Genomic DNA, 110915 nt, shown 5'->3' on the forward strand with positions numbered 1-110915 from the left:
GAAGCGGTCGCCGGTGAAGTACCCACCGGTGACGCCCAGGGCCACGGCCAGCAGGAGCAGGCCGGTCAGGAGAAGTCGTCTCACCCGAGCACCGATCCAGGGTCCGGAGACACCACAAGGCCCCCGGTCGGCAGTACGGCGTACGGCGTACTGGCCGGGGAAGCGGAGGTGGTCGCGGGCACGTCGACATCTTCTCAGGCCAGGCGGGCAGTGGCCCAAAGCCGGGGGAAACGGCTTTTCACACCGACGGGGACTGAATCCTTTCAACGAGGTCTTGACACCCTCCCGGGCCGTCCGTAGCGTCCCGCGTGTCAAAAGTAACACGATCTCGCGGTTACTTCACACTCTCCAGCGGTATCTCAGCGCTGGTCGCTCAGGAGGAACCATGGCACTCGATCAGTCCGTCAGCCGAAGGCGGCTCCTCCAGCTGATGGGCGGCGCCGCCGCGGTCGGCACGCTGGCGGCTTGCGGCGGGGGCGGCGGCTCGTCGTCGTCCGGCGGCACGCTGAAGGTGATCGGCGCCGGCAGCCAGGAGGCCGGCCTGCGGAAGGCGCTCGACGACTACAAGAAGGCGCATTCCGACTTCGACTTCAACCTCTCGTTCTCGCCCGCCGACCAGCTGCAGACCGCGCTCCGCGCGCAGCTCGCGGCCGGCAACGCACCCGACCTGCACGCGGTCTACCCGGGCAACGGCAGCGCAATGTCGATGGTCCAGCTGAGCAAGGCCAACCTGCTCGCCGACCTCAGCAGCCAGTCCTGGACGCAGAAGATCCCGGCCGGCTTCAAGGGCGCCTTCCAGCAGGACGGCAAGACGTTCATCTTCTCGCCGGGTACCAGCGTGCTCGGCGCGATCTACAACAAGAAGGCCTTCGCCACCGCCGGCGTCGAGCCGCCGACCACCTGGTCCGAGCTGCTGACGGTCTGCGACAAGCTGAAGAAGAAGGGCATCGTCCCGATCGCTCTCGGCGCGCAGACGCCGTGGGTCACCCAGCTGATCGACTACGCGCTGGTCCCGGGCACGGTCTACGCCAAGACCCCCGACTTCGACGACAAGATGATCGCCGGCAACGCGTCCTTCGCGGACTCCGGGTGGGCCGACGCAATGGACAAGTACCTGGAGCTGCAGAAGAAGGGCTTCTTCAACGACAACCCGAACGGGACGACGTACGAGCAGGCCACCTCGATGGTGGGCACCGGCAAGGCCGCGATGGCGATCCAGGTGTCCGCCGTGCTGCAGGCGTTCCGGGCCGCGGCGCCGTCGCCGGACGACCTCGGCATGTTCCCGTTCCCGGCCACGGATGTCGCTGCCGACAACTGGATCCCCGGCGGCGTGGTGGTCGGCATCGCGGTCAGCGCGAAGAGCAAGAAGGCCGAGCAGGCGAAGAAGTTCATCGAGTACTGCGGGCAGCCGGAGGTCGTGAACGCGTGGGCCGAGGCGGTCGCGTGCGTCCCGCTGTACTCCGACGGCGACGCGAAGGTCGACCCGGTCCTGACCTCCTTCCTGCCCTACCTGAAGGACGACAAGGCCGTCCCGTTCATGGACCAGCGCTGGCCGAACGCCGAGGTCCAGCCCACCCACTTCGCCGTCGTCCAGGAACTCCTCGGCGGCAAGACCACCGTCCAGGGCGCCCTGAAGAAGATGGACGAGGCCTACCGGAAGAGCGCATGACGATCACTGCAGAGATTGTCCGCCGCGACGCCGTGAAGGCGTCGCGGCGTCGCCGGGGCGGCATCACCCCGCCCTGGCTGTTCGCCGCTCCTGCCCTGCTCGTCTACGCCCTGGTGATGCTCTACCCGAGCATCGTCGGGGCGGGGTCGGCGTTCACGGACTGGTCCGGCGTCGGTGACGCGCGGTCGTTCGTGGGGATCGACAACTTCCGGCAGTTGTTCTCCGACGATCAGGCGCTGGGCGCGCTGCGGAACACGTTGCTGCTGACGTTGGCGATCGTCGTGGTCCAGAACGGGATCGGGCTGCTGCTGGCCCTCGGCGTACACACCGGGATCAAGAGCCGGATGGTGCTGCGGGTGATCTTCTTCGCGCCGGTCGTAGTCAGTCCGGTGATGGTGTCGTTCCTGTGGAAGTACGTCTACAACCCGGCGCCGGACGCCGGCCTCAACGCGGCGCTGAACGCGATCGGTCTCGGCTCGTTGCGTCAGGACTGGCTGGGGAACCCCTCGCTGGCGATCTGGTCGGTCGCGTTCACGGTGATCTGGCAGTGCGCCGGCTACTCGATGGTGATCTTCCTGGCCGGCCTGGAGGGCGTGCCGGCCGAGTTGCACGAGTCCGCGATGGTCGACGGTGCGGGCACGGTCGCGCGGTTCCGGCACATCACCTGGCCGCTGCTCGCGCCCGCGGTGACGATCAACGTGATGCTCTCGACGGTCGGCGGGCTGACGCTGTTCACGCAGATCATCGCGATGACGAACGGCGGTCCCGGGTACGCGACGGACACGTTGTCGACCGTGTTGTACAAGCAGGCCTTTGTTTACGGGAAGTTCGGCTACAGCACGGCGGTCGCCCTGGTACTCGCGATCTTCGTCGCGGCGGTGTCGTTCATCCAGATCGGGTACCTGCGCTCGAGGGAGACGACGGCATGAGGACCGGATACCGTCCCCGCACGCTGGTCCGCGAGATCGTGATGATCGCGGCCGCCGTCGCGTTCCTGTTCCCGGTGTACGCCCTGGTGACGCTCGCCTTCAAGGATCCGGGACAGATCGCGAACAAGCCGCTGTCGCTGCCCGACCCGCCGTCGGTCGGGAGCTTCTCCGAGGCGTGGCGGTCGGCATCACTCGGGTCGGCGCTGCTCAACAGCACGCTGATCACCGTGTCGAGTGTGCTCATCCTGATCGTCCTCGGATCGTTGGCGGCGTACTTCCTGGCCCGCACCGCGTCCCGGCTGAGCTACAGCCTCTACATCCTGTTCCTGGTCGGCATCATCCTGCCGTTCCAGCTCGGCATGATCCCGCTGTACCAGCTGGTCAACGACCTGGGTCTGCTGGGGACGTACCAGGGCATGATCCTCTTCTACACAGGCATCCAGCTGCCGTTCACCGTGTTCCTCTACACGGGATTCATCCGGTCGCTGCCGGCCGACTACACCAACGCCGCGTTGATCGACGGCGCCTCGCACCTGCAGGCGTTCGGGTACGTGATCTTCCCGCTGCTGCGGCCGATCACCGGCACCGTGCTGATCCTCAATGCGGTCCACATCTGGAACGACTTCTTCACCCCGCTGCTGTATCTCGGCGGTTCCGGCCGGGAGACCGTGCCGGTCAGGGTGTTTGCCTTTGTCAACGAATACACCTCCGACTACGGACTCGTCGCCGCCGGTCTGGTGCTCGCGGCGTTGCCGATCCTGCTGGTCTTCCTGGTCCTGCAGCGCTACGTCATCCGCGGCTTCTCCAGCGGTCTGAAGGGATAACTGTGCCTCTCCCCGCTCGCCTGGCGACGGTCCTGTCCGATCCGCCCAGGGCGTACTCGCCCGTGCCCATCTGGTGGTGGAGCGGCGAAACACTCGACCCCGCGCGGCTTCGCTGGCAGCTGGAGCGGTTCGTCGAGGGTGGCGTGTACCAACTCGTCGTACTCAATCTGGCGCCGGCCGGAACCGATCACGGGTGCGACGCCGACGATCCGCCGTTCTTCTCGGAGCGGTGGTGGGAGATCTTCCTCGGGGTCTGCGACGACGCCGAGGAGCTGGGTGTCTCGTTGTGGTTCTACGACCAGCTCGGGTTCTCGGGCGCGGACATCCAGGCGCGGCTGGTGGCCCGGCAGCCCGCCTTCGCCGGGCGCCGGATCCAGCGGCTGACCGTCAGCGGGACAGGGCGGCTGGTACTGCGTTGTCCCGCCGGAGGTCGCGCGGTTGCGGCGTTGCTGGAACCGGTGGACGGGGGTACGCCGCAGTCGGTGACGACGGCGTCTGACCGGGCCGAGTGCGACGCGTTGATGGAGTCGCGGCTGTCGTTGTTCTACGAGACGGATCACGGGTTCGACTACCTGAGTCCGTCGGCGTGCGAGGCGCTGCTGGATCAGGTGCACGGGGAGTTCGAACGGCGCCTCGGGGATCGGCTCGGCAGTGTCGTCGTCGGATCGTTCCAGGACGAACTGCCGTCGGTGCCGACCTGGTCCGTAGACTTCGCGGACCGGTTCGCCGCGCGGTACGGGTACGACCTGCGCGACCGGCTCGGTGCCTTGTGGGATCTCGACGTACCCGATGGGCAGCGGGTGCGGCGCGACTATCACGCGCTGCGGGCTTCGCTGGCCGAGGAGGCGTTCTTCCGGCCGTTGCACGAGTGGCACGAGAAGCATGGGCTGGTCGTGGGCTGTGACCAGCAGGACCCGGCGCGGGCCGGGCGGCCGATCGAGGGCGTTCAGCTGTACGCCGACTATGCCCGGACGCACCGGTGGTTCAGCGCGCCGGGCTCCGATCATCATGGGGACGCGCGGATCCACTCGTCGCTGGCCCATCTGTACGAGCGGCCGCGGACCTGGATCGAGGCGTTCCACTCCACCGGGTGGGGCGGCACGCTGGAGGAGACGTTCGACTGGCTCCTCCCTTGGCTGCAGACCGGTGCCACGCTCTACAACCCGCATGCCGTCTACTACTCGACGCGGGCCGGCTGGTGGGAGTGGGCGCCGCCGTCGACGGACTGGCGTCAGCCGTACTGGCGGCACCACAAGTCGTTCGCCGACGCGGTGACGCGGCTGTGCGCTGCGCTGTCGCTGGGCCGGCATGTGTGCGATGTCGCCGTACTGTTCCCGAACACGACGGCACAGGCCGATCAGACGCTGGACGGCCCCGGGCCCGCCGCGGTGCGGGCACAGGAGGTGTACCGGGAGCTGATCGGGGACGCGACCTGGTTCGCACCGGTGCCTGGCGTCCTGGACCGTGCCCGGATCGACGCCGACGTGATCGACGACGACTCGCTGGCGGGCGCCGACGTGGGGGACGGGCTGTTGCTCGCGGACGAGGTCTACCGCGCGATCGTGTTGCCCGCGGCCACCGTGCTCGAGGATGCGGTGCTGGAACGGCTGACTGAGTTCGTGGTCGCCAGTGGGCTGGTGGTTGCCGTTGGCACCGTTCCCGCCGGGTTGCCGGACGGCGTCGTGGTGGTTCCCGAGGCCGAGGATGTCGCCGAGGTGCTCGGCCGGCTGCCGCGGCGGGTGGAGGCCGACGTACCCGTGCTGGCGCGGGCCGTCGACGACGCGCTGGTCGTCTTCGTGACCCCGACGGAGTGGAGCGCGACCGAGATCGCGGGTCCGCCGGTCGGGCGGGGGATCAGCCACGAGTGGGCGAGTGTGGGCTACAGCTTCGATCCGCAGCGCTACCGGAGTGAGGTCGTCCTGCGGGTGCGGGATGTGCCTGGTCCGCCCCTGCTGGCCGATCCGTTCGGCGGCGAGCCTCGGCCCCTGCCGGCCAAGACCGTCGGCGACCTGACTGAGGTCGTGGTGCCGTTCGACGCGGGTCCGGCAGCGTTGGTGGTGTTTGCCCCAGGCAACCAGGAGGCCGCGGACACCGAGCCGGCCACCTGGCAGCCGGAGCAGCTCGATGGGGACTGGGACGCGACCCTGATCCCGACCCTCGACAACACCTGGGGCGACTTCGCCTGGCCGGCCTCGACGCCCTCGGCCGAAATCGTGGTCGAGCGGTGGGCCTTGGAGCATCGGGTCGAAGGCTCTGACGACTGGCAGCCCGCCCACGCGACGTTCGGGCCGCACGGCCTGATCGAGGGCCGGCCGATCGAGTACTCGGACCGGCTGGGGATCCACAAAGACCCCATCCACCACAACGCCCTCGGCCCGAAGGGTCACGTCCCCGAGGACTTCCTCGACTTCGGTACGGTCGAAGCCGACCGGACCGTGACGTTCACCGCATCCTTCGAGCTGGCCTGGGACCTGGAGACCACAGTCGTCATCGGTGCTCCGGCCGCCAAAGAGCTGCTGATCGACGGCCGACCGCTGCCGATCGACGACGAAGGCGGTCACTACGGCGCGGCTCCCGTCGTACTCGCGGCCGGCACGCACGAGCTCGAGCTGCGCCTGACTCCCGCCGAGGACCTCCACCTCCGCGCGAACATCGCGTTCGTCCGCGACACCGCGGCCTATCGACGCCCCGACTGGATCGCGGTCGCCAAGCCGCCCGCCCCCGGGACGACGATCCACTTCACCACCACCGTCGTACCGGCGGACTGCACCGAGCTGACCCTGACCGCCTGGGGATCGGCCCGGCTGCTCGTGAACGGCCGGGAGGTCGGCCGCCAGGGCGGATTCCTTCCGTACGAACGCACGACCCCACGCGTACGCCGGTACGACGCGGCCGCAGCCCTGCACCCAGGCGAGAACACCGTGACGATCGAGGTCACCCAGCCGACCCCGGTCCTGGTCGACGGCCTGGTCATCTCGGACCACGACTGGCAGGCGCTGATCGACGGCGACGCCGTGCCGACGGTACGACGCCGCCCGCACCACCGCGCCCTCGCCGACCTCTACCTGACCCGCCGCCCGCACCCACTCCCCGGCGCCGGCTGGCTCGACGGTACGTCGTACGACGCGGTCGAGCCCGTCACCTTCGCCGTACCCGGGCCGGAGCGCATCGAACACCTGCGCTTCGACCTCCCACCGGGGACCAACCGCCTCGAGGCGGACGTCGTCGGCGAAGCAGTCCTCGTTGTCGACGGCAAGCAACTCGCCACCGGCTCCGGCCACCTCGAGACACTCATCCCCAGCGGCGCCCGAGTCGGGCGGCTCACCCTCCTGACGAAACCAGGCTTCGAGTCCGGTGCCGCTCTCACCGGCCCGATCCGGCTGCACATCGGCCCCGGTCGCATTGCCCTGGGCAACTGGGAGGACCAGGGACTGTCCGAGTTCTCCGGAGGCGTCCGGTACTCCCGCGAGGTCGACTTCCCCGAAGCCGACAAGCTCCAGCTCGACCTGGGCCGAGTCCGCGGAACCGCCGAGGTGTTTGTCGATGGCATCAGCCAGGGCGTCCGATTCTGCGCGCCCTACGTGTACGACGTACCGCCCGGAAGGCACACCCTGTCCATCGAGGTCTTCAACACCGCCGCCCCCTACCTGGACGCGGTCAGTCCCACCCACTTCGTCTTCCCGGGCCAGAAGCAATCCGGCCTCTTCGGCCCGGTGACTCTCAAACGGATGTAACACAAGGCGTCCTGAGCCGATAGGAGAGCGGGCGCGGCTCTGCGCGTCCGCTCTGACTCCTAGGGGATCCCTTGCGTACGCTCCTGCGCTTCGCCACGCCGTTGGCACTGTCGGCCATCGTCCTGACCGCGGCCGTGCCCGCCACCGCCTTCACCCAGCAGGCCGAGGCGGTTCCGTCGGTGCCGATCGGTGTCCGGGTGAAGGGCACCTTCACCGGCATCGACCTGGCCTGGAGCCTGCCTGCCGACCAAGGGACCGGCCTCACCGGCTTCGTCGTCCGCCGCAGCGTGAACGGGACCGAGACCACCTATTCGGTGCCGCCGACCAAGCTGAACTGGCAGGACACCGAGCGGCTCCCGGGTGCGACGTACTCCGTCGCCGCGGTGAACGCCGACGGTGAGGGACCGGCCAGCACTCCCGGCCCGGCCGACACCGTGCCGGGCGCACCGGTCGCCGCGCCGACCGATGCCATCACCGTCGCGCACACCGTGACGACCGACGGCGTCACCCGCACGTTCCTCGGCCAGATCGCCGTCCAGGGGGCCACCCAGGTCATTCCGCTCGCCACCTCCGGCCCGACGCAGGAGGTCGACAAGGCCATCGCGGCGTCGGCCGACGGACGGCAGGTCGTCTTCTCGCAGGGGCAGACGAGCCTGTGGACGGTCTCGGCGGTCGTCCCGCACGCGCAGCCGGTGAAGATCCTCGACGGCTCGAGCGGGATCACGGCGAAGTCCTGGTCACCGGACGGCACCCGCATCGCCTTCGAACGCGAACAGAGCGGCACCTCCTGTGTCGAGATCATCGGCGCGACCGGCGGCACGCCGATCCGGGTCGGCTGCAACCTGTCCGCGCCGTCCTGGCTGCCCGACAACCAGGCGCTGATCGTCAAGGACCAGGTGACCGGGAAGCTGCAACGCGTCCAGGCCAAGGCGGGCGGTGGCGTCCTGACCATCTACGCCGGCACCGAGTTGGCGCAGCACCCGGTCGCGTCACCGAACGGACTGTGGATCGCCTATTTCAAGAACACTTCGGTGAACGTGATCCCGGTCACCGGCGGCAGTCCCGTACCGGCCTACCCGTACGGCACGGGTGGGGACTCGATCAGCTGGGCGAAGTCCAACCTCTTGCTCGTCGCCCGCCGGACCGAAACCGGAGCAAGCACCCTCCAGCAGGTGCCGGTCAACGACGGACGGCCGTACGCGAACGTGGAGCTGTTCGTCCCGCCGGCCGGGGAAACGGTCGAGTCGGCCGTCCTGCAAGGCCCGCGGCTCACGATCAAGCCGACCGCGGCTGTCGTGGGGCCGAACCTGTCGCTGCCCTTCGACACGACCGGACTGGTCAATCCCTACGTCAGCTGCGAGTTCGACGGCGTGAAGACCGCGCCGTGCCCGGCATCGCCCTTCCAGAAGACCGGCGTCGCGGCCGGCCAGCATGTACTGCGCATCTGGGGTGTCGAGGACGGTGGACGCGGCACCGAGGCCGTTCGCTGGCTGACGGTCGACACCACCGCACCGACCGCCAAGCTCACCGGGCCGACGTTCGACGTCACGAAGGCCGCGACGGCGAACGTGACCTATGCCGGCACGGATGACAGCGGTATCGCGTCGTACGACGTGCGCTGGCGGATCGCCTCCACCGCGGGGAACTTCGGCGCCTACGCTCCGGTCAAGTCCGCGACGACGGCCACCTCCGTGGTGATCGGCGTTGCCGCGGGCTACGAGTACTGCGTCTCCGCGCGGGCCCGGGACCTCGCCGGCAACCTGTCCGCGTGGACCGCGGACCGGTGCTTCTCACGTCCGTCGGACGACCGCGCCATGGGTGCTGCCAAGGGCTGGGTCCGGGCCTCCAACAAGGCGTACTACCTCGGGACCGCGACTGTCACCGGTATGAAGGGCATCTCCGTCTCCCGCAGCGTGCAGGCGAAGCGGCTGTTCCTCATCGCGACGAAGTGCGTCACCTGCGGAAGCCTGAACGTCTACTACAACGGCAAGTACGTCGGCGCCGTGAACCTGTACAAGGCCACGACCGAGTACCAGGCGATCGTGCCGCTGCCGGTGCCCGCCACCTTCCTGACCGGCTCGGTCCTGCTGACCACCCGAGCCGCCGGCAAGGTCAACCAGATCGACGGCCTCGCGGTCCGGCGTACCTGAGTCAGCAGCGGCGCTGAGCAGCGCGGCGCTGGAACCGGGGGTGCTCGGCGGCCGTCGTACCGGACATGAAGCTCAAGGTCCGGGTCGTGCACTACCGATGTCAGGGGCGCGACTGCTGGTACGCCGACATCGACGACGCGGACGATCGTCAGCCTGACGACCCGTTCTGGTACGCGGACGGGTGCCACACGCAGGGCGAGGCGATCACCGCCGCGTGCGCCCAGCTCGCCGTACTGGACCAGGCGATTGCCGCAGGCACCCTTCCCCGGCGGATCAGCGAGATTCCGGCGCGCGGTAGCACCGCGGCCGCCTAGCATAGGGCGATGCTCGGGGAATCGGACGGCACGACAGGCAACGCCACGATCGAGCAGATCGGCCGGCGCCGGACCTTCACCACCACCCTCCAACTCGCGATCGTGCTCGCGATCGTCCAGGCGCCGATGCGCGCCGCGGTCGACCAGGCGGCCGGCTCGGCAGCCGCCTGCGCGGTGCCCGGCCGGCTCTCGCTGCTGGTCGACGCGACGTTCATCATGGCCTACGTCTACGCGGCGTTCCGGGCCTACAAGTACGTCAAGTTCGTCAACCGGCAGACCTTGCGCAATCGTCAGTCCTGGGAAGGGATCGCGGCGGCCGGCTCGTGGCTGGTCTTCGTCGCGGCCGCCCTCGACATCGTCGAAGACGTCTGGCTGTGGAACGACTTCGGCGCGTCGACGGGTGCGTGCGCCGATCTGTCGACCGGTTGGTTCACCTGGGTGATGCGCGCGGTCGGCCTGGCGGGCGCGCTCGTACTCGCGGTCTCCCTGTTCGCCACGAGCCGCCTCGGCCAGCGGAAGCTGTACGGCGTACGGCTCGACCCGCCGGCCACGTTCAAGCGGCGCGCGGACGACGGCAAGGACGCCGGCCGGCTCGTGATCACCTGCTCGGGCGGCGGCATCCGATCCGCCTCGTTCTGTCTCGGCGCCTTGCAACTCCTGAGGGAGAAAGGTCTTTATGACAAGGCGTCGACGGTGATCGGCGTCAGCGGCGGCGGCTACATGGCGGCCGCGTTCCACGTCCTCCGTCGTACCTGCACCGACCCGTTCTCGTCGGGGTCGCCGGAGTTGGCCAGGCTGCGTCGACAGACCCGCTACCTGTTGTCGGGTGGCCGGGCGATGTTCCGGGCCGCACTGTCGGTGTTGTTCGGTCTGGTCGTCAACCTGTTGCTGATCGGCATCATGCTGCGCGCGATCGCCTGGGTGCTCGGCTGGTTCCTGGCCGACCAGAAGGTGATCCTGCCCGGGGACGGCGAGATCCGGGTCGACTGGAAGCCGAACGACTCCTGGTTCTTCATCGGCCTGTCGGTCATCCTGCTCGCGATCAGCGCCGCGATGTTCGTGATCGAGAAGGTCTGGGATCGCTGGGCCCGGATGCCCGATGCCGTCCGTACGGTCCTGACGACGATCGGGACCGTCACCCTCCGGTACGGCGTACCCGTGGCGGTCCTGTTCCTCGGCGTACCGGGAGGCCTTTATCTGCTGGGGAAACTGCCCGGTGAATCCTCCGACCAGACGAGCCTGCCGTCCGCGCTGCTGGCGTTGGTCGACCCAACGAAGCAGGGTCTCGCGTCGTTCAGCGCACTGGTCGTGGTTCTGATCGGGCTCGGCAAGTCGGTCTGGAACGGGCTCGCGGTCGAGGGCAAGTCGGCGCCCGGGCTGCGCGCCCGGCTGCTGGCGTTCGCGCGGACCAAGCTCGCTCCCTGGATCGGCAGCGCGATCATCATCGTTGCTGCGATCATCGTTCTGCTGCGCTGGACCGGTGGCTACGCGACCGACACGTCCTACCAGGAGGACTGGAACGTCGCGGTGATCCTGGCCGCGATCGCCCTGGCGATCAAGGTGCTCACGGACGCGAACCGGACCTCGCTGCACTCGTTCTACCGCGAGCGGTTGTCGCGCGCGTTCCTGGTGACCCGCAAGGACAACGGTGCCGCGGTCGCGCTCGACTACCACCTGCGCCTGCGGTACTCGGAGTGGGCGAAGCCGGTCGACGGCGGCCCGCAGCTCGTCATCGCCGGGGTCGCGAACGTCGACGATCCCGACTTCGTGCCGACCGAGCGCGACTGTGTCCCGTTCATCTTCGATGCCGAGCAGATCGGGATCGTGGGGGACCGGTCGCTGCCCGACGGCGGCCGGCGGACGACCGACGACTACGAGCGTGAGGCCGACGTACTCAAGCGTGAGGTGACCGTTCCGGCGGCGATGGCGATCAGTGGTGCGGCGCTCAGCCCGCTCACCGGTCGGGTGAATGGCCGGACCAGGCCGGTCCGGCTGCTGCTCGCCGTACTGAACGCGCGCCTGGGCGTGTGGCTGCCGAACCCCTACTGGAACAACCGCGCCGAGCCCGCGTTCCCGGACGCAAAGGGCTTCTTCCCGAAGGTACGGCGGTACGTCGGCAGCGTGATCGACAAGCCCGGCCCGTACCGGCTGCTGCACGAGGCGGTCGGGTCACCGTCGATGTACGAACGGCGGATCTACGTCACCGACGGTGGTCACTATGACAACCTCGGGCTGGTCGAGGCGCTGCGCCGCAAGCCCGCCCAGGTGATCGTGATCGACGCATCGAACGACGCCGAGGACCGGCTCACCGCGCTGGCCGAGGCGATCGCTACCGCGCGGATGGACCACGGGATCCAGATCGACATCGACCCGTCCCCGATGATCCGCGGGTCGAAACCGCGGGCAGACCGGGCCTGGACGTACGGACTCGCGACCCATCCGCTCAAGGAGGGCGAGGACAAGCCGTACAAGACCGAGATCTTCTTCGTGAAGGCGGTGCTGGCCGGCCACCTCGAGTGGGACCTCGAGCAGTACGCCGTCGAGCACTCGGACTTCCCGCGCCGGACCACGGGCGACCAGTTCTACGACGAGTGGGACTTCGAGGCCTATCGAGCTCTCGGCTACGGCCTGACCCAGTCGCTCACCGACCACCACCGGGTCCACGACCGCCTCTGGGACGTGTAACACTCCGTCACGGTGACTCCGCGACCGTTCCGGGGCCGACCGTGACCGTGACCGTTTCCGGGCCGACGGCAACAATCACGCCGGTGCCGCAGGTCGCGGGCAGGTTGCTCTGTACGCCGGGGATCCCGTCGCTGAGCCCGCCACCATCGCCTGTGCGTGATGTATCGGCGACGCCCTGTCAACAAGGTGAAAGCTGTGGATAACCACAGGAGACTGTGGACAAGGCAACGAACCTTGTGGACGAGGCAACCAATGCGAATGCCGATGCACGTGCAGTCCGCCTGGTGAGAGACCGGTTGCCGGGACTCGATGCCGGTGGTCTGATTAGTGGCCGTGCGCGGGTCGAAACTTTACGAAGATTTAGCCGTGACGTCCGGCGCGCCAGGTCGTTGATCTGTCAGAGAGTTTCGCGAGCAGCGGATCGCCGGCGCAAATCTTGCTGGGGAAATCTGGGGAAAGGGACCGTCCGTGCACCGATTCAACCCTCCACCTGACTGGCCCGAGCCGCCCACCGACCGCTGGCGTCCGCCGCTCGGCTGGGAGCCCGACCCCGCGTGGCCGGACGCCCCGGCCGGCTGGGGCTTCTGGGTCAACCGCAACGGCCGCCCGTCCAGCGGCCCGATCGGCGCCTACGGAGCCGTCGACGCCGGCCGCCTCGAGCTCGCCACCATCGACGCGTCCCTGGTCCTGATGCACACCTAGCCACCCTCTTAGACCTCCCGCCGGCCCAGGCGCAGCCGGCCGGAGCCCGGCTCCCGCCGCTCCCCAGCCGCGGGAGCCGAGTCACGTCGGCCCCCGCCCGCTTCCCAGCCGGGGGAGCCGAGTCACGTCCGGCCCGCCGGCCTCCCAGCCGGGGGAGCCGAGTCACGTCCGGCCCGCCGGCCTCCCAGCCGCGGGAGCCGAGTCACGTCCGGCCCGCCGGCCTCCCAGCCGCGGGAGCCGAGTCACATCCGGCCCGCCGGCCTCCCAGCCGCGGGAGCCGAGTCACGTCCGGCCCGCCCGCCCCCAGCCGGGGGAGCCGAGTCACGTCTGGCCTAACCGCACCCGGCCGCGGGACTGCTGTCGGGGAAGCCGGCAGGTGGCCGCCGGGCGGAGGTTGGTGTGTGGTGCGGGCCGCCGCCGCGGGCGGACGCCAGCCACTCACGAACCCGTCGCTGGGCTCGGCTCTCCGGCTCGGCCCCGCCGGTGGGTGGGCCGGAGGTTGGTGGCCGAGATCGGACGGGGGGTGCCGTTCTTATCGTCTTCTGGTGTTATGTTATCAATGTAGATAACACTCACCTGGGAGGCGGGACGTGGCAGGACCCGGCTGGATCGGTCTCGACCTCGGCACCCAAAGTGTGCGCGCGATTCGGGCCGATGCCAACGGTGCTGTTCTGTCGCGCGCAACCCGGCCGCTGACCAGCCGTCGCGACGGCCCGCGGCACGAGCAGGACCCCCAGTCCTGGCTCGACGCGGTCGACGCCGTCCTGGCCGACGTCACCGACGGGCCCGCCGAAGGTATCGCCATCTGCTCGACCTCCGGCACCTTCCTCCTGACCGACCTGAACGGCCGCCCGGTCACCCCCGCACTGATGTACGACGACGCCCGCGCGGCCGACTGCCGCGACCGCATCGTGGACGCCGACCCGAACCGCTGGTCGACCGCGATGCAACCCACCTGGGCGCTCCCGAAGATCCTCGCGCTGGTCGCGGACGGTTACGACCTGGCGAACCACCGCGTCGTCCACAGCGCCGACCTCGTCGCGGCCCACCTGGTCGGCCACCCGGTCGCCACCGACACCAGCCACGCGCTCAAGACCGGCTACGACCTGATCGCCGACACCTGGCCGGCCACCGCCTTCGACAAACTCGGCCTGCCCCTCACCGCCTTCCCGGAGGTCGTCCTCCCCGGCACCGAGCTCGGCCGCACCCCGGCCGGCGTCCCCGTCTACGCCGGCATGACCGACGGCTGCGCCGCCCAGATCGCCGCCGGCGCCCTCGCTCCTGGCGCCTGGAACTCGGTCCTCGGTACGACGCTCGTCCTCAAAGGCGTCAGCAAGGACCTCCTCGTCGACCCGACCGGCGCCGTCTACAGCCACCGCCACCCCGACGGCGGCTGGCTTCCCGGCGGCGCGTCCAGCACCGGCGCCGGCGTACTCACCGAGCTCCTTCCGGGCGCCGACCTCGACGCGTTCGACACCGCGGCCCGCAAGCTCGGCCCGATCGACGCCGTCATCTACCCCCTCACCAAGACCGGCGAGCGATTCCCCTTCGTCGCACCCCGAGCCGAGCGGTTCACCCTCGGCACGATCCCCGACGACCTGCACACGTACGCCGCTGTCCTGCAAGGTGTCGCCTTCATCGAGCGACTCGCCTTCGAGCACCTCGAGTCCCTCGGCGCCGATCCGGTGAGATCGGTCTCGCTGACCGGCGGCGCGATCCGCAGCGGCTACTGGAACCAGCTCCGCTCCGACGTCCTCGGCGTACCGGTCGAGCTCCCGGCCGTCCCGGATCCGGCGTACGGCATGGCCGTCCTGGCCGCGTCGGCCGGCGGATCACTCACCGAGACGGCACGACGAATGGTCCGCGTCGACCACGTCCTCGAGCCGCGGCCGCAACGCCTCGACGACCTGTACGGCGAGTTCGTGGCCGAGCTCGATCGCCGGGGGTACCGCGGATGAGGACGACGATCGTCCTGGCCCGGCACGGGCGGACCGAATGGCACCACGGCAACCGGTACACCGGCTCGACGGACCTCCCAATCGACGAGGTCGGCGTACGACAGGCAGAGCAACTCAAGGACTGGGCGATCGACTACGCGCCGGACGCGCTGTGGTGTTCGCCGATGCTCCGGGCCCGCCAGACCGTCGGTCCGACGGCACGAGCGCTCGGGCTGGAGCCGACGCTGGACGCGCGGCTGCGCGAGGTCGACTTCGGCTCGGCGGAGGGCAAGATGCTGAGCGAGCTCCCGCCGGCGGTCGCCAAGGCGTTCCAGCTGGACCCGGTCCGCGACCACTTCCCGGGCGGTGAACCACCCGCCGAAGCGGCCGATCGGGTGTACGAGGTCTTCCAGGAGATCGGGCGGCGGTACGACGGCCGGAAGGTGCTCGTCGTCGCCCACAACACGCTCATCCGGCTGCTCGTGTGCAGGGTGCTCGGACTGCGGCTGAACGACTACCGCAGACTGCTACCTGCACTCGGTCCCGCGGCGCTGGTGCGTTTCCGGTGGCAGGACGGCACAGTGGGTCTCGAGGCGTACAACGTTCCCCTTGTGATTCCTCCTGCGCGAATGGAGACCCAGGCATGACATCGGATGTCGACGGTGACACCACCGAACTGAGCCGACCCGCCCGCCGGCAGGCCGAGATCGCGGCCTACGTCGTCGAGCACGGCTCGGTCTCGGCCAACGACCTGGTCGAGGCGTTCGGGGTGAGCGTGATGACGGTGCACCGCGACCTCGACGAGCTCGAGCGGCAGGGTGTGGTGCGCAAGTACCGCGGCGGCGTCAGCGCGCAGCCGACCAGCGTGTTCGAGAGCAACGTCGCGTACCGGCTGAACACGGCGACCGCGGAGAAGGCGGCGCTGGCCCGGCACGCCCGGGCGATGATCGAGCCCGGGATGTCGGTGATGCTCGACGACTCGACCAGCGCGCTCGCTCTGGTCGACCTGTTCGAGGACATTACTCCGTTGACGGTGGCAACGAACTTCCTGCCCGCGATCAGCAAGCTGACCCAGCTGCGCGACATCACCCTGCTCGCGCTCGGAGGGATCTACTCCGCGACGCACGACTCGTTCGGTGGGATGCCTTGCGCGGAGGCGGTCGAGGCGCTGCACACCGACCTGCTGTTCTGCTCGGTGTCCGCGGTGTCGCCGACGCACGCGTTCCACCAGGAGGAAGAGATCGTCCTGGTGAAGCGGGCGATGCTGCGGTCGGCGAAGACCAAGGTGCTGCTGGTCGACCACGCGAAGCTGCAGCGCACCGCCCTGCACCGGCTCGCGCCGCTGACCGACTTCGACGTCGTCGTCGTGGACGAGAAGACCCCGCAGGACCTGATCACCCCGTTGCGCGACCACGGCGCCACCGTGGAGGTAGCCAAGCTCTGAGTGCTTCCGGGCCTGCGGGCGGCCGGGGGCGGTAGGGAGGGATGATGGACGTCGGAGTCGACGTCGGTACCACCGTCACCAAGGCCGTCGCGTTCGACGGGACCGGCCGGCCGGTGGCCGAGGCGTCCCGGCCGACCCGGTTGGTCCGGCCCGGGATCGGCCGGTTCGAGCACGAGACCGCGGAGATCGTTGCCTCGGTCAACGAGGTGGTCGGTGAGCTGGCCGACACGGTGGGGGACCGGCCCGGGGTCCTGGCGATCACCGCGCAGGGCGACGGCCTGTGGCTGGTCGATCCGGACGGTACGGCGGTCCGCCCGGCGATCTCGTGGCTGGACGCGCGCAGCAGCGCTATCCTCGAACGCTGGACCTCGGACGGTGCCGCCGAGCGCGTGTTCCGGCGCTCCGGCAACCGGATGTTCCCGGGCGCCTCCGGTCCGCTGCTGGCCGCCGTACTCGCGGAAGAGCCGGAGGTGATCGCCCGCGCCGGCACAGCGGCGTACTGCAAGGACGTCGTGATGCAGCAGCTCACCGGGGTCCGCGCGACGGATGTGTCGGACGCGTCCGCGCCCTTCCTCGACCCGCGCACGAACGAGTACGACGACGAGGCGCTGAAGGCGACCGGCCTGTCGGAGCTGAAGCACCTGCTGGCGCCCGTGGAACCGGCCGGACCGGTCGGCGAGCTGCGCGACGACTCGACCGGCATGGCCCGTGGCACCAGGGTCTCCGCCGGCCCGTACGACCTGCCGGCCGCGGCCGCGGGAGCGGGAGTCGACCAGCCCGGCGACGCCCTGCTGACCGTCGGTACGACGCTGGCCTGCCAAGTGGTCACCCGCGAACTCCCCGTCGACGGCGAGCCCGCCGGGCTGTTCCTGGGCACCTGGACACCAGGCGTCTGGCTCCGCGCGATGCCCGCGATGGTCGGTACGGCGGCGCTCGACCGAGTGCTCGCACTCGTCGGCGTCGGCACCGACCAACTGCCCGCACTGCTCGCGGAGAGCCCGGTCGGTGCCCAGGGCGTCACCGTCCTCCCGTACCTGTCCGAAGCCGGTGAGCGAGCGCCCTTCGTCGACACCCGGGCCCGCGGCTCGATCGACGGGATCTCGTTGTCGACGACGACGGCCGACCTGGTCCGCGCGACCTGTGAAGGCATCGCGTACGCCGCTCGCCACTGTCTGGACGCGGCCGGATGGACCGGCCGGGTGACGGTCTGCGGTGGAGGTGCGCGCAGCAAGGAGTGGACCCAGATCCTCGCGGACGTGCTCAACGCGCCGCTGCACACGGCCGAGGCCGAGCAGGTCGCCGCGCGCGGTGCGGTGATCTGCGCCCGGCGCGCGATCGATCCGGACAGCGCCGGCCCGGAGTGGATCGCCGAGACCCGTCAGGTCGATCCCGACCCGGTCCGCGCGGACTTCTACGCCGAGGGCTACGCCCACTACCTGCGCCGGATCGAGGCAGCCCGCCCGCGCTGGTCCGACCCAGCACCAACCTTCATCTCAGGAGTTCGATGAGAACCATCACGACATTGCTTGCCGGTGACCACTTCGTCCGGAACGAACTGCTCGCCACAGCATTGTCATCCCTCGAGAACGTCAGCTTCGACTTTCGCGAGGTCACGCTGCCCTGGCCGCTCACGCCGTACGGGCGGGTGGCCGAGGTGGACGAGGCGAGCGACGCCGAGGACGAACTGATCGAGGCGCTGCCCGGGGTCGAGCTGGCGATCACCCAGATGGGGCCGTTCACCGAGCGGGTGCTGGACGCCGCACCGGACCTCCGGTTCCTGGTCGTCTGCCGGGGCGGCCCGGTCAACGTGAACGTGCCCGCGGCCACCAAGCGCGGGATCGTGGTGGCCTCCACCCCCGGACGCAACGCGGTCGCCGCCGCCGAGCACGCGGTCGCCCTGATGATGGGTGCCCTGCGCAACCTTCCCCGGCTGCAACGGACACTCGAGCTCGGCGAGTGGCGCAGCGACCTGTACGCGTACGACGAATGCGGACTGGAGCTGGACGGCGCGACCGTCGGCCTGGTCGGGTACGGCGCGATCGGCCGGCGCGTCGCCCGGGTGATGCAGGCCTTCGGCGCGCACGTCCTGGTCGCCGATCCCTACATCCGCCAGGCACCTGACGGCATCGAGCTGGTCGGGCTCGACGAACTGCTGCGACGCTCCGACGTGGTCAGCCTGCACGCCCGGATGACCGAACAGACCCGCGGCATGATCGGTGCCGACCAGATCGCCCTGATGCCACGAGGCGCCGTACTCGTGAACACCGCGCGGGGCGGACTGCTCGACTACGACGCGACCGTGGACGCGCTGGAGTCCGGTCAGCTGGGCGCGGCGGCGTTCGACGTGTTCCCGGCCGAGCCGGTCCCGGCTGGTTCACGGCTGCTCACCGCGCCTAATGTGGTGATGACGCCGCACCTGGCCGGGGCCACCAAGCAGACGGCGCTCCGGGCCGGCTCGATCGCCGCCGAGGCGGTCGCCGCGTATCTCGCCGGAAAGGACCCGGTGGGACTGGTCTCCGCCCAGTAGGGGAGCTTGTCGAACATCATGAAACTCGCAACATCGACCACCTGGACCGAGTTGCTGCTGCTCCTGATCGCGTTCGTGCTGTCGATGATCATCGGCATCGAGCGCCAGGTCCGGCAGAAGAGCGCCGGGATGCGGACGCACACGCTGGTCGGCACCGGGGCCGCGCTCTTCACGCTCGTCTCCGGGTTCGGCTTCGAGGCCGTCCTCGGGACGGACGTCAATCTCGACCCGTCGCGGATCGCGGCCCAGGTCGTCTCCGGCGTCGGCTTCCTCGGCGCCGGCGTGATCTTCATGCGCCGCGACGTGGTCCGCGGACTGACCACCGCGGCGACGATCTGGATGACGGCCGCGATCGGGATGGCCTGCGGCGCCGGGATGCCGGTCCTCGCGGTCGCCGCGACCATGCTCCACCTCGTCACCGTCGGGCCCGTCACCCGGCTGGGCCGGTTCCTGCCGTCGCCGGACCGCCGACGGATCGTGACGGTGCGGTACGACGACGGCGCCGGCGTACTGCGCTCGATCCTGTCGACCGCGACGTCGATGGGCTTCGAGGCCTCGGTCCTCGGCACCGAGGTGCACCGCGACGGCGGCCGGCCGCAGGTCCGGGCCTCGATGCGGTTCCGCGGGCGGGCCCCGCTGCAGAATCTGGTCCTCGCGCTCGACGACCTGGACGGGGTGACCGGGGTCCGGCTCCGGAACGACGAGGACGACGATTGAAGTCATCAGCTATGCTGATGGTATGAGCTCTACTGATGCCGCTGCCCACGAGATCCGGACCAGCCTGTTCCGGCTCGTCCGCCGGCTGCGTCAGGAGCGGCCCGAGGGGGAGTTGAGCTACTCCCAGCTCAACGTGCTGGGCTGGCTCGAACGCGAAGGCCCGATGACGAACGCCGACCTGGCCGCCGCCGAGCGCGTCACCCCGCAGACGATGATGCGTGCGACCGCCGACCTGGTCGCCACCGAACTCATCAGCCGTGCTGATAATCCGACCGACCGGCGTCAGGTGCTGCTGAAGATCACCCCGGCCGGGACGACGCTCGTCCGCGAGGACCGCCGTCGTCGCGACAGCTTCCTCGCCCAGGCGATGGAGAGCACGCTGACCCCCACCGAGCGCGAACTGCTCCGCCTCGCCGCCGGCCTGATGGACAAGCTGTCCGAGGTCCACGAATGACGAAGACGGTCGAAGAGTCGCGCGCTGCCGAGGAGGTTCAGGCCCAGTCCGGGCTGCCGGCGAAGTACGCGGCCTCGGTCGGGCTGGGCACGCTGCTGCAGCCGCTCAACTCGTCGATGATCGCGGTCGCCCTGGTGGCGATCGGGAACGACTTCCATGCCGGCACCGAGACGCAGTGGCTGGTCTCCGGCCTCTACCTCGCGACTGCCGTCTCCGCTCCGACAGCGGGGCGGTTGGCCGACCTGCTGGGGGCGCGGCGCGTGTTCCTGGCCGGGCTCGGACTGGTGGCCCTGGTGTCGGCGCTGGCCCCCTTGGCGCCGAGTCTTGGCTGGCTGATCGCGGCGCGGGTGCTGCTCGGCATCGGGACCGGGGCACAGTTCCCGTCCGGCGTCGCGATGATCCGGCGGATCGCCGACCGCCGGAAGGCGTCCGCGGTGGGCGCACTGGGGTTGCTGTCGGTCTTTGCCCAGACCTCCGCCGCGCTCGGCCCGAGCGTCGGCGGCTTCCTGGTCGGCGCCTTCGACTGGCAGGCGATCTTCCTGGTCAACCTGCCCGTCTCCGCGATCGCCGCGCTGTGCGTCCTGCGCCTGGTCCCGGCCGACCCGCCGCGACCGGCCGACGACGGCCGCAGGCTGTGGCGCGAGATCGACCTGACCGGCCTGTTCCTGTTCACGGCGGCGATGACCGCGCTGATGCTGGTCCTGCTCTCGCTGACCGGCCACCCGACCTGGTGGTTGCTCGCGGCGGCGATCCCGCTCGGCGTCCTCTTCGTCCTGTGGGAACGCCGTGCCGCCACGCCGTTCGTCGACGTACGGCTGCTCGCCCGCAGCGCACCGCTCTCCCTCGGCTACCTGCGCACGATGCTCACCTACGTTGCCTTCTACGCGATCTTCTACGGTCTCCCGGGCTGGCTCGAGCAGGCCCGCGGGCTCGACCCGACGCAGGTCGGTCTGATCGTGCTGCCGATCGCAACCCTGGGCGCGATCACCGTCGCGGCCGCCACCAGGATCGCCCGTCGCCACGGCCCTCGGCTCCTGCTGATGATCGGATCCGCCGGTCTCCTGGTCGGCGGCGCCGCACTCGCCTTCGGTGTCCACGCCGGTACGCCGATCGCCGTGCTGGTGCTGATCAGCGCGGTCCTGGGCATCCCCAACGGGTTCAACGGACTCGGCAACCAGCTGGCCGTCTACAGCGCCGCCCCGCCCGAGGCCTCCGGGGCCGCGGCCGGTCTGTTCCGGACGTCGCAGTACGTCGGAGCCAACCTGGCCGCGGCCGCGATCGCGCTGGTCTTCGCCGGACCGGCCACCGATGCCGGGCTCCACCGCCTCGGCCTGCTGGTCACAGGGATCGCGGCCATCCTGCTGCTCGATGTGATTTTGGTGAGAAAATCACATTGATTGTCTATACCTAACCATCAAACGGTGATAATTTCACCGCGTGCTTAACACTCCGCCCCGCACCGAGCTGCTCGACCTGGCCGTCAGGCTGGCGTTCGCGGCCGGCGAGGAGTTGCTGGCACGGCAACGGAGTCTGTCGATCGATGCCGCCGGTGTCGAGACCAAAACCTCCGCGAGCGATCCCGTGAGCGCGGCCGACCGTGCCTCGGAGAAGCTCATCACCGACGGACTCACGGCGGCCCGGCCCCTCGACGGACTGCTCGGCGAAGAGGGCGCCGCGCGTACCTCGGAGACCGGACTCACCTGGGTGATCGACCCGTTGGACGGCACGGTCAACTACCTCTACGGCCGCCTGGACTGGTGTGTCTCCATCGCGGTGCGGGACGAAGCCGGAGCACTGGCCGGCGTGGTTCACCAACCCCGGACCGGCACCACCTGGACAGCGACCCGTGGCGGTGGTGCTCGCCGCGACGACCTCGTCCTCGGCCCGCCGCGAGAGGTCGAGCTCGCCGGAGCCCTGGTCAGTACGGGCTTCTCCTACTTGTCCGACCGCCGGGCCGAACAGGCTGACCACCTCCGCCGCGTGCTGCCCGCCGTCCGGGATGTACGTCGTGGTGGGTCGGCCGCTCTCGATCTGTGCTCGGTCGCCGACGGTACGGCGGACGCCTACTACGAGCACGTGATCCAGCCGTGGGACATCGCCGCCGGCGCACTCGTCGCGCATGAGGCCGGCGCGGAAGTCGTCAGCGGACCCGGGACCGCCTTCCCGGACGGCGTTCTGGCGGCGGCCCCCACCCTGGCCGCCGCACTTGTCGAATTGCTCTCCCCAACAACCCCGAGGAGGTCGGTGTGACCGCACTGGACCTGCCGGTCCGGACCCATCCGGACGAACGCACACTGACCGCCGGCGTCGACCAGCGCCGGCGTCGTCGGCGGCGCGAGTACGGGCTGTTCGCCCTGCTGGTGGCGCCGAACCTGCTGGTGATCGCCGTCTTCGCGTACTGGCCGATCATCTACAACGCGTTCCTCAGCCTGACCGACTGGAACATGATCGCGGCCCGGCCGACGTTCGTCGGCCTGGCGAACTACGGCCGGACGCTGACCGACCCGGCGTTCCACAAGACCCTGTGGATCACCATCGTGTTCACCGGCCTGATCGTGGCCGGCAGCCTGGTGATCGGGCTGGCGCTCGCGTTCCTGTTCAACCTGCCGCTGAAGGGACGCGGCGCGGTCCGGACGATCGCCTTCGCGCCGCACATCCTGTCCGGTGCCGCGGTCGCGACCATCTGGCTGTTCATCTTCGACCCCGGCTACGGCCTGATGCGGGCGCTGATCGAGCCGTTCGGCGCCGAGCCGCCGGACTGGATGAACAACTCCGACTGGGCGCTGCCCGGACTCGTCATCGTCTACCTGTGGAAGAACGTCGGCTTCGCCGCGCTGATCTACCTGGCCGGTCTGCAGGGCCTGCCGAAGGAGCTCGACGAGGCGGCCGCGATCGACGGTGCCTCGACGTGGACCCGGTTCCGGGCGATCAAGCTCCCGTTGCTTGCCCCGATCACCTTCTTCCTGCTGATCACCACGGTGATCGGCACCTTCCAGGCGTTCGACGTGATCGCGGTGATGACCGGTGGTGGCCCTGGTGATGCCACCACCACGCTGAGCTGGTCGATCTACAACGAAGGCTTCCAGGCGTTCAACGCGGGCCGCGCGGCCACGCTGTCGATCATCATGTTCGTCGTCCTGCTGGTCGTCACGGCGGTGCAGGCCCGGGTGATGGAGAGGCGGGTGCACTACCGATGAAGGTGCGCGCGATCCAGTACGTCGTACTGGCCGGTGTGGCGGCCGTGTTCCTCGGACCGCTGTACTGGCTGCTGTCGACGGCGTTCAAGCAGCCCACCGAGATCTACCAATGGCCGCCGGCGTGGTGGCCGCACTTCACCTGGGAGAACTTCAGCCTGGCCTGGAAGGCCGCGCCGTTCGACCGGTTCTTCCTGAACTCCACGATCATCACCGTGGTGGGGACGGCGCTGAAGGTGATCAACGCCGTGCTGACGGCGTACGCGTTCGCCTACTTGCGGTTCCCGTTCAAGAAGGTGCTGTTCTTCCTCGTGCTCGGCGCGATGATGGTGCCGGGGCACGTGACGCTGCTGCCGAACTACTTGACCGTGGCAACGTTGGGATGGATCAACACCTATGCGGGGCTGATCATCCCGGGCATCGGGTCGGCGTTCGCGACGTTCCTGATGCGGCAGCACTTCCTGACGCTGCCGTCGGAGGTGACGGACGCGGCCGCGGTCGACGGCGCCGGACACCTGCGCACGCTGTGGCGCGTGGTCCTGCCGATGTCGCAGCCGATGCTGATCACCGTCGTCGTGATCACCGCGGTCGAGGAGTGGAACAACTTCGTCTGGCCGCTGATCGTGACCAACACCGCGTCGATGCGGACGCTGCCGGTCGGCCTGCTGATCCTCAAGGACGAAGAAGGTCTGGCCGCGTGGGGCACCATCATGGCCGGCACGCTGCTCGTGCTCGCGCCGATGCTGCTGATCTTCCTGATCGCCCAGCGCTACATCGTCGGCGGCATCACCCAGGGAGCTCTGAAGGGATGACGATGCCCGTGATCATGCGCCGCAGGATGTTCCTGGGACTGACGGCCGGCGTGACGCTGGCGGGCTGCGGCTATCGCTCGGTCGACGCGGTCTACTCCCAGCCGGCCGGGACGGTGCCGAAGCAGTACGCGAACCGGGTGCGGGTGGTGTTCTGGTCGCCGTACGGCGGGGTGAACGGCAAGGCGGTCGACAAGCTCGTTGCCAAGTTCAACGATTCCCAGCAGGACGTGTACGTCGAGGTGCAGTTCCAGGGCAGCTACGACGACGTGGCCCAGAAGGTCGCGGCCGCGCTGATCGCCAAGCAGGCGCCGGATCTCGCCGTACTCTCCGACGTCACCTGGGAGCGGTTCTTCCTGAACGAGGCGCTCGAGCCGCTGAACGACTACTTCGACGACGGCTTCGGCCCGGGCGTCTACCAGGAGAAGCTGTTCGGCGAGTACGTCGTGAAGGGGCGGAGCTGGGCGGTGCCGTTCGCCCGGAGTACGCCGATCATGTACTACAACCGGGACGCGTTCGCGAAGGCCGGCCTGCCGGACCGCGCGCCGCGGACCTGGAGCGAGCTGCAGTCCTGGGCGCCCGAGTTGGCCAAGGTGCAGTCCGGTGGGCGTTCGCTGCGGACGATCGCGTTCGCGAAGGTCGACGGCGACTGGCAGTTCCAGGGCAACGTGTGGCAGTTCGGCGGCGCGTACTCTCGCGGCCTCGAGGTCACGATCGACGAGGCCGGTGCGGTCGCGGCCGGTGAGTGGCAGCGGTCGATGGTGCACGATCTCGGGGCGGCGTACATGGCCAGCAGCCCGAGCACGGACTTCGCCAACGGGCTGGTCGGCGTGATCCAGGAGTCGACCGGTGGCATGAAGACGATCACCGGCAAGGCGAAGTTCAAGGTCGGCGCCGGGTTCATCCCGTCCGAGGTGGCGTCCGGGCTCGCGACCGGGGGCGGCGGGATCGGCATGCTGCGGAACATCTCCGACGAGCGCAAGCAGGCCGCCGCGGCGTTCCTCTCGTTCCTCGCCCGGCCGGAGAACTCGGCCTGGTGGACGACGCAGACCGGCTACCTGCCGGTGGTGAACGCGGCCCGCGAAGATCCCGAACTGAAGAAGCTGATCGCCGAACAGCCGAACTACGGGGTCGCGATCGCGCAACTCGCCAACGCCCGCCAGCAGGACGCGATCCGGCTCTACGGCCGCAACGCGAACGTCGTCATCTACACCGGCCTGCAGCAGATCTACGCCGACAACGCCGCACCGAAGAAGGTCTTCGCCTCGGTCGCCGGCCGGCTCGAAGCCATCGGCGCCGAGGTCAAACGACTCTACGAAGAGAAAGTGCTGTGATCATCACCGGCCACCGGGGCGCACTCGGGACCGAACCGGAGAACACGTTGCGATCCTTCCGGCGCGCGGTCGCCGACGGGTGCGACGAGATCGAGCTCGACCTCCGGGTCACCGCCGACGGCGAACTGGTGATCATGCACGACGCGACCGTCGACCGGACCACGTCGGGGTCCGGCGAGGTCGCGGCACTCTCGTACGACGAGGTCCGCGCCCTCGACGCCGGCCTCGGCGAGGCCGTCCCGACCTGGGCCGAAACGGTCGCCGCGATCGGCATCCGCTTCCAGGCCGAGGTGAAGGCGCCCGACGCCGTACCCCTCCTCGCCCAGTCCCTGAAGTCCGACCGTGCCCTCGCGGAGCGGACGCTGGTCACGTCGTTCCACCCGGAGATCCTGCTGGCCGTCCGCGAGGCGTTCCCGGAGGTGTCCACGGGCCGCATCTTCGGTCGCACTCCGGCGATCGCCGACCTCCTCGCCCTCACCCGTGAGGCCCAAGCTGGTTGGGCCCTGTGCGGCATCGCGGGCCTGACCCCCGAGGGCGTCGCCGAACTCCAGTCCGCCGGCCTGGCCGTCACCGCCTGGCCCGTCCCGGACCCCGACACCCTGACCCAAGCCACCGCCCTGGGCGTCGACGGCATCACCACCGACAACCCCCACCTCCTGACCCGCTCGAGCCGCTCCTCCTGACCCACAGCCGGTAGTGGTCTTTGCCACACGTTCCAACGTCTGAATTTGTTCTTCCGTAGAAGATAAATGTGTGATTGCCTAGTCCGCATGGGAATCAGCATCGGTGTGGTCGGCGCCGGCCAGTTCGCTCCTTCGTTCCTGCGGCTGTGGTCCGCGCACCCGGACGTGTCCGACGTGCGGCTGACCGACGTACTGCCCGAACGGACCGCCGAGATGGCGGCCAAGCAGGGCATCAAGGTCACCCACGCGTCGTTCGAGGAGATGCTCGAGTCGGACCTGGACGCGGTCGCGATCTTCACCCAGCGGTGGCTGCACGGCGAGATGGCGATCCGCGCGCTCGAGGCCGGCAAGCACGTGTACTCGACCGTCCCGATGGCGATCGAGGCGGACCAGATCGCCCGCATCATCGAGCTGGTCAAGGAGACCGGCCTGACCTACATGATGGGCGAGACCAGCTTCTACTACCCGTCCTCGGTGTACTGCCGGCAGAAGCTCGCCGCCGGTGAGTTCGGCCGGGTGTTCTACTGCGAGGGCGACTACGTCCACGACATGGACCTCGGATTCTACGCCGCGTACCAGTACAGCGGCGGCGAGGACTGGAAGAAGACCGCGTCCTTCCCGCCCATGCTCTACCCGACGCATGCTGTGGGCAACGTTCTCTCGGTGACCGGGCAGCACGCCACGCACGTGTCCTGCATCGGCGTGAAGGACGACCGCGGCGACGGGGTGTTCGACCAGGACGTCAGCCAGTTCGGCAACGACTTCAGCAACGCGACCGCCCTGTTCAAGCTCGCCGACGGCGGCGTGATGCGTACGAACGAGATGCGCCGCGTCGGCTACCCGTCGCACATCCGCGAGTCCCGGCTCCGCGTGTTCGGCACCGAGGGCAGCTTCGAGCAGCTCGCCACCACCACGCTCTGGCAGACCAAGGAAGGCGTCGAGGACGTCAGCCACCTGATGGAGACCAAGCCGAGCAGCGACCTGGACGACGCCGACCTCGCGAACGTCGACCCGGCCCTGCGCGACGCGTTCCGCTCCGGCCTCTCACCGGTCCACGACCGCACCCGCCTCCCCGCCGAGTTCGACGGCCTCCACAACGGCCACGAAGGCTCCCACCACTTCCTCGCCGACGACTTCGTCCGCGCGGTCGCCGACAAGACCCTCCCCCCGATCAACGCCTGGGTCTCCGCCCGCTACACCCTCCCCGGCATCTACGCCCACAAGTCCGCGCAACAGGGCGGCGTACAACTGGAGATCCCCGACCACGGAGACGCGCCGGCCTAGCATCGCTGTGCGGAACATCGCTGCCACCAGGTGACGATTTCTTTCCGCAAACCGAGCTAGAGGTAGTTGCTGAGCTCGATCAGGTTCTGGTCGGGGTCACGTAGGTAGACGCTGAGGATCGGCCCGGTCGCGCCAGTACGCTCGACCGGGCCTTCCTCGATCTCCACCCCGGCCGCGATCAACTCGGACCGCACCTGCTCGATCGGCTCGTCGACGATGAAACACAGGTCCGCGGTCCCCGGCCCCGGCCGCGCCGCCTTCGGTTCGAACTCGTGCCCGGCCTGGTGCAGGTTGATCTTGCTCGTCCCGAACGTGAGTGCCCGCCGGCCACCCTTGAACGTGACCGCCTCCATCCCCAGCACCCGCTGGTAGAAGCCGGTCGTCGCCTCGAGGTCCGCGACGGTGAGCACCAGATGGTCGAGCCGATTCACCTTCATGGTCCCCAGGCTATTTGTACGATCGAGCATGGCTCTCGATCTGTTCGCCGGAATCTCCGTCAGTGACTACGACGTCGCGGTTGCCTGGTACGAGAAGCTGCTGGGGGCGGAGCCTAGCTTCTTGCCTAACGACGTCGAGGCGGTCTGGGAGCTTGGTGAGCACCAGTTTCTCTACATCGAGGTGGTGCCTGAGCATGCCGGTCATGCTCAGCACACGTTGTTCGTCGAGGATTTCGAGGGTGTGATCCGGGCGATCGCCGAGCGGGGGATCGAGCCGGCGGTGCGGGAGACGTACGAGAACGGCGTACGGCATGTCACCTACTACGACCCGGACGGCAACGAGGTCTCGTACGGCGGCGCCCCGGTGGAGTGACGCCTAGGGTTCGTGGTCCGCGCGGTAGCGGAAGAGGTCGGGGAGGAAGTTCTCCAGGTTGCCGATCTCCTCGACGTGGTGGCGGGTCCAGGCGGCGAGCTTCGGCGCCGGGAACGCCTGGTCGTGGGCGATCCGGTTGAGGAACAAGGTCGCCAGCGGAGTGGTGTCGCCGACGGTCAACCGGGTCGTGTAGCGGGAGCCGCCGCGGGTGGGGGCGAACTCGTTCTCCAGCCGCACGATCGAGCTGCCGAGCATGCGCTTGGTGATGATCGCCGCCTGGCTGTCGACCGTCTCGACCGTGACGCGCAGGTCCATCAGTTTGCCGGGATCACGCCCGAGCGCCTCGGTGAGATGCAGCCGCGAACCCGGGCCGACGACCTTGCCGGGGCTGGTCAGCTCATAGGAGATGTGGTCCAGCGGGTGCCAGACGAGATACCGCGGCCACGTCTTACCGGCGTACTGCATCGTCCCGGGGATGTGCCCGTACCACCAGGCCAGCATCTCCGGCGTGACCTGCTCGAGGGGCGCGTGGGTGATCGTGACGATGGTTCGGCGGTCGTCCGATGTCGTCGTCACTGCGGCGGATTCCAGCGGTCGCAACGGCCAGAGGACCGGACGTGCGGCGGGCAGCTCCGGTGCCTTCATTCCGAAGCCGGTGCCCGAACCCCACCTCGGCAAACGGTCACCTACGTACGGCGATCGCGTCCAGCTCGTCCCACTCCAACACCCGCACCGAAACCATCGCCCGCCCCTCGGCGGGTCACTCGTAGATTCGGCGGAGGCGGAGGGTCATGGAGTTCTCGATGTGGCGGGTCATGGCGGACTCGGCGGCGGCGGGGTCGCCGGAGGCGATGGCCTCGACCAGGGTGCGGTGTTCGGTGAGGACCTCGGGGCCGATGTCGCGGTCGTAGTGCAGGCGGAAGATGTGCAGGTGGCAGTGCGTACGCTCGAAGGCCGAGCGGACCTGTTCGCTGCCGGAGAGCGCCGCGATCAGCAGGTGGAAGCGGTTGTCGTGGACCGTGAGTGACTTGTAGCCGGCGTAGTCGACCGAGGTCGGCTCGACCGCGGTCGCCAGCTCGGCCCGCAGCCGGTCGCGGCCGTGGTCGTCGATGAGCTCGGCCGCCCGCCGGGCCGCCCAGGGCTCGAGCAGCAGCCGGAACCGGTACAGATCGTCGAACTCCTCGAGCGAGAGGAGCGGCGTCGCCCGGTAACCCTTCAGCGGCTCCTTGACCGCCAGCCCTTCTGACTCGAGCCGTGCCAGGGCCTCCCGCACCGGGGTCGACGAGACCTGGAACTCGCGCGCCAGCCCGTCGATCGAGATCCGCGCGCCCGGCCGGATGACGTGGTCCATCAGCATCGTCTTGATCGCCTCGTACACGTCGTCGGCGAGCATCTGCCGCCGGAGCAGCCGCCGGTCCTGCGGCTCCACGATGTCCGTCATCGGTCCTCTCCGGATCCTGGTCGCGGCCTTGACCCAGCCGGTGGTGTTCGGCAGGGTGGCACTGTAATCATGCATCATGCACGATTCGTGGTTCGAGAACCAGAGAGGCGACACATGCTGAGGTTCGACGAGGTCGGCGTACTGCCCGAGCCCGAGGACAACGCCGCCATCTGTTCCCGCGCTCTGGAGGCGGGGACGGCGATCGACCTCGACGGCACCGTGATCACGCTGCCGCACACCATCCTCGAGGGCCACCGCTTCATCGTCCGCCCGGTCGCGCGCGGCGAAGCGATCACCTCCTGGAACACCCCGTTCGCCCGAGCGTCCCGTGACCTGGTCCCCGGCGACTACGTCTGTACGCCGACCAGTCTCGCGGCCGTCAGCGCCCGTGGAGTGGAGGGACTCCCGGCCGAGCCGTCGGCCACCAACGAGCCCCTCGACCCGTACGAGCTCGACGAGGCCGGACTGAATTTCGGCCGGCAGGTCACCAGCGTCGAGCAACCCGGCACCTTCCTCGGCTACCCCCGCGAGCAGGGCGCGGCCGGCACCCGCAACCACGTGGTTCTGCTGGCGACCAGCTCCCGCAGCAGCGGCTTCGTCACCGAGCTCGCCCGCCGGTTCGACGGCGCGGCCGCCGGCGACGGCGTCGTACCGGTGGCGCACACCGAGGGCGGCGAGGACGAGGTCCCGAACAATCTGCACTTCCTGCTCGCCACGCTGGGCGGCTTCACGCTGAACCCGAACGTCGGCGCCGTCCTGATCGTCGACACCGAGGACGACGTGGTCTCCGGCCAGGCGATCAAGGAGTTCATGGCCGAGCACGACTACCCGTCGATCAAGGTGCCGCACGCGTACTTCACCCGGAAGGCCGGGTTCGAGCACGACCTCACCGAGGCCGGCGCGCTGGTCGAGCCCTGGCTGCCGATTGTCGACAATCAAACACGCACAGAGGTCCCGCTCGCGGATCTGAAGATCGCCCTGCAGTGTGGCGGCTCGGACGCGTTCTCCGGGATCTCGGCCAACCCGCTGGCCGGCCAGGTCAGTGCCGAGCTGATCCGCCACGGCGGCACCGCCGTACTCGCGGAGACCGACGAGCTGATCGGCGCCGAGCCGTACGTCCTGAAGAACGTCCGCGACCTGGCGACCGCGCAACGCTTCCTCGCCACCATCAAGTCGTTCAAGGAACGCGTCGGCTGGCACGGCCACACCGCCGAGGGGAACCCGTCCGGCGGCAACGTCTACCGCGGTCTCTACAACATCGTCCTGAAGTCGATCGGCGCCGCCCGCAAGTTGCCGCGCGAGGTCAGGCTGGACCACGTGATCGACTACGGCGAACCGCTGCCCGGCAGCGGCTACATCTTCATGGACAGCCCCGGCAACGACCTCGAGTCCGTCGCCGGCCAGATCGGCAGCGGCTGCAACCTGATCTTCTTCACCACCGGGAACGGCTCGATCACGAACTTCCCGTTCGTCCCGACCCTCAAGTTCGTCACCACCAGCGCCCGGTACGAGCGGCTGCACGCGGAGATGGACGTGGACGCGGGCAAGTACCTCACCGGTACGCCGATGGCCGACCTGACCGCGGAGACCTTCGACCTGACCGTCCGGGTCGCGTCCGGCGAACCGAGCGCGGGGGAGCGGGCCGGCCACAGCCAGGTGTCGATCTGGCGGAACTGGAAGCAGCGCGGTCCGGTCGAGGGCATCTCGATCACCACGGACGGCCGGATGAGCCGCAAGCTGACCGATCTGCCGGCGGACCTGCGCGACGCCCCACTCGACGGCCGTCCGCTGCCAGGACTCACCACCGACAGCCGGACGTCGGCGCGGCTGCTGCAGGTCGACGACCGTCTGCTCCCCGAGGCGGTCGGCCTGATTCTGCCGACCAGCCTGTGCTCGGGACAGATCGCCTTGCGGCTGGCAGCCCAAGCGGAGTTGGAGAAATGGGCCGGTGACGCGGTCACGCGGATGGTCGCGCTCCCGCACACCGAGGGTTGCGGCAGCAGCGGTGGTGCGTCCGAGGAGACGTTCGCCCGGATCATGCTCGGCTACCTCCTGCATCCGAACACGCGGATGGCGCTGCTGCTCGAGCACGGCTGCGAGAAGACCCACAACGACTACTTCCGCTCGCGTCTGGTCGAGGCCGGCGCGGATCCGTCCCGCTTTGGCTGGGCGAGCATCCAGGCCGACGGCGGTCTCGACGCTGTCGGCGCCAAGGTCAAGGACTGGTTCAACAGCTTCGATCTGGCCAAGCCGGTCGAGCAGAGCGGAGACCTCGGCGCCCTCACGGTCGGTCTCGAAGCACGCGGTACGTTGACTGCTGCGACCGCCGAGGCGCTGGCGCTGATCGGCCGGGAGATCGTGGGCTCCGGCGGTTCCGTCGTACTGTCGTCGCGCGGTGCGCTGCTCGCCGACGACCAGTTCCGGCAGGCTGCGTTCGGGTCCAGGGATCCCGTGGAATCGACCATCGCGCACGGGCAGCGGCTCGCGGCACCGGGATGGCACGTGATGCGGATGCCCGGTACCGATTGGATGGAGACCGCGACCGGCTTCGGTGCGTCCGGGGTCCAGCAGGTACTCGCGCATGTCGCCGGCGGCACGTTGTCCGCGCAGCGGTTCGTCCCGGTCGTCGAGTTCAGCAACGACGCGGCGACAGTCGCGAAGTACGGCGACGACCTCGACGCCGTGGCCACCGGGAGCGCGGCCGAACAGGCCCGGATCGGGCTGGACACGATCGCGGCCGTCGCGAGCCGGCAGCTCGTCCCGAAGGCAGTCGCCTCCGGCAACATCGGCTTCCAGATCACCCGCGGTCTCCTCGGCACCTCGATGTGAAAGGTTCCCCCATGCACCTGGTCCGATATCTGTCCCCGGTGGACGGCCGGCCCGCGCCCGGTGTCCGTACCGGAGACACGGTGGCGCCGCTCGAAGGCGTCAACAGCTTCGCTGAGCTGTTGAGGCTCCCGCTGTCAGAGCTGCAGACCGCCGTGGCGAAGACCGCGGAGGCGCTCCCGGTCGCGGGACTGAAGTTCCTGCCGCCGCTCGACGGGCGGGGCGAGGTCTGGTGCTCCGGCGTCACGTACGAGCGCTCTCGTGGCGCTCGGATGGAGGAGAGCACCGAGCAGTCCGTGTACGACAAGGTCTACACGGCGGACCGGCCCGAGCTGTTCCAGAAGGCCCCGGCCTGGCGGGTGGTGACCGACGGCGAGCCGGTGGGGATCCGGGTCGACTCGGGTCACGACGTACCCGAGCCGGAGCTCGCGGTGGTGGCCAACAGTCACGGCGAGATCGTCGGCTTCACGGTCTGCAACGACATGAGCTCGCGCTCGATCGAGGGCGTGAACCCGCTGTACGTGCCGCAGGCCAAACTGTTCGCGGGCGGCTGCGCCTTGGCCACCGGCATCCGTCCGGTCTGGGAGGTCGAGAACCCGAAGGACCTCGAGATCGGCCTGGTCATCGAGCGCGCGGGCGACGAGGTGTTCGCGGAGACGACGTCGACCGCGAAGCTGGTGCGCGAGCTGCAGGACCTGATCGACGTGCTGTTCCTGCCGAACGACTTCCCGGACGGCGTGATCCTGGCGACCGGCACCGGGATCGTGCCCGAGCTGGACTTCGCGCTGGCCGAGGGTGACGTCATCACGATCACGATCGCCGAGGTCGGCACGCTGACGAATACGGTGGCCACCGGCCGGGAACCCTTCGCGTTCCTGGCAACCGAGAATCTGGAGGAGACGCGATGACCGACACCACGCCCGCCGAGCTCGAGCAGGCGCTCGCGGCCGCGGCGGCCGCCGCACCGGCGCTGGGTGCCGCGGAGCCCGCCGTCCGGGCCAGGTGGATTCGTGCGGTCGCCGACGCGCTGGACGCGGCCGCGGACGAGCTGGTGCCGATCGCGATCCGGGAGTCGTCGCTGCCGGAGCCGCGGCTGCGGGGTGAGGTCGCGCGGAGTACCGGGCAGCTGCGGATGTTCGCGGACGTGCTCGACGACGGCTCGCTGCTCGACGTCGTCATCGACACGGCCGACGCGCAGGCCAAGCCGGTGCCGCGGCCGGACCTGCGGCGCGTCCTGGTGCCGCTCGGGCCGGTGCTGGTGTTTGCCGCGAGCAACTTCCCGTTCGCGTTCAGCGTCTGCGGTGGCGACACCGCGTCCGCGCTGGCGGCCGGGTGCCCGGTGATCGTCAAGGCCCACCCGGGCCACCCCTCGTTGTCGGCGAGGACGGCTGAAGTCATGATCGAAGCGCTGCGCGTCGCCGGTGCACCGGATGGCACGTTGGGTCTGATCCAGGGCTTCGACGTCGGTGTCACCGCGCTGAAGGACCCGCGGATCACCGCGGCCGGCTTCACCGGTTCGGTCCCGGCCGGCAAGGCACTGCACGAGATCGCGGTCACCCGGCCCGAGCCGATCCCGTTCTACGGCGAGCTCGGCAGCCTGAACCCGGTCTTCGTCACCGAGGCCGCGATCGATGCCCGCGGCAAGGACATTGCCACCGGGTACGTCGGTTCCTTCACGCTCGGCGTCGGCCAGTTCTGCACCAAGCCCGGCCTGCTCTTCCTCCCGGCCGGCCACGGCCTGCAGGAGCAGCTGAGTCAGGCGACCGCCGGCGTCGCCGAGGCGCCGATGCTGAACGACCGGATCAAGGACGGCTTCAGCTCCGGCCTCGACCGGCTGCAGAAGGTCGAAGGCGTGCGGGTCTGGGCGTCCGGCGGCGCCACCCTGCTCCAGACCACAGTGCGTGAACTGCTCGCCCGCCGCGACGAGATCCTGGAGGAGTGCTTCGGCCCCGTCTCGATCGTCGTGGAATACCACGGCGTGGAGGAACTGAAGCTGGCTGTCGAAGCCTTCGAGGGGAACCTCACCGCGACACTCCACGCTGAAGACACGGACGCCGAGTTGGCCAGTGAGCTGCTGCCGTTGTTGACGGCCCGTGCTGGGCGCGTGCTCTGGAACGGCTGGCCGACCGGGGTCGCGGTCTCGTGGGCTCAGCACCACGGTGGCCCGTTCCCGTCGACCGTCGGCTCGATCCACACCAGCGTCGGAGTGACCGCGGCCCGCCGCTTCCAGCGGCCCGTCGTGTACCAGGACGCTCCCGATGCGGTGCTCCCCGTCGTACTGAAGGACTCGAACCCCGCCGGCATCAGCCGCCGGGTCAACGGGACCGTGACCACAGGTGAGGTGTCTCGATGACTGACGAACCGACTCCCGAGAAGACCGGGACGCTGGACGAACCGGGGCGGCCCGACGCGCCGATCGGGCGGCGGAGTTTCGATCACTGGTTCGGTGAGAAGGACCGGAACGGGTTCATCCACCGGTCGTGGATGCGGGCCCAGGGCTTCTCGGAGGAGGTGTTCGACGGGCGTCCGGTGATCGGCATCTGCAACACCTGGTCCGAGCTCACCCCGTGCAACGCGCACCTGCGCCGGCTCGCCGACTCGGTCAAGCGCGGCGTCTGGCAGGCCGGCGGTTTCCCGCTGGAGTTCCCGGTGATGTCGCTCGGCGAGACCATGCTCCGGCCGACCGCGATGCTGTTCCGCAACCTGCTCAGCATGGACGTCGAGGAGTCGCTGCGCGGGAACCCGATCGACGGCGCGATCCTGCTGACCGGCTGCGACAAGACCACCCCCGGCTCGATCATGGGCGCCGCGAGCGTCGACCTGCCCACCTTGGTCGTCACCGGCGGTCCCATGTTGAACGGTAAATTCCGCGGCTGCGACATCGGCTCGGGCACGGCGGTCTGGCGGTTCACGCAGGACCGCAACGCCGGCCGGATGTCGGAGGAGGACTACGCGGCGGCCGAGTCCGGGATGTCCCGCAGCAACGGTCACTGCATGACCATGGGTACGGCGTCCACGATGGCCTGCATGGCCGAGGCGCTGGGCCTGCAGCTGACCGGTTCGGCGGCGATCCCGGCCGTCGACTCGCGGCGGTACTCGATCGCGCAGCAGGCCGGCCAGCGGATCGTCAAGATGGTCGAGGAGGACCTGAAGCCGAGCGACATCCTGACCCGCGACGCGTTCGCGAACGCGGTCCGGGCGAACGCGGCGATCGGCGGCTCGACCAACGCGGTCATCCACCTGCTCGCGATCGCCGGCCGGGTCGGTGTCGACCTCACGTTGGACGACATGGACGAGTGGGCGCGGGGCGTGCCGTGGCTGGTGGACCTGCAGCCGTCGGGCAAGTACCTGATGGAGGACTTCTACTACGCCGGTGGTCTGCCCGCGGTGATGCGGGAGATCCTGCCGTTGCTCAAGGCCGACGCGATCACCGTGACCGGCAAGACCATGGGCGAGAACGTCGCCAAGGCCGAGCGGACCGACTGGAGCGGTCAGGAGGGTCAGCCGGCGACCGCCGTGATCCGTCCGGTCAGCGACCCGCTGGGCAGCGGCGCGGGGACCGCCGTACTGAAGGGGAACCTGGCGCCGGACGGTGCCGTCATCAAGCAGTCGGCGGCGTCCGAGCGGTTGTTGCAGCACCGCGGCAAGGCGCTGGTGTTCAGCAGCATCGAGGAGTACGACAAGGCGGTCGACGACCCGGACCTCGATGTCAACGAGGACACCGTGCTCGTGCTGCAGAACTCAGGCCCGCGCGGCTACCCGGGTATGCCGGAGGTCGGCAACATGACGATCCCGCGCAAGCTCGCCGAGATCGGCGTCGACGACATGGTGCGGATCTCGGACGCGCGGATGAGCGGTACGGCGTACGGCACCGTCGTACTGCATGTCACGCCGGAAGCCGCGGTGGGTGGGCCGTTGGCGCTCGTACGGACTGGTGACTGGATCGAGCTCGACGTACCGGCTCGGTCGCTGCACCTGGACGTGCCCGAGGAGGAGCTGGAGAAGCGACGCGCGGATTGGCAGCCGCCGGCACCACCGACGGACCGAGGCTGGGCGCGCCTGTACGTCGACCACGTCACGCAGGCCAACCAGGGTTGCGACCTCGACTTCCTGATCGGCCGCACAGGTTCAGCTGTCGCGCGTCAGAGCCACTGATGACCTGGGGACCTTTCGACGCCGTCCGCGGATTGCGGCCCGCCGGGACGCTTCCGCAGGTCACGCCGATCCGGCGGATCCTCTCGGATCTGCCGGTCTCGGCCGACCCGTACGCCGACGCGTTGGCTGCTCTGGAACCCCTGCGTGCCCGGATCCTCCCCGGCGCGCGGATCGCGGTGACCGCGGGCAGCCGCGGCATCCACGACCTGGTGCCCGTGGTCCGAGCCGCGGTGGACTGGCTGGCATCAGTGGGCGCCGCGCCGTTCGTGATTCCCGCCATGGGATCGCACGGCGGCGCGACCGCTGACGGCCAGCGCGAAATGCTGGCCGGCCTCGGCATCACTCCGGAGTCCGTCGGCTGCCCGATCGAGGCGACCATGGAGACGGTCCTCGTCGGCACCCTGCCCGACGGCACCGAGGTCCACCACGACGCGATCGCCGCCAAGGCCGACGGCGTACTCCTGGTGAACCGGGTCAAGCCACACACCGACTTCCACGGCCCGATCGAGAGCGGCGTCGCCAAGGTCCTCGCGATCGGCCTCGGCAACCACGTCGGCGCCGCCTCGCTGCACGCCGGCGGCATCCCGTCGCTCGGCGCCAACATCGAGGCCGCCGCTCGCATGGTCGTTGCGCAGGGCAAGATCCTGGGCGGTCTCGCGATCCTGGAGAACTCCCACGAGCAGACGGCTTCGGTCGAGCTGCTCGAGGCCGAAGGGATCGCCGGATCAGCGGAGAACGCCTTGCTGCAAAGGGCTTCCGGCATGCTCGGGCGACTGCCGTTCGACGAGCTGGACGTGCTGGTCGTAGACGAGATGGGCAAGGACAAGTCCGGGGCCGGGATGGACACGAACGTCATCGGCCGGTGCTGGGTGCACGGGATCCCGGAGTTCGAGTCGCCCTCGATCGCGGCGATCAGCGTGCACTCGCTGTCGCCGGCCTCGCACGGGAACGCGTCCGGTCTCGGCCTGGCCGACGTCATCCCGGCCCGGCTGCTCGAGCAGATCGACCTGCGGGTGAGCTACGTGAACGCGCTGACCTCGGGTGCCGGCGGAGCGCGGCGCTCCCGGTTGCCGATGGTCATGGAGGACGACGAGGCCGCCGTACTCGCCGCCGCGACGATGTGCGGCCGGCGGCACTGGTCCGAGCTGCGGCTGGCCCGGATCAAGGACACGCTTTCCCCGAACGAGTTGATGGTGACGCCGGCCCTGCTGACCGAGGCGAGTGACCGATTCGACCTGGAGATCACCGGTACGGCGCGGGACCTGACGTCGGCCGGACGGCTCGGACCCTGGAGTGAGAGATGAACCTTCGCGAGGCGCACGCGCTGCTGGCAGATCGTGGTTTCCGCCCGGGGGAGACGTCCACGCGGACGTTCCCGGACGGCTCGCCGTACAAGGTGGAGATCCCGTCCTGTGAAGGGCCGCGGGTGATGACCGCGGTGCTGGAGGAGGCGAAGACCCGCGGTGTCACCATCGACCGGGTCTCGCAGGGCAGCGGCGTGATGATGCTGACCGACGGCGAGATCGAGGAGATGCTCTCGCTCGGTGCCGCTTCCGGTGTCGAGGTCTGCCTGTTCCTCGGTCCGCGCGGCGCGTGGGACATCGGTGGGCAGGCGAAGGTGTCGGCCGCGGTCGGTGGCGTTGCTCGGGGCAATGAGATGGTTGCCGCGTCGCTGTGTGACGCGTACCGCGCGGTGGAGCTCGGTGTCCGAAGCCTGCTGGTGGGAGACATCGGCGTTCTGGAGATCCTGGGCGCGTTGAAGGTGGAAGGAGAGCTGCCGGCTGATCTGGTGCTGAAGACGTCGGTGCTGATGCCGTTGCCGAACGCACCGACCGCCAGGTTGTACGAGCGGTTGGGTGCGACGAGCCTGAACGTGTCGACGGACCTGCCGGTGCCGGTGCTCGCGGAGATCCGGTCGGTGACGACCGTACCGATCGACATGTACATCGAGGTGCCGGACGACCAGGGCGGGCACGTGCGGTTCTACGACGTACCGGAGGTCGTCCGGGTCGCGGCGCCGGTGTACCTGAAGATGGGTCTGCGGAACGCGCCGAACATCTACCCGGTCGGCGCGCACCTGTCCGGGACTGCGGAAGCCCTCGGACGGGAGCGGGTCCGGCGGGCCGAGCTGATCCTCCGGCTGCTGTCCGAACAGGACGAGGGATGACCTCTGATCCGCTGGTCGCGCGGCTGCGGTCGGCGTTGGGCGACGCAGCGGTCGTCGACGATCCCGACGTACTGGACAGCCATCGCAACGACCATGCGACCTTCTGCACGGCCGGAGTTCCCAGAGTGTTGGTGCGCCCTGCGTCGACTTCGGAAGTGTCGGAGGTCCTGCGGGCAGCCGGTGCGTTCGGGGTTCCTGTCGTCACACAGGGGGCCCGCACAGGTCTCTCAGGTGCGGCCAACGCCATCGACGGGTGTCTGCTGCTGTCGACCTCGCGTCTCGATCGGATCCTCGAGGTCTCTGTCGAGGACCAGGTCGCCGTCGTCCAGCCGGGTGTGGTGAACGCGGATCTTTCGAGAGCTGTTCTGGAGAAGGACCTCTTCTACCCGCCGGATCCGTCGTCGTGGGAAATGTCCACGGTGGGTGGGAACATCGCGACCAACGCGGGTGGACTGTGCTGTGTGAAGTACGGCGTGACGTCGGACTTCGTCCGTGGACTGGAGGTGGTGCTGGCGTCGGGCGAGGTCGTCCGTACCGGCCGGCGGTCGGCGAAGGGCGTCGCGGGCTATGACCTGACCCGGTTGATCGTGGGATCCGAGGGCACGTTGGGCGTGGTCACCGAGGCGACGCTCGCGCTGCGGCCCGCGCCCGAGGCGGCGCTGACCGCGGCGGCTACCTTCCTGTCCATCGAGGATGGGATCGCTGCCGCGGCCGCGGTCATGGCCTCCGGCTTGCGTCCGTCGCTGCTCGAGTTCCTGGATCGTCCGACCCTGCATGCCATCCAGAACTACCGCGACATGGGACTCCCCGAGGATGTCGGATCGATGCTGATCGCGCAGTCCGACCGCGGTCCGCGCGCCGCCGAGGACGTGGCCCGGATCGCCGCGATCTGTACCGACCACGGTGCCATCGACGTCGCGGAGGCGTCCGACGCCGAGGAGTCGCGGATGCTGCTCGAGGCGCGCCGGCTGGTGAACTCCGCCCTCGAGCCGCTCGGGGTGACGCTGATCGACGACGTCGCCGTACCGCGGTCGAAGCTGGTCGCGTTGCTGCGGGGGATCGCGGAGATCGGCACGAAGTACGACGTACTGATCTGTTGCCCTGGGCATGTAGGCGACGGGAACATGCATCCGACCGTGGTCTTCGACCGGAACGACGCGGCCGCTGAGGTGCGGGCGCTGGAGGCTTTCGGCGCGGTGATGGAGCTCGGGTTGTCGTTGGGCGGCACGATCACCGGCGAGCACGGCATCGGCACGCTCAAGGCTCGCTGGCTGGAGACCGAGCTCGGGCCGGTCGGTCTCGAGCTGCACCGGCGGATCAAGCAGGCCTTCGATCCGGACAATCTGCTGAACCCCGGGAAGGTGCTTGTTTGATGGTGCTCCATGGCCTGGATGAGCTGCGGCAGAAGGCTTCGGCGGTGCGGCCGTCGGCGCGGCAGATCGCGTGGCAGCGGCAGGAGCTGACCGCGTTCGTCCACTTCGGGCCGAACACGTTCACCGACCTGGAGTGGGGACCGGGGTCGACGACCCGGCCGTTTTCGACCCCTCCGAGCTCGACTGCTCGCAGTGGGTGCGGACGTTGGTGTCGGCGGGTTTCAAGAGCGTGATCCTGACGGCCAAGCACCATGACGGGTTCTGTCTCTGGCCGAGCCGGTTCGTCCCGCATACCGTTGCCGCAAGCCCCTATCGTGGTGACGTCGTCCGCGAGCTGTCCAACGCCTGCCAAGCCGCCGGCCTCGGCTTCGGTGTCTATCTGTCGCCGGCCGATCTCTATCAAGAGAAGGCGCCTGGCGGGTATTACGGCAACGGGAGCCCGGCCGTGCCGTCGAAGATCGGTGAGCCTCGCTTCCAGTACGTCGTCGACGACTACAACCGCTACTACCTGAACCAGTTGTACGAGCTCCTGACGCAGTACGGACCCGTCGCGGAAGTCTGGCTGGACGGGGCGAACCCGACGAGCAGTGCGCAGGCCTACGACTACGAGGCCTGGTTCGATCTGATCCGCCGGCTCGCTCCCGGCGCGACGATCGCGATCGGTGGACCCGACGTGCGGTGGGTGGGCAACGAGGACGGATTCGCGCGCGAGACCGAGTGGAGCGTCGTACCGTTCGCCGGCGGGCAGATGGTGGCCGAGCAGACCGCTCGCGAGGTCGCCGGGCCGGACCAGTTGACGAAGGCGGACGAGCTTCGGTGGTACCCGGCAGAGGTCGACGTGTCGATCCGGCCCGGCTGGTTCTACCACGCCACCGAGGACACCGCGGTGAAGTCGTTGCCGGAGCTCCTGGACATTTATCGCAAGTCGGTCGGGCGGAACGCCGTACTGCTGCTGAACATCCCGCCGGACCGGCCTGGGCTGTTCGCCGCGTCGGATGTGGAGGCGCTAGGGGCCTTCGGTGCGGCGGTGCGGGAGTACTACGACACCGCGGTGCCTTTGCCCGGCACGGTCAACGTCCTGGATCTCCGGGAAGACATCGAGTCCGGCCAACAGGTCGAGTCCTTCGCCGTGGACGCCTTCGTCGACGGTTCGTGGCGGGAGATCGCGCGCGGGACCACCATCGGCCATCGCCGCCTGCTGCCTCTCGCCCAGCCGGTGTCGGCTGCCGACGTCCGTGTCCGCATCCTGTCGACCCGCGCCGAGACCGCGGTGTCGTTGACCGCCCACTACGATCCGACCCTTCTTTCCTGACCGTCCCCCTGCCCGGAGTCGAACCAGGAACCGGGCCTTCGGAGGGCTCGGTGTGATTCCGTCACCAGAGGGTTTCAGGTACGCCGCCGGGTGGCGGCGTACCCGGGTGTTACTCCTCGACCGAGACCACACGGACCCAGTCGGAGCAGTCGGCTTCGCACCACACGTGGTCCCCACGGCGGGCGATCCGATCGCGCTGCACATGCCCGCAGGCGAGCAGGACGCGGCGCAGGGAGTGACCCTGCTGGACCGGAGCACCGGTCCTACCGCCGGGCACTCGTTTTCTGTTCTTGAGGTCGGCCATGGCCGGTCCTCCTCTCTTGTCAGATTGTTTGTTGCTCAAGGCATCGATGCCTCGGCGTGCAGGAGACAGGATTCGAACCTGCTCAGCCCTCGGGCGACGGGGTTACAGCCCGCCCCGCCTCTCCCGCGGCGGCGCTCCTGCTCAGTACCTCGGGAGGTACCTGGCGACGGTTGCTTCGTACTGCCGGTACTCGTCCCCGAAGTCGTCCTCGAGCCGGCGTTCCTCGCGGAGGACCTCTCGATGCAACGCGACTCCGGCGGCCGGCAGTGTCGCCAGCATCCAGGCCGACCCGCGTGTCACTCCGACACCTAGGTGCACGAGCGTCCAACCGACGTACATCGGATTCCGGCTCAGCGCATACGGCCCACCGGTCACCAACCCGTCCGGCCTCGCGAGCTCCGTCGTACTCGCCGCGCTCAACGCCCACCCGATGATGCAGCTGCCCGCGGCCACGATCCCGCATCCGGCAACTCGCCGGACCCGCGCGGTCCCGGGCAATCGCCACGGTCGCACCCGCTCGAGCACGACCCCAACCCCGATCCCCACCAGACTCGCCTCGGGAATCGGGACGTTCCGCAACACCGCGGTCAGCTTCGCGTTCGTGTGACTTCCTCGAGGACGTGGACGAATGCGTCGGGCTGTTCGATGTGCGGGACGTGCCCGGCATCATCGATCACCTGCAAAGGCCAGCCAAGCCTCGTACTTGCCGCGGTGGCAAGCTCCAGCGGTACGAACCGATCCTTCGCACCCCAGAGCAGGGTGGTCGGCACGTCGATGCGCTCGCGGACCTGTTTGGTGCCGGTGGTGACCAGGTGGTGCATCGTGCGCTTGACGTGCGGTAGGCGTGCGCGGCCCCGGGTGTAGGTGGTGAACGCGTCGATCCAGTCGGGGTTCTGCCGTCGTACGCGGTCGAGGTCGGCGAACGCCCAGTGTTCGAAGCGCTCCATGTTCGCCTCGGACGGCCGCAGCGCGAACCTGATCGCCATGACGCGTAGCCCGACCGGCATCCGGTACGGGCCGACACCAGGCGCCGCGTAGATCACCAACCGTCGCAGTTGCTCGCCGTGGGGCGCCGCGAACCGCGCACCCAACGTCCCGAGCAACGAATGCGCGACCAGCGTCGGAGGCTCCGCACACGTCATCCTGAGCAGCGCCGTCATCCAGCGGGTGAAGTCGTCCACGGCGGCCGGCTCAGACTCTCCGAGCCCTGGTACGTCGGGGATGACCAGCCGGTGATCCTGCGCCAGCCGGGAGATGACCGGCGCCCAGTAGATCCCCCCGCACTCGATTCCCCCGTGCAGCAAGACCATCGGCGGCCCGTCGCCGGCCTCGAGCACCGTCGTACCGATGCCGTCGACCTCGAGCCGCCGCTCCTCGACGTCCAGCCCCCTCAGCAGCCGTGCCCGCACCTCCATGACCCGACCCTAGGCACGACCCGACACTCCCCGCTTCCGAAGAACCACGCACGTCAGGCACACCGCGACCTACACAGAACCACGTACCCCGTACCGGAATCGAACCGGTGATCTTCCGGCTGAGAACCGGACGTCCTACCCACTAGACCAACGAGGCTGGCAGGGCGGCCGGTCTTCCCCGACCGCCCAGCGGTGAGAGCGAGATTCGAACTCGCGAGCCGACATGCCAGCCGACCGACGGTTTAGCAAACCGCTGCCCCTGCCTACAGGCGGACCTCACCTGGAGTCCTGCCGTGTCCCCTGACCACGGCAGGACCCTGTCAACCCTTGACGCAGATGAGCTGCTTGAGGTGGGCGACGACCTCGACCAGGTCGGACTGGGCGGCGATGACGGACTCGATGTCCTTGTAGGCGGCGGGGATCTCGTCGATCACCCCGGCGTCCTTGCGGGACTCGACGCCAGCGGTCTGCGCGATCAGGTCGTCGACCGTGTACCGGCGCTTCGCCTCGTTGCGGCTCATCCGCCGGCCCGCCCCGTGTGAGGCCGAGTAGAAGGACCGCGCCGAGCCCAGCCCACGGACGACGTACGACCCGGTGCCCATCGACCCCGGGATCAGCCCGAGGTCCCCGAGCCCGGCCCGGATCGCGCCCTTGCGGGTGACGAGCAGATCAAGCCCGTCGATGTGCTCCTCGGCCACGTAGTTGTGGTGGCACGAGATCGGCTGCTCGAACCGCACCTCCTGCTCGAACGACTCCCGCACCGCCTGCATCACCAGCGCGAGCATGACCGCACGGTTGCGCGACGCGTACTCCTGCGCCCATGTGAGGTCCCGCCGGTACGCGTCCATCTCCGCCGTACCCGACAGGAACACCGCGAGATCGCGGTCCGGCAGATCCGCGTTGTGCGGGAGCTCCCGGGCGATCCGCATGTGCCGCTCGGCGAGTTCCTTGCCGATGTTGCGGCTGCCCGAGTGCAGCATCAGCCAGACCCGGTCCTCGTCGTCGAGGCAGACCTCGATGAAGTGGTTGCCGCCACCCAGCGAACCCATCTGCTGCTTGGCCTTCCGCTCCCGGTCCTGTACGCCGTCGTGCAGGCTGGTGAACCCACCCCACAGCCGATCCCACGGCCGCGGGTCCAGCCCGAGCCGACGGACCCCGACCGGGTCCTCGTGCGCCCGGAACCCGACCGGTACGGCGGCCTCGATCCGCGACCGGATCCCCGCCAGGTCGTCCGGCAGGTCCGCGGCCGTCAGCGAGGTCAGCACGCCTTCCATCCCGCACCCGATATCGACCCCGACCGCGGCCGGCGACACCGCCTGCTTCATCGCGATCACGGACCCGACCGTCGCGCCCTTGCCGAGGTGCACGTCCGGCATCACCCGGACCCCGTGCACCCACGGCAGCGCCGCGATGTTCCGCAGTTGCTGCAGCGCCTGAGCCCCCACCTCATGCTCCTGCGCCCACATGAGCGTGGACCCCTTCGCCCCACTCAGCTCCACCGGAAACTCCACGTTCATCTCCCCACTCTCCTCGTTCGTGTGCATGCGGTGAGACTGGGATTCGAACCCAGACGTCCGTTCAAGGACCTGCCGTTTTCGGGACGGCTGCCGCTAGGCCTGACACTCGGCTTACCTCACCAGGTCACGTGCGCCGGAGTACGGCGTACAGCTGCCAGGGCAGGGCTCGAACCTGCGGGACCTCGGGTCAGAACCGAGGGTGGGTCACCGTCGCCCACCTGGCATCGCACTCCGCCGCGACGCCGGATGGGGGTCGCGTCAGAGCGCTAACTCGGCACGCGAAGGGATCCACGGCTGCCACCGCAATGGCATGCCGGCCTCTTCGGGCGTACGCGAGCCCTTCTTCTCGTTGCACGCTGCGTGCGCGGCGACGGCGTTCAGCCACTCACCGCGTCCACCGCGGGAGCGTGGCACCACGTGGTCCATGGTGGTCGCGCCGGGCTTGCCGCAGTACGCGCAGGTGTATTTGTCCCGCTTGAGTACGCCGGTCCGCGTGTACTGCAGTCGCCCGGACGCATAGCGCCACTTCGTCACGACATACCGGACCAGTCGCAGCACGCGAGGGAGAGGGAACGGTCCAATGCTGGCGCCGTCGTGCGCTTCCTCGACGACGGCGACCTCCCGGACGAGCATCCGGATGGCGTGCGGGATCGACACGACATGGAGCTGCTCGTACGAGGCGTTCAGCACGATCACACCGCTCATGTGGTTCCTCCTCCTCTCCAGTGTGCCCGACCGCGCGCTGCCAGGTCGGTGATCTCGGTGTCGGTGTCAGGTGCGGCCCCAGGGATTCGAACCCTGAACCTCCTGGTCCTAAGCCAGGCGCCTCTCCCAGTTGGGCCAGAGCCGCGGGTACTGCGTTCTGTGATGTACGACGCTCGGTCGCAACGCCGGCGTCGTACACCGGCACCGCGGCCGACCGCCGTACCAGAGGGTGTCCGGCGGGGCTCGAACCCGCTTCCTCCGGGGCCACATCCCGGCGCATCGCCCACTTCCGCCTCGGACACAGCACGCCCGGCAGGATTCGAACCTGCACCCTCCTGCTTCGTAGGCAGGCACTCTCTCCGGTTGAGCCACGGGCGTCCGGTGCCCTGCGCCGGATGTGGTGCGGATTTCCGTCGCAGGGCACGTCTGTGGCGCCCGCTCGGCCGGTAGCAAGCATCCTGCGGGCGCCTGGTCCAGCTGGAGGGACTCGAACCCCCGATGTCCTCATCCCAAATGAGGTGGCCTGGCCGCTGGCCGACAGCTGGTGACGTCCCCGGGGCGTTGCGGGCCCCGGGGACGGTCGCCCGGGACGCGTGCCCGGGCGTCTTCCCCGGCGTACGAGCGACGCCGCAGGGAAGGTCTCCCGGGCCGTCGATGACCCGGGAGAAAATGCGATGAATGTCCAGTTGTCAATTGTTCGTGCCGATATCCGTGAATACCGGAAAAAGCATCGGTGGAAGGAATCGAACCCTCGTGATCCGGGTTTGGAATCCGGTCCGCAGCCAGTGCGCACCGACGTAGCCGAAAAGGCAAACAAAAAGGAGCCGCCTGCTGCCGGTAGCCCGGCTCAGACGGCTCCTGGGAGACTCTCCCTGTCAGGAGATCACCCAGGCGGGCCGCCCACACTCGGGCTCAGCTCGGTGTCGAGCTGGTGATAGAACAGGTCTTCACGCACGGATCGCAGACACGCCGGCAAAACCATGGGGCCAGGCCGCCATGCCTTTCCCGCGTTCCGCGTCCCGTACACGATGTCTCCTCTGTCAGTGTGGTCCGTGCGGGAATTAGTCTGACGCATCCCGCACAACCACGTCAACGCATTTCCAAAACCATTTGTTCCCGCCCCAATTCCCCACCCTCAGACGTACGCCGACTCCCGCACGTTCCTCCCCACAGCCAGCCACCAACCAACTACACCCGCCGCCCTTGCCGCCGGCCGTCCCACCCGCCGGGCGCCCCGGGCCGTACCCCACCAGCCCCCTCCCGCCCGCAGATCCAGCCCTCTGCCCACCGACCGATCAGGTCCCGTGAGGTATCCGATTCGGAAACACCCCCACCCTCCCGCTACACTCTTGCCTCGGCACCCGCCGCCTTAGCTCAGTCGGCAGAGCGTCTCACTCGTAATGAGAAGGTCGTCGGTTCGATTCCGACAGGCGGCTCCACACCAGAGCACCAAGAAACCCCAGGTCAGAGCACTGATGACCTGGGGTTCGGCATGTCTCGGGCTGACTCGTGGTGCCACTCATGGTGCGGTTTGCCAACGCCCTTGCTAACCGGGCACCAGGGCGGACGCCTCCGGACCTTCATCCTCGTCAGGCTCGTCGGCGTTGTCCTGCGCGGTGTTGGCAGGCTCCGACTTGCAGCCGCAGCAGCGAAGATGCCGGCGACCCCGGCCGCGTGAGTCCGCATCACGTGAGCGTAGATCCGGAGAGTGATGGCCGGGTCAGCGTGCCCAAGCCGCTCGGCGACGACATGCACCGGCACCCCCGCGATGAGAAGCAGCGTCGCGTGAACGTGCCGCAGGTCGTGCAGCCGTGCATGGGGGAGCGCGTCTTGTCCGGGTTCTCAGGGTCAGGCGTGTTGTACGTGCGAATGACCTTGCCCATGAGCTGGGTGACTGTGTCCGGATAGATCGGCTCACCGAGCCCGGTCGTGAACACGTGACCGGTGCCGGGCCAGGCATCCCCGACCTTCTCTTGGTCCGCCATCTGGCGTCGCCTATGCCTTCGTCTCGTTCGCCGTCGACCATGCCGACCGAACCGCGGATTCGGACCGCCGGCGCTTTCCAGTCGACATCAGCCCATCGCAGATTCAGCAGCTCCCATGGCGTGCACCCGTGTAGGCCGCGAGCCGGTAGAACGCCCGAAGCCGATGGTTCGCCACGAGCCCGAGGAAGAGCCGAGGCTCATCGGCAGTCCACACCTCAACAGATGGTCGAGCGGTACGACGCGGACGCTTCGCCCGGTCAGCCGGGTGACTCGAGAGAACACCCTCGAGCTTCACGGCATCGTTGAACGCCTTCCGCAGTACGGCGTGCACCTTGTCGACGGTCGCCCTCGCCAGCGGCTTGCCATCAGCTCGGCCGTCCTTGAGGAGATCCTGATAGAGCTTGGTCAACGTCGTCGGTCGGAGCGACTGGAGACGCTGACGCCCAATGCGCGGTTCGACGTACTGCCGAATGAGCCAGCGATAGCCGGCCAACGTCCGCGGCTTGGTCTTCAGGGCATGAGCGTCGAGCCAATCGCCTAGGTACTCCTTGACCGTGATTGCCGAACGGTCGACGTACTCGCCTCGACGTGCAGCCCGTCCAGCGTCATCACGGGCTTCCTTGGCCCCATCCTCGGTCGCGAAGCCGCCGACCCACTTCGGCTTACTGACGCTACGAGCTGGCCTCGCTGACGGCGTACGTCACTGATGCACGGCCAGAACTCGCCGGTGCTCTCGACGCCGGTCGACGCCGACACGTACAACTACCGCCGCGCTGCGCTCGATGCGTTGCACTTCCCAAAGCTCATCGATCGCTTCATGCAGAACCTTCGTCGGTGTGCTGGCTACAAGGCGCAGTACTTCGCCGTGGTCGAGCCGCAGAAGCCCCTAGCGCCGCACCTCCACGCCGCCGTACGAGGCACAGTCGCCCGCGAGACCGTACGAGAGGTTGCCAAGGCGACGTACCACCAGGTGTGGTGGCCGAGCCACCGACAGCCCGTCTACGGCAGCAGCTCGAAGCCGAACATGCCGGTCTGGGACGAGATGGCCGGCGCTTTCGTCGACCCGTCGACCGGTGCTCTGCTCCCGACCTGGGATCAGGCGTTGGATGACCAGTCAGCAGCGGAGGCAAGCGGCATCACCGGGGCCGGCGGTTGGCCCCGGCCCCCTAGTCGCTCGATTGTCCGGTCAGACCGCCGCACGTCAAGAGCGCCTACGGCGTCCCTGCGGGATCGGCAAGCCGACTCTTGACCTACGACGCCCTGCCCTGGGTTGCCAGCTATCAGGGGGACGGGGCAGGTGTGGCGTCGGGGATCGGCGACGATCGTTTCCACGCCCGGGTCGACCTGGCGGACACCGGCCGGCGGCTCGTCATCGCGGCGGACAGCATGGCCGCCGCTTCGCCGTCCGCCGGCGGACCCGCCGTGCACGAAGGATTCGTCCCGGCTCGCTCATCGCTGGCCTTCCTCATACGGTCGGTCGGGCGTGGAGCCCGGACCGTGCGCTTCGTCGATGGAACGAACCGAGACGGATCCCTGGTCGTGCGTCAGTTGGGCTGGGTGCCCGTCACCGTGACCTCGGCCAGGCTGATCACTCCAGCGCTGGTGGCCGGCGACTGCACCTTGACGTAGCGGGCCACGGTGTTGGTCGGCAGACTGGTGACCGCCCCCGGCGTCGCCCCGAGGTTCAGCTTGGTCACCGTGGAGTCGGCCATCAGTTGGGTGTAGGTCCGGCCCGACATGCTGGCGGTGGAGAGGAACACCACCGCGTTGTTCAGCTTGTCGGCCGAGGCGTCGGTCCGGTTGTGCACCGTGACGTTGCCGACCCGGGAACTGGTCAGCAGGTCGACCTGCCACCACGGCTGCGAGCTGGACGCCGTCCGGCTCACCGACCCGGCGGCGAAGACGCCGTTGGTGTTCCCGTCCACGGCCCGGGCGGCGGTGCCGACGTCGGTCGACGACTGCGTGGCCGGCCGGTTGGTGGACAGGTTCACGGCGCCGGTGGTGCCGCCGACCTGCACCTCGGCCAGGTTCAGGGTGGTGAAGATGCTCGACAGCTGCACCCGCACGTACCGGCCGGTGGCGTTGCCCGCGTTCAGCGTCAGGCTGTTGGTGGTGGACGAGAATGCCGAGAACGACATCTCCTTCACCGAGTCGTCGGCCTGCAGCGAGGACATCGACCGGCCGGTCATGTCGGTCGAGGAGATGAACACCGAGCCGCTGCCCATCCGGTTCGAGTCGGTCCGGCTCCACACCGTGACCGTGGAGACGGCCGCCGCGGAACCGAGGTCGACCTGCCACCACGGCTGGGTGGAGGTGTTGGTCTGGGTCACCGAGCCGCTCGCGAACACGCCGTTGGTGTTGCCGTCCACCGCCCGGGCCGCCACCGCGGTACCGCTGGTGCTCGACTGGGTGGCGGTCTTGCCCCGGGCCAGGTTCGGACCGGTGACGGTCACCGTGGTGGTCGACACCGCGCTGTCCACCTTGCCGTCCCGCACGACCAGGCTGAAGGTCAGCGTGGCCGGTGTGGCCGGGGCGGTGAACGTCGGCTTCTGCACCGTCCGGCTGGACAGCGTCACCGCCGGCCCACCGGTCTGGGTCCAGGTGTAGGTGAGCGGGTCGTTGTCGGCGTCGCGGCTGCCGGAGCCGTCCAGCGTCACGGTGACGCCGGACTCGGTCGACTGCGCCGCCCCCGCGCTCGCCACCGGCACCGTGTTGTTGGTGGTGACCGTGGTGGTGACGGCCGCGCTGTTGGCCTGGCCGTCCCGCACCACCAGGCTGAACGTCAGCGTGGTCTTGGTGGACGGGGCGGTGAAGGTCGGCTTCTGCACCGTCCGGCTGGACAGCGTCACCGCCGGCCCACCGGTCTGGGTCCACGTGTAGGTGAGCGGGTCGTCGTCAGCGTCGCGGCTGCCGGAGCCGTCCAACGTCACCGTGGTACCCGTGTTGACCGTCTGCGCCGTACCGGCGTTCGCTACCGGCACCTGGTTGACCGGGGTGGTGGTCACCGTGGTGGTCGCCGCCGCGCTGTTGGCCTTGCCGTCCCGCACCACCAGGCTGAAGGTCAGCGTGGACGCCGAGGACGGGGCGGTGAAGGTCGGCTTCGCCGCCGTCGTACTGGACAGCGTCACCGCCGGTCCACCGGTCTGGGTCCACGCGTAGGTGAGGTCGTCGCCGTCGGCGTCGGTGCCGGACCCGTTCAGGGTCACGGTCGTACCGGCCACGACCGACTGCGGCGCACCGGCGTCCGCCACCGGGAGGCGGTTGTTCGACTCCGAGAGCGGCCGCGGGGTGCAGTTGCTCACCGAGACCGTGAAGGGCTCGACGTCGTTGTCCGTCTCGATCATGGCGCCGTCCTCGGAGCCGCTGAGCGAGATGGTGTGCGCCTGGCCGGCGTTCAGGCGGATCTCCCGCCACTCGTCCGTACCGCGCTCCCACTCGATGATCAGGACCCGGCCGGTGACCACGCGGACGGTGCACCCGTCGGCCCAGGCACCCATGTACGGGTAGAGCGGAACGCCCGACTCCGAGTAGACGGTGCGCGCGTTGTCGCCGGAGCGGCCGTTGCCCTGGTAGGCCGTGCCGACCGGCCAGGTGATCACGCCGCCGTACCAGTCACCGGGGTTCTCGCCGGTGCCGGCGTAGCGCCAGCGGGCGTTGACCCAGGAGACCGGGTCGCAGGTGGTGGGGTCGGTACAGGCGAGCGGCGTCGGCGGGACCGGCGGGCCGGGCACGAAGGTGTACTCGAACGGCGAGCCGCTCTGCACGCTGACGATGCTGCTGCCGCTCAGAGTGGTCGGCACGGTGTAGCTCTGGCCGGCCGACAGGTTGGCCAGCGACGCGTGCGAGTCCCCGACCGGGCCGGAGAACACGGTGGCGCTGCCCGAGGTGACGGTGATCTTCCAGTTCGCCACCTGCGGGGCCGTCGCGTAGACGTCGTGCGAGGCGGTGTAGCCGTAGCGGGCCCGGCTGGGGTCGGTCTCGGCCGGCCAGACGGCGGCGTACCCGCTGTCCGACGGGCCCCACGGGCACGGGCTGCTGGTGCAGGTCCAGGTCACCAGGGCCGACTCGCCGTCGCCGGCCGGCGGGGGCGTGACCGGCGCACCCGGGGTGAACGTGTACTCGAACGCGGAGCCGCCCTGCACGCTGACGATGCTGCTGCTGCTCAGGGTGCTCGACACGGTGTAGCTCTCGCCGGCCGACAACGCGGCCAGTGACGAGTGCGAGTCCCCGACCGGGCCTGCGTACACGGCGGCGCTGCCGGCGGTGACGGTGATCTTCCAGCCGGCCACCTTCGCCGCCGGGGCGTACACGTCGTGGGAGACGGTGTAGCCGTAGCGGGCCCGGGTGGGCTCGGCCGTCGCGGGCCAGACCGCCGCGTCGCTGGTGTAGCTCGCACCCGAGGGGCAGGGCGTGCCGGTGCAGTTCCAGGTGGCCAGCACCGAACCGTCGCCGGACGCCGGCGGCGGCGTGGTCGGTTCGCCCGGAGTGAAGGTGACCCGGAACGCGCCATCGGCCTGCACGCTGACGAGGCTGCTGTTGCTGAGCGTGCTGGACACGGTGTAGCTCTCGCCGGCCGACAGCGTGGCCAGCGACGAGTGCGAGTCGTCGGTCGGGCCCGCGTAAACCGTGGCGCTGCCGGACGTGACGGTGATCTTCCAGCCCGCCACCTTGGACACCGGAGCGTAGACGTCGGCGGAGACGGTGTAGCCGTAGCGGGCCCGGACCGGCTGGGCCGCGGCCGGCCAGACGCCCGCGTTGCTGGTGTAGCTCTGGCCCGACGGGCAAGGGCTGCTGGTGCAGTTCCAGGTGGCCAGCACCGAGCCGTCACCGGAGGCCGGCGGCGGCGGGTCGGTCGGGGTGCCGGGGGTGATCGTGTACTCGAACGACCCACCGCTCTGCACGCTCACGAGGCTGCTGTTGCTGAGCGTGCTGGACACGGTGTAGCTCTCGCCGGCCGACAGCGCGGCCAGCGACGAGTGCGAGTCGTCGGCCGGGCCCGCGTAAACCGTGGCGCTGCCGGACGTGACGGTGATCTTCCAGCCCGCCACCTTGGGCGCCGGGGCGTACACGTCGTGGGAGACGGTATAGCCGTAGCGGGCCCGGACCGGCTCGGCCGCGGCCGGCCAGACCGCCGTGTTGCTGGTGTCCGACGGGCCCCACGGGCACGGGCTGCTGGTGCAGGACCACGTCGCCACAACGGAGGACGCAGGATCCCCCTCGGCTGCCCGCGCGGGCGAGGCGGTGAGGCCTAGCACCATCACGACCGCAGTAGTGAGAACGAGAAATGCGGTCGCGAAACGTTTCGGCATGCCGGCCCCCCGGATTGTGACTCTCCCCTTGACGGCACACCGTAGCCCAAGTCGCTCTCTGTCAACCGAAAAAGAAGCGAAAAGATGCAACCACGAACCATTTGTTATGGACTTCATCACGCTACGGAAAAACCCCGTTACTCATTGATAAAACCCCATTACTCATTGATGAGAAATGGGGAGATCGCGGGACTCGGTGCCGGTTTCGCTGAACGGCGCCGGGGCGCGCTCGAGCATCCGCAGGTCGAGCAGCCGCCTGCAGATGTCGATCCTGGATGTGAGTGTCCCATTCCCATCTGGAGCCACCTACCGCGATCGCGATCGCTCTCTTCAAGAAGGGCTCCCTTGGACCTTGCAGCCAGCGGAGGCGAAGCACGTGACTCTCCCAGCGCCTGCATTGTTCAAGGCCTGGAACTACGGGGAGCCCGGCCGGGCCGCGGCCAGCATCCACGGTGTCGCTCAACTCGGGAACGGCAAGTCCGCCACGAGTAACAGCCTGGTGATGCTCCCGCCGTAAGGCAGCGATGTGGAGCAGCTGCTCACAGCCCTGCTAACAAGGGCGTGGACGAAGATGGACGGAGAAGGACGATCTATGCTCCGTTGCCGCTCTGCACCTTCGACCTTGACGCTCTGTGGACGGTCACCGCGGCACTCGTGATGAGAAGGTCGTCGGTTCGATTCCGGCAGGCGGCTCCGAGCAGTAGCACCAAGAACCTTAGGGACCTAGGGTTCTGTATGTCGCCTGCCTCGTGGTGCGTCTGGTGGGCTGGTTTGCCAACACCTTGCCGACTGGGGGCCAGGTCGGGGTGGCGCCGGAGTTCATTCGGGTGAGGGGCGGGCCTGGTTCAGGTTCGACTGGTGGGGGGCGGATAGCCAGTCTTGAGCTAGGCGGGCGTCGGCTGGTTCCTCTCCTCGGCGCAGGGCGTCGATGTAGGCATGATCGGCGGCGAGGCGGGCCGCTACCTCGGGACCCTCGGCTACGGCGCCGTGGCCGGGGACCAGGACGTCGATGTGCCGGGCGGCCTCACCTAGCCGGTCGAGTGCCGACTCGTAGGCGCTCACCTGATTGGGGCGGCGAGGGTCGAGGAGTGGGATCAGTACGTCGGAGAGCATGTCGCCGGCGAGCAGTACGCCGCGGTCCGCGAGGAGGATCGCGGCGTGGCCGATGGCGTGCGCCTCATGCTCGACGATCTCGCCCGGTATGGGTCCCCCGTCCGCGGGCAGCGGGGTGAGGAGCCCGATCAGTTCGAGAGGGATGCCCGACGCGCTCTCCGCCGCCATCGTCTGCGCCCGCTCTCGGGCTTCACGGGCAGTCTCGGCGCAGCCGAGGGTGGCGTAGCGCGGTACGTCGCCGTACCGGGAATGCCAGAGCAGGTGGTCCCAGTGTGGATGGGTGGAGAACCCGGCGACCACCGGAATTCCGAGCCGGTCCACGTCGTCGGCGAGCTCGTTCAGATCGGAACCGGCGATGCCGGGATCGACCAGGATCAACCCGTCCTCCCCGCGCACCACGACGGCATTGCTCCACACCCACTCGCTCTGCCGGACCCAGACACCATCGGCCACCTGATTCAGCATTCGTTCACTGTGTCAGGCGTCTCCGTCCGGCGCGAGCAGCGACGCCCTTCAGGCCCGGATCCGGGACCGGAGGGCGTCCCCCGAAGCGCACTCACCTGCGGCCAACCTTGCTTCGGTTTGCGGATCATCTGGCGTCCGAGTTTCTGCGAGAGATCACACCAGTGGTGGCTCTCCAAGACCCTGCAGGTGCTGGGTTTCGTTCAGGGAAACGACCTGATGGCTGAAGTGGGTGTCGTTGCGGAGGAGGGTGGTGATGCTGCCTGAAGTCAAAGGAAAGAAGGCCCGGTCTGTCGACGTCATCGGCATGCCGATCCAGGCGGCAATCAGATAGCTCGATGCGGACCCGTGAGACACCACGATCTGGTTCGCGACGGGTCGACGGAGGACGTCCTCGAGGGCCGGGTACAGACGTTGGACCAAGGCCAGTCGTGTCTCCGCACCAACCGGTCCGTCGTGGTGGCTTAGTCGATCGCCGTACTCCGGAAGTGGGATCCGGCGCGCGGCGAGCCACGCTTGGGGACGACCGTCGGCCTCACCGTTGGACCTCTCGCGAAGCCGCGCATCAGTCTGAACCTCGACGTCGAACCTCCGAGCGATTCGCTCTGCCGCTTGGGCGGCTCGACGCAGATCAGAGGAGTAGACCTCGACCGGCTGGTGTCCGATTCTGCTCGCCAGGACCTCGGCGATCCGTTCGGCCTGCAGGTGCCCACGGACTGTCAGCTCTGAGTCGTGCCAGCCGCCAACGATGCCGTCAACGTGATGCTGCGCCTCGGGATGCGTGACGAGGTAGAAGCGTCTCATTACCCTCCTTGGACCCAACTCTGCAGGCTCGGAGCCTCTCACGAGTCAGCAAGGTCAAGGCGTACTAGCGGCGCCGATCGCAGCACTCGCAATGGGCAGGTCCTCGGTTCGATGCCGACAGGCGGCTCCACCGAGCGACCTCGGCTGACCTCGTCACGACCGAGGTCGCTTCGCGGTTCATGGAGACGGTGAACGGCTCCGCGTTTATGGTGGGGCGATGGCGTCGGTCAAGCAGTTCCAGGTCACCTTCGACTGTGCTGAACCTGAGCGGGTCGCTCGGTTCTGGTGCGAGGTGTTGGGGTACGTCGTACCGCCGGCACCGCGCGGGTTTGCGACGTGGGAGGAGTTCGATCGCTCGCTGCCGGCTGAGCGTCAGGGGTCGGCGTACGCGTGCGTGGATCCCACGGGTGTGGGCCCGCGGCTGTTCTTCCAGCGTGTTCCCGAGGGCAAGGTCGTCAAGAATCGGGTGCATCTTGACGTGCGGGTCGGGACCGGGCTTGTGGGTGAGGAGCGGCTGGCCGCGCTCGAGGCCGAATGCGCACGACTGATCCCGCTCGGCGCGTCACGCGTGCAACTACTGCGTGCCGACGGCTTCAACGAGTCGTGCATCGCTATGAAGGACGTCGAGGGCAACGAGTTCTGCCTCGACTGAGACGGCCCGGCATATCTTGTACGCGCGTCAGCGCCTTGGCGTCTGATCGCCGGTTGGCCCCTTGGCCGCTGTCAGGGGGCCGTGGAGGTAGGTGCCAAGTGCATCGACCGGAGCACCATGTGCGAGTCCTCCCTTGTCGCTGTCATGACGAATGGGAACCGGTTCAGGTCTAGGCAGAGGTCCACGTCGTCTGGATGGATGCCGCGGTATCCGCGGCGTACGCCTTCGGCCAGGTTGCCGGCGGCGGTCGAGTTCCTCGCGCGCTCGATGTAGGGCGCTGCATCCAGGTCCGGAACTGCGGTTCGCTGGGCGATGTACTCGGCGCAGGCCAGGTCCTCCTCGGCTTTGCCGTGGTCACCGGTGACGACAAACGTCACCTCGTCCGGATTCTGATCGCGGAGGAAGCCGGCTGTGGCCTCGGCTACGACGAAGCTGGCGCAGAGGACCATTTCGGCGTCGGCGACCGAGAGCGCGCCGACCGTTCCTGCCGTGGTCTTCTGCACGATGGTGCGTCCGCCCAAGTCGAGTGATCGCAGCATCGCGGGGGAGTTCACCAGGTCGAAGCCGGGGAGCGGCGCTCCGTCCTGCAAGCTCAGCCAGTCCGGGTGACGAGCCTTGAGGTCGCGTGCGGAATCCAGTGTTTCCGCAAACACGATCCTCTCCGCACCCCTCGCGAACGCCCAGGCCGCCACCGTGAACGCCCTCATCACGTCGATGACGACCGCTAACTTGGGGACTTCATGCACGTCGGCGATCCCGATGAACTTCGAACGCATCGACACATCATCCCGGATGGGGTGGTCGACGCCCCCCGAGCTCTGGCTCGGGGAGACCCCGCCGGCCTTGCCTGCCAGGCCTGCGCGTGGTCGGACCGGCGCATCGGAGCGAATCGACTCGTGCCGCCGGCGCTCATTGCGCAGGTCGTCGGTCCGATTCCGACATACGGCGCCGTAACCCCAGGTCAGAACGTGCGACCAGGGGGTCTGTCGTCTCTACGCAAGATCGAGGCTGACGGTTGGTGCGGCGTGGGGCATGCTGGTCGGGTGGATCGGCAGGGACTGCTTGCGGAGCTCGTTCGGGTGATCGTGGCTTGGGCGCCTGGGCATCCGGTGCGGGTGGGGATTGATGGGTCGGATGCGGCGGGGAAGACGACGCTGGGGGATGAGCTTGCGGGGCTGGTGGGGGTGCAGCGGCCGGTGATCAGGGCTGGGATTGACGGGTTTCGGCTTCCGCGGGCGGAGTGGCCGCGGGACGGTGAGGTGTCCTCGAGTGGCTTCTTCGATGACTGCTTCGACAACGATGCCGTCGTCGATGGGTTGCTGGTGCCGCTTGGGCGAGGGGGTGACCGTCGCTACACGAACGTCAGCTTTGACGAGAGGGCTGACTTGCAGGTGGTTGCTCCGGTTCGGGTCGCTGATCCGGACGCGGTGTTGGTGTTCGATGGGGTGTTTGTGCTGCAGCGGGCGTTCTTGGCGCACTGGGAGCTGGGTGTCTACCTGTATGCCGATGAGGGCGAGGTCTTGCGGCGTGGGGTTGCCAGGGATGGCGAGCGGTGGGGGGAGGAGGCTGTACTGCGGGGCCTTACGACGAACTATCTTCCCGGGTATCGGCGCTACCAGGAGCAGCACGACCCGGCGGGTGCCGCGCATGTCGTTGTAGACAACACTGATCCGGAGCGGCCCGTCGTACGGAAGTTTGATCCGCCGGTTGGTTGATCAGCGGTCGGCTTGCCAGTGGGTGAGGGCTTCGTCAGCGACGTCGTCGATGGTGCGGGCGGCCGTGTTGATCGCGTAATCGCTGATGTCGTTGGCGATTAGTTGGGCGGAGAGTTCGGCGGCGCGGGCGACGAGGTGGGTCAGGCTGGGGCCGGTTTCGCGGGCGCGATCTTGGATGCGCTGGGCGAGTTCGTTGTTGGGGGCGTCCAGGCGGCAGATCAGGACTGGGCCTTCGGTGGCGTCCTCCAGTTGGCGGCGTTCGGTGGGGTTCTCGATGACGCCCGCGATGATGAGTCGGCGGCTGCCGGCTTGGCGGTAGTTCGACCAGACGGCCGCGAGGTTGATTGCCTTCAAGCGGGACTGGTGTGGGTCGTCGTCGGGGGCGGGCCAGGCTGCGCCGAGGAGATCGAGGTCGGCGAACGCGGGGTGCAGGCCGAGGTCGGTGCAGCGGTCGAAGACTCGCCAGCCGACGGATGTCTTTCCGACGCCGGGAGGGCCTGAGAGCACGAGAGCGGGCGTCGGTTGCACCCGGCCGATGATGTCGCCCAGCACCCACACGTGGCAAAGCGATTTGCAGGCGGGTGCGCCGGTCGGCCGTCTAGGTCGACGGCGCGCCGTTCTCCAGGTACGGCGTTGTTGCTGAGGTTCTGGCTTCGAGGGCGGAGGTGACGCGGGCGAACTGGCCTGGGTCGAGTAGTTGTTCGGCCTCGGTGAGGGTGGCGAATCTGAAGGTTCGTGCTTCGGTTGGGTCGAGGACGATTCGGTTGATGTCCGCCGGGGTGAGGACGCCGCCGTCGAAGAGAAAGGCGACGATCTCGGTGAAGTCGCCGGATTGCGGGATCCAGTCGACGGCGAGCAGTTTGCCGGGGTACACGGTGAGGCCGATCTCCTCCTGGACCTCGCGTTGGGCGCCGGCTCGGGGTGACTCGTCGCGTTCGATCAGGCCGCCGGGTAGGTCCCAGGTCGGCTTGTACGTCGGCTGGACGACCAGGAGTCGACCTGCTTCGTCGGTGAACAAGCAGTCGGCAGCCATCCGCTTGGTGGGCTGCGTCGCGGTGAAGTGAAGGTCGTCGGGCACGCTCGCCAGCCAAGCACAGCTCGCGTTACGGGAGGGCGTCTGGCGGCAGGTGGTAGCGCAATGGGCGGTCGTGTCCGTTGTGGCGTGCGTTGATTCCGATCCGGTGGCCGGTGCGGATCGTGGTGGGATCGATGTCGACGTACCAGTCCTCGAGGAAGAGTTCGGCGCCGGTGAGGTCCGCGCCGTACAGGTCCTTGGTGATTTGGAAGGATCGGCAGAGCTTCCCGGGGGAGTCGGCCAATTGGTTCGCGGTGCGTGGCTTGTCCCACTGGGTGGTCATGAGGTCGAGGCCTTGCACTGGTAGGACGCCGCGGATGAAGACGACGTCGGGTATGTCGGCTCGGTTCACGACGGCGGCGAGTTGATGCCAGATGCCGTAGATGAGGTACACGTACGCGACGCCGCCGGCCTCCCACATCACCGAGGTTCGCGGGGTCTTCCTGTTGCCGTGGTGGACTTCGTCGGCGAACGCGGGATAGGCCTCGACGTCGCAGATCAGTCCGGCCACGCGGCCGTCGGGCGTCTCGTGGACGAGGACCTTGCCCAGGAAGTCGGTGACGCAGTCGGCCGCGGGGCGGAGGTAGAACTCGTGGTCGAGCTTCCGGGCGGTCGAGGGTCGCACGGCCGACCCAGGTCCCAGGCTCATGGCGCCCATGATCGCGCACGCGAACGCCAAGCACCTTGCGCTCAGCCGGTCAACTCATAAGAGACCTGGGTAGGCCTTCCGGGAGGTCTGCGGGTCGGCCGCAGGTTGGGCTGGTGGTTCCGGAAGGGGAGTGTCCGGAATGGGGTTTACCGTGACGGCATGACTGAGAATTGGTGGGAACCGCCGATTGCCGGGACCGAGGTCGAGCAGTTGCTGGGGGCGCTGGATCGGTTGCGTACGACGTTCCGGTGGAAGGTCGATGAGCTAGATGCGGCCGGGATGCAGGTGCGGATCGGGAAGTCGTCGATGACGCTTGGTGGGTTGGTGAAACACCTTGCTGCCAACGAGGACTACATGTTCACCGTGAAGTTCCGGGGTGAGCCGATGGATCCGCACTGGGACTCCAACGGGTGGCGGGACGACAACGACTGGGAGTTCGACTCCGCGGTCGAGAACACGCCGGAGGACCTGTACGCGTTGTGGGACGGCGCGGTGGCGCGCTCGCGTGCGCGGGTGGCGGCGGCGTTGGAGGACGGTGGGCTCGACCAGCCGGCGCACATCACCTGGCCGGACGGGCAGCACGCGAGTCTCCGTCGGCTCATCTGCGACCTGATCGAGGAGTACGGGCGCCACACGGGGCACGCCGACCTGATCCGCGAGGCCGTCGACGGCCGGGTCGGCGAAGACCCGCCCGCCGGCTGGCAGCCCGTAGGCCCCCGCATCCCCCAAACCACCTGACACCTCACACCCCAACCACCGGCTGCATCGCCGGATGGGTCGCGGAGCCGCCGCGCCGGGCGACCGGTCGGAGGGCCGAGCCGCCGAGCCGTGAGCCGCCGGTCGGACCACCGGGCCGTGGAGCCGCCGAGCCGTAGCTTGGTGGATTACTTGAGTCGGGTGAGGGTGCCGTCTGGGGTGATCGCGATAGTGGTGGTGGAGCCGTCGACCTTCAGCGTGAGGAGGAGGCGGGAGCCTTGCTGGGTGGTGGTGTAGGTGACGGCGGCGTTGGTGCGGGTGGGGACGATCACGGACAGGATCGACGCGCTCTCGCCGGAGCGGTTGAACTGCACTACCGGCGCCGCGCGGCGCTTGTCGATCGTGGTGTAGTGCCAGCCCTGGATCGGATCCGTCTGGCCGTCGGCCACCTCGATCGGCGTCACAGACTGCTGGAACGGGATCTGCAGCAACGTGGTCTTCACCCGATCGCCCGGCCGCGAAGCCACCGCGGTGTTGCCGTTGACAACAACCTTCTGCCCCTCGGGCAGATGCCACAACGTCTGGTAGTCCTGGGGTGACGGCGACGTCCCCCGGTCCAGCACCACCATCAGATCGGGATCCTTCAGCACCAAGACACCGCGGGTCCGATCGATCCCCGCACCCAGCGTGTCGTGCAGCTCGTAGAACTCCGAGGAGTCCTTGATCGACGACCGGGTCAGCTTGGTCTCCGGGTGCGCGGTCGCCGTCGACGACACAGTCATCTCGTTGTGCGAGAACTGGCTCTTCGCCCAGCTTCGCCACTCGTCCATCTTGTAGCCGGCGTGCCCGCCGTCGATCAGGATGTCGCGCCCGTGCGAGGTGTAGGTGATCGACGTGTGGTCCTCGTGCCCGTGCAACTTCCGCGACGGACCGAACCTGATGCTGTACGTCGACTCCTGCGTGAACGGCCGCGTCTCACCCCACCCGGTCCGGCCGAAGATGTATCCGGCGTCGAAGATCCCGATCCGCTGGGTCGGCCGGATCCCCTTCGCGCCGAGCGTCCCGGCGTACTCGAGAACCGTCCCCGGCACCGGCATCGTGCGGACCACCTCGGAGTCGCCGATCTGGTGCAGGTTGCCGAGTGAGTTGGTGGCGAGCGCTAGCCACTTCGCGAGTTCGCGCCGGCGCGCCTTGATCGTCGTACCCGGGTCGACGCCGCACTGCTGCAGTACGTCGATCGCCCGCCCCCACAGCGAATAGTTGAACTGGGCGTACGCCGTCGACTGCTCGTTGGTCGAGCCCTGGGTGTCGATCGAGGTCTTGATCGCGCTGGTCAGCCGATCGCTGGCGAGCTTCTTCAGATCGGTCCGCCCGAGCGTGCAGCCCACCCCGAACAGCGCGAGGCTCTCGTCGGTGCCGTGGTTCCAGTCGCCGCTGTAGTTCTTCTGCAGGAACCACGCGTGGTCCAGCAACGCCTTGTCCAGCCAGTCGTACTCCAGCGGCAGCCGCGAAACGTGCAGCCCGGACAGGACTGCCTGACGCAAGCAGATGAGCACGTTGGTGCGGTGCATGGTCGACTCGTAGGCGCCGACGTCCGACTTCCACGAGTACGGGTTGTCGATCACCCAGTCGTGGGCGATCGTGCTGACCCGCTGGAGCGCCCGCCGATCACCCTTGCCACCGGCAATGATTCCCTGGCCGAGCCAGCGCAGCGAATGCAGCCACATGTACCAGCTGGGGTTCTTGTCCGGGTTCACCCGCCAGTTGATGTTCCCCTTGCCGTCGCCGACCTTGTACGGCGGCGTCGTACCCCAGGTGAACGTGTCCCGGTAGAGGTTGGACACCGGGTTGGTGCTGTCGATCCCGCTGTACGCCGGGCACGTGTAGGAGTTGCCCTTCACCGGGGTCACCGGGGCGGTCGGTGGTTCAGGTGTGCGGGCGACGGTCGGGTCCGGTGCCGCCTCGGGCGCGGAGCCGCCCCACGGGATCATCAGCGCGGTCGCCAGGACGGCGAGGCTGACGGCGACGGGGATCGCGAGCCCGAGCGTCGTCGTTCTGGCTCTGCGGGGATGTCTCGCGGGCATGGTTCGTCCTCACCGCATGCCCGAGGGCATGCCTATTCTGGCATAGACCTGAATTTGGGACGAGCGGGTCCCTGGGAATGGGTCTGGTGGTTTTCGTCGCTCCGCGACTCGAAGGCGGTGTTGCTCAGTAAAACGTCGGGCGGCCTGTCAAACGTTGCATCCGGCATCGAAAGTGGTACCGGTCACTCCAGTTCCAGGGACGTCGCCATCGGTTCCCCCCGAGGTCGGATGGGTTCTCTGTCTGTATAGATGTCCTGGGCCGGAGAAAGGTTGCGTGCGGATCGCCGACTCCGCTTGCCTTGCCCCTAAGGGCACATCAGCCGTGCTGGATCGCCTGCAATATCAGGGCGTTGCGCGCGTTCTGCCCGGCCGGGACGGTGGTGTGCCGGCCGTCGCGGAGGTCGGTCCGCATCCGCTCGGGATGCGCCGCCAGGAACTCGGCCCACGGCACGATCCGCAGGTTCGGGTACCGCGAACGGGCCTGCTCCAGTTGGAGATCGATCCACTCGCTGTTGCGTTGATCGGCGACCTGCACCGAGGTCGGCTCATCGGTCCGGGACACCTGGACGTTCACCCAGTACACAGTCCGGTCAGGCCCTGCGATCCGCATCGCGCGATCGACCTGCGCGGTGAAGGCCGGCGGGTCGAAGATGTCGTTGGTGCCGACCGCCATCACGATCCGGTGCGGCAGTCCGTACGCGCGGTCCCACGCGGCCAGCGTGTCGACGGCCGCGGAGGTCGGCTGACCGGACCAGCTGTGCTCGGCGAACGACGTACCCAGGTGTTGTGCCAGGAGCCGCCCGAGCGCGGCCCCGTCCTGGACGGCGATGCTGTCGCCGAAGAGCAGGATCCCGTTGGTCGCGACGACGTGCCGGACGTGGACGCCGCTGGAGATCACCTTGGTGTTGGCCTGCCAGGAACCGAGCGTGCCCGATCCATAGCCGCTCGTGCTCGCGGCCGGAGTGGCGGCCTTCGCGTGCGCGGTGGGGGACTCGAGATGGATGAGCGCCAGCAGGGTCGCGGTCAGCACCACGATGATGATCGCGGAGGTCGCTCCACCGCGTGCGTGATCCCGGAGCATGCATGGACCTCCCTGTGACGCCGTACTCCTTCTGATAACGCGGAAGACGGCCCAGAGGTTGCCATCCTCACGGGCTGCCTTGGATGGCGTCGGCGATCAGTTCGTTGCGGGCGTTCCGGCCGACCGGCTCGGTGGTGTGGACGCCGTCGCGCAGATACTTCCCCAGGCCCTCGGGCCGCGTGTTCAGGAACTCGGCCCAGTGGATGATCCGCAGGTTGGGGTGGCGCGCCGCGGCCTCCTCGAGCTGCTGGTTGATCCACGCGCTGTTGGCCCGATCGGCGGCCTGCACCTCGGCGGACTGACGGAACCGGCTGACCTCGACGTCCACCCAGTACACCGTCCGCTTCGGCCCGGCGATCGCCATCGCCCGCTCCACCTGCGCCCCGAACGCCGGCGGGTCGAAGATGTCGTTGGTGCCGACCGCCATCACGATCCGCCCGGGCAGGCCGTAGGTCCGCGACCAGTCCGCGAGGGCGTCGACGGACGCCGACGCCGGCTGGCCGGACCAGTTGTGGACGGCGATCGAGTCGCCGGTCCGGTCCGCCAGCTCCTGCTCGAGCTCCGTTCCGTCCTGGACGGCGATGCTGTCGCCGAACATGAAGATCCCGTTGAACGTGAGGGTGTCGCGGATCTGGTCCTCGGGCGAGATCCGCCGGAGCAGGTTCTGCCACGGGCCGAGCGTGCCGGACCCGTAGTGGCCCGGCACGGCGGCGGTGGTCCCGGAGCTGATGATGCTGGTCGACGATGCGGCGTTGGGCGAGCGTGGCTCGAGCAGCACCAGCAGGCCACCGATCAGCGTGAACACCGCACAGGTCACCACGATGGCGATCCCGGGCGCGATCACGTTCTCACGGAGCCTGTGCTTCAGCACCCCCAGTACCCCCCTCCCACAGTCTCCTCATCTTTCCTGACGCGATGAACTGTGGGAATCGTTGCAACCCGATCCGAACTTCACCCGAGGCGGACGAGTGACCCACCCGCGGTGATGCCGATCGAGGTCCGTACGCCGGCCACAGTCAGGTCGACGATGTACGTAGTACCCGACCAGCGGGTGCTGTAAAGCACCGAACTGCTGGACCGCACCGGTGCGACGAAGGACAGGATCGACGCCGTCGTCCCGGAGCGCGCGAACATCAGGGTCGGCGCCGACTGCCGGGAGGTGATCGTCGGGTAGGTCCAGCCCTGGATCGGCGCGGTCTGCGCCTGCTTGAGCAGGATCGCGCCGGGCGGCAGGGCCTGCCGGTAGGGCACCTGGAACAGGATCGTCCGGGTCGCGTCACCCGGCTTCTGCGCGAGCGCCGTCGTCCGCGAGTACACCGAGGCCGTCTGGTCGGACGGCAGGTGCCACAGCGTCTGGAACTGCTGTGCCTTCTTCGCCGAGCCGCGGTCCAGCGTGACGAGCAGGTCCGGGTTCCGCAGCACGAGTACGGCGCGCACCCGGCTGATCCCGGTCCCGGGAACGTCGGAGAACTCGTAGAAGTCCGACGACTGGTTCACCGCGGAGCGGGTCAGCTTGGTCGCCGGGTTGAGATCCGGCGACATCGGTGTCGTCATCACGCTGTGTGCGAACGGGCTCTTCGCCCAGGTCCGCCACATGTCGTTCTGGTACCCGGCGTGACCGCCGTCGATCACGACGTCCCGCCCGCCGGCCGTGTACGTGACGGACATGTGGTCGCTGTGGCCGTGCAAAGCCCGCGCCGGTCCGTACCGGATGCTGTACGACGCCTGGGCGGAGAACGCCGGACCCCATCCGGATCGGCCGAACACGTAGCCGGCCGAGTACACGCCGACGCGGTCGGTCGGTGCGATCCCGCTGACCCCGAGACTTCCGGCGTACTGGAGTGGGGTGTCGGCGACAGGCGCCGTACGCACGAGCTCGGAGTCGCCGATCTGGTGGAGAATTCCCCGGGAGTCGGTGGCGAGCGCGATCCAGTTCGCCAGCAGCGCCCGTCGTTCGGTGATCGTCGTACCGGGGTCGGCGCCGCAGGCCCGCAGGACGTCGACCGCGCGACCCCAGAGCGAGTAGTTGAACTGTGCGTACGCCGTCGACTGCTCGTTGGTCGAGCCCTGCGCGTCGATCGAGGTGGTGATCCCGGCCCCGAGCCGGCTGACCGCGAGGTTCATGTAGTCGGGCTCGTCGAGCGTGCAGCCGACGCCGAACAGGGCGATGCTCTCGTCCGTGCCGTGGTTCCAGGCGCCACTCCAGTTGTTGACCAGGAACGTGGCGTGGTCGACCAGCGCGGCGTCGAGCCACTGGTACTCCGGCGGCAGGGTGCTGACGTTGAGCCCGGCCAGGACCGCCTCCCGGGTGCACAGAAGCACGTTGGTGCGGTGCATGGTGGATTCCCAGGCGCCGATGTCCGCCTTCCAGGAATACGGGTTGTCGAGCACCCAGTCGTGCACGATCGCCGTCACGTGCGTGAGGGCGTCCGTGTCGCCCTGACCGGCTGCCGTGATCCCCTGACCGATCCACCGCAGGGAGTGGAGCCACATGTACCAGCTGGGGTTGTTGTACGGGTTCAGCTTCCAGTTGATGTTGCCGGTGCCGTCACCGACCTTGTACGGCTTGAACCCTCCCCAGGAGTAGGTGTCCTGCAGCACCGACGACAGCGGCGTCGCGTCGTCCACCGTGCTGAAGCCCGGGCAGGTGTAGGTGCCGCCGGACGCCGTCAGCGCCCTCGCCTTCGGCTGGCCCGCGCTGCTGGCGGACTTGGTTGCCGCCGGCACCACGTTGCTTGCTCCCGGCACGAACTGTGCCCCCTCGGGCTCGGGCAGGTCGGCCGCGATCGCGATCCCCGGTCCAGGAGTCGCGGGCCCGGCCGCCACGACCGAACCCGCCGCCGCGACGCCGCCCACGCCGGCCGCTGCCAGCACACCGAGCATCGCTATCCACTTGCGCATGTGTTCCCCCACCATGAAGCCGCTCCCCCGAGCGGCAGTGCAGACTCTTCCAACCGCTAGATGTCGATCGGCGGGAGAAAGTTACAACATTTTTCCGGGTGGGGCCGTGCGTAGTGAGGTGCTCACGCGCGGTGCGTGCCAGTGGTCAGGCGGCGCGTTCGGCTTCGCTGCGCTCGACGCAGAACTCGTTGCCTTCCGGGTCCTTCATGGTGACCCAGCCAGGACCCTCGGGACGGCGGTGATCCTCGTGGATGGTGGCGCCGAGCGAGACCAGGCGCTCGACCTCCTCGTCGCGCGTGCGCTCGGTCGGGACCCAGTCGATGTGGACCCGGTTCTTCACCGACTTCGACTCCGGAACGGCGATGAACAGCATGCCGGGGACCGGCGCCGGGGCCACCACGAGCACCTCGTCGTCGCCAGGTGCGTCGTCGTCCCCGAGCGGCCAGCCGGTGACGGTACTCCAGAATTTCCCGAGTTCGTAGGGGTTTCCGGCATCGATCGTGATGTGTCGCAGGATCATGGCGCGACCTTAACCGGACCGGGGCCGGCCAGGGGTCGCGGACTGTCGGTGGCCGGGTCTACTGTGCGGGCCAAGAGCGGTTTCCAGGTTGGGGGAAGGAAAGTTCCGATGGCGTCACGGCTCAATCCGTACATTCAGTTCGACGGCAATGCGCGAGCGGCGATGGAGTTCTACCAGGGAGTCTTCGGCGGTGAGGTGTCGTCGAACACCTTCAAGGAGTTCGGCGCGAGCCACGGCCCGGACGACGACGACAAGCTGATGCACAGCCAGCTCGAGACGCCGAGCGGCTTCACGCTGATGGCGGCCGACACCCCGCAGGGCATGCCGTACACCCCGGGCGAGAACATCTCGATCAGCCTCAGCGGCGACGGCGACGAGCTGCGCGGCTACTACGAGAAGCTGTCCGAGGGCGGCAAGGTCACGGTCCCGCTGGAGAAGCAGATGTGGGGCGACGAGTTCGGCATGGTCCAGGACAAGTTCGGCATCAACTGGATGGTGAACATCGCGGCCGCCGGCTGAGCGCGGGACGTTGCAGTGGTGGGACGGCGGCGCGCCGGACGGTGCCGCCGTCGTCTTCCTGCACGGCTGCCCTGACAGCAGGCACGCCGCGTATCCCGGTGACGCGGCCGCTCGGCGGACCGGCGTACGGCTGGTCGCGGTCAACCGGCCCGGGTACGGCGAATCCGCGGCGTACGCGTCGACGCATGAGTCGGTGGCGGACGACGTCGCGGCCGTGGCGGATCGGCTCGGGATCGAGCGGTTCGCCGTGCTCGGCATGTCGATCGGCGGGCCGTACGCGCTGGCGTGCGCGGCGCGGTATCCGGACCGGGTGACCGCGGTCGGGGTGGCCGCGGCACCGGCGAGCGTGCCCGAGCTCGACCCGCCGTACCATCGCGACGACCTCGACCCGCCGCAGCAGGAGTTCTTCAGCCGCCTCGCCCGGCTGACACCGGACGAGGCGGTCGAGACCATGCGCGCCGACTTCGAGGCGTACGTCGCCCAGGTGAAGCCCGCCGACCCGGACGACGCGGCGCTGGCCCGCCGCTTCCTCGCGGAACTGGACCCACGCGACGCGGAGCTCGTCACCCGCCTCGGATCCGTCAGCGCGATCGCCGCCTCTGTCCGGGAGGCGCTGGTGAATCCGGACGGCTATCTCCGCGACGCCGCGATCTCCTTCCGGGCCTGGGACTTCCGCCCGGACCGCGTCCAGTGCCCAGCCTTCCTCTGGTACGGCGAGCTCGACCGGAACGCCTCGGTCCGCAACGGCCACTGGCTCGCCGAGCGCATCCCACAGGCGACTCTGGTCATCCGCGAGCGGACGACGCATCTCGCCGTACTGCACGAAAACTGGGAGGAGATCCTCACCGCTTTGCGGCTAGCGTGACGCGCATGGGACTCAACGACGTGTTGTACGACCCGATCCGGCACAACAACTGGGCGACGAAGAGCCTGATCCAGTTCTGTCGCGCGCAGGACCTGACGCCCGAGCAGCTCGAGATCACCGGCGTCGGCACGTACGGCGGGATCGTGGCGACGCTCGACCACATCGTCCGGTGCGACGGCAGCTATGTCCGCCGGATCGCCGACACCCCGCTCGCGTTCGTGGACAGCGAGGGCACCCCGGACTTCGACACGCTCGAGCGCTGGAACGACGAGGCCGGCGCGGTCTGGGAGGAGTTCCTCGCGAAGCCGATCGACGTCGAGCGGGTCATCATCGTCGACAACAACACCCGCGGGACCCGGGTGGGCATCTTCATCGCCCAGGCGATCAACCACGCCAACCACCACCGCGAGCAGGTCTGCGCCATCCTGACCGGCCTCGGCATCGAGCCGCCGGACATCCAGGCCTGGGAGTACGCCTGGACCACCGGGCGGATCTGGGACCTCCCCGAGAAGTGAGTTTCGGCCCGGATGTCACAAAACGGCGGGCTGCGGCGTCGGGTGGGTGACACCGTCGAAGGCGTAGAGGAGTCACCCATGTCCGGCACCGACCAGGCCACCGAGGCGTTCGTTGCCCATCGCAACCTGCTGTTCACGGTCGCGTACGAGCTGCTCGGCTCCGCGGCCGACGCCGAGGACGTGCTGCAGGAGACGTGGCTGAAGTGGGTCGACGTCGATCTCAGTACGGTGCGTGACCAGCGCGCGTACCTGGTCCGGATCGCCAGCCGCCAGGCGCTCTCCCGGCTGCGGACCCTCGGCCGCCGCCGGGAGTCGTACGTCGGCCCCTGGCTGCCCGAACCGCTGCTGACCGCACCGGACGTGGCCGAGGACGTCGAGCTCGCCGACAGCGTCTCGATGGCGATGATGCTCGTGCTGGAGACCCTGAAGCCGACCGAGCGGGCCGTCTTCGTCCTGCGTGAGGTCTTCGGCCTGGAGTACGACGAGATCGCGGAGGCCGTCGACAAGACGCCGGCCGCGGTCCGCCAGATCGCCCACCGGGCTCGCGAGCACGTCGCCGCGCGCCGGCCCCGCGGCACGGTCTCCTTCGACCAGACCCGCGACGCGATCGAGGCGTTCCAGCGGGCCGTCAACACCGGCGACCTGCAGAGCCTGGTCGACGTGCTCGCGCCGGATGTGGTCTTCCTCGCCGATGGTGGCGGAGTCGTCCAGGCCTTCCTCGAGCCGATCGTGGGGATCGACCAGGTGGCGAGCCTGCTGGGCTCCGGGCTGGGGCGGTTGGCCAAAACCCAGAGCCGGCTGACCCAGATCAACGGTCAGCCCGCGCTCCTCCTCGGGATCGAGGGGGAGTTCGACAGCGTGATGGCGCTACGCGTCGAGGACGGGCTGATCAGCGGGATGTACGTCGTTCGCAACCCGCACAAGCTGACCGGGCTGGAGCAGGAGGTCACCCTCAGCCGCTGAGCCCCCGGACCAGGGCGGCCGATTCAGGGACCGGCGTCAGCGGTGTGCCGTGGGTCAGCCAGTTGCGCAGGTTGTCCACGACCAGGTTCGCCATCGCGGTCCGTGTGGGGATCGTCGCGGATCCCACGTGCGGGAGGAGTACGGCGTTCGGGAGCGTCAGCAGGTCCGGGTGGACCGCGGGCTCGTGCTCGAAGACGTCCAGCCCGGCGGACAGGATGGTGTTGGTCCGCAGGGCGTCGACCAGCGCCTGTTCGTCGACGACCGAGCCGCGAGCGACGTTGATCACGATGCCCTCCGGGCCGAGCGCCTTCAGCACCTCGGCGTCGACGAGGTGGCGGGTGCCGTCGCCGCCGGGGATGACGATCATCAGGATGTCGACGTCGCGGGCCATCTCCACCAGCGACGGGTAGTAGCGGTAGCCGACGTCCTTGCGGCGGCGGTTGTGGTAGGCGACGGAGATGCCGAACGGCTCGGCCCGGTCGGCGATCGCCTGACCGATCCGGCCGAGGCCGAGGATGCCCATCCGGCGGCCGTGCATCGTTGCCCGGGTCAACGGGTACGCACCGTCCCGCTGCCACTTGCCCTCGCGCAGGTACCGCTCGGCCTGCGGCAGTTCACGGACGGTCATCAGCAGCAGACCAAGAGCAGTGTCCGCGACCTCGTCGTCCAGCACGCCCGGAGTGTTCGTCACGACGACGCCGCGTTCGGCCGCGGCGGTCGCGTCGATCCGGTCGTAGCCGACGCCGAAGCTGGCCACCAGCCGGACCGCGGGCAGCCGGTCGAGGAACGCGCCGTCGATCGGCGTACCGCCGGTGGCGACGGCAACGATCTCGTCGCGGCGGGCGGCGAGGACGGCGTCCGGGTCGCTCTCCTCCCACAGCCTGATCAACTCACAGTGATCGGCCAGGCCCTCCGCGACCGCCGGGTGCATCGGTCCGGGCATCAGTACCACTGGTCGTCCCACGGGTTCTCCTCACCGCCACGAAACCGCTGTTCACCGCCGCTTTCCCGCCCAACCCTATTTCCTGTCGCCGGTCGGTACGACGATCGGGGGAGGAGGTCAGCCATGATCATCGACTGCGCTTACTACCGGGACGGACTTCGCCAGCACGTCGAGGCGATGTCGGTCGAGGACGCCGCGACCCACTGCAAGACGGGCGGGTTCGTCTGGCTGGGCATGTTCGAGCCCACCGCCGCCGAACTGAAACAGGTCAGAGACAGCTTCGGCCTGCACGAGCTGGCCGTCGAGGACGCGCAGACGTTCCATCTGCGGCCCAAGGTGGAGCCGTACGAGGGCGACGTCGAGCTGGTCATCCTGCGCACCGCCCGGTACGACGACGAGCGCGAGGAAGTCGACTTCGGCGAGGTCAGCGTGTTCGTCGGGCCGGCGTTCGTGATCACCGTCCGCCAGGGCGTGGCCAGCGACCTGCACGGCGCCCGGATCCGGCTCGAGCAGCGCCCCGAACTGCTCGAGACCGGCACGAGTTCGGTGCTCTGGGCGATCCTCGACCAGGTCGTGGACGGCTACGGCCCGGTCGTGGCCGAGCTGGAGCGCGACATCGAGCAGGTCGAGCAGACCGTGTTCGCCGGTGCCGTCGCGCCGACCGAGCAGATCTACTCGCTGCGCCGCGAGGTGACCGACTTCTACCGGGCCGTCCACCCGCTGCTCTCCGTCCTCGCGACCGTCGAACGCGGTGCCCGGGAGACCAAGCTGCTGCCGTACTTCCGCGACGTGCACGACCACCTGGTGCTGGTGAACGAGGAGGTCGCCGCGCAACGCGACCTGCTCGCCACCGTGCTGGAGGCGAACATGGCGGTGATCGGAGTCGAGCAGACCAAGGTCAGCGTCCGGCAGAACGCGACCATCGAGCAGCTGACCATCCTGGCCACGGTGTTCCTGCCGCTGACCTTCGTGACCGGGTTCTTCGGTCAGAACTTCGGCTGGCTGGTCGACCACATCGGCGCCGAGTGGGACTTCCTCGCGCTCGGCATCGGTGGGCTGGTGGTGCCGTGCGTGGCGCTGGCGATGTGGTTCTGGCGGCAGCGGGCCGTCCGCCGGCAAGCTACCTGACGCATCAGATTCACGCGGTGTTCCGACGATGACCCGAGGGTCGGAGAGCACGATCCACTCCCTCGGAGGTTGTGATGCGAAAGCTCCCCGCCCTCATCGTCGCGACGACCGTTCTGGCCGCCGTGGCGCTCCCACCCGCCTCGGCGGCCCGTCCCACGGCCCAGGCTCCTACTGTCGCGGCGGCCGTCGCCGAGCCCCCGACGTACGCCGCGACACCGCTGACGTCGTACCCGGCCTTCGACGCCAACCAGGCGGTCGCCGTCGACGCGAAGTACTTCTACGCGGTCAACAACCGCACGATCACCAAGCACGACCGGAAGACCGGCGAGCCGCTGCTGCAGTTCGCGGGCGACACCGACGGACCGTTCATCCACATGGACAGCGGAGTGGTGGTCGGTACCAAGCTGTACGCCGTCCACTCGAACTACTCCGACTGGCCGATGGAGAGCTCGATCGAGGTGTTCGACACCAAGACGATGCGGCACATCGACTCGTACTCGTTCGGCATCTACCGCGGGTCGCTCACCTGGCTCGACTGGCACAACGGTGCGTGGTGGGCCGGGTTCGCGAACTATGACGACATCTCGGACGAGACGGGCGAGCCGTACGGCCAGACCTACAACACCCAGATCGTGAAGCTGAACGACAAGTTCCAGCCGCTCGCGTCGTACACGATCCCGAAGCCGATCCTCGACCGGTTCAAGCCGATGTCGAACTCGGGCGGCTCGTGGGGTCCGGACGGCCGGCTCTGGCTGACCGGTCACGACCTCGGTGAGGCGTACGTGATGGAGCTCCCGACGGCCGGCGCCGAGCTGCGCTGGATCGCGACCGTCGACCTCCCGGACGTCCAGGGTCAGGGCATCGCGTGGGACCGGTCGGACCCGCGGCACCCGACATTCTGGGCGATCAGCCGGCCGAACCGGCTGGTGCACACGTTCAGCATGCCGCTCAGCTCGATCAAGACCCCGACGGCCAAGGGCTGGCAGGTCCTCGGCCCGGCTCAGTTCCGCAAGTAGTTCCACTTCGATCGGGTAGCGGCCAGCTCCTGTCCGCTACCCGATCGATGCTGGAGTCATGACCAACACAGCTACGTTCCACGCGTACTTCGGTTACCGCGACGCGGCCGGCGCACTCCGCTGGCTGGAGAAGGCCTTCGGGTTCGAGACCACGATGGAGGTCCCCGACGACAAGGGCGGCATCATGCACGCCGAGATGCGGTACGGAGGGGTCGCCTTCACCCTCTTCACCGACGAGGAGGGCTACGACCGGCCGACCCGCAAGGGCGACACCGTCGGCCACGGTGCCTACATCGCCTTCGACAACCAGGCCGAGGTCGACGCCGTCCACGCCACGGCGGTCGCGGCCGGCGCCGAGTCGATCTGGGAACCGGCGATGACCGAGTGGGGCAACTACCGCTGCCGCGTCTCCGATCCCGAAGGCTACGAATGGACGTTCGGCACCCACCGCCCGGGGCTCCCCACCACCTGGTAGTGCTGGACTACTGGGTCCAGCCGCCCAGGTTCAGGTCGGCGATCACGACCGGCTGACCGGTGGCCAGCGACTGGTTGGCGGCGATGCCGACGGCGACCGCGCGTACGCCGTCGTGCACATCGGCCGCGCGGCCGAGGGGATCGTTGCCGGGGCCGGCGAACAGGTCGGAGTAGATCAGCCGGTCACCACCGCCGTGACCGCCCTCGCCCCGCGGGATCTCGACCTCGACCGCCGAGGCCCAGTGCTTCTGCAGGACCAGCCGCTCACCGTCGGATCGCACGTCTCCGGCGACCACGCGCTCCGACGGGTAGCTCGGGTCGATCTGGTCGTCGATCACCGCGGCCCGCTCGACCACCTCGAGCTCGGCGCGGCCCTCGGTGCCGTTGACCGAGACCCGGTACCCCTCCCACGGTGAGTGGGCGTTGAGCGAGTAGCTCAGCCGGGCGCCGTTCGCGTACTCCGCGACCACGGCCATGTTGTCCTCGATCGTGATGCCCGGGCCGAACACGTCCTGGTCGCGGCGGTAGCCGTCGTACTGCTCGCTCTCCCAGTAGAGCTGCCGGTTGATCTCGTCGGTGCGGAGGTCCAGCAGCCACGGATCGTTGGCAGAGCCATCGATCGTGCCGCGCTCAGGTCGTTGCCCAAGGCCACGAGCGGCCGCGTTGTCGGCGCCGTAAAAGAACAGGCCGCCGGACGCGTACACCTTGGTCGGCGTCGAGGCGATCCACCAGTTCACCAAGTCGAAGTGGTGGGACGCCTTGTGCACCATCAGGCCGCCGGAGTTCTTCTTCTCGCGGTGCCAGCGGCGGAAGTAGTCCGCGCCGTGCCGGGTGTCGAGCACCCACTGGAACTCGACGCTGGTCACGGTCCCGATCTCGCCGTCCGCGATCAGCTGCCGCAGTGCGCTGTTCCGCGGGGAGTACCGGTAGTTGAAGGTGACGACCACGGACTTGCCGGACTCGGTCATCGCGTCGACGATCTCCCGGGTGCCGTCGGCGTCGATCGTCAGCGGCTTCTCCACGATCACGTCCGCGCCGGCGCGCAGCAGCCGGGAGACGACCGCGGCGTGCGTGTAGTCGGGACTCGTCACGACCACCCGGTCGACCGACTGCTCCTTGACCATCCGTTCCAGGTCGTCGGCGCCGTACTGCGGGAGCTCCGGTCCGCCGAGCTCGCGGATGGAGCGGTCGTGGAACGCGAGGCGGCCCGGGTTCGGGTCGAGCAGCGCGACCAGCTGTGCCTCCTGCGGATGCTCCTCGAGGATGGCGTGGACGTACGACCGCGCCCGCGATCCGGTCCCGGCGACTGCATAGCGTCTGGGCACGAAGGACTCCTTCTACTCGTGTAGAACACGCACGCTAGCAATCGCTTTCCGGCCGGTCAAGGGTCGTACTATCGGCACATGCCGAAGCCCACCCCCGTCACCCGGAACGACGTGGCGCAGTACGCCGGGGTCAGCACGGCGGTGGTCAGTTACGTGGTGAACGAAGGTCCGCGACCGGTGGCGCCGGAGACCCGGCAGCGCGTCCTGGAGGCGATCCGGGTGCTCGGCTACCGGCCGAACGCGACCGCCCGCGCGCTGCGGATGGGTACGACGCGGACCTTCGGCCTGATCACGCCGGACGGCGGCAACCCGCTCTTCGCCGAGCTCGCCAAGGCCATCGACAAGGAAGCCTCGGCCCGCGGCTACGTAGTCCTCCAAACCGGAGCCGACGGCGATCCGGCGACCGAACAGGCGAAGGTCGCGGAATTGCTGGCCCGCCAGGTGAGCGGTCTGCTGCTGGTCGCGCCGAGCGAGGCGCCGGACCTCAGTGACGCCGAGATCCCGGTGGTCGCGATCAACCGGGTGCTGCCGACGGTCAGCTCGGTCCGCCCGCAGTACCGCGCCGGTGCCCGCGCCGGCGTCAAGCACCTGATCGAGCACGGCCACCGCAGCATCGGCCTGGTGATCGGTGGTCCACCGGGCGGCGAACGCGAACTCGGCTGGCGGGACGCACTCCGTCAGGCGGGCCTGCCCGACGGCCCCATCGCCCGCACCACCTTCAGCCGCCCCGGCGGCTACACGGCCGCCCAGCAGTTGCTCGCAGCAACAAACCGCCCGACCGCGATCTTCGCCAGCTCCGACCTCCAAGCAGTAGGCACCCTCCGAGCCCTCCACGAGGCCGGCCTCAAAGTCCCCGAAGACGTAGCCCTAGTAGCCTTCGACGGCACCGCCGAAACCGAATACACCTGGCCGCCTCTCACTGTCATCCGCCAACCCTTGGAACGCATGGCCCAGCATGCGGTAGCCCACCTCATTGACGGCCCAACCACGGTGAAGGCAACCACCTTCCCAGCCGAACTCATCCTCCGGCGCTCCTGCGGCTGCTAGAGGGTTCCGAGGTCCTCGAAGATGAGGGCGGTTCGGGTGGCGAGGACTTCGGGGATGGCTTGGAGTTTTTCGAGGACTACTCGGCGGAGGCCCTCGTTGTCGGCGGCGCGGACGAGGAGGATCGCGTCGAAGTCGCCACCGACGAGTGCCATGTGCTTGATCTCGGGGATCGCCTGGAGTTGCTGCCGGAGGGTTCGCCACGAGCTTTGGCGGAGACTGAGCGTGACGTACGCCGACGTCGCGAGACCCAGCTTGAGTGGGTCGACCGTGACCGTGAAACCGGTGATCACCCCGTCCGTGGTGAGCCGCTCGACCCGGGCGTAGGCGTTCGCGCGGGAGATGTGGACCTGGTCCGCGAGGGCCCGGATCGAGAGCCGTCCGTCGCGTCCCAGCGCCTCGATGATCTGCCGATCGACCTCGTCCAGCGCCGGGGCGACGACCATCTGTCCAGGACCGGCCCGGTGGACCATCACCTCTTCGGACATCGTGCTCCTCCTGAACGCCGTTCCGGGCCAAACGTCTCGTGATTCTTCCAGGTCTGGATCCGATTGGCCAGAAGTACGACGATGAGGCCACCGCCCGTCTCCCTGCGCAGGAGGGTCCATGACCACCGTCGAGGAGCGCCTGCTCCCCTCCGCGGAACCCGTCCGGTTGATCGACCAGGACGGCGTACCGCACGACCACCCGTCGTACCGGCTGCCCACCAAGGAAGCCCTGGTCGACGGCTACGTTCAGTTGATCAAGGGCCGCCGGATCAACGACCAGGCCAGCGCGCTCGTCCGCCAGGGCCGGCTCGCCGTCTACCCGTCGTCGCACGGTCAGGAGGCCTGCCAGGTCGCGGCCACGATGGTGCTGCGCGAGGGCGACTGGCTGTTCCCGACGTACCGCGACACGGTCTCGATCGTGAGCCGCGGCGTCGACCCGATCGAGACGCTGACCCTCCTCCGCGGCGACTGGCACTCGGGCTACGACCCGTACGCGCGCCACGTCGCGCCGCAGTCCACGCCGCTCGCGACCCAGCTCACCCATGCGGTCGGGGTCGCGCACGCGGCCCGGCTGAAGGGCGAGGACACGGTGGTGATGGCGCTCTGCGGCGACGGCGGGACCAGTGAGGGCGACTTCCACGAGGCGCTCAACTTCGCCGCGGTCTTCCACGCGCCGGTGGTCTTCTTCATCCAGAACAACGAGTACGCGATCTCGGTGCCGCTCGCCCGGCAGAGCGTTGCGCCGTCGCTGGCGCACAAGGGCATCGGGTACGGCATCCCCGGAGAACGGGCCGACGGCAACGATCTGGCCGGCCTGCTCGCCGTACTCGGACAGGCTGTGGACAGGGCACGCGCGGGTGAGGGTCCGCAGCTCGTCGAAGCGCACACGTATCGTGTGCAGGCGCATACGAACGCCGACGACGCGACCCGGTACCGCACCGAGGACGAGGTGACGCCCTGGCTGGATCGCGATCCGATCAAGCGGCTCGAGGCTTACCTCACGCAGGAGGGGTTGCTTGACGACGCGGTCAGGCAGCGGGCGGAGGCGTCGGCGGCGCAGGTCGCCGACGCGCTGCGCGACGGTCTGATGCCGGAGCCGAGCGTGGATCCGGACGACCTCTTTGCGCATCTCTATACCGAGCAGACGCAGCAATTGCGGGAGCAGGCTGCGTTCCTGCGCGACGAGCTGGCGCGAGAGGAGGCCTGAGCTCATGACGCACATGAAGATCTCGATGGCCCAGGCGCTCAACCAGGCGCTGCGCGACGCGATGAAGGCCGACGACTCCGTGCTGATGTTCGGTGAGGATGTCGGTGCGCTCGGCGGTGTTTTCCGGATCACCGACGGGCTGACCGCGGAGTTCGGCGAGAATCGTTGCTTCGACACCCCGTTGGCCGAGTCCGGGATCGTCGGGATGGCGGTCGGGCTGGCGATGAACGGGATGCGGCCGGTGGTCGAGATGCAGTTCGACGCGTTCGGGTACCCGGCGTTCGAGCAGATCGTCTCGCACGTCGCCAAGATGCGGAACCGGACCCGCGGCCGGATCACGCTGCCGATGGTGATCCGGATGCCGTACGCCGGCGGGATCGGCGGCGTCGAGCACCACTGTGACTCGTCCGAGAGCTACTACGCGCACACGCCCGGACTGACGGTCGTTGCCCCGGCCACCGTTGCCGACGCGTACACGTTGTTGCGCAAGGCAATCGAGTTCCCGGACCCGGTGGTATTCATGGAGCCGAAGAAGCTCTACTGGGCCAAGGAAGAGGTCGATCTCACCGAGGAGCAGCCGGGGATCGGGACGGCCGTCGTACGGCGGGAGGGTGCGGACGCGACGCTGATCGCGTACGGGCCGTCGGTGCCGATCGCGCTGGAGGCGGCCGAGGTTGCCGCGGCGGAGGGCCGGCAGCTGACCGTGGTGGATCTGCGGTCGATCGTGCCGTTCGACGACGAGACGGTGTGCGCGGCGGTACGGCGTACCGGGCGGGCTGTCGTGGTCGCGGAGGCCAGCGGGTTCGCGAGCGTGTCGTCGGAGATCGTTGCCCGGGTCACCGAACGCTGCTTCCACTCGCTGGCCGCGCCGATCCGGCGGGTGACCGGGTTCGACATCCCGTACCCGCCGCCGAAGCTGGAGAAGTACCAGCTCCCCGGCGTGGACCGCATCCTCGACGCCGTCGACGACCTGCAGTGGGAGGATTCGTGAACACGTTCCTCCTCCCCGACCTCGGCGAAGGCTTGACGGAGGCCGAGATCGTCCGCTGGCTGGTGAAGGTCGGCGACGTCATCACCGTCGACACACCCATCGCCGAAGTAGAAACCGCCAAGTCCCTGGTCGAACTCCCCTGCCCCTACGCCGGTGTGGTCGAGGAACTCCACGGCGACCCAGGCACCACCGTCCCCGTAGGCAAACCCATCATCACCATCACCGAGGTGACCCCAGCACCCACGCACCGCGGGAACAACCCGGCAGCCGCCCAGCCGAAGCCAGCCGGCGCCGGGCCGACCCAGCCAGGACCGGACCAGGCGGGCGAGGCCTACCGGCAGGAGGAGCGTGCCGGCTCAGGCAACGTCCTCATCGGCTACGGCACGGGCGCCGGCGCCACCTCCGGCCGCCGCCGTAAACCCCGCCCACAGCACCAGCCGGCGGGTCCAGCCGCCCCGACCGACCCGGCGCGCAGCGCCGCCCCCACGGACCCGGCGCGCAACGCCGCCTCCAACCCGGCGCTCGGCAGCACCTCCACCAACCCGGCGCGGAGCGCCGCATCCGCCAGCCCGGCGGGCGGCACCTTCGCCAACCCGGCGCGGAGTGCCGTGCCTTTGGTGGTTTCGCCTTTGGTTCGGCGGTTGGCTCGGGATGCTGACGTGGATTTGAAGACGTTGGCGGGATCGGGTGAAGGTGGCTTGATCGTGCGGCGGGATGTTGAGCGGGCGATCGCGGCGAGGTTCGAGACGCCGCAAGCCCAAGTCCAGGAGCTGGAGTCCCGGACCGGGTTGCCCGAGTTGCGGCGGGAGCCGATGAGTGGGTTCCGCAAGGCCGTGGCGGCGACCCTGAGCCGGAGCCGCGCGGAGATCCCGGAGGCGACCACCTGGGTGGACGTCGACGCGACCGCCCTCGTCGACCTCAGGGAATCGTTGCGCTCGGCAAAGGATTCCGGCCCGGGCCTGCTGGCGTTGATGAGCCGCTTCGTCGTGGCCGGCCTGTTGAAGTTCCCAGAGCTCAACGGGTACGTCGACACCGAGAGACAAGAGCTCGTCCAGTACGACGGCGTCAACCTCGGCCTGGCCACGCAGACCGACCGCGGTCTGATGGTCCCGGCCGTCGCGAACGCACACCGGCTCACCACACGCGAGCTGGACGCCGAGATCCGCCGGCTCACCGAATCCGCGCGCGCCGGCCGGCTCACGCCGTACGAGCTCGGTTGTGGGACGTTCACGCTGAACAACTACGGCAGCTTCGGCGTGGACGGGAGCGCGGCGATCATCAACCACCCGCAGGTGGCGATCCTCGGCGTCGGCCGGATCATCGATCGCCCGTGGGTGGTCGGCGGTGAGCTCGCGATCCGCAAGCTCACCCAGCTGTCGCTCGTGTTCGACCACCGGGTCTGCGACGGCGGTACGGCGGCCGCGTTCCTCCGCTTCGTCGCCGACGCCTTCGAGAACCCGGCGTCCGCCTTCGCCGATCTCTAGGACAGCTCCCGCGGCCGCAGGCCGATCAGGATGACCCGGAGGCCCGAGGAGAAGCGGGCCTCCGGACCGGCCAGGCTCTTGCGGTTCAGGTACGCCGCGAGACTGGCCGCGTCGAGCCCGAGCTGACCGCCGGCCTCGCTCGCCCACCGGAACTCGTTCATCCCGCTCCGCCGGATGACGGCCGCCCACGCCGAGTCGGTGACCGCCGACCCGATCAGGTAGTGGAAGATCGCCGACACCGCCGAGTCCAGATGCGCGCCTTTGAACCCGGCCGTCTTCAGGATCGTCTGCACACGATCAGTGAGCGCCTGGTAGTTCGGCCCGAGCCCGGCGTGCGACGCGAGCAGCTGCGGAGCCCACGGGTGCTCCCACAACGCGTGGTACGCCGCTTGCACCACCACAGTCACCTGGTCACGCCAGTCCGGGTAATCCGCCGGTACGAGCGCTTCCGCGAGCACCTCGTCGACCGCGAGCTCGAGCAGGTCGTTCTTGTTGGCGATCCGCCAGTACAGCGCCGACGTCGCGGCGGTCCCGAGCTCGGTCGCCATCATCCGCATCGAGAACGCGTCCAGACCCTCCCGGTCCAGCACTTTGATCGCTGTACGAACGATGTCGTCGCGGCCCAGCCGCGCCCGCGTCGGCTCCGGCTCGTCCCGCAGCCACACCGACCCCAGCACCGTCTTCTGATCCGCCTCGCGCGTCACCCGCGAGAGCATAGCGAAAACACTGTTCTTCAAAAGAAGACACTGTTTCAGCGGCGTGTCGGGCCTGTTCAGCTTGCACAGGACCTCCTGGGGCCAGAGAATGCCGTGGTCGAGCGTCCCGGGGGCAGGACTCGAGTGCGCGCTTGCGTGCTCGGTCTGGGGGCGGATGCGTCGGCACCGGCCGGTCAGTCCGATCGGCCTCGACCATGGGGTGAGGACAGTCTTGTGAACGACACATCTGCGGACGCGCGCGTGCGCTCGAAGCGATCCCGCGCCGTCCCGCTGCTCAGCAGCGTCGGCGCGCTGGCGCTCGCGCTCGGCGGCGTCACGCTGGCACTGGCGCCGTCCGCCTCGGCGAGCGGCGAGATCATCGACGGCAACCCGACCTGCGAGAACGTGATCCCGGGCTCGACCGAGATCAAGTTCGACCCGCCGACGCCGGGTTCGGGCACCGCGGACGGCGTGACGGTCACCTGGACCGAGCGCATCCTGCAGGCGGACGACCCGGACCACCCCGGTGACCAGACCGGCGGCCAGGTGGTCGACTTCACCGCCACCGGCGGCGTCGTGCTCGCCGTGCTGGTCAAGGGCGGTCCGGCGGCGAACTACTACAACTACCAGCCGACCGGGAAGACCGCGGACGTCGGCCTGCACCCGCCGGTGAACTCGAACAACGACAAGTACTACGGCATCAGCCACCTCAACTTCTGCGTCAAGAAGGTCACCGCGACCCCGACGCCGACGCCGACGCAAACTCCGTCGGAGACTCCGAGCGAGACCCCGTCGCAGACTCCGAGCGAAACCCCGTCCGAGACGCCGAGCGAGACCCCGTCGGAGACGCCGAGCGAGACGCCGTCGGAGACCCCGAGCGAGACGCCGTCGGAGACCCCGAGCGAAACGCCGTCGGAGACCCCGAGCGAAACGCCGTCGGAGACTCCGAGCGAAACGCCGTCCGAGACTCCGAGCGAAACGCCGTCCGAGACCCCGAGCGAAACGCCGTCCGAGACTCCGAGCGAAACGCCGTCCGAGACTCCGAGCGAGACCCCGTCGGAGACCCCGAGCGAAACGCCGTCCGAGTCGCCGACCGCGACCCCGAGCGAGACGCCGTCCGTGTCGACGTCGCCGTCGGAGACGCCGGTTCCGGTGCCGACCGAGGTCGACGCCGGCCAGTCGGGTGGGTTCAAGCTCACTTCGGCGGTCACCACGCACCAGAGCGTCTGGGGTGGGGCTCTGCTCCTGCTGGGTGGTGTGCTCGTGTTCGCCGGGATCCTGAAGTCGCGGCAGACCCGCGGTCAGCACGCCGGCTGACATGTCGACGCAGCGTCGCCGCCCGGGCCGCGCCCGGTCGTCCGGATGGACGATCGCGGCCCTGGCGGTCGGCGCCGTACTGCTCCTGACTGGCGGCTACCTGCAGTTCAGGACGAGTGACACCGACGCGGGCCGGCAGCCGACAACTGCCGGCCCCACGTCCGCAGCCAGGTCGAGCGAAGCGACGCAGCCTGGTACGACGTCCGCCGTACCAGGTGCGCCCTCGTCGTCGCAGCCTGTGAGCCCGCGGCAGTCCGTGGTGCCGAAGGAAGTCTTGAGTACGACGCCGGCCCGGCCCGTGGACCCGATCAGGGTCTCGGTGCCCAGCCTCGGCGTGTCCGCCCGGGTGCTCGCGATCCGCGCCCGCAGCGGCTCGCTGATCCCGCCGTCGAATCCACTGCTCGTCGGCTGGTGGTCCGACGGCGCCCGGCCCGGCGCGACCAAGGGCTCGGCCGTCATCACCGGCCACACCGTGCACACCGGCGGCGGCGCCTTCGACGACCTGGACCAACTGACCGCCGGTGACGCGGTCACGGTGACAACCCGGCGCGGCACGATCAGCTACGTGGTCTCGTCCGTGACCACGTACCGCAAGAAGGCCCTGGCCAAGCAGGCGCAGCAGCTCTTCAGCCAAGTCGTCCCCGGCCGCCTGGTCCTCGTCACCTGCGCCGACTGGGACGGCACGGCCTACCTGAGCAACGCCGTCGTGATCGCCACCCCCAAAAGGTAGGCGGCCGGTCCCCGTGGACCGGCCGCCATTCTGAGCTCAGCTGTTGATCTGAGCGGTCAGGGCCGAGTAGTACGTCGCGACCTCCGCGTACACACCCGGGTTGCCGGCGTCGGCGCAGCCGATGCCCCACGAGACGACGCCGAACAGGCGGCCGTTGAGGACCAGCGGTCCGCCGGAGTCGCCCTGGCAGGAGTCCTTGCCACCCTGCTTGTAACCGGCGCAGATCTCGCCGTTGGCGACGTACCCCTCACCGGCGTAGACGTCACCGCAGTACGCGTCGCCCAGCACCGGCACGAGGACCTTCTGGAACCGGTCCGCCAGCCCGGTGCCCTCGGTGTCGCCCCAGCCGTAGACGGTCGACTGTGCACCGACCGCATCGGCGGACCGGCTCGACTCGAGCGGCAGGGTGGCGACTCCGGTGAACGGCGTGGTCAGAGTCAGTACGGCGACGTCGTGACCCGGCTGACGCCCGTACTGCGGGTCCTTCCAGATCTTGGAGATCTTCGAGGTCTTGCCGGCCGTGGTGTTGAGGCTGTCCCGGCCCTGGATCGCCGTGTAGGTGCTGATCGGCTGAGTGACGCAGCTTGAGCTTTCCTGTCATGCCTCACACTCCAGGGTGGTCGTGGGTCGCCAGGGCGGTGCGACCCCATGACTGAGAAGAGTCGTACGGCCACGGGGAGTGGAGCAAGCGTTTGACCGGGCACATCGGTGACGGGTCATCCCTGTGTCACCCCGACCACAGTGACCCGCTAGGCCACGTTGAAGGCGACCGGGTCGGGGCCGGTGCTGGAGGCAACCAGTGCCTGGCCGACACCCGCCTCGTCGTTCGGGAGCTGGAAGACGCCGTACCCGAGTTGGGGCATCATCAGTAGCTTCCTTCAGGCAGCAGCGAGGAGACGCGGGCCGGCGTGTGACGGCGATCCAGCAGGCCGGAGACGAGGGCGACGAGCAGGCCGGAGACGGCGAGGGCGGCGCCGACCCAGTTGGGGGCGGTGTAGCCGAGGCCGTGCTCGATGGTCAGCCCACCGAGGTACGCGCCGGCCGCGTTGCCGAGGTTGAAGGCCGCGATGTTGGCCGCGGAGGCCAGTGCCGGCGCGCCCTTCGCCTTGTCCATCACCCGCTTCTGCAACGGCGCCACCGTGGCGAACCCGGCCGCGCCGAACACCGCGATCGTGACCGCGGACGACACCTGCCCGTGGGCGGTGAACACGAAGGCGACCAGTACGGCGGCCAGCAGCGCGAGGATCACGTACAGACTCGGCATCAGCGACCGGTCCGCCGCCCTCCCGCCGAGCAGGTTCCCGACGACCAGTCCGCCACCGAACAGGACGAGCAACCAGGTCACCGTGCCGGCCGAGAAGCCCGCGACCTCGGTCATCATCGGCGCGATGTAGGTGAACGACGCGAACACCCCGGCGAACCCGAGTGCGGTCATCGCCAGCGCCAGCCACACCTGCACGCTGCCGAACACCGCCAGCTCACTCCGCAGCCCCGGCCCCTCGGACGTGTCCTGCCGCGGGACGAGGAAGACGATGCCGAGCAGCCCGATCACACCGAGCGCGGTCACCGCCCAGAACGTCGACCGCCAGCCGAACTGCTGCCCGAGCGCGGTTCCGCCCGGGACACCGAGCACGTTCGCCACGGTCAGCCCGGTGAACATCAGCGCGATCGCACTGGCCTGCTTCGCCTTCGGTACGAGCGATGCCGCGACCACCGAGCCGACTCCGAAGAACGCTCCGTGGGACAGCGCGGCCACGATCCGTCCGGTCATCAGAACGCCGTACGACGGAGCGACCGCGGACAGCAGGTTGCCCGCGATGAAGACGCCCATCAGCGCGATCAGCACGGTCTTGCGGGACACCTTGGACCCGATCGCGGTGAGCAGCGGGGCGCCGACCACCACACCCAGCGCGTAGCCGGAGATGAGCAGACCGGCGGACGGGATGCTGACGCCGAAGTCGGTCGCGACCTCGGGCAGCAGGCCCATGATGACGAACTCGGTGGTCCCGATCCCGAACGCGCCGATGGCCAAGGCGAGCAATGCCGCGGGCATGGGTTCTTCTCTCCCTCGAATGTAGTCTTATGACTGTTACCGGCGTGCGCGATAGTTGCACACGCGGGCTATTGCACAAGCGCTATGATTGCGCATGCAATCGTGAAGTTCAAGTGGAGGAGCCGTGGGCCTACCGGATGACGCCGCCGAGGCGCGGGCGCAGGGGTGGCGAACCCTGGCCGCCCTGCACGCCCGGATCGAGGACGAGCTGGAGCGCGCGCTGCAGAAGCAGCACGGCCTGTCCGTGAGTGAGTACAGCGTGCTCGACGTCCTGGCGCGTCAGGACGACTACCACCTGCGGATGAACCAGCTGTCCAACGCCGTGGTGCTGAGCCAGTCCGCGACGACCCGGCTGGTGAACCGCCTGGAGGACCGCAAGCTCCTCCAGCGGTACCTGTGCCCGACCGACCGCCGCGGCATCTACACCGAGGTCACCGAGGCCGGCCGTGACCTGCTCGACCAGGCCCAGCCCACGCACGACGCCGTACTCACGGCCGCCCTGGCGAAGGCCGCGGAGCTGCCTGAGCTGGCTCCGCTGGTCGACGCCCTGGACAGGCTGACACTGAAGGTCTGAGATGGCCCGCCGGTACGACAACCGGAAGCTCTACTACTGGCTGATGGGCAGCTGCCTGACCCTGATCGGCCTGGCCTGGTTCGTCGTACGCTTCTTCTCCATCCCGGCCGCCATCGGCATGAGCGCGGTCGCCGCCGTCCTCCCACCCATCGCCGTCATCGTCGCCAACTGGGGTCAGGACTGAACCCGGTCACCGGGTGTCGGGTCCAGGTAGAGATGGCGGACCATCGGGTGCTGCCGGCGGACGTCGGCATCGATCCGCTCGGCCAGCTGTTCGATCGCCGAGCCCGTGGTCCGCATGTCGGCGAGATCGACCGTCGCCACCACGAGCACCTGGTCGGGCGCGAGCCGCAAGCTGAGCAACTCGAGGACGCCTTCGATCCCGGGCGTACCGTCGATGATGCCGCGAATCTCGCGCTGGACGTCGTCCGGCAGCGCGCGTCCGATCAGCATGGCCTTGTTGTCCCGGCCGAGCGTGAACGCGACGACGATCAGCAGCAGTCCGATCGCGATCGACGCCGTACCGTCCCAGACGTGGTGGCCGGTGAGGACGGCCAGCGTGACCCCGATCGCCGCGATCAGCAGGCCGATCAGGGCGGCCGAGTCTTCGAACGCGACTGTCTTCACCGCCGGCTCGGCGTTCTTCAGGTGAGTCAGGAAAGGCACGCCGTGTTCGCGGGCCTCACGCCGTACCTGGGTGACCGCGCGGAGCCAGGACGTCCCCTCGAACACGAACGAGAGCGCCAACACCGAGTAGATCACTGCGACCGCCGCGATCGGCTCGGGGTCGACCACAGCCCGCAGACCTTCGGCGATCGAGAAGCCGGCGCCGAGCACGAGGATCCCGACCGCGGCGAGCAGGGACCAGAAGTACCGTTCCATCCCGTAGCCGAACGGATGCCGCGCATCGGCGGGTTTGCGGCTGCGCCGGAGCGCGGTCAGCAGGAACGCTTGGTTGAGGGTGTCGGCGACCGAGTGCGCGGCCTCGGCCAGCAGCGCGGTCGACCCGGACAGCAGGCCGGCGACGGTCTTCGCGATCGCGATCGCGAGGTTGGCCGCGCCCGCCAGGAGGACTGTGCCGTCGGATTCTTCCGCCATCAACTCCGCGTGCCCGCGCCGGCGCTGCTCCAAACCAGGACGTCGATGAAGGCGGCGGCGAGCGGGTCGGGTTCGCCGCGCGTGTAGGCCGTGAGGGTGCGGTGGACCGGCGGGTCCGGGTGCAGGATGTGGCCGTCGAAATCCTTCGGCAGGATGTTGTCGGGGACCAGCGCGGGTCCGAGGCCGGCGGCGGCGAGGGCCGGCGCGGCGGCGGTCTGCTCGGTGCGTACGGCGACGCGCGGCTCGAAACCCGCTTGTGCACAAGCAAGATCGAGTACGTCGGCCAGCCCGTGGCCCGGCGTGTAGTGGACCCAGGCGCGGTCCGCGAGATCCTTCAGCGCGATCGTGTCGCCGACCGCCGCGGGATCGTCCGCGGCGACCACCACGACGAGTTCTTCGGTGCCGAGCGTACGGGCGGCACCCGTCCAGCCGGCCGGCTCGGGGCCGACGGCGAGGTCGGCCTGTCCGGCATGCATCGCTGCGATGAGCTCGTCGGTGTGCCGGTGCTCGAACAGGCGGATGCCGACCTCGGGGTACGTCTGCCGCCAGCGGCGGAGCGCCGCAGGCAGCACTCCCAACGTGATCGAGTACAGCGTCGCGATCTGCAACTCGCCGACTTCCAGGCCCGCGGCCTGCCGCGCGGCACAGCGCGCGCGATCCGCGTCGGCCAGGGCGGCGCGGGCGTGCGGCAACATCGCGCGGCCGGTCGGCGTGAGCCGGACGTTGCGTGGCAACCGCTCGAGCAGCGGTCCGCCGGCGGACCGTTCGAGCGTACGGATCTGGTGCGACAACGCCGGCTGGCTCACGTGCAGCGCCTCGGCCGCCTTGGTGAAGGACCCGAGGTCGACGACGGTGACCAGGTACTCCAGCTGCCTGAGCGTTGTCATGAACTCAGTTTATGGCTCCCGTGAAAAGCATGTCTTGGATTTATCCGCGCAGGTCAGCAACGCTGGTGGACATGGAGAACGTGGCTTTGGTGGTCGGTGCCCGCGGTGTGATCGGGACGAATCTGGTCGAGCATCTGTCGTCGTTGCCGGACTGGCGGGTGGTCGGGCTGTCCCGCCGCGGCGGGACCGACGTCCCCGGCCGGGTCCGCCACGTCGCCGTCGATCTGCTCGATCCGGACGACACCCGCGCCCGGCTGAGCGGGTTGTCCGAGGTGACCCACATCTTCTACGTCGCCTATCAGGACCGCCCGACCTGGGCTGAGCTGGTCGCACCCAATCTCGCGATGCTCGTCAACGTGGTGGAGGCGATCGAGCCGGTCGCGCGCGGGCTCCGGCACGTGAGCTTGATGCAAGGCTACAAGGTGTACGGCGCGCACCTCGGGCCGTTCAAGACGCCGGCCCGGGAGGACGATCCGCCGCACCTGCCGCCGGAGTTCAACGTCGATCAGCAGCGGTTCCTGGAGGACCGGCAGCAGGGCAAGGCCTGGACCTGGTCGGCGTTGCGGCCGTCCGTCGTGGGCGGTGTCGCCCTCGGCAACCCGATGAATCTGGCCGTCGCGATCGCCGTGTACGCGTCGCTGTCGAAGGAGCTCGGCGTACCGCTGCGGTTCCCCGGCAAGCCCGGCGCGTACGACGCCCTGCTGGAGCTGACCGACGCCGGATTGTTGGCCAAGGCAACGGTCTGGGCGGCGACCGCGCCGGCCGCGGCGAACCAGGCGTTCAACATCACGAACGGCGACCTGTTCCGCTGGAACGAGCTCTGGCCGAAGCTGGCCGCCTGGTTCGGCCTCGAGGTCGCGCCGCCGTTGCAGATGTCCCTGACGGATGTGATGGCCGACAAGGAACCGGTCTGGAAGGAGCTGCAGGCTACGCACGGGCTGGCCGCGACATCCTTCGCCGAGGTGTCGTCGTGGCCGTTCGCGGACTTCGTCTTCGGGTGGGACTACGACTTCATCGCGGACTCGTCCAAGGCCCGCCGGGCCGGCTTCCACGAGTACGTCGAGACCGAGCAGATGTTCTACGACATCTTCACCGACCTACGGCGGCGCCGAATCATCCCGTGATCACTCGCCGCGCAACGGTCCGGAAGTTACCCTCCGACGATCCGGCAGGGATGTGGCATGCTCCGGGCTGTGACGGCGATGGGTGCGGGAAGGCTGCTCGGGACGAATCTGCGGGCGCGGCGGGACGAGCAGGGCATCTCGCTGTCCGAGCTCGCCCGGCGATCCGGGATCGCGAAGGGCACCCTGTCGCAGCTGGAGTCCGGGGCGGGGAACCCGACGATCGAGACAGTGTTCAGTCTGTCGAACGCTCTGGGTGTCCCGGTGTCGGCCCTGCTGAGCGAGTCGCCGACCGCCGACCTGGTCCTGGTGCGGTCCGCGGACATCGACGTACTGTCCGGCGACGCGATCGACCTGCGGATGCTGCGGCGGCTGGAGAATCCGGGCGGGCTGTTCGAGATCTACAACCAGGAGGTCCGGCCGGACGCTGTCCAGCAGTCGGACGGACATCCCGGGACCGAGCACCACATCGTCCTGAGTGGGCGGCTTCGGATCACCTCGCGCGGGCGGACCGAGGAGCTGGGGCCGGGGGACTACCTGGCGTTCCGGGCCGGCGGGCCGCACGGGTACGAGGCGGTGGACGGGCCGGTGCGGTCGGTGCTGCTGCTGGAGTACCCGCCGGACGCGTACCCGATCACGCCTGGCGGGCCGCATCTGCCGGGATAGTTCCTGGAGAGTGCCGGTTGAGTGCATTGACCGGGCAGGCGGAGGGCGCGTACGCTCGGAATCGTTCATTTTAGTGAACGTTTCTGACCAAGGAGTCTGCGATGCCCGGTTCCGCGACACCCGATGTGGTGGTCGTCGGCGCGGGCATGGTCGGCGCGGCCTGTGCCGAGGCGCTGTCCGCGGCCGGGGTCCGGGTGCTCGTGATCGACCGCGACGGCCCCGCGGGGGGTACGACGGCGGCCGGTGAGGGCAACGTGCTCGTCTCGGACAAGGAGCCCGGGCCCGAGCTCGAGCTGGCGATCGCATCCCGGGCCGAGTGGGACGTCGTCCGCGATCGGCTGCCGGCCCGCGTTGCCGACGTGGAGTGGGAGTCCAAGGGCGGGGTCGTGGTGGCGACGGGTGAGCCTGGGCCGCTGCGGGAGTTCGCGGCCAAGCAGTCGGCCGCCGGAGTCGATGCTCGGGTGATCACGCCCGCGGAAGCGTTCGAGCTCGAGCCGTTGCTCACTCCTCGAGTCACGGTCGGTGTGCACTACCCGGACGACGCGCAGGTGCAACCGGTGCTCGCGGCAACGGCTTTGCTGGCCGCGGTGCGCGATCGCGGTGGCGAGGTGCGGTCGGGGGTGACGGCGCTCGGAGTGCGGCAGTCCGGTGGTCGCGTCGTGGGTGTCGACACGTCAGAGGGCGATATCGCATGTGGCGCCGTACTCAATGCTTGTGGCCCGTGGGCGGGGGCGTTCGGTGCCTCGGCGGGAGCACCGATCGAGGTGTTGCCGCGTCGTGGGGTGATCTTGGTGACGGCTCCACTGTCGGAGTGCGTGCGACACAAGGTGTACGACGCGGATTATGTCGGCGCGGTCGGGAGCGGGGACGCCGAGCTGCAGACGTCGACCGTGGTCGAGTCGACCCGGTCCGGGACCGTCCTGATCGGCTCCAGCCGCGAACGCATCGGCTTCGACGACACGATCCGGGTTCCCGTCCTCCGCGAGCTGGCTCGCAAGGCCGTCGCGCTGTTCCCCTTCCTAGGTGAAGTGCCGGTGATGCGCGCGTACGGCGGCTTCCGTCCCTACGCTCCGGATCACCTGCCGGTCATCGGCCCCGACCCCCGCCTCCGCGGCCTCTGGCACGCCACCGGCCACGAAGGCGCCGGCATCGGCCTGGCCCCCGCCACCGGCCGCCTGATCACCGAGCTCTTCCTGGGCCTCACGCCCCACGTTGCTCCGTCACCCTTCCGAGTAGACCGCCCGGCGGTGATCCCCGCATGACCGCCTACCTCCGCCCCAACGCCGACGACCCCGCCCAGCCCGGCACACCTCCCGCCGTCAACATCACCGTCGACGGCCACCCGGTCACCGCCCGAGCCGGCCAAACGGTAGCCGCCGCCCTCCTCGCAATCGGCCGCGACTCCTGGCGCACCACCCGCACCACCGCCCGCCCCCGAGGCGTCTTCTGCGGCATCGGCGCCTGCCACGACTGCCTAGTCATAGTCAACGGCACCCCCGACGTCCGGGCCTGCCAACGCACCATCCAGCAACACGACACCATCACCACCCAGCGCGGCGCCGTCCTTCCCGACTCCACCCGCGAACCACACCAGCCTCCGGCCGCGGACCGGCGCGAGCCCTCCCCGGCCCTGCACGAGCCGTCCGTGCCAGACCCACACGAGCCCCCCGCCACACTGGGCTCGACCCCAACGTCGCCTCACGCCGAGGCGTCGGCGACGCCCCTCGCCTCCGACACGCCGCCGCAGTACACCACCCCCGCAGGCGAACGCCGCTTCGCCTCCACCCCGCCGCCGAAGGCGGCTGATGTGGTTGTTGTGGGAGCCGGACCTGCGGGGATCGCCGCGGCTTTGGCGGCTGCGGATGAGGGTGCCGCCGTGGTGTTGATCGACAGTGGCAGGGATGTGGGTGGGCAGTTCAACCGGCAACTGCCCGTGGAGTTTGCGGCGCGGCGGCCGGAGCGTCTGCAGCACGGCTGGAAGGACTTCGCGGCACAGCGGGACCGCGTAGCCGCGCACGCCCGGATCACGCATCTGTCCGAGAGCTCAGTCTGGGCAATCGAAGACCTGCGCCTGTGGGTGCAGCGTGGACCTGCGGATGGCGTAGGACGGGAAGTCTTCCCGATCGACGCGAAGGCCGTAGTCCTGGCAACCGGTGCCTACGACCGCGTACTTCCCTTCCCTGGCTGGGATCTCCCCGGCGTCTACAGCGCCGGCGCCGCCCAAGCCCTCGCGAAGGGCCAACGAATCTCCGTCGGCCGACGAGTGATCGTCGCCGGCACCGGCCCCTTCCTTCTCCCCGTAGCCGAGTCCCTCACCGGCGTCGGCGCCCGCGTAGTAGCACTCCTGGAAGCCAACTCCCTCCAAACCGTGCGCAAAGGCTGGTCGACCGACCCACTGGTTGCCCCCAGCAAGCTTCGCGAAGCCGCCGGGTACGCCGCCCTGCTCGCCCGCCACCGCATCCCCCTACGCCACGGCTGGACCGTCACCGCCGCCCATGGCACCGACCACGTCGAGTCCGTCACCATCACCCGCCTGGGCAACGACTGGAACCCCATCCCAGCCACCGAACGCCGCATCGAGGTAGACGCCGTCTGCCTGGGCTTCGGCTTCACCGCCCAGCTAGAACTAGCAGTCTCCGCCCGCTGCACCCTCACCACCGGCCCGGACGGCGGCCCAGCCGTCACCGTCGACGCCAACCAGCAAACCACCACCCCAGGCATCTTCGCCGCCGGAGAACTCACCGGCATAGGCGGCGCCGACCTGTCCAAAGCCGAGGGCAACGTAGCCGGCACCGCCGCAGCCCACCACGCCCGCACCAGCCACACCCCACCCGTCAACCACCGCCCCCCGGATTCGCCAACGACCCCAGCCCCAACCGCCCCCGCCGACCAACGGTCGGCCCGCGCCCCTGACCCGATCCACCGCGACGCGGAGCAGCCGGGCAGCACCTCGTCCACCACGCCCACGGCTGCAGGCCAGACCCTCGCCGACCGGGCCACGCGGAGAGCCGTGGAGAAAGGGCGGCGGTTTGCGGTGGCTTTGGCTGCGGCTTATCCGGTGCGGGACGGGTGGAAGAAGTGGAGCAAGCCGGACACCGTCGTTTGCAGGTGTGAGGAAGTGAGTCGCGGGGAGATCGAGGAGGCGGTTGCCGACCGTGGCGTGGGGGACGGGCGGGGATTGAAGCTCAGCAGCCGCGCAGGGCTCGGGTTGTGTCAGGGGCGTGTGTGTTCGCGCACCGTCGCCGAGTTGGTTGCCGGGCAGGACGACGTACCTAGACCAAGCATGAAACGACCGATCGCCGTGCCTGTCAGGCTGCGGGATCTGGCTGAGGCTCAGGAGGAGCTGTGAGCGAGAAGTTGGACGGCGTGATCGTCGCCACCGCGTTGCCGTACGTCGAGGACGCGTCGGCGCCGGCGGGGTTGCGCCCGGATCTGGACAAGTTCGCCGAGCATTGCCGCTGGCTGATCGACAACGGCTGCCGCGGCGTCGGACCGAACGGCTCGCTGGGGGAGTACTCGTCGTTGACCGACGACGAGCGCCGAGCCGTCGCACGGACCGCGATCGAGGCCGTCGGCGACGACGGCGTGGTGGTCGTCGGCGTCCACGGTGTCGGTGCGCACCAGGCACGGGCCTGGGCGGAGAAGGCGGCCGAGGACGGCGCGGACGGCGTACTCTGCCTCCCGCCGACCATGTACCGCGCGAACCGCGGCGAGGTGATCAACCACTTCACCGAGGTCGCGAAGGCCGGCCTGCCGGTGATGGTCTACAACAACCCGCACGACACCAAGGTCGACCTGACGCCGGATCTGCTCGCCGAGATCGCGCAGATCGAGAACATCGTCGCGGTCAAGGAGTTCTCCGGCGACGTCCGCCGGATCCTCGAGATCCGTGAACTCGCCCCGGAGCTGGCCGTCATCGCGGGCGCGGACGACCTGACGCTGGAGGCGCTGCTGATGGGCGCGACCGGCTGGTTCGCCGGGTTCCCGAACGTGTTCCCGAAGGAATCGGTCCGGTTGTTCGACCTTGCCGTCCAAGGCAAGCTGGAAGAGGCCCGGGCGCTGTACGAGCCGCTCGTCGCCGCGTTCCGGTGGGACTCGCGGACCGAGTTCGTCCAGGCGATCAAGTACGGCATGGACTACGTCGGCCGGTACGGCGGTCCCTGCCGCCCGCCGCGCGGGCCGCTGGTCCCCGAGCACGTCGCCCAACTGGAGCAGGACATGAAGAAAGCCGTGGAATCACTGCGATGAGGTCCATCCGGACGATCAGTGCGATCGACTCGCACACCGAGGGGATGCCGACCCGCGTCGTCACCGGCGGGGTCGGCGTCGTCCCGGGTACGACGATGGCCGAACGGCGCGAGTACTTCGTCAAGCACAACGACGACCTGCGCTTGTTCCTGATGAACGAGCCACGCGGTCACGCGGCGATGAGCGGCGCGATCCTGCAGCCGCCGACCCGGTCCGATGCGGACTGGGGCGTGCTGTACATCGAGGTGTCCGGCTGCCTGCCGATGTGCGGGCACGGCACGATCGGCGTCGCGACCGTACTGGTCGAGTCCGGCATGGTCGAGGTGACCGAGCCGACGACGGTGGTCCGCCTCGACACCCCGGCCGGCCTGGTCGTCGTCGACGTTGCCGTGAGCAACGGTCGGGCGGAGCACGTGACGCTGCGGAACGTCCCGTCGTACAGCCATGCCCTGGACGCGAAGGTGGACGTGCCGGGACTCGGGACGGTGACCTACGACCTGGCGTACGGCGGGAACTTCTACGCGATCCTGCCGTTGGAGCAGCTCGGGATCCCGTTCGACCGCGCCGAGAAGGACCGGATCCTGAAGGCCGGCCTGGACATCATGGACGCGATCAACGCGACCGACCGTCCGGTCCATCCCCTCGACCCGGGGATCAACGGCTGCAAGCACGTCCAGTTCACCGCACCCGGCTCGGACGGCGCCCACTCGCGCAACGCGATGGCGATCCATCCGGGCTGGTTCGACCGCTCACCCTGCGGCACTGGCACCTCCGCCCGAATGGCCCAACTCCACGCCCGCGGCGAACTCCCCCTCAACACCGACTTCGTCAACGAGTCCTTCATCGGCACCCGCTTCACCGGCCGCCTGGTAGAAGAAACCACCGTCGGCACCCACCCAGCCGTAATCCCCACCGTAACCGGCCGAGCCTGGATCACCGGCACCGCCAACTACCTACTAGACCCAGACGACCCCTTCCCAGCCGGTTTCGTCCTCTAACCCACCCAAACCGCCCGCCGTGCCCAGGCCCCGCCTCACCGCGGAGCTCCACCGCCGACCCAACCACGCGGTCCAACCCATCACCCACGCGAGCGCCCCACGCACCCCTCCGCTGACCACAAAACCGAGCGGCGGTTCGGTGACCGCAGAACCCCTCGGCGGTCGCTGACCACAGAACCCTCGGCGGTTCGGTGACTGCAGAACTACTCGGCAGTTGCTGGCCACGACAGCGCTCGGCAGTCGCTGACCCCAGACCCCAGCGTCGGTTCGGTGGCCGCAGAACCCCTCGGCAGTCGCTGGCCACGACACCCCTGGCAGTCGCTAACCCCACACCCCAGCGGCAGTTCGCTGACCACGGAACGCCTTGTCAGTTGGCTGACCGTTCGACGGCCGAGCTTCATCGTCGACGACCCAGCCCGGATTCGACCGAAGACGGCTCCGCCACGCGGCGTGCGCCGTCTGGCAATTCGCTGACGCTCGACAGCCGAGCTCACCGCCGGCGACCCAGCCCGGGCTCGACGGGAGACGGCTCCGGCGCGCGACGTGCGGCCCGACCGGCCAGTGAGGTTGCGTGAGCGGCCGTCGGGCAGGCGGTGGTCGTGGGTGGTGCGGCCGTCGGGCAGGCGGTGGTCGTGGGTGGTGCGGCGGTTGGGTGCCGTGGGTGTTGTGGGCCGCGCGGCGGGGGGTTAGCGGTGGAGTTTGGTTCGCCAGTCTTCGGGGACGTTGCCGCCGGGGACTGGTTGGTCCTCGGGGCGGGACGCGGGTGGGGCGAGTTCGGGGCCGTCGTAGTACTGGGACTCGCCGTAGTGCCAGAACCAGTCCTCGCCCGGCTCGAAGCTGCGGACGATCGGGTGGTCGGCCGCGGCCGCGTGGGCGGACGCGTGCTGGGCCGGCGACGAGTCACAGCAGCCGATGTGACCGCACTGCGCGCACCGCCGCAGATGGAACCACCAACCGCCGACCTCCAGACAATCCGCACATCCGGTCCCACTCGGCGGGACCGAACTGTCGATCCCCGGAATCCCAGAACTCTCCGTCATACCGCACATCCTCGCCTCTCCCCCCGCCCCGGACAAGCAACCCTCCACGCGCCTGCTTCCTCACGTGCGGCGCCCCGGACCAGCAACCCTCTACCTGCCCACCTGTCCCCTCGCATGTCCGGCGCCCCCGAACCAGCACCCCTCCGCCGGCTTGCGCCTTGCCGATCCAGCGCTGCGCACCAGCACACCTACCCGGCTGCCCTCGCCGGTCCGCCTGGTTGGGCTAACAACCGTGGCGCCGCTCCCGGACAGAGGAGGCGACTGCTGGCCCGGGAGAGGCGACCTCGGGTGTAGGCCCGTGGCATGCGACCCCGGTACGGCTCCTGGGTGGCGAGCACACGCGCTGATCCTCGCGGGATGTCAGGTGCTGGCCTGGACGTGCGACGCCCGGGGCGCGGCGCCGGACCAGGCGACCCGGGTGTGGCGCTTGGAAAGGCGGCTCCCGGCGGTGGCGTCGGGACAGGCGACGCTAGGTGCTGGCGGGGAGACGCTTGGCTGGGTGCTGGCACGCGGGGGTGTGGCTGGGTGCGGTGGCACGCGCAGGAGTGGCCGGGTGCGCTGGCACGCGGAGGTGTGGCTGGGCGGGCGCCGGATCCGCCGGGACCACGTGGGGCTGGTGCTGGGTGGAGGGGGAGCGCGGTGGTTACTCGGGCCAGTTGGAGGTCTTGATTACTTCTACGAAGTTGGTCGGGTGGAAGTTGGGGAGGAAGTGTTGCAGGACGTCGGATTTGACGTTGCCGAAGGTGGTGGTGGGGCGGTTCTTGAGGCCGTTGGTGAAGGTGGTGAGGATTTGGTTCTTGAAGTCGGGGCGGGGGTGGGCGGCAACCACGGACTCGCGTTGTGTGCGGGTGATGGCGTCGTAGCCGATGCCGAGTACGTCGAGTTCTACGCCGCGGGTGACGAGGACGATCTCGGGGGCCATGTGGAGCGGGATCTCCGGGGTGGTGTGGAGGGCGATGCCAGTCCAGACCCGGTCGGCGGCGTCGCCGGTGATGCCGTGGGTTCGGAGGAATCGGCGGGCCTCGTCGGCTCCGTCGAGTTCGAAGCGTTGGTCGGTGCGGCCGAATCGTTCGGTCAGACCCAGGTCGTGGAACATGGCGCCGACGTACAGCAGTTCGGGGTCGAACTCGAGACCCTGCTCCTGGCCGCGGAGTGAGCCGAAGAGGTAGACGCGGCGCGAGTGGTGGAAGAGCAGCGGGGGAGCGGCCTCGCGGACCAGCTCGGTCGCTTCCCGGGCGAGGGTGCTGTCCGGGATCCGTACCCCGGCGATCTCTTCGGTCATCGTGCGCTGCCTTCCCTGTCGACCTGCGTGACTCTGCTGTCCGCAGGTGTGGTGTCCAGGTTTCCGGGAAGGGCTACGGTGGTGCCATGTCCATCGGGCCACATGAACCACAGATTCGGACACGACGGGTCGCGTTTGTGGTGTACGACGGGGTGACGCTGCTCGACGTCACCGGGCCGCTCGAGGTTCTGCACGAGGCGAATCGGGCTCGCCCCCGGTACACGTCCGTGCTGGTCTCACCCAAGGGTGGGGACGTGACGTCGTCGTCGGGTCTGACCCTGGCCGGCACGGTCGCGGCGGCGGAGGCCGGTGCGTTCGACACTGTGGTGATCGCCGGAGCGGACCATCTCGTCGACGGGCTTCCCGATGAGTTGCTCGCGGCGGTCGCGGAGCTCGAGCCGGCGGCAGGCCGGGTGGCTTCGGTGTGTAGCGGGGCGTTCGTACTCGCGGCGCTCGGGCTGGTCGATGGGCGTCGAGTGACCACGCATTGGCGGCATGCCCAGGTCCTCGCGCGCCGCTATCCCAAGGTGCGGGTCGAGCCCGATGCGCTGCACATCAGCGACGGGCGCTTCGTCACCTCGGCCGGGATCAGCGCGGGCATCGACCTGGCGCTCGCGCTGGTCGAGGCCGATCACGGAGCCGACCTGGCGCGGGAGGTCGCTCGTGAACTGGTCGTCTTCCTGCAGCGGCCGGGTGGTCAGTCGCAGTTCTCCACCGCGATGGCGACGCCGCCGGCTCGCAGCGATCCGCTCCGGGAAGTGACGTCGGCCGTGGTCGCCGACCCGGCGGCCGATCACAGCCTGCCGGTGATGGCTGCGTCCGCGGCTGTCAGTCCGCGGCACCTGACGCGGTTGTTCCAGGCAGAGCTGCGTACGACGCCCGGCCGGTGGGTCGAGCGGGTCCGCTTGGACCGTGCCCAGCAGCTGCTGCTCGACGGTCACAGCATCACGTCCGCCGCGCGGCTCAGCGGCCTCGGCAGCGACGAGACCCTCCGCCGGGCCTTCGCCCGCCACCTCGGCACCACCCCCACCGAATACCGCCGCCGCTTCCGAGCCACCGTCTAGCCGAATCCGCATCCACCCAACCGATCCGACGTCCGCCGAGCCGGCATCCGGTCAGGTAGAGGACGGATCGTGTCCTTTACCTGCGACAGGGTGGAGGCATGACGACGCAGGAGATTCCCGGGGGCAAGTCGACCGTGACGCCTTATGTGGTGGTGAAGGGGGTGGATCGGTTTCTGGAGTTTGTCGAGCGGACCTTCGAGGTGCGTACGGCGCTGCGGGTGCCGAATCAGGACGGGACGGTTGGGCACGCCGAGGTGCGGGTGGGGGAGTCGGTGCTGATGGCGTTCGACGCGGCGCCGGACTGGCCGGATACGCCGAGCTTCCTCAGTGTGTACGTCGATGACGTGGACGAGGTCTACGCCCGCGCGCTGGACGCGGGCGCGACCGTCGTCACCGGTTTGATGTACTCGCGGATCACCGGGGACCGGGGCTGTCGGGTGAAGGATCCGGTGGGGAACATCTGGTGGTTGCAGACGCACCTCGAGGACGTGGATCCGTCGACCCTGGGGGAGCTGTTCGCGGATCCGGCCGAGGCGGCCGTGATGCGCGAGGCACAGGAGTCGTTCGCGACAGAGATGCGCAACCGAAGCTAGCTCGGAGGGGCTAGGTCAGGTGGTGCTGGAAGAACTGGAGCGAGTTCTCGGTCTCCAGCCGGGGTACGTCGCCGTGGTTGCCAGGGTTGGCGTGGAGGGTTTTGGCGGGGGAGGCGAAGGCGTCGAAGAGCTCCAGTCCCTGGTCCCGTGGGACGAAGCGGTCGTCCCACTGCAGGAGGAACTGGATCGGGACGGTGATCCGGGCGGCGAACTCGGACAGGCCGACGGCGCCGGCCAGGCCCAGGACAGCCGCGTTGATGCGGGGCTCGGCGGCGAGGAAGGGAACGCCGAGGCCGGAGCCCATCGACAGGCCCCAGTAGCCGACCGGGCCTGGACCGAGATGGGCGAGGATCGCGGTCAAGACCGACTGCCACTCGGGGACGGACTGCGAGGCGAGCGTCGTGTGCAAGGCCGCGATCCGCGGTACGACGTCCTCGCCGGCGAGCATGCTCGCCCGGTTCTCGGCCGCCGTGCGGGCGAAGTCCTCACCGCGAGGCCGATCACCGTGGTGAGGGGCGTCGACCGCGACCACCGCGAATCCGCCGGCCGTGACGAAGTGATGGGCATTGGCGACGAGACCGGGGGCCTTCTTGTGCTGGCCGCCGCCGTGTCCCATCAGGATCAGCGGACGTGGGCCGACGGCGCCTTCCGGTGTCCACAGCACGCCGGGGATCTCGTCGAGGGTGAAGAGCTGTTCGGTGACGCCGTCGGACGACGTCGGGGAGCTGAAGCGCATGGCAAACCTCTCGGGTTGCGGGCGCTCCCTAGCTCACGCGGAGAAGGGAGGCCCGGCCAGTCGTAGTGATGATGGGACTCACCTCCTCAGGTCGAAGCAGCGGCGCCGAACGTACCACGCTGCCCGCACCACGCGAACCTGATTTACGAGGCGACCAGACGGACCGATTGCCCCGGACGGACCTGGGCGCAGGCGTCGACGTCGGGCGCGGCGACGTACGCGATGACGGGGTAGCCGCCGGTGACCGGGTGGTCGGCGAGGAAGATGACGGGGGTTCCGGACGGCGGGATCTGGATCGCGCCGAGGGCCATCCCCTCGCTGGCGAGCTCACCGTCGAAGGCGCGCTCGAGTGGCTCGCCGTCCAGTCGTACGCCGACCCGATTGCTCTCACTGCTCACCCGATAGGTCTGCGTGACCAGCGACCGCCAGCCCGCCTCGGTGAACCACTCCCGTCGAGGGCCAGGAGTCACGCGGACTACGACCTCACCGCCCAGCGGATCGGCCACCGGCGCCAGATCGACCCCCGGCATCGGCCCGTACGAGCGGCCGACGCGCACCGTTTGTCCAGCCGAGAGCGGCGCTGGACCAAGTCCGGAGAGCAGGTCGGTGGAACGAGAACCCAACACAGGCGGTACGTCGAACCCGCCGCGAACGGCGACGTACGTCCGCAGACCGGTTCGTGGCGGGCCGAGTCGGAGCACGTGGCCGGCCTTCACCAGCGAAGGTGCGTTGAGCGGAACCCCAGCACACGGAGCGCCGGTGATCGCCAGCACGAGGTCGTTGTCGGCGTGCAGCGTCAGACCGCCGAAGGTGACCTCGATGGCCGCGGCCCCCGGCTCGTTCCCGACCAACCGGTTGGCCAGCGCGTAGGAAGTACGGTCGCAGGCCCCGGACGCCGGGATCCCCAGGGCGGCCTGTCCGGCCCGACCGCGATCCTGGATTGTTGCCAAAGGCCCCGATTCGAGGATGGTGAGGCTGCTCATCCACGACCCGCGTCGACAAACCGGACCCGGTGGCCGGGATGGAACAGCGCGGCCGGATCGCGCTCCTGGTCGAAGATCCGCACGTCCGTCCGGCCGATCAGCTGCCAGCCACCCGGCGACTCGCGCGGGTAGACCCCGCTGAACTCCCCGGCGAGCGCGACGGCGCCGGTGGGCACCTTCGTCCGCGGAGACTTCCGGCGCGGGATGTCCCAGGACCCGGCCGAGGTCAGATAGCCGAAGCCGGGCGCGAAGCCACAGAACGCGACGGTCCACTCCGAGCCGGTGTGCCGCTCGACCACCTCGGCCGCGCTGCATCCGAGCAGGTCGGCCACGTCCTGGAGGTCCTCGCCGTCGTAGCTGACCGGAATCTCGATCAGGTCGCCGAGGGTCCGCGTCCCAGCGGTCGGCGTCACCCCCTGAAGCGCGCGGGTCAGCGCGTCGAGGCTGCCCGAGGTCGTAACCAGGATCGTCCGGGCCGCGGGCACGATGTCGACCACCTCGGCGGGCGGGTCGGCGGTGAGCGCGGTGTAGTAGCCGAGAACCTGGTCGAGGTCGTCGAGCTCGACCAGCACCCCATGGTCGCCGGACGGCAGGATCCGCATCAGGGCGTGAACGGGCGAAGCGTCACGCCCGCTCCCTCCAACGCGGTCCGCACCCGGCGGGCGATGTCGACGGCACCGGGGGTGTCGCCGTGAACGCAGATCGAGGCCGGGCGCACGGTCAGCGAGCCGCCGGCGTTGTCCCGGATCGGCTGCCCCGTGGCCATCGCCGTACACCGGGAAGCGATCTCGTCCGCGTCGTGCAGGACCGATCCGTCCAGCCGTCGCGACACGAGCGTGCCCTCGGGCGTGTACGCGCGGTCCGCGAAAGCCTCATGGACGACGGTGAGCCCGGCGTCCGCGGCGAGCCGGAGCCAGGCCGAGCCGGGCAGCCCGAGCACGGGCAGTGACTTGTCGTAGTCCGCGACCGCGCCGACCACGGCCGCCGCCTGCTCCTCGTGGTGGCCGATCGTGTTGTAGAGCGCCCCATGCGGCTTCACGTAGCGGACCCGGTCACCGGCGATCCGGGCGAAGGCGTCCAGGGCACCGATCTGATAGACGACCTCGTCGCGCAGGACAGCCGGCTCGATGTCGACGAACCGCCGACCGAATCCGGCCTTGTCGGCGTACCCGACATGCGCCCCGATCGCGACCCCGCGCTCGACCGCCTCACCGGTCACCCGGCGCATGATCGACGGATCGCCGGCGTGGAAACCGCAGGCCACATTGGCGCTGGTGACGACGTCCAGCAAGGCGCTGTCGTCACCCATCGCCCAGGATCCGAATCCCTCGCCGAGATCCGCATTGAGGTCCATGAACACTCCTACAAGTTAGAGCAGTCCTACAACAGATCGGACGGCCAGATAAACGGTGAGCAGCCACGCCGCCCCACCCAGACAGAGCAGCCACCGCGGATACCGGTGCCCGCGCAGCAGGTCCGCACGCTGCCACGCCACCCACAGAAGGACGCCGATCCCCAACGGCAAGAGCAGCCCGTTGAACGCACCGGCGAAGACGAGCAGCCGTGCCGGCGCCGTACCGACGGCCAGATAGATCACCGTGGAGACCGCGATGAACAGGACCACCAGCACCGTCCGGGTCGCGTCCGACGTCTTCGTCCGCGACGTGACGAACGTGACGGTCGTGTACGCCGCTCCGATCACCGAGGCGATCGCGCCCGCCCACAACACGACACCGAAGACCCGCAACCCGACCTGACCCACCGCGTGCTGGAACGCCGAAGCCGTCGGGTTCGCCGGATCGAGCGTCGCCCCGCCGGCCACCACACCGAGGACCGCCAGGAAGACGACGACCCGCATCAAGCCGGTGAGCAGTACGCCGCCAACCGCGGCCCGGTCGATGTCCCGGGCGTACTGCGGCCCGCACACCCCGGAATCGAGCAGCCGGTGCGGACCGGCGTACAGGATGTAGCCGCCGATCGTGCCGCCGACCAGGGTGAGGATGACCAGGAACTCGGCGTTCGCGGGCAGTACGGCGTTGCGCAGCGCGGTGCCGACCGGTGGGTCCGAGGTGATCGCGACGTACCCGGTGAGCAGCAGGACGACCGAGCCGAGGACGATCACGACCCGGTCCATCGCGACCCCGGCGCGCTTCGCCAAGAAGATGCCGATGGCAACCACCGCGGAGAGGACGGCGCCGATCCGGGGCTCCAGGCCGGCCATCGCGTCGGTCCCCAGCCCGGTCCCGGCCACGTTGCCGACCGTGAACGCCAGCCCACCGGCGAACAGCAGCGCGGCCATCGCCGTACCGAGCCGTGGTGCGACCAGGTTGCCCAGCTCCTGAGCCCGCCGGCCGGACACGCCGATCACCCGCCACACGTTCAGCTGGACCGCGAGGTCGATCAGCACCGACACCACGATCGCGAAGGCGAACGCCGCGCCGAGCGAGACCGTGAACAGTGTGGTCTGCGTCAGGAACCCGGGCCCGATCGCGGAGGTGGCCGTCAGGAACATCGCGCCCACGAGCGTCGACCGGCCCCCGGCCTTCATCACGCTGTCTGGCGTCTTCCGGCCGGCCGCCGGGGCGAGCTGCCGGGCATAGGGATTGGTACGGCGGACCACCGGCTTGGTGCTGGGCCGGCGGGTCGGCGGCTTCACGCGGCGCGGTCGTCGGGCGAGGGGTTGGGACATGGCGGCGGCTCCCGGAGGTGGCGGTGAACTGTCGGATGGTCTCCATGGCTGTGAGTAACGAGTGATCACACGATCGTAGAGATTGTTCAACAATCCTGCAAGAGTCTTGTTCTACTAAACTTCCCCTGAGCGGTCGGAGTGGGCGATGATGCGGTGATGAACACGGGTGGGGAAGACGCCGGACGGCAGGCCTGGTTGCGGACTGTCGCCGCCGACGTGGCACGACTGGACCGCAGCAGCTCGGCCGAGCGGGCCGCCGACATCCTGCGGCGCAGCATCACCGAGGGTGCGTTGCCGCCGGGCGCGCAGCTGTCCGAGATCGAGCTGACCGAGGTGCTGGAGGTCAGCCGCAACACGCTCCGCGAGGCCTTCCGGCTGCTCACCCACGAAGGCCTGCTGGTCTACAAGCTGCACCGCGGCGTCTTCGTCCCCGAGCTGGACGAGGCCGACGTGGTCGACCTGTACCGCCTGCGCCGGGTGCTCGAGGTCGACGTCGTCCGCGGGTTGATCGACCGCGACCCGGAGCTGCCGGCCGGCCGGCTCGAGCCGTTGCAGGACGACGTCGAGGCCGCCGAGGCGGCCGCGCGCGCGGATCGCTGGCCGGCCGTCGGGACGGCGAACATGCGGTTCCACGAGCACCTGATCGGCCTCGCCGACAGCGCCCGGATGGACGCGATGACCGGCCGGCTGCTGGCGGAGCTGCGGCTGCTGTTCCACGTGATCGCGGCGCCGCGCGAGCTGCACGAGCCGTACATCGCGCGCAACCGCGGGCTGTTCGAGTTGCTCGAGGCGCGCAAGTACGACGAGGCCGCGGCCGACCTGCATCAGTACCTGCTGGACTCCGAGGAAGGCATCCTCGCGGCGTTCCGTTCGCGCTGAGCGGACTCGATCCGATAAGGGCTTGCGCGGCCCCGCGAAGACTCCTTTGATGAACTGTGACCGTCAGCTGCAAAGGGGAGTTCAGCTCATGACCGAAGACGACCGGACCGATCAGACGCCGAAGTCCTACCGCCCCATCGACGCCAAGGGTTTCCGGGAGTTCATCTCGCGTGGCTGGGGCCCTGTGGACCGGTCGGTGACGCTGCCGGAGGGGCTGGCCGAGGCGGCCGCCGAGCACCGGCGGAAGCTCTCCGCCGCGCTGCCGGGCCGCCGGATCGCGCTCGCGGCCGGCCGGGCGCCGGTGCGCTCGAACGACACCGACTTCCAGTTCCGCGCCGACAGCGACTTCGTCTGGCTGACCGGTTGCCAGGCCGAAGGCGCCGTACTCGTGCTGTCGGCCGACGGTGAGGCGACGCTCTACCTGCGCGAGACCGCGGGCCCGGACGAGGCGGACTTCTTCGCCAACGCCCGCGACGGCGAGCTGTGGATCGGCCCGGTGCCGGGTCTCAAGGACTGGTCGGACGCGCTGCAGATCGCGTGCCGCCCGATCGAGGAGCTGCCGGCCGCCGTCCGCGGCGCCGTCCCGTTCATGCTGTCGACACCCGGCGTCGAGCCGATGCTGGACGCACTGGTCCGGACCTCGCCGACCGACGGGAACTCGCTGCGGCAGACGCTGGCCGAGCTGCGCCGGATCAAGGACGACTGGGAGCTGGACCAGCTGCGCGAGGCCGTCGCGGCCAGCGTGCTCGCGTTCGGCGATGTCGCCCGTGAGTTGCCCGAGGCCATCCGCGGTGGCGGCGAGCGCTGGCTGCAAGGCACGTTCGACCGGCGCGCGCGGACCGCGGGCAACGGGGTCGGCTACGCCTCGATCGTTGCTGCGGGCAACCACGCGCCGGTGCTGCACTGGGTCCGCAACGACGGCCCGGTGAACGAGGGCGACGTGATCCTGCTGGACGCCGGCGTCGAGACCCGGACGCTCTACACCGCCGACGTGACCCGGACCTTCCCGGCCACCGGTGAGTACACGGCCGCCCAGCGGCAGGTGCACGACCTCGTGCACAAGGCGCAGGTCGCGTCGCTGGCGGCCGTCAAGGTCGGAGCGCCGTACCGCGCCTTCCAGTACGAGGCACTCCGCGTGCTGGCCGAAGGCCTGCGGGACTGGGGTCTGCTGGACGTGTCGATGGACGAGTTGCTCGGCCCGGACGGGCAGCAGCACCGGCGGTACATCGTCTGCGGGACCGGGCACTACATCGGCCTCGACGTCCACGACTGCGACGCGTCCCGGCCGGAGGCGTACTTCGCCGGTGACATCGAGGCGGGCATGGCGCTGGCGGTCGAGCCGGGCCTGTACTTCCACCCGAACGACGAGACCGTGCCGCCGGAGCTGCGCGGGATCGGCATCCGGATCGAGGACAACGTCGTGGTGCATCCGGACCGGCTGGAGATCCTCACCCAGGACCTGCCGATCACCACCGACGGCCTCGAGCAGTGGACCCGGTCGCACCTCGACGGTCGGTGATCGCGCGCTGACGGAAAATTAACCCGTCACAAGCAGTAACACTCGGCGCCCCGGCTCCGATGTAGCGAGCGGGGGAGGGTCGAACTTCGGCCCGGCGCGTGGCAGTGGGGGGCCGCGTCCGCGCGCCGGGGCCGAGGCGGCCGCGACTGGGGCCATGGGGGACCCGGGATCCCCGGGCACGGGGAGTAGTCATCATGAATCTGCGAGTGCGAGTGGTCCACTACGGAGATCAGCACTGGTACGCCGACATCGACGACGCCGACGATCCGCAACCCGACGACCCGTTCTGGTTCGTCGATCATTGCCCATCGCAACGGCAGGCACTCGAGACCGCGTGCGCCGAGCTCCGGATGCTGTCGAACCGGCTGGTCCACGGCGACCACCTCGACCGCGTGCTCGACGTGACCGGCGTACCGGTCTGAGGTCACCCGGTCACCGGGGCCGGTGCTGGTTGGGAGCGCCGGCCCCGGATCATTCTCAGCCCACCGGTGGTACGGCGGGGCAACCGGCGCCGCGCTTCGGCACCTGACGCGACACCAGGTAGGCGTCGATCGTCGACTGCATGCAGGGGCCTGAGTTGTAGCTGCCGTGTCCCCAGCCCTCGTAGGTCAGAAGTACGCCGTACTTGCCGAGCTGCCGCTCCACACTCTTGGCCCAGTCGTAGCCGGTGGCCGGGTCGTGGATCGCGTTGGCGAGCAGGACCGGGGTCTTCAGGTCGCGGACCTTCAACGTGTGCTGCGGATTGTTGGCCTCGGGTGCGCCGAGGCAGTTCGTGACGGCCATCAGCTGGCCCGGGTACGGCATGTCGGGGTTGTTCCGGCCGATCCGGTCGACGAGGCCGGCGAACTCGCGGTAGTTCCGGACCGGCAGGTTCCAGTCCTGGCAGAACGGCGCCAGCGTGTTGTTCACCAGCCCGGTCGGCACTGAGGCCTGCTTGCTCTCATCGAGGGTCTTCAGGGTGTCCGCCAGCTTGCGCCATTCCGGGTCGTAGAGCAGCCGGAACACCTGGAAGCTCAGCTTGAACGGATCGGTCGAGACCTTCAGCAGGTCTGCCCAGAGTGCGCGGACGTCGCTGCCGTGCAGGGCGCAGGTCGTTGTCTGATCGCACCATTTCACGAACTCGTCGAACGAGTCCTGCACCGGCGCCGCCTGCTCGTCGAGGAACGTGCGCGCAGTCGGCGAGCTGTGGTCGAGCACGCTCTCCAGAACGAGTGCGCGCGTACGCCGCGGGTAGGTCTCGGCGTACTGCGCGCCGAGCATCGTCCCGTACGACGAGCCGTGGAACGAGATCTGCGACTCGTCGAGAGCCCTCCGGATCGCGTCCACGTCCCGCACCGACTGCCAGGTGTCGATGTGGTCGTAGAGCGGTCCGGTGTGCTCGCGGCAGTCGGCCGCCAGCGTGCGGTTGTAGCGGACGGTCGCGTCGAAGTCGGCCTGGCTCTTCATCAAAGGCGACGGCTGCCGGGACAGCAGGGCCGCGGAGCACAGCACCGGGTTGCTGCGGGCGATCCCGCGCGGGTCGAAGCTGACGATGTCGAAGCGATCCTGCAGCGTCTGGCTGAACCGGCTGATGCCGGTCTTGATCCGGTCGACGCCGGAGTCACCGGGACCACCCGGGCCGAACACCAGCACGCCGACCCGCTCGCTCGGCGACTTCGCCGTACGGCGGGCGATCGCGAGGCCGAACGTCGGTCCACCGGGGTCACGCCAGTCGACCGGCACCTGCAGGGTCGCGCACTGCGACCCCTTCACCTCCGCCGGATCGTCCTTGCCCTCGGGCTTGCAGTCCGACCACTGCACGCCCGGCGGCCGGGGGACGGCGGCCGACGCCGGGAGCGTCGCGAGGCCGGCCGCCGTCAGTCCCAGGACCACACCCCACGCGGTGGTCCTGAGAAGTCTGCTGGATCTCATCAGGCGAATCTCCTGTCTGCGGGAAGAAAGGAAGAAAGGAAGGAAGGAAGGAAGACGAGGGGTGGGGCGGGGCGAACTCCCTCGATCCTCGGCAACCGTTTGCTCGGCCGCATCGGGGACGAGCCCCCGGCGGACCCCGGGTGCGGCTTGGGGGACTTGTTAGGGTCGGTCGCTGATGACTACCAAGCACGCGGTGTGGTTCCGGACAGTGGCGATCGCCGAGGCGATCTCGTGGACCGGATTGCTGATCGGAATGCTGTTCAAGTACGTGCTGTCCGACAACGAGATCGGGGTGAAGATCTTCGGCCCGATCCACGGCGGCATCTTCATCGCGTACGTGGTCACGGTGCTGGTCGTGCGCGGCCCGCTGCGGTGGTCGTGGCCGGTGACCCTGGCCGCGCTGGCGGCAAGCGTTCCCCCGCTGTTCACCTGGTTCTTCGAGATCTGGGCGGTGCGAACGGGCCGGATTGACGTTGCCGGGCGGAGCGCCGTACCGTCCAGACCGTCAGTCAATTCAACAGCCGCATGAACCCGTGCGGGAGAGACCCGGGCGTGACCCGGGCGCCGTAGGAGCAACTCTCCCCAAGAATCTCTCAGGCACCTTCACCGCGCGGGCGAGGCACCTCTGGAAGGCATCTGCCTGACAGAGTGGGGAGGACACCAAACGGTCAACGGCGACCGGAAGGAACCTCCGCACGATGGCGATCAGCGTCTTCGATCTGTTCAGTATCGGGATCGGCCCGTCGAGCTCCCACACCGTGGGCCCGATGCGCGCCGCCCGGACCTTCGCACTCGGCCTGGCCGACGCCGGCCTGCTGGCCGCGACGGCGCGGGTCGAGGCGCAGCTTTTCGGCTCGCTCGGCGCGACCGGGCACGGTCACGGCAGCAACAAGGCGGTCCTGCTCGGGCTCGAGGGCGAGGATCCCGAGACCGTCGTCACGCACGCGGTGGACGCGCGGGTCGAGGCGATCCGGGAACGCGGCCGGGTCCGGCTGGCTGGTACGCACGAGATCGCGTTCGACGAGAACACCGACCTGGTCATGCACCGGCGCAAGGCGCTGCCGTACCACCCGAACGGGATGTCCTTCGTGGCCCGCTCGGCGGACGGCGCCGTACTGCGGGAACGCACGTACTACTCGGTCGGCGGCGGGTTCGTGGTCGACGAGACCGCGGCGGCCGGCGACCGCATCGTGCTGGACACGACCCCGCTGAAGTACCCGTTCACCACCGGCGCGGAGTTGCTCGACCGGTGCCGGGAGTCGCAGCTGTCGATCAGCGAGGTCATGCTCGCGAACGAGCTGGCCTGGCGGACCGAGGACGAGATCCGGGACGGCCTGCTGCACATCTGGCAGGTCATGCAGGACTGTGTCCGCGAGGGCTGCGAGACCGAGGGCATTCTGCCGGGCGGGCTGAAGGTGCCACGGCGGGCGCACGCGCTGTACACCAAGCTCAGCCAGGATCCCTGGTCGGTCGATCCGCTGAAGGTGATGGACTGGGTCAATCTGTTCGCCCTCGCGGTGAACGAGCAGAACGCGTCCGGCGGCCGGATCGTCACCGCACCGACGAACGGTGCCGCCGGCATCATTCCCGCCGTACTGCACTACTACCGCCGGTTCGTGCCCGGGGCCACCGAAGACGGTGTGGTCCGGTTCCTGCTCACCGCCGGCGCGATCGGCGTGCTGTACAAGGAGAACGCGTCGATCTCCGGTGCCGAGGTCGGCTGCCAGGGTGAGGTCGGGTCGGCCTGCTCGATGGCCGCGGGCGCATTGTGCGAGGTGCTCGGTGGTACGCCGCTCCAGGTCGAGAACGCGGCCGAGATCGCGATGGAACACAACCTCGGCCTGACCTGCGACCCGGTCGGCGGGCTGGTGCAGATCCCGTGCATCGAGCGGAACGCGATGGCGTCGGTGAAGGCGATCAACGCGGCCCGGATGGCGATGCACGGCGACGGCGTTCACGTGGTCACGCTCGACAAGGTGATCAAGACGATGCGCGAGACCGGTGCGGACATGAAGATCAAGTACAAGGAGACGTCCCGCGGCGGCCTCGCCGTCAACGTCATCGAGTGCTGATCACCAGGGCACGGTCCCGGTCAGGCTCAGGTACTCACCGGTCGGGCCGTCCGGGCCGATCTGGGCCAGCCGGACGATGATCTCGGCGCCTTGCTCGACGGTCTGCGGACCGCTGTGGCCGTTGAAGTCGGTCGCGGTGTAGCCCGGGTCGACCGTGTTGATCCGCAGTGCCCGTAGTTGCCGCGCGTACTGGACCGTCAGCATGTTGAGCGCGGCCTTCGACGAGCCGTAGCCCGGTGCGGGGACCCAGACCGGGACGGCGGTCGACTGTGCCGCCGGATCGACGGCGGTGGCGATCGAGCCGAGCCCGCTCGACACGTTCACGACGACCGGGTTGGCGCTGCGCTCCAGCAACGGGAGGAACCGGTGCAGCATCCGGACCGGGCCGAACACGTTGGTGTCGTAGGTCCGGTAGAGATCCTCGGCCGTCAGCTCGCGGGCGGACTGACCCGACCCGATGATGCCGGCGTTGTTGATCAGTACGTCGAGCCCGCCGGCCTCGGCCTCGAGTTGCTCGGCCGCATTGTCGACCGACTCGTCGCTGGTCACGTCGAGCGGCAGGTAGTGCGCACCAAGGGCAGCCGCCGCCTCCTTGCCGCGTTGGGGATCCCGCGCGCCGATATAGACGGTGTGCCCGGCGGCGATCAGCCGGCGGGCGGTTTCGAATCCGAGGCTCTTGTTCGCCCCGGTGATGAGTGTCGTGGTCATGCATCCACCCTCGTGCCGGGGCTCTCGGGCAGGTAGTACCCGCGGTGTCCTAGGGAATGGCAGTACCAGGCTGTGGCCGGCGGCGCGCGGAATACTGGGGTTGTGAGCGAGCTGGGCCGGACTCTGCATGCGTGGCGCGATCGCGTGACGCCGGATGCGGTTGGCCTGCCGGCCGGCGGGAAGCGGCGCGCGCCGGGACTGCGCCGGGAGGAACTGGCGCACCTCGCCGGACTGTCGGTGGACTACATCGTCCGGCTCGAGCAAGGCCGCTCGGACTCGCCGTCGGTGCAGGTGCTGACCGCGCTGTCCCGGGCTCTCCGGCTGTCCGATGCCGAGCGCAACCATCTGTTCGTGCTCGCGGGTCAGGTGGAACCGTCACCCGGCCGGATCTCGGCGTACATCCCACCCGGTGTGCAGCGGGTGGTCGACCAGCTGGAGGGTGCGCCGCTCTGCGTGTGCGACGCGGCCTGGAGCCTGATCACCTGGAATCCGCTCTTCGCGGCCCTGATCGGCGACCCGTCGGAGTGGCACGGCCGGTGGCGCAACATCATCTGGAGGCACTACGCGGCGCCCGGGGAACGCGTGCTGCAGACACCTGAGCAGCGGCGAAGCTTCCAGATCGCGATGGTGACCGACCTGCGCGCCTCCCTCGCCCGCTATCCGCACGACCCGGATCTCAGGGCGTTGATCGACGAGCTGCGCGCCGGGTACGACGAGTTCGCCCAGCTCTGGGACCAGCCCGTCGTCCGCTTCCATCAGACCGAGCAGAAGACCATCCGCCATCCCGGCCTCGGCAGCCTCGTCATCGACTGCGACGTCCTCACCGTGCCGGGCAGTGATCTCCGCATCGTCGTCTACACGGCTGCGCCGAACAGCGAGGCGGCCGAGAAGCTGCGCCTGCTGTCGGTCATCGGTCTCCAAGCCCTTACCTGACCAGCGCGGCGACAGCCTCCGGGTCCTCGACCTGTGCGTTGTGCCCGAGATCGGTCAGGGTGACGACCCGGTCATGCAGGGCGAGGAGCTCGGCATCGGTGTTCATCGGGTCGCGCTCGCCGCGTGCGAGGATCACCTCCGCCTTGCTCTCGGCGATCAGCTTCGCCATGTCCGGAGCGCCGACGCCGAACGTGCCGGGATCCATGGCCAGCCGCCATCGGCCGTCGACCTCGCGGAGGCCGTGATCCACGACTGCATCCGCCGGGTCCACGAGCCCTTGCAGACCGGAGACCTTGAGGAACCGGGTCGCGGCCTCCGCGCGGTCCGCGAACCAGGCGACCGGCTTCTGTGCCAGTGCGGCCGCCCGTCCGAGATCGTCGTCGGACCACGTCAATTTGACCCCGAGTGCGACGACGCGGCTCACGTCGACGCCGTACCCGCCACTCGCCAGTTCGAGTGCGATCACGCCGCCCAGTGAATGGCCGAGGACGACGAGGTCACGCCGTACCTCCAAGGACTCCGCCACCGCCGCGGCCAGCTCGCCGAAGCTGTACGACGGGAGCGCGGGAGCCGTGCCGTGTCCGGGAAGGTCGGGGGCGAACCGTGGTTGCGGCCAGCCGTCCCAGACGCGTCCGTTGGCCCCGAGACCGTGCAACAGCAGCAGTGCAGACATGGGAGCAGGCTGACATAGGAAAA

At 69.1% G+C, this 110915-nt stretch carries 105 protein-coding genes, 11 tRNA genes, 1 pseudogene and 1 riboswitch (1 of these 118 only partly in view); of the genes and pseudogenes, 66 read left to right on the plus strand and 51 right to left on the minus strand.

Annotation, left to right across the window (positions count from 1 at the left end; all coding sequences use genetic code 11):
• Positions 1-84, minus strand: the beginning of a protein-coding gene (locus tag ACZ6O0_RS31015) for a hypothetical protein (RefSeq protein ID WP_465768554.1). 615 nt of this gene lie to the left of the window's left edge; 84 of the gene's 699 nt are visible here — the first part of the coding sequence; the start codon lies at positions 82-84; its stop codon lies beyond the left edge, outside the window.
• A gap of 301 nt (positions 85-385) precedes the next feature.
• On the opposite strand from ACZ6O0_RS31015, the gene ACZ6O0_RS31020 reads away from it, so the two are divergent.
• From ACZ6O0_RS31020 to ACZ6O0_RS31125, 22 genes are all read left to right on the plus strand, one after another.
• Positions 386-1669, plus strand: coding sequence for an ABC transporter substrate-binding protein (locus ACZ6O0_RS31020; protein ID WP_465768555.1), 1284 nt, complete (start codon positions 386-388; stop codon positions 1667-1669).
• Entirely contained in the window at positions 1666-2598 is a 933-nt protein-coding gene (locus tag ACZ6O0_RS31025; RefSeq protein ID WP_465768556.1) for a carbohydrate ABC transporter permease, read from the plus strand. The genes ACZ6O0_RS31020 and ACZ6O0_RS31025 overlap by 4 nt, the downstream gene beginning before the upstream one ends.
• The gene (locus ACZ6O0_RS31030) at positions 2595-3422 is read left to right on the plus strand and encodes a carbohydrate ABC transporter permease (protein WP_465768557.1); all 828 of its coding nucleotides are present in this window, start codon (positions 2595-2597) and stop codon (positions 3420-3422) included. The genes ACZ6O0_RS31025 and ACZ6O0_RS31030 overlap by 4 nt, the downstream gene beginning before the upstream one ends.
• Positions 3423-3424: 2 nt before the next feature.
• Positions 3425-7156, plus strand: a complete 3732-nt coding sequence (locus tag ACZ6O0_RS31035) for a hypothetical protein (protein ID WP_465768558.1) — start codon at positions 3425-3427, stop codon at positions 7154-7156.
• A gap of 71 nt (positions 7157-7227) precedes the next feature.
• The gene (locus tag ACZ6O0_RS31040; protein ID WP_465768559.1) at positions 7228-9306 is read left to right on the plus strand and encodes a hypothetical protein; all 2079 of its coding nucleotides are present in this window, start codon (positions 7228-7230) and stop codon (positions 9304-9306) included.
• 65 nt (positions 9307-9371) lie between these two features.
• Complete coding sequence (locus ACZ6O0_RS31045) at positions 9372-9620, plus strand: hypothetical protein (protein WP_465768560.1); 249 nt, start codon at positions 9372-9374, stop codon at positions 9618-9620.
• A gap of 9 nt (positions 9621-9629) precedes the next feature.
• The gene (locus tag ACZ6O0_RS31050; protein WP_465768561.1) at positions 9630-12305 is read left to right on the plus strand and encodes a hypothetical protein; all 2676 of its coding nucleotides are present in this window, start codon (positions 9630-9632) and stop codon (positions 12303-12305) included.
• A 468-nt stretch (positions 12306-12773) separates the two neighbouring features.
• On the plus strand, positions 12774-13007 hold the full coding sequence (locus tag ACZ6O0_RS31055; RefSeq protein WP_465768562.1) for a hypothetical protein: 234 nt from the start codon (positions 12774-12776) through the stop codon (positions 13005-13007).
• A gap of 590 nt (positions 13008-13597) precedes the next feature.
• Positions 13598-14965, plus strand: a complete 1368-nt coding sequence (locus ACZ6O0_RS31060) for an FGGY-family carbohydrate kinase (RefSeq protein ID WP_465768563.1) — start codon at positions 13598-13600, stop codon at positions 14963-14965.
• Positions 14962-15591, plus strand: a complete 630-nt coding sequence (locus ACZ6O0_RS31065) for a histidine phosphatase family protein (RefSeq protein ID WP_465768564.1) — start codon at positions 14962-14964, stop codon at positions 15589-15591. Before ACZ6O0_RS31060 ends, ACZ6O0_RS31065 begins: the two co-directional genes overlap by 4 nt.
• Complete coding sequence (locus ACZ6O0_RS31070; protein ID WP_465768565.1) at positions 15588-16388, plus strand: DeoR/GlpR family DNA-binding transcription regulator; 801 nt, start codon at positions 15588-15590, stop codon at positions 16386-16388. The genes ACZ6O0_RS31065 and ACZ6O0_RS31070 overlap by 4 nt, the downstream gene beginning before the upstream one ends.
• Before the next feature lie 41 nt (positions 16389-16429).
• Positions 16430-17896, plus strand: coding sequence for an FGGY family carbohydrate kinase (locus tag ACZ6O0_RS31075; RefSeq protein ID WP_465768566.1), 1467 nt, complete (start codon positions 16430-16432; stop codon positions 17894-17896).
• Complete coding sequence (locus ACZ6O0_RS31080; protein ID WP_465768567.1) at positions 17893-18915, plus strand: 2-hydroxyacid dehydrogenase; 1023 nt, start codon at positions 17893-17895, stop codon at positions 18913-18915. Before ACZ6O0_RS31075 ends, ACZ6O0_RS31080 begins: the two co-directional genes overlap by 4 nt.
• Positions 18916-18933: 18 nt before the next feature.
• Positions 18934-19632, plus strand: coding sequence for an MgtC/SapB family protein (locus ACZ6O0_RS31085; protein ID WP_465768568.1), 699 nt, complete (start codon positions 18934-18936; stop codon positions 19630-19632).
• A gap of 22 nt (positions 19633-19654) precedes the next feature.
• Positions 19655-20086 carry a MarR family winged helix-turn-helix transcriptional regulator gene (locus ACZ6O0_RS31090; protein ID WP_465768569.1) on the plus strand — a complete coding sequence of 144 codons (432 nt, stop codon included), beginning with the start codon at positions 19655-19657 and terminating at the stop codon, positions 20084-20086.
• Positions 20083-21483 carry an MFS transporter gene (locus ACZ6O0_RS31095; protein WP_465768570.1) on the plus strand — a complete coding sequence of 467 codons (1401 nt, stop codon included), beginning with the start codon at positions 20083-20085 and terminating at the stop codon, positions 21481-21483. The genes ACZ6O0_RS31090 and ACZ6O0_RS31095 overlap by 4 nt, the downstream gene beginning before the upstream one ends.
• Positions 21484-21523: 40 nt before the next feature.
• Entirely contained in the window at positions 21524-22336 is an 813-nt protein-coding gene (locus ACZ6O0_RS31100; protein ID WP_465768571.1) for an inositol monophosphatase family protein, read from the plus strand.
• Positions 22333-23283 carry a carbohydrate ABC transporter permease gene (locus ACZ6O0_RS31105; protein ID WP_465768572.1) on the plus strand — a complete coding sequence of 317 codons (951 nt, stop codon included), beginning with the start codon at positions 22333-22335 and terminating at the stop codon, positions 23281-23283. Before ACZ6O0_RS31100 ends, ACZ6O0_RS31105 begins: the two co-directional genes overlap by 4 nt.
• A complete protein-coding gene (locus ACZ6O0_RS31110) occupies positions 23280-24092 on the plus strand; it encodes a carbohydrate ABC transporter permease (RefSeq protein ID WP_465768573.1) in 813 nt (270 codons plus the stop codon). The genes ACZ6O0_RS31105 and ACZ6O0_RS31110 overlap by 4 nt, the downstream gene beginning before the upstream one ends.
• Entirely contained in the window at positions 24089-25423 is a 1335-nt protein-coding gene (locus ACZ6O0_RS31115) for an ABC transporter substrate-binding protein (protein ID WP_465768574.1), read from the plus strand. Before ACZ6O0_RS31110 ends, ACZ6O0_RS31115 begins: the two co-directional genes overlap by 4 nt.
• Entirely contained in the window at positions 25420-26106 is a 687-nt protein-coding gene (locus ACZ6O0_RS31120) for a glycerophosphodiester phosphodiesterase (RefSeq protein WP_465768575.1), read from the plus strand. The genes ACZ6O0_RS31115 and ACZ6O0_RS31120 overlap by 4 nt, the downstream gene beginning before the upstream one ends.
• Before the next feature lie 87 nt (positions 26107-26193).
• A complete protein-coding gene (locus tag ACZ6O0_RS31125) occupies positions 26194-27390 on the plus strand; it encodes a Gfo/Idh/MocA family protein (RefSeq protein ID WP_465768576.1) in 1197 nt (398 codons plus the stop codon).
• 56 nt (positions 27391-27446) lie between these two features.
• Here ACZ6O0_RS31125 and ACZ6O0_RS31130 read toward each other — a convergent pair whose 3' ends face one another.
• Positions 27447-27827: a VOC family protein gene (locus ACZ6O0_RS31130; protein ID WP_465768577.1), complete on the minus strand. Its 381-nt coding sequence runs from the start codon at positions 27825-27827 to the stop codon at positions 27447-27449.
• Positions 27828-27855: 28 nt separating this feature from the next.
• Between ACZ6O0_RS31130 and ACZ6O0_RS31135 the strand changes: the two genes are divergently transcribed.
• Complete coding sequence (locus ACZ6O0_RS31135) at positions 27856-28200, plus strand: VOC family protein (protein ID WP_465768578.1); 345 nt, start codon at positions 27856-27858, stop codon at positions 28198-28200.
• 3 nt (positions 28201-28203) lie between these two features.
• Here the strand turns inward: ACZ6O0_RS31135 and ACZ6O0_RS31140 are convergent, their stop codons facing one another.
• Both ACZ6O0_RS31140 and ACZ6O0_RS31145 read right to left on the minus strand, forming a co-directional pair.
• On the minus strand, positions 28204-28776 hold the full coding sequence (locus ACZ6O0_RS31140; RefSeq protein ID WP_465768579.1) for a hypothetical protein: 573 nt from the start codon (positions 28774-28776) through the stop codon (positions 28204-28206).
• A 184-nt stretch (positions 28777-28960) separates the two neighbouring features.
• Positions 28961-29719, minus strand: coding sequence for a GntR family transcriptional regulator (locus ACZ6O0_RS31145; RefSeq protein ID WP_465768580.1), 759 nt, complete (start codon positions 29717-29719; stop codon positions 28961-28963).
• Positions 29720-29755: 36 nt separating this feature from the next.
• Between ACZ6O0_RS31145 and ACZ6O0_RS31150 the strand changes: the two genes are divergently transcribed.
• The 8 genes from ACZ6O0_RS31150 (at position 29756) to ACZ6O0_RS31185 (ending at position 41474) form a co-directional block, all read left to right on the plus strand.
• Positions 29756-32470, plus strand: coding sequence for a UxaA family hydrolase (locus ACZ6O0_RS31150; protein WP_465768581.1), 2715 nt, complete (start codon positions 29756-29758; stop codon positions 32468-32470).
• A gap of 11 nt (positions 32471-32481) precedes the next feature.
• Positions 32482-33375, plus strand: coding sequence for a fumarylacetoacetate hydrolase family protein (locus tag ACZ6O0_RS31155; protein WP_465768582.1), 894 nt, complete (start codon positions 32482-32484; stop codon positions 33373-33375).
• A complete protein-coding gene (locus ACZ6O0_RS31160) occupies positions 33372-34820 on the plus strand; it encodes an aldehyde dehydrogenase (NADP(+)) (RefSeq protein ID WP_465768583.1) in 1449 nt (482 codons plus the stop codon). The genes ACZ6O0_RS31155 and ACZ6O0_RS31160 overlap by 4 nt, the downstream gene beginning before the upstream one ends.
• Positions 34817-36622, plus strand: coding sequence for an IlvD/Edd family dehydratase (locus ACZ6O0_RS31165; protein WP_465768584.1), 1806 nt, complete (start codon positions 34817-34819; stop codon positions 36620-36622). Before ACZ6O0_RS31160 ends, ACZ6O0_RS31165 begins: the two co-directional genes overlap by 4 nt.
• Positions 36622-37926: a nickel pincer cofactor-dependent isomerase, group 22 gene (locus ACZ6O0_RS31170; protein ID WP_465768585.1), complete on the plus strand. Its 1305-nt coding sequence runs from the start codon at positions 36622-36624 to the stop codon at positions 37924-37926. The genes ACZ6O0_RS31165 and ACZ6O0_RS31170 overlap by 1 nt, the downstream gene beginning before the upstream one ends.
• Complete coding sequence (locus tag ACZ6O0_RS31175; protein ID WP_465768586.1) at positions 37923-38789, plus strand: hypothetical protein; 867 nt, start codon at positions 37923-37925, stop codon at positions 38787-38789. Before ACZ6O0_RS31170 ends, ACZ6O0_RS31175 begins: the two co-directional genes overlap by 4 nt.
• A complete protein-coding gene (locus ACZ6O0_RS31180; RefSeq protein WP_465768587.1) occupies positions 38786-40162 on the plus strand; it encodes an FAD-binding oxidoreductase in 1377 nt (458 codons plus the stop codon). Before ACZ6O0_RS31175 ends, ACZ6O0_RS31180 begins: the two co-directional genes overlap by 4 nt.
• A gap of 133 nt (positions 40163-40295) precedes the next feature.
• The gene (locus tag ACZ6O0_RS31185) at positions 40296-41474 is read left to right on the plus strand and encodes an alpha-L-fucosidase (RefSeq protein WP_465768588.1); all 1179 of its coding nucleotides are present in this window, start codon (positions 40296-40298) and stop codon (positions 41472-41474) included.
• 109 nt (positions 41475-41583) lie between these two features.
• Here the strand turns inward: ACZ6O0_RS31185 and ACZ6O0_RS31190 are convergent, their stop codons facing one another.
• From ACZ6O0_RS31190 to ACZ6O0_RS31260, 15 genes are all read right to left on the minus strand, one after another.
• Positions 41584-41778 (minus strand): hypothetical protein, encoded by a 195-nt coding sequence (locus ACZ6O0_RS31190; protein WP_465768589.1) that lies wholly within the window; start codon positions 41776-41778, stop codon positions 41584-41586.
• Between the two features lie 57 nt (positions 41779-41835).
• Positions 41836-41919 (minus strand) — tRNA-Tyr (locus ACZ6O0_RS31195).
• Positions 41920-42360: a methyltransferase family protein gene (locus tag ACZ6O0_RS31200; protein WP_465768590.1), complete on the minus strand. Its 441-nt coding sequence runs from the start codon at positions 42358-42360 to the stop codon at positions 41920-41922.
• 5 nt (positions 42361-42365) lie between these two features.
• Complete coding sequence (locus ACZ6O0_RS31205; RefSeq protein WP_465768591.1) at positions 42366-43193, minus strand: alpha/beta fold hydrolase; 828 nt, start codon at positions 43191-43193, stop codon at positions 42366-42368.
• Between the two features lie 84 nt (positions 43194-43277).
• Positions 43278-43350: transfer RNA gene (locus tag ACZ6O0_RS31210), tRNA-Glu, on the minus strand.
• A gap of 33 nt (positions 43351-43383) precedes the next feature.
• Positions 43384-43474: transfer RNA gene (locus ACZ6O0_RS31215), tRNA-Ser, on the minus strand.
• Between the two features lie 39 nt (positions 43475-43513).
• The gene (locus tag ACZ6O0_RS31220) at positions 43514-44737 is read right to left on the minus strand and encodes an RtcB family protein (protein WP_465768592.1); all 1224 of its coding nucleotides are present in this window, start codon (positions 44735-44737) and stop codon (positions 43514-43516) included.
• Between the two features lies 1 nt (position 44738).
• Positions 44739-44831: transfer RNA gene (locus tag ACZ6O0_RS31225), tRNA-Ser, on the minus strand.
• A 30-nt stretch (positions 44832-44861) separates the two neighbouring features.
• Positions 44862-44934: transfer RNA gene (locus ACZ6O0_RS31230), tRNA-Gln, on the minus strand.
• Positions 44935-44968: 34 nt separating this feature from the next.
• Positions 44969-45415 carry an HNH endonuclease gene (locus ACZ6O0_RS31235; RefSeq protein WP_465768593.1) on the minus strand — a complete coding sequence of 149 codons (447 nt, stop codon included), beginning with the start codon at positions 45413-45415 and terminating at the stop codon, positions 44969-44971.
• A 71-nt stretch (positions 45416-45486) separates the two neighbouring features.
• Positions 45487-45560: transfer RNA gene (locus tag ACZ6O0_RS31240), tRNA-Leu, on the minus strand.
• An 83-nt stretch (positions 45561-45643) separates the two neighbouring features.
• Positions 45644-45717, minus strand: a tRNA-His gene (locus ACZ6O0_RS31245).
• A 2-nt stretch (positions 45718-45719) separates the two neighbouring features.
• Positions 45720-45793: transfer RNA gene (locus tag ACZ6O0_RS31250), tRNA-Arg, on the minus strand.
• Positions 45794-45884: 91 nt separating this feature from the next.
• Positions 45885-45960: transfer RNA gene (locus ACZ6O0_RS31255), tRNA-Pro, on the minus strand.
• A 183-nt stretch (positions 45961-46143) separates the two neighbouring features.
• Positions 46144-46212: transfer RNA gene (locus ACZ6O0_RS31260), tRNA-Trp, on the minus strand.
• Between the two features lie 566 nt (positions 46213-46778).
• On the opposite strand from ACZ6O0_RS31260, the gene ACZ6O0_RS31265 reads away from it, so the two are divergent.
• Positions 46779-46854: transfer RNA gene (locus ACZ6O0_RS31265), tRNA-Thr, on the plus strand.
• 25 nt (positions 46855-46879) lie between these two features.
• On the opposite strand, the gene ACZ6O0_RS31270 is transcribed toward ACZ6O0_RS31265, so the two are convergent.
• Together ACZ6O0_RS31270 and ACZ6O0_RS31275 are read right to left on the minus strand one after the other, a co-directional pair.
• Entirely contained in the window at positions 46880-47224 is a 345-nt protein-coding gene (locus ACZ6O0_RS31270; protein ID WP_465768812.1) for a tyrosine-type recombinase/integrase, read from the minus strand.
• Positions 47225-47503: 279 nt separating this feature from the next.
• Positions 47504-47959 (minus strand): tyrosine-type recombinase/integrase, encoded by a 456-nt coding sequence (locus ACZ6O0_RS31275; protein ID WP_465768813.1) that lies wholly within the window; start codon positions 47957-47959, stop codon positions 47504-47506.
• Positions 47960-48106: 147 nt separating this feature from the next.
• On the opposite strand from ACZ6O0_RS31275, the gene ACZ6O0_RS31280 reads away from it, so the two are divergent.
• A complete protein-coding gene (locus ACZ6O0_RS31280; protein WP_465768594.1) occupies positions 48107-48649 on the plus strand; it encodes a replication initiator in 543 nt (180 codons plus the stop codon).
• A 295-nt stretch (positions 48650-48944) separates the two neighbouring features.
• Here ACZ6O0_RS31280 and ACZ6O0_RS31285 read toward each other — a convergent pair whose 3' ends face one another.
• Positions 48945-52709, minus strand: a complete 3765-nt coding sequence (locus tag ACZ6O0_RS31285; RefSeq protein ID WP_465768595.1) for a PKD domain-containing protein — start codon at positions 52707-52709, stop codon at positions 48945-48947.
• A gap of 376 nt (positions 52710-53085) precedes the next feature.
• Here ACZ6O0_RS31285 and ACZ6O0_RS31290 point away from each other — a divergent pair, with 376 nt between their 5' ends.
• Complete coding sequence (locus ACZ6O0_RS31290; protein WP_457056266.1) at positions 53086-53226, plus strand: hypothetical protein; 141 nt, start codon at positions 53086-53088, stop codon at positions 53224-53226.
• Between the two features lie 302 nt (positions 53227-53528).
• Here ACZ6O0_RS31290 and ACZ6O0_RS31295 read toward each other — a convergent pair whose 3' ends face one another.
• Both ACZ6O0_RS31295 and ACZ6O0_RS31300 read right to left on the minus strand, forming a co-directional pair.
• Entirely contained in the window at positions 53529-54287 is a 759-nt protein-coding gene (locus tag ACZ6O0_RS31295) for an MBL fold metallo-hydrolase (RefSeq protein WP_465768596.1), read from the minus strand.
• Positions 54288-54440: 153 nt separating this feature from the next.
• Positions 54441-55088, minus strand: coding sequence for a histidine phosphatase family protein (locus tag ACZ6O0_RS31300; RefSeq protein ID WP_465768597.1), 648 nt, complete (start codon positions 55086-55088; stop codon positions 54441-54443).
• A 217-nt stretch (positions 55089-55305) separates the two neighbouring features.
• Between ACZ6O0_RS31300 and ACZ6O0_RS31305 the strand changes: the two genes are divergently transcribed.
• Positions 55306-55740 (plus strand): VOC family protein, encoded by a 435-nt coding sequence (locus ACZ6O0_RS31305; RefSeq protein WP_465768598.1) that lies wholly within the window; start codon positions 55306-55308, stop codon positions 55738-55740.
• A 71-nt stretch (positions 55741-55811) separates the two neighbouring features.
• Here ACZ6O0_RS31305 and ACZ6O0_RS31310 read toward each other — a convergent pair whose 3' ends face one another.
• Positions 55812-56516: a 2-phosphosulfolactate phosphatase gene (locus ACZ6O0_RS31310; RefSeq protein ID WP_465768599.1), complete on the minus strand. Its 705-nt coding sequence runs from the start codon at positions 56514-56516 to the stop codon at positions 55812-55814.
• 267 nt (positions 56517-56783) lie between these two features.
• On the opposite strand from ACZ6O0_RS31310, the gene ACZ6O0_RS31315 reads away from it, so the two are divergent.
• Positions 56784-57455: a nucleoside/nucleotide kinase family protein gene (locus tag ACZ6O0_RS31315; RefSeq protein WP_465768600.1), complete on the plus strand. Its 672-nt coding sequence runs from the start codon at positions 56784-56786 to the stop codon at positions 57453-57455.
• Here the strand turns inward: ACZ6O0_RS31315 and ACZ6O0_RS31320 are convergent, their stop codons facing one another.
• Genes ACZ6O0_RS31320 through ACZ6O0_RS31330 form a run of 3 tightly spaced genes read right to left on the minus strand, consistent with a single transcriptional unit; the run spans position 57456 to position 59179 of the window.
• Entirely contained in the window at positions 57456-58007 is a 552-nt protein-coding gene (locus ACZ6O0_RS31320; protein ID WP_465768601.1) for an AAA family ATPase, read from the minus strand.
• Positions 58008-58053: 46 nt separating this feature from the next.
• Positions 58054-58533: an NUDIX domain-containing protein gene (locus ACZ6O0_RS31325; RefSeq protein ID WP_465768602.1), complete on the minus strand. Its 480-nt coding sequence runs from the start codon at positions 58531-58533 to the stop codon at positions 58054-58056.
• Positions 58534-58558: 25 nt separating this feature from the next.
• Positions 58559-59179, minus strand: a complete 621-nt coding sequence (locus tag ACZ6O0_RS31330) for a DNA-3-methyladenine glycosylase (RefSeq protein WP_465768603.1) — start codon at positions 59177-59179, stop codon at positions 58559-58561.
• A 159-nt stretch (positions 59180-59338) separates the two neighbouring features.
• Here ACZ6O0_RS31330 and ACZ6O0_RS31335 point away from each other — a divergent pair, with 159 nt between their 5' ends.
• Positions 59339-59917 carry a mycothiol transferase gene (locus tag ACZ6O0_RS31335; protein ID WP_465768604.1) on the plus strand — a complete coding sequence of 193 codons (579 nt, stop codon included), beginning with the start codon at positions 59339-59341 and terminating at the stop codon, positions 59915-59917.
• 146 nt (positions 59918-60063) lie between these two features.
• On the opposite strand, the gene ACZ6O0_RS31340 is transcribed toward ACZ6O0_RS31335, so the two are convergent.
• The 5 genes from ACZ6O0_RS31340 to ACZ6O0_RS31360 all read right to left on the minus strand — a co-directional run bounded on the left by ACZ6O0_RS31340 (position 60064) and on the right by ACZ6O0_RS31360 (position 66461).
• On the minus strand, positions 60064-61959 hold the full coding sequence (locus tag ACZ6O0_RS31340; protein WP_465768605.1) for a heparinase II/III domain-containing protein: 1896 nt from the start codon (positions 61957-61959) through the stop codon (positions 60064-60066).
• Positions 61960-62275: 316 nt separating this feature from the next.
• The gene (locus ACZ6O0_RS31345; RefSeq protein ID WP_465768606.1) at positions 62276-63040 is read right to left on the minus strand and encodes an SGNH/GDSL hydrolase family protein; all 765 of its coding nucleotides are present in this window, start codon (positions 63038-63040) and stop codon (positions 62276-62278) included.
• Positions 63041-63107: 67 nt separating this feature from the next.
• Positions 63108-63911, minus strand: a complete 804-nt coding sequence (locus ACZ6O0_RS31350; RefSeq protein ID WP_465768607.1) for an SGNH/GDSL hydrolase family protein — start codon at positions 63909-63911, stop codon at positions 63108-63110.
• A gap of 80 nt (positions 63912-63991) precedes the next feature.
• Positions 63992-65956 (minus strand): heparinase II/III domain-containing protein, encoded by a 1965-nt coding sequence (locus tag ACZ6O0_RS31355; protein WP_465768608.1) that lies wholly within the window; start codon positions 65954-65956, stop codon positions 63992-63994.
• Positions 65957-66086: 130 nt separating this feature from the next.
• Positions 66087-66461 (minus strand): VOC family protein, encoded by a 375-nt coding sequence (locus ACZ6O0_RS31360; protein ID WP_465768609.1) that lies wholly within the window; start codon positions 66459-66461, stop codon positions 66087-66089.
• 108 nt (positions 66462-66569) lie between these two features.
• Between ACZ6O0_RS31360 and ACZ6O0_RS31365 the strand changes: the two genes are divergently transcribed.
• From ACZ6O0_RS31365 to ACZ6O0_RS31380, 4 genes are all read left to right on the plus strand, one after another.
• Positions 66570-66980: a VOC family protein gene (locus ACZ6O0_RS31365; RefSeq protein WP_465768610.1), complete on the plus strand. Its 411-nt coding sequence runs from the start codon at positions 66570-66572 to the stop codon at positions 66978-66980.
• Between the two features lie 10 nt (positions 66981-66990).
• Entirely contained in the window at positions 66991-67845 is an 855-nt protein-coding gene (locus ACZ6O0_RS31370) for an alpha/beta fold hydrolase (protein ID WP_465768611.1), read from the plus strand.
• 5 nt (positions 67846-67850) lie between these two features.
• Entirely contained in the window at positions 67851-68360 is a 510-nt protein-coding gene (locus tag ACZ6O0_RS31375; protein ID WP_465768612.1) for a DinB family protein, read from the plus strand.
• A gap of 78 nt (positions 68361-68438) precedes the next feature.
• Positions 68439-69323: an RNA polymerase sigma-70 factor gene (locus tag ACZ6O0_RS31380; protein WP_465768613.1), complete on the plus strand. Its 885-nt coding sequence runs from the start codon at positions 68439-68441 to the stop codon at positions 69321-69323.
• Here the strand turns inward: ACZ6O0_RS31380 and ACZ6O0_RS31385 are convergent.
• Positions 69313-70287: a 2-hydroxyacid dehydrogenase gene (locus ACZ6O0_RS31385; RefSeq protein ID WP_465768614.1), complete on the minus strand. Its 975-nt coding sequence runs from the start codon at positions 70285-70287 to the stop codon at positions 69313-69315. The two genes, ACZ6O0_RS31380 and ACZ6O0_RS31385, sit on opposite strands and share 11 nt — an antisense overlap.
• A gap of 102 nt (positions 70288-70389) precedes the next feature.
• Between ACZ6O0_RS31385 and ACZ6O0_RS31390 the strand changes: the two genes are divergently transcribed.
• The 3 genes from ACZ6O0_RS31390 (at position 70390) to ACZ6O0_RS31400 (ending at position 72885) form a co-directional block, all read left to right on the plus strand.
• Positions 70390-71394, plus strand: a complete 1005-nt coding sequence (locus ACZ6O0_RS31390; RefSeq protein ID WP_465768615.1) for a magnesium and cobalt transport protein CorA — start codon at positions 70390-70392, stop codon at positions 71392-71394.
• Between the two features lie 74 nt (positions 71395-71468).
• Positions 71469-72410, plus strand: coding sequence for a hypothetical protein (locus tag ACZ6O0_RS31395; RefSeq protein ID WP_465768616.1), 942 nt, complete (start codon positions 71469-71471; stop codon positions 72408-72410).
• A 58-nt stretch (positions 72411-72468) separates the two neighbouring features.
• Entirely contained in the window at positions 72469-72885 is a 417-nt protein-coding gene (locus ACZ6O0_RS31400) for a VOC family protein (protein WP_465768617.1), read from the plus strand.
• 7 nt (positions 72886-72892) lie between these two features.
• Here ACZ6O0_RS31400 and ACZ6O0_RS31405 read toward each other — a convergent pair whose 3' ends face one another.
• Complete coding sequence (locus ACZ6O0_RS31405) at positions 72893-74209, minus strand: Gfo/Idh/MocA family protein (protein ID WP_465768618.1); 1317 nt, start codon at positions 74207-74209, stop codon at positions 72893-72895.
• A 78-nt stretch (positions 74210-74287) separates the two neighbouring features.
• On the opposite strand from ACZ6O0_RS31405, the gene ACZ6O0_RS31410 reads away from it, so the two are divergent.
• Positions 74288-75256 (plus strand): LacI family DNA-binding transcriptional regulator, encoded by a 969-nt coding sequence (locus ACZ6O0_RS31410; protein ID WP_465768619.1) that lies wholly within the window; start codon positions 74288-74290, stop codon positions 75254-75256.
• Here the strand turns inward: ACZ6O0_RS31410 and ACZ6O0_RS31415 are convergent.
• On the minus strand, positions 75253-75741 hold the full coding sequence (locus tag ACZ6O0_RS31415; RefSeq protein WP_465768620.1) for an Lrp/AsnC family transcriptional regulator: 489 nt from the start codon (positions 75739-75741) through the stop codon (positions 75253-75255). The two genes, ACZ6O0_RS31410 and ACZ6O0_RS31415, sit on opposite strands and share 4 nt — an antisense overlap.
• 118 nt (positions 75742-75859) lie before the next feature.
• Here ACZ6O0_RS31415 and ACZ6O0_RS31420 point away from each other — a divergent pair, with 118 nt between their 5' ends.
• From ACZ6O0_RS31420 to ACZ6O0_RS31430, 3 genes are read left to right on the plus strand one after another with little or no spacing between them, the layout of a single operon-like run.
• On the plus strand, positions 75860-76948 hold the full coding sequence (locus ACZ6O0_RS31420) for a thiamine pyrophosphate-dependent dehydrogenase E1 component subunit alpha (RefSeq protein ID WP_465768621.1): 1089 nt from the start codon (positions 75860-75862) through the stop codon (positions 76946-76948).
• 4 nt (positions 76949-76952) lie between these two features.
• Positions 76953-77939 (plus strand): alpha-ketoacid dehydrogenase subunit beta, encoded by a 987-nt coding sequence (locus ACZ6O0_RS31425; protein ID WP_465768622.1) that lies wholly within the window; start codon positions 76953-76955, stop codon positions 77937-77939.
• Positions 77936-79423, plus strand: coding sequence for a dihydrolipoamide acetyltransferase family protein (locus ACZ6O0_RS31430; protein ID WP_465768623.1), 1488 nt, complete (start codon positions 77936-77938; stop codon positions 79421-79423). The genes ACZ6O0_RS31425 and ACZ6O0_RS31430 overlap by 4 nt, the downstream gene beginning before the upstream one ends.
• Here the strand turns inward: ACZ6O0_RS31430 and ACZ6O0_RS31435 are convergent.
• On the minus strand, positions 79420-80127 hold the full coding sequence (locus tag ACZ6O0_RS31435) for a TetR/AcrR family transcriptional regulator (protein ID WP_465768624.1): 708 nt from the start codon (positions 80125-80127) through the stop codon (positions 79420-79422). The two genes, ACZ6O0_RS31430 and ACZ6O0_RS31435, sit on opposite strands and share 4 nt — an antisense overlap.
• Positions 80128-80352: 225 nt before the next feature.
• On the opposite strand from ACZ6O0_RS31435, the gene ACZ6O0_RS31440 reads away from it, so the two are divergent.
• Positions 80353-81435, plus strand: a complete 1083-nt coding sequence (locus ACZ6O0_RS31440; RefSeq protein ID WP_465768625.1) for a hypothetical protein — start codon at positions 80353-80355, stop codon at positions 81433-81435.
• A 1-nt stretch (position 81436) separates the two neighbouring features.
• Positions 81437-82165 (plus strand): class F sortase, encoded by a 729-nt coding sequence (locus ACZ6O0_RS31445; protein WP_465768626.1) that lies wholly within the window; start codon positions 81437-81439, stop codon positions 82163-82165.
• 36 nt (positions 82166-82201) lie between these two features.
• On the opposite strand, the pseudogene ACZ6O0_RS31450 reads toward ACZ6O0_RS31445, so the two are convergent.
• Both ACZ6O0_RS31450 and ACZ6O0_RS31455 read right to left on the minus strand, forming a co-directional pair.
• Positions 82202-82735 (minus strand): annotated as a pseudogene (locus ACZ6O0_RS31450) (S1 family peptidase); the annotation flags it as partial.
• 295 nt (positions 82736-83030) lie between these two features.
• The gene (locus ACZ6O0_RS31455) at positions 83031-84218 is read right to left on the minus strand and encodes an MFS transporter (protein WP_465768627.1); all 1188 of its coding nucleotides are present in this window, start codon (positions 84216-84218) and stop codon (positions 83031-83033) included.
• A gap of 124 nt (positions 84219-84342) precedes the next feature.
• Here ACZ6O0_RS31455 and ACZ6O0_RS31460 point away from each other — a divergent pair, with 124 nt between their 5' ends.
• Together ACZ6O0_RS31460 and ACZ6O0_RS31465 are read left to right on the plus strand one after the other, a co-directional pair.
• Complete coding sequence (locus tag ACZ6O0_RS31460) at positions 84343-84792, plus strand: MarR family winged helix-turn-helix transcriptional regulator (protein WP_465768628.1); 450 nt, start codon at positions 84343-84345, stop codon at positions 84790-84792.
• A gap of 1 nt (position 84793) precedes the next feature.
• Positions 84794-84976 carry a DUF3099 domain-containing protein gene (locus ACZ6O0_RS31465; RefSeq protein ID WP_465768629.1) on the plus strand — a complete coding sequence of 61 codons (183 nt, stop codon included), beginning with the start codon at positions 84794-84796 and terminating at the stop codon, positions 84974-84976.
• On the opposite strand, the gene ACZ6O0_RS31470 is transcribed toward ACZ6O0_RS31465, so the two are convergent.
• Both ACZ6O0_RS31470 and ACZ6O0_RS31475 read right to left on the minus strand, forming a co-directional pair.
• Positions 84967-85890 carry a cation diffusion facilitator family transporter gene (locus ACZ6O0_RS31470; RefSeq protein WP_465768630.1) on the minus strand — a complete coding sequence of 308 codons (924 nt, stop codon included), beginning with the start codon at positions 85888-85890 and terminating at the stop codon, positions 84967-84969. The two genes, ACZ6O0_RS31465 and ACZ6O0_RS31470, sit on opposite strands and share 10 nt — an antisense overlap.
• Positions 85890-86777 (minus strand): LysR family transcriptional regulator, encoded by an 888-nt coding sequence (locus ACZ6O0_RS31475; protein ID WP_465768631.1) that lies wholly within the window; start codon positions 86775-86777, stop codon positions 85890-85892. Before ACZ6O0_RS31475 ends, ACZ6O0_RS31470 begins: the two co-directional genes overlap by 1 nt.
• A gap of 71 nt (positions 86778-86848) precedes the next feature.
• Here ACZ6O0_RS31475 and ACZ6O0_RS31480 point away from each other — a divergent pair, with 71 nt between their 5' ends.
• The 6 genes from ACZ6O0_RS31480 (at position 86849) to ACZ6O0_RS31505 (ending at position 93810) form a co-directional block, all read left to right on the plus strand.
• Positions 86849-87901: an SDR family oxidoreductase gene (locus tag ACZ6O0_RS31480; RefSeq protein ID WP_465768632.1), complete on the plus strand. Its 1053-nt coding sequence runs from the start codon at positions 86849-86851 to the stop codon at positions 87899-87901.
• A 57-nt stretch (positions 87902-87958) separates the two neighbouring features.
• Complete coding sequence (locus ACZ6O0_RS31485) at positions 87959-88564, plus strand: helix-turn-helix domain-containing protein (protein WP_465768633.1); 606 nt, start codon at positions 87959-87961, stop codon at positions 88562-88564.
• A 101-nt stretch (positions 88565-88665) separates the two neighbouring features.
• Positions 88666-89826 carry an NAD(P)/FAD-dependent oxidoreductase gene (locus ACZ6O0_RS31490; protein WP_465768634.1) on the plus strand — a complete coding sequence of 387 codons (1161 nt, stop codon included), beginning with the start codon at positions 88666-88668 and terminating at the stop codon, positions 89824-89826.
• A complete protein-coding gene (locus ACZ6O0_RS31495; RefSeq protein ID WP_465768635.1) occupies positions 89823-91913 on the plus strand; it encodes an FAD-dependent oxidoreductase in 2091 nt (696 codons plus the stop codon). Before ACZ6O0_RS31490 ends, ACZ6O0_RS31495 begins: the two co-directional genes overlap by 4 nt.
• A complete protein-coding gene (locus ACZ6O0_RS31500; RefSeq protein ID WP_465768636.1) occupies positions 91910-92812 on the plus strand; it encodes a dihydrodipicolinate synthase family protein in 903 nt (300 codons plus the stop codon). Before ACZ6O0_RS31495 ends, ACZ6O0_RS31500 begins: the two co-directional genes overlap by 4 nt.
• Positions 92809-93810: a proline racemase family protein gene (locus ACZ6O0_RS31505; protein WP_465768637.1), complete on the plus strand. Its 1002-nt coding sequence runs from the start codon at positions 92809-92811 to the stop codon at positions 93808-93810. The genes ACZ6O0_RS31500 and ACZ6O0_RS31505 overlap by 4 nt, the downstream gene beginning before the upstream one ends.
• 686 nt (positions 93811-94496) lie before the next feature.
• On the opposite strand, the gene ACZ6O0_RS31510 is transcribed toward ACZ6O0_RS31505, so the two are convergent.
• Together ACZ6O0_RS31510 and ACZ6O0_RS31515 are read right to left on the minus strand one after the other, a co-directional pair.
• Positions 94497-94850, minus strand: coding sequence for a UBP-type zinc finger domain-containing protein (locus ACZ6O0_RS31510; RefSeq protein WP_465768638.1), 354 nt, complete (start codon positions 94848-94850; stop codon positions 94497-94499).
• A 643-nt stretch (positions 94851-95493) separates the two neighbouring features.
• Positions 95494-96132, minus strand: a complete 639-nt coding sequence (locus tag ACZ6O0_RS31515; RefSeq protein ID WP_465768639.1) for an HD domain-containing protein — start codon at positions 96130-96132, stop codon at positions 95494-95496.
• Positions 96133-96218: 86 nt separating this feature from the next.
• Here ACZ6O0_RS31515 and ACZ6O0_RS31520 point away from each other — a divergent pair, with 86 nt between their 5' ends.
• Positions 96219-97196, plus strand: a complete 978-nt coding sequence (locus tag ACZ6O0_RS31520) for a GlxA family transcriptional regulator (RefSeq protein ID WP_465768640.1) — start codon at positions 96219-96221, stop codon at positions 97194-97196.
• A gap of 98 nt (positions 97197-97294) precedes the next feature.
• Entirely contained in the window at positions 97295-97789 is a 495-nt protein-coding gene (locus tag ACZ6O0_RS31525; protein WP_465768641.1) for a VOC family protein, read from the plus strand.
• 10 nt (positions 97790-97799) lie between these two features.
• Here ACZ6O0_RS31525 and ACZ6O0_RS31530 read toward each other — a convergent pair whose 3' ends face one another.
• The 5 genes from ACZ6O0_RS31530 to ACZ6O0_RS31550 form a co-directional block, all read right to left on the minus strand.
• Positions 97800-98525, minus strand: a complete 726-nt coding sequence (locus ACZ6O0_RS31530; protein ID WP_465768642.1) for a dienelactone hydrolase family protein — start codon at positions 98523-98525, stop codon at positions 97800-97802.
• A 143-nt stretch (positions 98526-98668) separates the two neighbouring features.
• Positions 98669-99508 (minus strand): 5-oxoprolinase subunit C family protein, encoded by an 840-nt coding sequence (locus tag ACZ6O0_RS31535; RefSeq protein ID WP_465768643.1) that lies wholly within the window; start codon positions 99506-99508, stop codon positions 98669-98671.
• Entirely contained in the window at positions 99505-100110 is a 606-nt protein-coding gene (locus ACZ6O0_RS31540) for a 5-oxoprolinase subunit B family protein (RefSeq protein ID WP_465768644.1), read from the minus strand. The genes ACZ6O0_RS31535 and ACZ6O0_RS31540 overlap by 4 nt, the downstream gene beginning before the upstream one ends.
• On the minus strand, positions 100110-100862 hold the full coding sequence (locus ACZ6O0_RS31545; RefSeq protein WP_465768645.1) for a LamB/YcsF family protein: 753 nt from the start codon (positions 100860-100862) through the stop codon (positions 100110-100112). The genes ACZ6O0_RS31540 and ACZ6O0_RS31545 overlap by 1 nt, the downstream gene beginning before the upstream one ends.
• 15 nt (positions 100863-100877) lie before the next feature.
• Positions 100878-102197, minus strand: coding sequence for an NRAMP family divalent metal transporter (locus ACZ6O0_RS31550; RefSeq protein ID WP_465768646.1), 1320 nt, complete (start codon positions 102195-102197; stop codon positions 100878-100880).
• Positions 102198-102353: 156 nt separating this feature from the next.
• Here ACZ6O0_RS31550 and ACZ6O0_RS31555 point away from each other — a divergent pair, with 156 nt between their 5' ends.
• The 3 genes from ACZ6O0_RS31555 to ACZ6O0_RS31565 all read left to right on the plus strand — a co-directional run bounded on the left by ACZ6O0_RS31555 (position 102354) and on the right by ACZ6O0_RS31565 (position 105017).
• Positions 102354-103076 (plus strand): GntR family transcriptional regulator, encoded by a 723-nt coding sequence (locus ACZ6O0_RS31555; RefSeq protein ID WP_465768647.1) that lies wholly within the window; start codon positions 102354-102356, stop codon positions 103074-103076.
• Positions 103077-103164: 88 nt separating this feature from the next.
• Complete coding sequence (locus ACZ6O0_RS31560; RefSeq protein ID WP_465768648.1) at positions 103165-104595, plus strand: aminopeptidase P family protein; 1431 nt, start codon at positions 103165-103167, stop codon at positions 104593-104595.
• A 194-nt stretch (positions 104596-104789) separates the two neighbouring features.
• Positions 104790-105017 (plus strand): hypothetical protein, encoded by a 228-nt coding sequence (locus ACZ6O0_RS31565; protein ID WP_465768649.1) that lies wholly within the window; start codon positions 104790-104792, stop codon positions 105015-105017.
• A 55-nt stretch (positions 105018-105072) separates the two neighbouring features.
• On the opposite strand, the gene ACZ6O0_RS31570 is transcribed toward ACZ6O0_RS31565, so the two are convergent.
• The gene (locus ACZ6O0_RS31570; RefSeq protein ID WP_465768650.1) at positions 105073-106506 is read right to left on the minus strand and encodes an alpha/beta hydrolase; all 1434 of its coding nucleotides are present in this window, start codon (positions 106504-106506) and stop codon (positions 105073-105075) included.
• Positions 106507-106681: 175 nt separating this feature from the next.
• On the opposite strand from ACZ6O0_RS31570, the gene ACZ6O0_RS31575 reads away from it, so the two are divergent.
• A complete protein-coding gene (locus tag ACZ6O0_RS31575) occupies positions 106682-107035 on the plus strand; it encodes a DUF3817 domain-containing protein (protein ID WP_465768651.1) in 354 nt (117 codons plus the stop codon).
• A riboswitch (glycine riboswitch) is annotated at positions 107033-107125 on the plus strand. (Overlaps the previous gene by 3 nt.)
• Before the next feature lie 79 nt (positions 107126-107204).
• Positions 107205-108578, plus strand: coding sequence for an L-serine ammonia-lyase (locus tag ACZ6O0_RS31580; RefSeq protein ID WP_465768652.1), 1374 nt, complete (start codon positions 107205-107207; stop codon positions 108576-108578).
• On the opposite strand, the gene ACZ6O0_RS31585 is transcribed toward ACZ6O0_RS31580, so the two are convergent.
• A complete protein-coding gene (locus ACZ6O0_RS31585; protein ID WP_465768653.1) occupies positions 108579-109286 on the minus strand; it encodes an SDR family oxidoreductase in 708 nt (235 codons plus the stop codon).
• A 102-nt stretch (positions 109287-109388) separates the two neighbouring features.
• Between ACZ6O0_RS31585 and ACZ6O0_RS31590 the strand changes: the two genes are divergently transcribed.
• Positions 109389-110219, plus strand: a complete 831-nt coding sequence (locus tag ACZ6O0_RS31590) for a helix-turn-helix transcriptional regulator (protein WP_465768654.1) — start codon at positions 109389-109391, stop codon at positions 110217-110219.
• On the opposite strand, the gene ACZ6O0_RS31595 is transcribed toward ACZ6O0_RS31590, so the two are convergent.
• Positions 110212-110892: an alpha/beta fold hydrolase gene (locus ACZ6O0_RS31595; protein WP_465768655.1), complete on the minus strand. Its 681-nt coding sequence runs from the start codon at positions 110890-110892 to the stop codon at positions 110212-110214. The genes ACZ6O0_RS31590 and ACZ6O0_RS31595 overlap by 8 nt on opposite strands.
• Between the last annotated feature and the right edge of the window lie 23 nt (positions 110893-110915).

The sequence above is a fragment of the Kribbella sp. NPDC048837 genome (genome assembly GCF_055586945.1).

Coding starts and splice junctions, on each gene's coding strand:
- ACZ6O0_RS31020 (WP_465768555.1), top strand. CDS start 386: ATGGCACTCGATCAGTCCGTCAGCCGAAGGCGGCTCCTCCAGCTGATG.
- ACZ6O0_RS31025 (WP_465768556.1), top strand. CDS start 1,666: ATGACGATCACTGCAGAGATTGTCCGCCGCGACGCCGTGAAGGCGTCG.
- ACZ6O0_RS31030 (WP_465768557.1), top strand. CDS start 2,595: ATGAGGACCGGATACCGTCCCCGCACGCTGGTCCGCGAGATCGTGATG.
- ACZ6O0_RS31045 (WP_465768560.1), top strand. CDS start 9,372: ATGAAGCTCAAGGTCCGGGTCGTGCACTACCGATGTCAGGGGCGCGAC.
- ACZ6O0_RS31050 (WP_465768561.1), top strand. CDS start 9,630: ATGCTCGGGGAATCGGACGGCACGACAGGCAACGCCACGATCGAGCAG.
- ACZ6O0_RS31065 (WP_465768564.1), top strand. CDS start 14,962: ATGAGGACGACGATCGTCCTGGCCCGGCACGGGCGGACCGAATGGCAC.
- ACZ6O0_RS31070 (WP_465768565.1), top strand. CDS start 15,588: ATGACATCGGATGTCGACGGTGACACCACCGAACTGAGCCGACCCGCC.
- ACZ6O0_RS31075 (WP_465768566.1), top strand. CDS start 16,430: ATGATGGACGTCGGAGTCGACGTCGGTACCACCGTCACCAAGGCCGTC.
- ACZ6O0_RS31080 (WP_465768567.1), top strand. CDS start 17,893: ATGAGAACCATCACGACATTGCTTGCCGGTGACCACTTCGTCCGGAAC.
- ACZ6O0_RS31085 (WP_465768568.1), top strand. CDS start 18,934: ATGAAACTCGCAACATCGACCACCTGGACCGAGTTGCTGCTGCTCCTG.
- ACZ6O0_RS31090 (WP_465768569.1), top strand. CDS start 19,655: ATGAGCTCTACTGATGCCGCTGCCCACGAGATCCGGACCAGCCTGTTC.
- ACZ6O0_RS31095 (WP_465768570.1), top strand. CDS start 20,083: ATGACGAAGACGGTCGAAGAGTCGCGCGCTGCCGAGGAGGTTCAGGCC.
- ACZ6O0_RS31110 (WP_465768573.1), top strand. CDS start 23,280: ATGAAGGTGCGCGCGATCCAGTACGTCGTACTGGCCGGTGTGGCGGCC.
- ACZ6O0_RS31115 (WP_465768574.1), top strand. CDS start 24,089: ATGACGATGCCCGTGATCATGCGCCGCAGGATGTTCCTGGGACTGACG.
- ACZ6O0_RS31125 (WP_465768576.1), top strand. CDS start 26,194: ATGGGAATCAGCATCGGTGTGGTCGGCGCCGGCCAGTTCGCTCCTTCG.
- ACZ6O0_RS31130 (WP_465768577.1), bottom strand. CDS start 27,827: ATGAAGGTGAATCGGCTCGACCATCTGGTGCTCACCGTCGCGGACCTC.
- ACZ6O0_RS31135 (WP_465768578.1), top strand. CDS start 27,856: ATGGCTCTCGATCTGTTCGCCGGAATCTCCGTCAGTGACTACGACGTC.
- ACZ6O0_RS31145 (WP_465768580.1), bottom strand. CDS start 29,719: ATGATGCATGATTACAGTGCCACCCTGCCGAACACCACCGGCTGGGTC.
- ACZ6O0_RS31150 (WP_465768581.1), top strand. CDS start 29,756: ATGCTGAGGTTCGACGAGGTCGGCGTACTGCCCGAGCCCGAGGACAAC.
- ACZ6O0_RS31155 (WP_465768582.1), top strand. CDS start 32,482: ATGCACCTGGTCCGATATCTGTCCCCGGTGGACGGCCGGCCCGCGCCC.
- ACZ6O0_RS31160 (WP_465768583.1), top strand. CDS start 33,372: ATGACCGACACCACGCCCGCCGAGCTCGAGCAGGCGCTCGCGGCCGCG.
- ACZ6O0_RS31165 (WP_465768584.1), top strand. CDS start 34,817: ATGACTGACGAACCGACTCCCGAGAAGACCGGGACGCTGGACGAACCG.
- ACZ6O0_RS31170 (WP_465768585.1), top strand. CDS start 36,622: ATGACCTGGGGACCTTTCGACGCCGTCCGCGGATTGCGGCCCGCCGGG.
- ACZ6O0_RS31175 (WP_465768586.1), top strand. CDS start 37,923: ATGAACCTTCGCGAGGCGCACGCGCTGCTGGCAGATCGTGGTTTCCGC.
- ACZ6O0_RS31180 (WP_465768587.1), top strand. CDS start 38,786: ATGACCTCTGATCCGCTGGTCGCGCGGCTGCGGTCGGCGTTGGGCGAC.
- ACZ6O0_RS31190 (WP_465768589.1), bottom strand. CDS start 41,778: ATGGCCGACCTCAAGAACAGAAAACGAGTGCCCGGCGGTAGGACCGGT.
- ACZ6O0_RS31205 (WP_465768591.1), bottom strand. CDS start 43,193: ATGGAGGTGCGGGCACGGCTGCTGAGGGGGCTGGACGTCGAGGAGCGG.
- ACZ6O0_RS31220 (WP_465768592.1), bottom strand. CDS start 44,737: ATGCACACGAACGAGGAGAGTGGGGAGATGAACGTGGAGTTTCCGGTG.
- ACZ6O0_RS31235 (WP_465768593.1), bottom strand. CDS start 45,415: ATGAGCGGTGTGATCGTGCTGAACGCCTCGTACGAGCAGCTCCATGTC.
- ACZ6O0_RS31280 (WP_465768594.1), top strand. CDS start 48,107: ATGCACGGCCAGAACTCGCCGGTGCTCTCGACGCCGGTCGACGCCGAC.
- ACZ6O0_RS31285 (WP_465768595.1), bottom strand. CDS start 52,709: ATGCCGAAACGTTTCGCGACCGCATTTCTCGTTCTCACTACTGCGGTC.
- ACZ6O0_RS31295 (WP_465768596.1), bottom strand. CDS start 54,287: ATGCTGAATCAGGTGGCCGATGGTGTCTGGGTCCGGCAGAGCGAGTGG.
- ACZ6O0_RS31300 (WP_465768597.1), bottom strand. CDS start 55,088: ATGAGACGCTTCTACCTCGTCACGCATCCCGAGGCGCAGCATCACGTT.
- ACZ6O0_RS31305 (WP_465768598.1), top strand. CDS start 55,306: ATGGCGTCGGTCAAGCAGTTCCAGGTCACCTTCGACTGTGCTGAACCT.
- ACZ6O0_RS31310 (WP_465768599.1), bottom strand. CDS start 56,516: ATGCGTTCGAAGTTCATCGGGATCGCCGACGTGCATGAAGTCCCCAAG.
- ACZ6O0_RS31330 (WP_465768603.1), bottom strand. CDS start 59,179: ATGAGCCTGGGACCTGGGTCGGCCGTGCGACCCTCGACCGCCCGGAAG.
- ACZ6O0_RS31335 (WP_465768604.1), top strand. CDS start 59,339: ATGACTGAGAATTGGTGGGAACCGCCGATTGCCGGGACCGAGGTCGAG.
- ACZ6O0_RS31340 (WP_465768605.1), bottom strand. CDS start 61,959: ATGCCCGCGAGACATCCCCGCAGAGCCAGAACGACGACGCTCGGGCTC.
- ACZ6O0_RS31345 (WP_465768606.1), bottom strand. CDS start 63,040: ATGCTCCGGGATCACGCACGCGGTGGAGCGACCTCCGCGATCATCATC.
- ACZ6O0_RS31355 (WP_465768608.1), bottom strand. CDS start 65,956: ATGGTGGGGGAACACATGCGCAAGTGGATAGCGATGCTCGGTGTGCTG.
- ACZ6O0_RS31360 (WP_465768609.1), bottom strand. CDS start 66,461: ATGATCCTGCGACACATCACGATCGATGCCGGAAACCCCTACGAACTC.
- ACZ6O0_RS31365 (WP_465768610.1), top strand. CDS start 66,570: ATGGCGTCACGGCTCAATCCGTACATTCAGTTCGACGGCAATGCGCGA.
- ACZ6O0_RS31375 (WP_465768612.1), top strand. CDS start 67,851: ATGGGACTCAACGACGTGTTGTACGACCCGATCCGGCACAACAACTGG.
- ACZ6O0_RS31380 (WP_465768613.1), top strand. CDS start 68,439: ATGTCCGGCACCGACCAGGCCACCGAGGCGTTCGTTGCCCATCGCAAC.
- ACZ6O0_RS31390 (WP_465768615.1), top strand. CDS start 70,390: ATGATCATCGACTGCGCTTACTACCGGGACGGACTTCGCCAGCACGTC.
- ACZ6O0_RS31395 (WP_465768616.1), top strand. CDS start 71,469: ATGCGAAAGCTCCCCGCCCTCATCGTCGCGACGACCGTTCTGGCCGCC.
- ACZ6O0_RS31400 (WP_465768617.1), top strand. CDS start 72,469: ATGACCAACACAGCTACGTTCCACGCGTACTTCGGTTACCGCGACGCG.
- ACZ6O0_RS31410 (WP_465768619.1), top strand. CDS start 74,288: ATGCCGAAGCCCACCCCCGTCACCCGGAACGACGTGGCGCAGTACGCC.
- ACZ6O0_RS31415 (WP_465768620.1), bottom strand. CDS start 75,741: ATGTCCGAAGAGGTGATGGTCCACCGGGCCGGTCCTGGACAGATGGTC.
- ACZ6O0_RS31420 (WP_465768621.1), top strand. CDS start 75,860: ATGACCACCGTCGAGGAGCGCCTGCTCCCCTCCGCGGAACCCGTCCGG.
- ACZ6O0_RS31425 (WP_465768622.1), top strand. CDS start 76,953: ATGACGCACATGAAGATCTCGATGGCCCAGGCGCTCAACCAGGCGCTG.
- ACZ6O0_RS31445 (WP_465768626.1), top strand. CDS start 81,437: ATGTCGACGCAGCGTCGCCGCCCGGGCCGCGCCCGGTCGTCCGGATGG.
- ACZ6O0_RS31455 (WP_465768627.1), bottom strand. CDS start 84,218: ATGCCCGCGGCATTGCTCGCCTTGGCCATCGGCGCGTTCGGGATCGGG.
- ACZ6O0_RS31465 (WP_465768629.1), top strand. CDS start 84,794: ATGGCCCGCCGGTACGACAACCGGAAGCTCTACTACTGGCTGATGGGC.
- ACZ6O0_RS31470 (WP_465768630.1), bottom strand. CDS start 85,890: ATGGCGGAAGAATCCGACGGCACAGTCCTCCTGGCGGGCGCGGCCAAC.
- ACZ6O0_RS31475 (WP_465768631.1), bottom strand. CDS start 86,777: ATGACAACGCTCAGGCAGCTGGAGTACCTGGTCACCGTCGTCGACCTC.
- ACZ6O0_RS31480 (WP_465768632.1), top strand. CDS start 86,849: ATGGAGAACGTGGCTTTGGTGGTCGGTGCCCGCGGTGTGATCGGGACG.
- ACZ6O0_RS31485 (WP_465768633.1), top strand. CDS start 87,959: ATGCTCCGGGCTGTGACGGCGATGGGTGCGGGAAGGCTGCTCGGGACG.
- ACZ6O0_RS31490 (WP_465768634.1), top strand. CDS start 88,666: ATGCCCGGTTCCGCGACACCCGATGTGGTGGTCGTCGGCGCGGGCATG.
- ACZ6O0_RS31495 (WP_465768635.1), top strand. CDS start 89,823: ATGACCGCCTACCTCCGCCCCAACGCCGACGACCCCGCCCAGCCCGGC.
- ACZ6O0_RS31505 (WP_465768637.1), top strand. CDS start 92,809: ATGAGGTCCATCCGGACGATCAGTGCGATCGACTCGCACACCGAGGGG.
- ACZ6O0_RS31510 (WP_465768638.1), bottom strand. CDS start 94,850: ATGACGGAGAGTTCTGGGATTCCGGGGATCGACAGTTCGGTCCCGCCG.
- ACZ6O0_RS31515 (WP_465768639.1), bottom strand. CDS start 96,132: ATGACCGAAGAGATCGCCGGGGTACGGATCCCGGACAGCACCCTCGCC.
- ACZ6O0_RS31520 (WP_465768640.1), top strand. CDS start 96,219: ATGTCCATCGGGCCACATGAACCACAGATTCGGACACGACGGGTCGCG.
- ACZ6O0_RS31525 (WP_465768641.1), top strand. CDS start 97,295: ATGACGACGCAGGAGATTCCCGGGGGCAAGTCGACCGTGACGCCTTAT.
- ACZ6O0_RS31530 (WP_465768642.1), bottom strand. CDS start 98,525: ATGCGCTTCAGCTCCCCGACGTCGTCCGACGGCGTCACCGAACAGCTC.
- ACZ6O0_RS31535 (WP_465768643.1), bottom strand. CDS start 99,508: ATGAGCAGCCTCACCATCCTCGAATCGGGGCCTTTGGCAACAATCCAG.
- ACZ6O0_RS31540 (WP_465768644.1), bottom strand. CDS start 100,110: ATGCGGATCCTGCCGTCCGGCGACCATGGGGTGCTGGTCGAGCTCGAC.
- ACZ6O0_RS31545 (WP_465768645.1), bottom strand. CDS start 100,862: ATGGACCTCAATGCGGATCTCGGCGAGGGATTCGGATCCTGGGCGATG.
- ACZ6O0_RS31550 (WP_465768646.1), bottom strand. CDS start 102,197: ATGTCCCAACCCCTCGCCCGACGACCGCGCCGCGTGAAGCCGCCGACC.
- ACZ6O0_RS31555 (WP_465768647.1), top strand. CDS start 102,354: ATGAACACGGGTGGGGAAGACGCCGGACGGCAGGCCTGGTTGCGGACT.
- ACZ6O0_RS31560 (WP_465768648.1), top strand. CDS start 103,165: ATGACCGAAGACGACCGGACCGATCAGACGCCGAAGTCCTACCGCCCC.
- ACZ6O0_RS31565 (WP_465768649.1), top strand. CDS start 104,790: ATGAATCTGCGAGTGCGAGTGGTCCACTACGGAGATCAGCACTGGTAC.
- ACZ6O0_RS31570 (WP_465768650.1), bottom strand. CDS start 106,506: ATGAGATCCAGCAGACTTCTCAGGACCACCGCGTGGGGTGTGGTCCTG.
- ACZ6O0_RS31575 (WP_465768651.1), top strand. CDS start 106,682: ATGACTACCAAGCACGCGGTGTGGTTCCGGACAGTGGCGATCGCCGAG.
- ACZ6O0_RS31580 (WP_465768652.1), top strand. CDS start 107,205: ATGGCGATCAGCGTCTTCGATCTGTTCAGTATCGGGATCGGCCCGTCG.
- ACZ6O0_RS31585 (WP_465768653.1), bottom strand. CDS start 109,286: ATGACCACGACACTCATCACCGGGGCGAACAAGAGCCTCGGATTCGAA.
- ACZ6O0_RS31595 (WP_465768655.1), bottom strand. CDS start 110,892: ATGTCTGCACTGCTGCTGTTGCACGGTCTCGGGGCCAACGGACGCGTC.